General features: G+C 73.7%; 102 protein-coding genes, 1 tRNA gene and 1 riboswitch (1 of these 104 running past the window's edge). Of the genes, 55 read left to right on the plus strand and 48 right to left on the minus strand.

Annotated features, from left to right (window positions below; genetic code table 11):
- Window positions 1-131 precede the first annotated feature (131 nt).
- The 13 genes from FZ988_RS03075 to FZ988_RS03135 form a co-directional block, all read right to left on the minus strand.
- The gene (locus tag FZ988_RS03075) at window positions 132-920 is read right to left on the minus strand and encodes an aldolase/citrate lyase family protein (protein WP_149202564.1); all 789 of its coding nucleotides are present in this window, start codon (window positions 918-920) and stop codon (window positions 132-134) included.
- Between the two features lie 85 nt (window positions 921-1005).
- The gene (locus tag FZ988_RS03080; RefSeq protein ID WP_188078954.1) at window positions 1006-1917 is read right to left on the minus strand and encodes a 3-dehydroquinate synthase; all 912 of its coding nucleotides are present in this window, start codon (window positions 1915-1917) and stop codon (window positions 1006-1008) included.
- A gap of 139 nt (window positions 1918-2056) precedes the next feature.
- Window positions 2057-2752, minus strand: coding sequence for an SDR family NAD(P)-dependent oxidoreductase (locus FZ988_RS03085; protein WP_149202566.1), 696 nt, complete (start codon window positions 2750-2752; stop codon window positions 2057-2059).
- Window positions 2753-2892: 140 nt separating this feature from the next.
- Window positions 2893-3603, minus strand: coding sequence for a cytidylyltransferase domain-containing protein (locus tag FZ988_RS03090; RefSeq protein ID WP_149202567.1), 711 nt, complete (start codon window positions 3601-3603; stop codon window positions 2893-2895).
- Window positions 3600-4832, minus strand: a complete 1233-nt coding sequence (locus FZ988_RS03095) for a hypothetical protein (protein ID WP_149202568.1) — start codon at window positions 4830-4832, stop codon at window positions 3600-3602. The genes FZ988_RS03090 and FZ988_RS03095 overlap by 4 nt, the downstream gene beginning before the upstream one ends.
- 222 nt (window positions 4833-5054) lie before the next feature.
- Window positions 5055-7193: a hypothetical protein gene (locus tag FZ988_RS03100; protein WP_149202569.1), complete on the minus strand. Its 2139-nt coding sequence runs from the start codon at window positions 7191-7193 to the stop codon at window positions 5055-5057.
- 97 nt (window positions 7194-7290) lie between these two features.
- On the minus strand, window positions 7291-8244 hold the full coding sequence (locus tag FZ988_RS03105; RefSeq protein ID WP_149202570.1) for a WxcM-like domain-containing protein: 954 nt from the start codon (window positions 8242-8244) through the stop codon (window positions 7291-7293).
- A complete protein-coding gene (locus FZ988_RS03110; protein ID WP_149202571.1) occupies window positions 8241-8660 on the minus strand; it encodes a GtrA family protein in 420 nt (139 codons plus the stop codon). The genes FZ988_RS03105 and FZ988_RS03110 overlap by 4 nt, the downstream gene beginning before the upstream one ends.
- Window positions 8650-9633, minus strand: coding sequence for a glycosyltransferase family 2 protein (locus tag FZ988_RS03115; protein ID WP_246169165.1), 984 nt, complete (start codon window positions 9631-9633; stop codon window positions 8650-8652). The genes FZ988_RS03110 and FZ988_RS03115 overlap by 11 nt, the downstream gene beginning before the upstream one ends.
- Window positions 9614-10705: a DegT/DnrJ/EryC1/StrS family aminotransferase gene (locus FZ988_RS03120; RefSeq protein WP_149202572.1), complete on the minus strand. Its 1092-nt coding sequence runs from the start codon at window positions 10703-10705 to the stop codon at window positions 9614-9616. The genes FZ988_RS03115 and FZ988_RS03120 overlap by 20 nt, the downstream gene beginning before the upstream one ends.
- A gap of 292 nt (window positions 10706-10997) precedes the next feature.
- Window positions 10998-13199 (minus strand): acyltransferase family protein, encoded by a 2202-nt coding sequence (locus tag FZ988_RS03125; RefSeq protein ID WP_149202573.1) that lies wholly within the window; start codon window positions 13197-13199, stop codon window positions 10998-11000.
- An 82-nt stretch (window positions 13200-13281) separates the two neighbouring features.
- Window positions 13282-14409 carry a glycosyltransferase family 4 protein gene (locus FZ988_RS03130; RefSeq protein WP_223145025.1) on the minus strand — a complete coding sequence of 376 codons (1128 nt, stop codon included), beginning with the start codon at window positions 14407-14409 and terminating at the stop codon, window positions 13282-13284.
- Window positions 14406-15401 carry a glycosyltransferase family 2 protein gene (locus tag FZ988_RS03135; protein ID WP_149202574.1) on the minus strand — a complete coding sequence of 332 codons (996 nt, stop codon included), beginning with the start codon at window positions 15399-15401 and terminating at the stop codon, window positions 14406-14408. Before FZ988_RS03135 ends, FZ988_RS03130 begins: the two co-directional genes overlap by 4 nt.
- A gap of 69 nt (window positions 15402-15470) precedes the next feature.
- On the opposite strand from FZ988_RS03135, the gene FZ988_RS03140 reads away from it, so the two are divergent.
- Genes FZ988_RS03140 through FZ988_RS03150 form a run of 3 tightly spaced genes read left to right on the plus strand, consistent with a single transcriptional unit; the run spans window position 15471 to window position 17604 of the window.
- Window positions 15471-16208 carry a glycosyltransferase family 2 protein gene (locus tag FZ988_RS03140; RefSeq protein ID WP_149202575.1) on the plus strand — a complete coding sequence of 246 codons (738 nt, stop codon included), beginning with the start codon at window positions 15471-15473 and terminating at the stop codon, window positions 16206-16208.
- On the plus strand, window positions 16205-16693 hold the full coding sequence (locus tag FZ988_RS03145) for a DUF2304 domain-containing protein (RefSeq protein ID WP_149202576.1): 489 nt from the start codon (window positions 16205-16207) through the stop codon (window positions 16691-16693). Before FZ988_RS03140 ends, FZ988_RS03145 begins: the two co-directional genes overlap by 4 nt.
- Window positions 16690-17604, plus strand: coding sequence for a glycosyltransferase (locus FZ988_RS03150; protein ID WP_149202577.1), 915 nt, complete (start codon window positions 16690-16692; stop codon window positions 17602-17604). Before FZ988_RS03145 ends, FZ988_RS03150 begins: the two co-directional genes overlap by 4 nt.
- A 25-nt stretch (window positions 17605-17629) precedes the next feature.
- On the opposite strand, the gene FZ988_RS18895 is transcribed toward FZ988_RS03150, so the two are convergent.
- Window positions 17630-19705, minus strand: coding sequence for a glycosyltransferase (locus FZ988_RS18895; RefSeq protein ID WP_246169167.1), 2076 nt, complete (start codon window positions 19703-19705; stop codon window positions 17630-17632).
- Window positions 19706-19815: 110 nt separating this feature from the next.
- Here FZ988_RS18895 and FZ988_RS03160 point away from each other — a divergent pair, with 110 nt between their 5' ends.
- The 4 genes from FZ988_RS03160 (at window position 19816) to FZ988_RS03175 (ending at window position 26229) form a co-directional block, all read left to right on the plus strand.
- Window positions 19816-20835 (plus strand): glycosyltransferase, encoded by a 1020-nt coding sequence (locus FZ988_RS03160; RefSeq protein WP_149202578.1) that lies wholly within the window; start codon window positions 19816-19818, stop codon window positions 20833-20835.
- Between the two features lie 78 nt (window positions 20836-20913).
- Window positions 20914-22905, plus strand: coding sequence for a DUF7657 domain-containing protein (locus FZ988_RS03165; RefSeq protein ID WP_149202579.1), 1992 nt, complete (start codon window positions 20914-20916; stop codon window positions 22903-22905).
- Between the two features lie 148 nt (window positions 22906-23053).
- Window positions 23054-25051 (plus strand): DUF4214 domain-containing protein, encoded by a 1998-nt coding sequence (locus FZ988_RS03170; RefSeq protein ID WP_188078955.1) that lies wholly within the window; start codon window positions 23054-23056, stop codon window positions 25049-25051.
- A gap of 53 nt (window positions 25052-25104) precedes the next feature.
- Window positions 25105-26229 (plus strand): glycosyltransferase family 4 protein, encoded by a 1125-nt coding sequence (locus tag FZ988_RS03175; RefSeq protein ID WP_149202581.1) that lies wholly within the window; start codon window positions 25105-25107, stop codon window positions 26227-26229.
- 21 nt (window positions 26230-26250) lie between these two features.
- Here FZ988_RS03175 and FZ988_RS03180 read toward each other — a convergent pair whose 3' ends face one another.
- Window positions 26251-26871 carry a dTDP-4-dehydrorhamnose 3,5-epimerase family protein gene (locus FZ988_RS03180; RefSeq protein ID WP_149202582.1) on the minus strand — a complete coding sequence of 207 codons (621 nt, stop codon included), beginning with the start codon at window positions 26869-26871 and terminating at the stop codon, window positions 26251-26253.
- A gap of 100 nt (window positions 26872-26971) precedes the next feature.
- On the opposite strand from FZ988_RS03180, the gene rfbD reads away from it, so the two are divergent.
- Window positions 26972-27841 (plus strand): dTDP-4-dehydrorhamnose reductase, encoded by an 870-nt coding sequence (gene rfbD, locus FZ988_RS03185; protein ID WP_149202583.1) that lies wholly within the window; start codon window positions 26972-26974, stop codon window positions 27839-27841.
- 104 nt (window positions 27842-27945) lie between these two features.
- On the opposite strand, the gene rfbA is transcribed toward rfbD, so the two are convergent.
- The gene (gene rfbA / locus FZ988_RS03190) at window positions 27946-28815 is read right to left on the minus strand and encodes a glucose-1-phosphate thymidylyltransferase RfbA (RefSeq protein WP_149202584.1); all 870 of its coding nucleotides are present in this window, start codon (window positions 28813-28815) and stop codon (window positions 27946-27948) included.
- A gap of 107 nt (window positions 28816-28922) precedes the next feature.
- Between rfbA and manA the strand changes: the two genes are divergently transcribed.
- Window positions 28923-30119, plus strand: coding sequence for a mannose-6-phosphate isomerase, class I (gene manA / locus FZ988_RS03195; protein WP_149203049.1), 1197 nt, complete (start codon window positions 28923-28925; stop codon window positions 30117-30119).
- 58 nt (window positions 30120-30177) lie between these two features.
- Here the strand turns inward: manA and FZ988_RS03200 are convergent, their stop codons facing one another.
- Window positions 30178-30945 (minus strand): TIGR03089 family protein, encoded by a 768-nt coding sequence (locus tag FZ988_RS03200; RefSeq protein WP_425457933.1) that lies wholly within the window; start codon window positions 30943-30945, stop codon window positions 30178-30180.
- 252 nt (window positions 30946-31197) lie between these two features.
- Here FZ988_RS03200 and FZ988_RS03205 point away from each other — a divergent pair, with 252 nt between their 5' ends.
- From FZ988_RS03205 to FZ988_RS03215, 3 genes are read left to right on the plus strand one after another with little or no spacing between them, the layout of a single operon-like run.
- Window positions 31198-31521, plus strand: coding sequence for a WhiB family transcriptional regulator (locus tag FZ988_RS03205; RefSeq protein WP_149202585.1), 324 nt, complete (start codon window positions 31198-31200; stop codon window positions 31519-31521).
- A gap of 30 nt (window positions 31522-31551) precedes the next feature.
- On the plus strand, window positions 31552-35220 hold the full coding sequence (locus FZ988_RS03210; protein WP_149202586.1) for a glycosyltransferase: 3669 nt from the start codon (window positions 31552-31554) through the stop codon (window positions 35218-35220).
- Window positions 35217-36905 carry a DUF5719 family protein gene (locus tag FZ988_RS03215; RefSeq protein ID WP_149202587.1) on the plus strand — a complete coding sequence of 563 codons (1689 nt, stop codon included), beginning with the start codon at window positions 35217-35219 and terminating at the stop codon, window positions 36903-36905. The genes FZ988_RS03210 and FZ988_RS03215 overlap by 4 nt, the downstream gene beginning before the upstream one ends.
- 27 nt (window positions 36906-36932) lie before the next feature.
- Here the strand turns inward: FZ988_RS03215 and FZ988_RS03220 are convergent, their stop codons facing one another.
- Window positions 36933-37793, minus strand: a complete 861-nt coding sequence (locus tag FZ988_RS03220; RefSeq protein WP_149202588.1) for a glycosyltransferase family 2 protein — start codon at window positions 37791-37793, stop codon at window positions 36933-36935.
- An 80-nt stretch (window positions 37794-37873) separates the two neighbouring features.
- On the minus strand, window positions 37874-38332 hold the full coding sequence (locus FZ988_RS03225; RefSeq protein WP_342781121.1) for a metallopeptidase family protein: 459 nt from the start codon (window positions 38330-38332) through the stop codon (window positions 37874-37876).
- 170 nt (window positions 38333-38502) lie between these two features.
- Between FZ988_RS03225 and FZ988_RS03230 the strand changes: the two genes are divergently transcribed.
- From FZ988_RS03230 to FZ988_RS03250, 6 genes are all read left to right on the plus strand, one after another.
- Window positions 38503-38862 carry a DUF3499 domain-containing protein gene (locus FZ988_RS03230; protein WP_149202589.1) on the plus strand — a complete coding sequence of 120 codons (360 nt, stop codon included), beginning with the start codon at window positions 38503-38505 and terminating at the stop codon, window positions 38860-38862.
- 93 nt (window positions 38863-38955) lie between these two features.
- Entirely contained in the window at window positions 38956-39102 is a 147-nt protein-coding gene (locus FZ988_RS18415) for a hypothetical protein (protein ID WP_188078957.1), read from the plus strand.
- A 163-nt stretch (window positions 39103-39265) separates the two neighbouring features.
- Complete coding sequence (locus FZ988_RS03235; protein ID WP_149202590.1) at window positions 39266-40807, plus strand: phosphomannomutase/phosphoglucomutase; 1542 nt, start codon at window positions 39266-39268, stop codon at window positions 40805-40807.
- Window positions 40808-40809: 2 nt separating this feature from the next.
- On the plus strand, window positions 40810-41079 hold the full coding sequence (locus FZ988_RS18900) for a Trm112 family protein (protein ID WP_246169168.1): 270 nt from the start codon (window positions 40810-40812) through the stop codon (window positions 41077-41079).
- A gap of 1 nt (window position 41080) precedes the next feature.
- Window positions 41081-42031, plus strand: a complete 951-nt coding sequence (locus tag FZ988_RS03245) for a cation diffusion facilitator family transporter (protein WP_149202591.1) — start codon at window positions 41081-41083, stop codon at window positions 42029-42031.
- 76 nt (window positions 42032-42107) lie between these two features.
- Window positions 42108-42866, plus strand: a complete 759-nt coding sequence (locus FZ988_RS03250; protein WP_246169170.1) for a M15 family metallopeptidase — start codon at window positions 42108-42110, stop codon at window positions 42864-42866.
- A gap of 24 nt (window positions 42867-42890) precedes the next feature.
- On the opposite strand, the gene FZ988_RS03255 is transcribed toward FZ988_RS03250, so the two are convergent.
- Window positions 42891-43709, minus strand: coding sequence for an RDD family protein (locus tag FZ988_RS03255; protein ID WP_149202592.1), 819 nt, complete (start codon window positions 43707-43709; stop codon window positions 42891-42893).
- A 104-nt stretch (window positions 43710-43813) separates the two neighbouring features.
- Here FZ988_RS03255 and FZ988_RS03260 point away from each other — a divergent pair, with 104 nt between their 5' ends.
- Window positions 43814-44812, plus strand: a complete 999-nt coding sequence (locus tag FZ988_RS03260; RefSeq protein ID WP_149202593.1) for a stage II sporulation protein M — start codon at window positions 43814-43816, stop codon at window positions 44810-44812.
- Between the two features lie 31 nt (window positions 44813-44843).
- Here FZ988_RS03260 and FZ988_RS03265 read toward each other — a convergent pair whose 3' ends face one another.
- From FZ988_RS03265 to FZ988_RS18420, 5 genes are read right to left on the minus strand one after another with little or no spacing between them, the layout of a single operon-like run.
- Complete coding sequence (locus FZ988_RS03265) at window positions 44844-46136, minus strand: DUF58 domain-containing protein (protein WP_149202594.1); 1293 nt, start codon at window positions 46134-46136, stop codon at window positions 44844-44846.
- A gap of 11 nt (window positions 46137-46147) precedes the next feature.
- Window positions 46148-47305 (minus strand): AAA family ATPase, encoded by a 1158-nt coding sequence (locus FZ988_RS03270; RefSeq protein WP_246169171.1) that lies wholly within the window; start codon window positions 47303-47305, stop codon window positions 46148-46150.
- On the minus strand, window positions 47302-48555 hold the full coding sequence (locus tag FZ988_RS03275; RefSeq protein WP_149202595.1) for a DUF4350 domain-containing protein: 1254 nt from the start codon (window positions 48553-48555) through the stop codon (window positions 47302-47304). The genes FZ988_RS03270 and FZ988_RS03275 overlap by 4 nt, the downstream gene beginning before the upstream one ends.
- Entirely contained in the window at window positions 48552-49250 is a 699-nt protein-coding gene (locus FZ988_RS03280) for a DUF4129 domain-containing protein (protein WP_246169172.1), read from the minus strand. Before FZ988_RS03280 ends, FZ988_RS03275 begins: the two co-directional genes overlap by 4 nt.
- A gap of 2 nt (window positions 49251-49252) precedes the next feature.
- On the minus strand, window positions 49253-50650 hold the full coding sequence (locus tag FZ988_RS18420; RefSeq protein ID WP_188078958.1) for a DUF7847 domain-containing protein: 1398 nt from the start codon (window positions 50648-50650) through the stop codon (window positions 49253-49255).
- A gap of 159 nt (window positions 50651-50809) precedes the next feature.
- Here FZ988_RS18420 and mtrA point away from each other — a divergent pair, with 159 nt between their 5' ends.
- From mtrA to secA, 8 genes are all read left to right on the plus strand, one after another.
- Entirely contained in the window at window positions 50810-51493 is a 684-nt protein-coding gene (gene mtrA, locus FZ988_RS03290; protein ID WP_149202596.1) for an MtrAB system response regulator MtrA, read from the plus strand.
- 13 nt (window positions 51494-51506) lie between these two features.
- Window positions 51507-53264 carry an MtrAB system histidine kinase MtrB gene (gene mtrB / locus FZ988_RS03295; RefSeq protein ID WP_149202597.1) on the plus strand — a complete coding sequence of 586 codons (1758 nt, stop codon included), beginning with the start codon at window positions 51507-51509 and terminating at the stop codon, window positions 53262-53264.
- A complete protein-coding gene (locus FZ988_RS03300) occupies window positions 53261-55018 on the plus strand; it encodes an LpqB family beta-propeller domain-containing protein (RefSeq protein ID WP_149202598.1) in 1758 nt (585 codons plus the stop codon). The genes mtrB and FZ988_RS03300 overlap by 4 nt, the downstream gene beginning before the upstream one ends.
- Before the next feature lie 69 nt (window positions 55019-55087).
- Window positions 55088-55900: a ComF family protein gene (locus tag FZ988_RS03305; RefSeq protein WP_149202599.1), complete on the plus strand. Its 813-nt coding sequence runs from the start codon at window positions 55088-55090 to the stop codon at window positions 55898-55900.
- A gap of 203 nt (window positions 55901-56103) precedes the next feature.
- Entirely contained in the window at window positions 56104-56724 is a 621-nt protein-coding gene (gene hpf, locus FZ988_RS03310) for a ribosome hibernation-promoting factor, HPF/YfiA family (RefSeq protein ID WP_149202600.1), read from the plus strand.
- 202 nt (window positions 56725-56926) lie between these two features.
- Window positions 56927-58204: a winged helix-turn-helix domain-containing protein gene (locus tag FZ988_RS03315; protein ID WP_246169174.1), complete on the plus strand. Its 1278-nt coding sequence runs from the start codon at window positions 56927-56929 to the stop codon at window positions 58202-58204.
- 147 nt (window positions 58205-58351) lie between these two features.
- A complete protein-coding gene (locus FZ988_RS03320) occupies window positions 58352-59317 on the plus strand; it encodes a DMT family transporter (protein ID WP_149202602.1) in 966 nt (321 codons plus the stop codon).
- An 81-nt stretch (window positions 59318-59398) separates the two neighbouring features.
- A complete protein-coding gene (gene secA, locus FZ988_RS03325) occupies window positions 59399-62332 on the plus strand; it encodes a preprotein translocase subunit SecA (protein ID WP_149202603.1) in 2934 nt (977 codons plus the stop codon).
- A gap of 106 nt (window positions 62333-62438) precedes the next feature.
- On the opposite strand, the gene FZ988_RS03330 is transcribed toward secA, so the two are convergent.
- Together FZ988_RS03330 and FZ988_RS19115 are read right to left on the minus strand one after the other, a co-directional pair.
- Window positions 62439-63074, minus strand: a complete 636-nt coding sequence (locus FZ988_RS03330) for an Rv3235 family protein (RefSeq protein ID WP_149202604.1) — start codon at window positions 63072-63074, stop codon at window positions 62439-62441.
- A gap of 42 nt (window positions 63075-63116) precedes the next feature.
- A complete protein-coding gene (locus FZ988_RS19115) occupies window positions 63117-64214 on the minus strand; it encodes a LysM peptidoglycan-binding domain-containing protein (protein ID WP_149202605.1) in 1098 nt (365 codons plus the stop codon).
- Between the two features lie 155 nt (window positions 64215-64369).
- Between FZ988_RS19115 and FZ988_RS03340 the strand changes: the two genes are divergently transcribed.
- On the plus strand, window positions 64370-64897 hold the full coding sequence (locus FZ988_RS03340; RefSeq protein ID WP_149202606.1) for a hypothetical protein: 528 nt from the start codon (window positions 64370-64372) through the stop codon (window positions 64895-64897).
- A gap of 77 nt (window positions 64898-64974) precedes the next feature.
- On the opposite strand, the gene FZ988_RS03345 is transcribed toward FZ988_RS03340, so the two are convergent.
- Window positions 64975-65211 carry a helix-turn-helix domain-containing protein gene (locus FZ988_RS03345; RefSeq protein ID WP_149202607.1) on the minus strand — a complete coding sequence of 79 codons (237 nt, stop codon included), beginning with the start codon at window positions 65209-65211 and terminating at the stop codon, window positions 64975-64977.
- Between the two features lie 179 nt (window positions 65212-65390).
- Here FZ988_RS03345 and FZ988_RS03350 point away from each other — a divergent pair, with 179 nt between their 5' ends.
- From FZ988_RS03350 to FZ988_RS03360, 3 genes are read left to right on the plus strand one after another with little or no spacing between them, the layout of a single operon-like run.
- A complete protein-coding gene (locus FZ988_RS03350) occupies window positions 65391-66080 on the plus strand; it encodes a hypothetical protein (protein ID WP_149202608.1) in 690 nt (229 codons plus the stop codon).
- Window positions 66077-67522: a CpaE/TadZ family protein gene (locus tag FZ988_RS03355; RefSeq protein WP_149202609.1), complete on the plus strand. Its 1446-nt coding sequence runs from the start codon at window positions 66077-66079 to the stop codon at window positions 67520-67522. The genes FZ988_RS03350 and FZ988_RS03355 overlap by 4 nt, the downstream gene beginning before the upstream one ends.
- Before the next feature lie 4 nt (window positions 67523-67526).
- Entirely contained in the window at window positions 67527-67997 is a 471-nt protein-coding gene (locus FZ988_RS03360) for a DUF6912 family protein (RefSeq protein ID WP_149202610.1), read from the plus strand.
- 9 nt (window positions 67998-68006) lie between these two features.
- Here the strand turns inward: FZ988_RS03360 and hisN are convergent, their stop codons facing one another.
- The 4 genes from hisN to FZ988_RS03380 form a co-directional block, all read right to left on the minus strand.
- Complete coding sequence (gene hisN / locus FZ988_RS03365; RefSeq protein ID WP_149202611.1) at window positions 68007-68807, minus strand: histidinol-phosphatase; 801 nt, start codon at window positions 68805-68807, stop codon at window positions 68007-68009.
- Window positions 68808-68868: 61 nt separating this feature from the next.
- A complete protein-coding gene (rsgA, locus tag FZ988_RS03370; RefSeq protein ID WP_149202612.1) occupies window positions 68869-69936 on the minus strand; it encodes a ribosome small subunit-dependent GTPase A in 1068 nt (355 codons plus the stop codon).
- A 7-nt stretch (window positions 69937-69943) separates the two neighbouring features.
- Window positions 69944-71278, minus strand: a complete 1335-nt coding sequence (aroA, locus tag FZ988_RS03375) for a 3-phosphoshikimate 1-carboxyvinyltransferase (protein WP_149202613.1) — start codon at window positions 71276-71278, stop codon at window positions 69944-69946.
- Between the two features lie 130 nt (window positions 71279-71408).
- On the minus strand, window positions 71409-72050 hold the full coding sequence (locus FZ988_RS03380; RefSeq protein ID WP_149202614.1) for a DoxX family membrane protein: 642 nt from the start codon (window positions 72048-72050) through the stop codon (window positions 71409-71411).
- A gap of 159 nt (window positions 72051-72209) precedes the next feature.
- On the opposite strand from FZ988_RS03380, the gene FZ988_RS03385 reads away from it, so the two are divergent.
- On the plus strand, window positions 72210-72950 hold the full coding sequence (locus FZ988_RS03385; protein WP_281287147.1) for a sigma-70 family RNA polymerase sigma factor: 741 nt from the start codon (window positions 72210-72212) through the stop codon (window positions 72948-72950).
- Entirely contained in the window at window positions 72947-73258 is a 312-nt protein-coding gene (gene rsrA / locus FZ988_RS03390; RefSeq protein WP_149202616.1) for a mycothiol system anti-sigma-R factor, read from the plus strand. Before FZ988_RS03385 ends, rsrA begins: the two co-directional genes overlap by 4 nt.
- 98 nt (window positions 73259-73356) lie before the next feature.
- Here rsrA and FZ988_RS19225 read toward each other — a convergent pair whose 3' ends face one another.
- Window positions 73357-73431: a 50S ribosomal protein bL37 gene (locus FZ988_RS19225; RefSeq protein ID WP_155859599.1), complete on the minus strand. Its 75-nt coding sequence runs from the start codon at window positions 73429-73431 to the stop codon at window positions 73357-73359.
- A gap of 141 nt (window positions 73432-73572) precedes the next feature.
- Between FZ988_RS19225 and FZ988_RS03395 the strand changes: the two genes are divergently transcribed.
- Window positions 73573-74655 carry a type IV pilus twitching motility protein PilT gene (locus FZ988_RS03395; protein WP_246169176.1) on the plus strand — a complete coding sequence of 361 codons (1083 nt, stop codon included), beginning with the start codon at window positions 73573-73575 and terminating at the stop codon, window positions 74653-74655.
- 61 nt (window positions 74656-74716) lie between these two features.
- Here FZ988_RS03395 and FZ988_RS03400 read toward each other — a convergent pair whose 3' ends face one another.
- A complete protein-coding gene (locus tag FZ988_RS03400; RefSeq protein WP_149202618.1) occupies window positions 74717-75325 on the minus strand; it encodes a GDSL-type esterase/lipase family protein in 609 nt (202 codons plus the stop codon).
- A 148-nt stretch (window positions 75326-75473) separates the two neighbouring features.
- Window positions 75474-75653, minus strand: a complete 180-nt coding sequence (locus tag FZ988_RS03405; RefSeq protein ID WP_149202619.1) for a hypothetical protein — start codon at window positions 75651-75653, stop codon at window positions 75474-75476.
- Between the two features lie 93 nt (window positions 75654-75746).
- Between FZ988_RS03405 and FZ988_RS03410 the strand changes: the two genes are divergently transcribed.
- Window positions 75747-76715, plus strand: coding sequence for a GlxA family transcriptional regulator (locus FZ988_RS03410; protein WP_149202620.1), 969 nt, complete (start codon window positions 75747-75749; stop codon window positions 76713-76715).
- Between the two features lie 88 nt (window positions 76716-76803).
- On the opposite strand, the gene FZ988_RS03415 is transcribed toward FZ988_RS03410, so the two are convergent.
- The 5 genes from FZ988_RS03415 to FZ988_RS03435 all read right to left on the minus strand — a co-directional run bounded on the left by FZ988_RS03415 (window position 76804) and on the right by FZ988_RS03435 (window position 84720).
- Window positions 76804-80757, minus strand: a complete 3954-nt coding sequence (locus FZ988_RS03415; protein WP_246169177.1) for a multifunctional oxoglutarate decarboxylase/oxoglutarate dehydrogenase thiamine pyrophosphate-binding subunit/dihydrolipoyllysine-residue succinyltransferase subunit — start codon at window positions 80755-80757, stop codon at window positions 76804-76806.
- Window positions 80758-80985: 228 nt separating this feature from the next.
- Complete coding sequence (locus FZ988_RS03420; protein WP_149202622.1) at window positions 80986-81807, minus strand: ABC transporter permease; 822 nt, start codon at window positions 81805-81807, stop codon at window positions 80986-80988.
- A complete protein-coding gene (locus FZ988_RS03425; protein ID WP_149202623.1) occupies window positions 81804-82877 on the minus strand; it encodes an ABC transporter ATP-binding protein in 1074 nt (357 codons plus the stop codon). The genes FZ988_RS03420 and FZ988_RS03425 overlap by 4 nt, the downstream gene beginning before the upstream one ends.
- On the minus strand, window positions 82874-83968 hold the full coding sequence (locus tag FZ988_RS03430; protein WP_149202624.1) for a HAMP domain-containing sensor histidine kinase: 1095 nt from the start codon (window positions 83966-83968) through the stop codon (window positions 82874-82876). Before FZ988_RS03430 ends, FZ988_RS03425 begins: the two co-directional genes overlap by 4 nt.
- A complete protein-coding gene (locus FZ988_RS03435) occupies window positions 83965-84720 on the minus strand; it encodes a response regulator transcription factor (RefSeq protein ID WP_149203056.1) in 756 nt (251 codons plus the stop codon). Before FZ988_RS03435 ends, FZ988_RS03430 begins: the two co-directional genes overlap by 4 nt.
- A gap of 226 nt (window positions 84721-84946) precedes the next feature.
- On the opposite strand from FZ988_RS03435, the gene FZ988_RS03440 reads away from it, so the two are divergent.
- The 3 genes from FZ988_RS03440 (at window position 84947) to FZ988_RS03450 (ending at window position 88562) form a co-directional block, all read left to right on the plus strand.
- Window positions 84947-86269, plus strand: coding sequence for a hemolysin family protein (locus FZ988_RS03440; RefSeq protein ID WP_188078959.1), 1323 nt, complete (start codon window positions 84947-84949; stop codon window positions 86267-86269).
- Window positions 86266-87384: a hemolysin family protein gene (locus tag FZ988_RS03445; protein WP_149202625.1), complete on the plus strand. Its 1119-nt coding sequence runs from the start codon at window positions 86266-86268 to the stop codon at window positions 87382-87384. The genes FZ988_RS03440 and FZ988_RS03445 overlap by 4 nt, the downstream gene beginning before the upstream one ends.
- A 461-nt stretch (window positions 87385-87845) precedes the next feature.
- The gene (locus FZ988_RS03450) at window positions 87846-88562 is read left to right on the plus strand and encodes a M15 family metallopeptidase (RefSeq protein ID WP_188078960.1); all 717 of its coding nucleotides are present in this window, start codon (window positions 87846-87848) and stop codon (window positions 88560-88562) included.
- A gap of 63 nt (window positions 88563-88625) precedes the next feature.
- Here FZ988_RS03450 and FZ988_RS03455 read toward each other — a convergent pair whose 3' ends face one another.
- The 3 genes from FZ988_RS03455 to adhE all read right to left on the minus strand — a co-directional run bounded on the left by FZ988_RS03455 (window position 88626) and on the right by adhE (window position 92986).
- On the minus strand, window positions 88626-89579 hold the full coding sequence (locus tag FZ988_RS03455; RefSeq protein WP_149202627.1) for an aldose 1-epimerase family protein: 954 nt from the start codon (window positions 89577-89579) through the stop codon (window positions 88626-88628).
- A 61-nt stretch (window positions 89580-89640) separates the two neighbouring features.
- Window positions 89641-90126 (minus strand): hypothetical protein, encoded by a 486-nt coding sequence (locus FZ988_RS03460; protein WP_149202628.1) that lies wholly within the window; start codon window positions 90124-90126, stop codon window positions 89641-89643.
- A 121-nt stretch (window positions 90127-90247) separates the two neighbouring features.
- Complete coding sequence (gene adhE / locus FZ988_RS03465) at window positions 90248-92986, minus strand: bifunctional acetaldehyde-CoA/alcohol dehydrogenase (RefSeq protein ID WP_281287149.1); 2739 nt, start codon at window positions 92984-92986, stop codon at window positions 90248-90250.
- A 300-nt stretch (window positions 92987-93286) separates the two neighbouring features.
- Between adhE and FZ988_RS03470 the strand changes: the two genes are divergently transcribed.
- Window positions 93287-93787 carry an Hsp20/alpha crystallin family protein gene (locus FZ988_RS03470; protein ID WP_425457934.1) on the plus strand — a complete coding sequence of 167 codons (501 nt, stop codon included), beginning with the start codon at window positions 93287-93289 and terminating at the stop codon, window positions 93785-93787.
- Window positions 93788-93870: 83 nt separating this feature from the next.
- On the opposite strand, the gene FZ988_RS03475 is transcribed toward FZ988_RS03470, so the two are convergent.
- Both FZ988_RS03475 and FZ988_RS03480 read right to left on the minus strand, forming a co-directional pair.
- Window positions 93871-95151 (minus strand): MalY/PatB family protein, encoded by a 1281-nt coding sequence (locus tag FZ988_RS03475; RefSeq protein WP_149202630.1) that lies wholly within the window; start codon window positions 95149-95151, stop codon window positions 93871-93873.
- A gap of 43 nt (window positions 95152-95194) precedes the next feature.
- A complete protein-coding gene (locus FZ988_RS03480) occupies window positions 95195-95644 on the minus strand; it encodes an SRPBCC family protein (RefSeq protein WP_149202631.1) in 450 nt (149 codons plus the stop codon).
- 269 nt (window positions 95645-95913) lie between these two features.
- A riboswitch (cyclic di-GMP riboswitch) is annotated at window positions 95914-95990 on the plus strand.
- A 15-nt stretch (window positions 95991-96005) separates the two neighbouring features.
- Between FZ988_RS03480 and FZ988_RS03485 the strand changes: the two genes are divergently transcribed.
- Entirely contained in the window at window positions 96006-96227 is a 222-nt protein-coding gene (locus tag FZ988_RS03485; protein WP_149202632.1) for a BldC family transcriptional regulator, read from the plus strand.
- A 132-nt stretch (window positions 96228-96359) separates the two neighbouring features.
- Here FZ988_RS03485 and FZ988_RS03490 read toward each other — a convergent pair whose 3' ends face one another.
- On the minus strand, window positions 96360-97055 hold the full coding sequence (locus FZ988_RS03490; RefSeq protein WP_246169179.1) for a TetR/AcrR family transcriptional regulator C-terminal domain-containing protein: 696 nt from the start codon (window positions 97053-97055) through the stop codon (window positions 96360-96362).
- A gap of 182 nt (window positions 97056-97237) precedes the next feature.
- Here FZ988_RS03490 and FZ988_RS03495 point away from each other — a divergent pair, with 182 nt between their 5' ends.
- A complete protein-coding gene (locus tag FZ988_RS03495) occupies window positions 97238-98287 on the plus strand; it encodes an NAD(P)-dependent alcohol dehydrogenase (protein ID WP_149202633.1) in 1050 nt (349 codons plus the stop codon).
- A gap of 110 nt (window positions 98288-98397) precedes the next feature.
- Here FZ988_RS03495 and FZ988_RS03500 read toward each other — a convergent pair.
- Both FZ988_RS03500 and FZ988_RS03505 read right to left on the minus strand, forming a co-directional pair.
- A tRNA-Arg gene (locus FZ988_RS03500) sits at window positions 98398-98470 on the minus strand.
- Window positions 98471-98521: 51 nt separating this feature from the next.
- On the minus strand, window positions 98522-99190 hold the full coding sequence (locus FZ988_RS03505; RefSeq protein ID WP_149202634.1) for a FadR/GntR family transcriptional regulator: 669 nt from the start codon (window positions 99188-99190) through the stop codon (window positions 98522-98524).
- 146 nt (window positions 99191-99336) lie between these two features.
- Here FZ988_RS03505 and FZ988_RS03510 point away from each other — a divergent pair, with 146 nt between their 5' ends.
- From FZ988_RS03510 to FZ988_RS03575, 14 genes are all read left to right on the plus strand, one after another.
- On the plus strand, window positions 99337-100635 hold the full coding sequence (locus tag FZ988_RS03510; protein ID WP_149202635.1) for an MFS transporter: 1299 nt from the start codon (window positions 99337-99339) through the stop codon (window positions 100633-100635).
- Window positions 100632-102314 carry an arginine--tRNA ligase gene (gene argS / locus FZ988_RS03515; protein ID WP_149202636.1) on the plus strand — a complete coding sequence of 561 codons (1683 nt, stop codon included), beginning with the start codon at window positions 100632-100634 and terminating at the stop codon, window positions 102312-102314. Before FZ988_RS03510 ends, argS begins: the two co-directional genes overlap by 4 nt.
- The gene (locus tag FZ988_RS03520; protein ID WP_149202637.1) at window positions 102311-103765 is read left to right on the plus strand and encodes a diaminopimelate decarboxylase family protein; all 1455 of its coding nucleotides are present in this window, start codon (window positions 102311-102313) and stop codon (window positions 103763-103765) included. The genes argS and FZ988_RS03520 overlap by 4 nt, the downstream gene beginning before the upstream one ends.
- Window positions 103766-103847: 82 nt before the next feature.
- The gene (locus tag FZ988_RS03525) at window positions 103848-104924 is read left to right on the plus strand and encodes an aminotransferase class V-fold PLP-dependent enzyme (RefSeq protein ID WP_149202638.1); all 1077 of its coding nucleotides are present in this window, start codon (window positions 103848-103850) and stop codon (window positions 104922-104924) included.
- Between the two features lie 154 nt (window positions 104925-105078).
- Window positions 105079-106386, plus strand: coding sequence for a homoserine dehydrogenase (locus FZ988_RS03530; protein WP_149202639.1), 1308 nt, complete (start codon window positions 105079-105081; stop codon window positions 106384-106386).
- Window positions 106387-107457 (plus strand): threonine synthase, encoded by a 1071-nt coding sequence (thrC, locus tag FZ988_RS03535; protein WP_149202640.1) that lies wholly within the window; start codon window positions 106387-106389, stop codon window positions 107455-107457.
- 11 nt (window positions 107458-107468) lie between these two features.
- The gene (thrB, locus tag FZ988_RS03540) at window positions 107469-108425 is read left to right on the plus strand and encodes a homoserine kinase (protein ID WP_149202641.1); all 957 of its coding nucleotides are present in this window, start codon (window positions 107469-107471) and stop codon (window positions 108423-108425) included.
- Window positions 108426-108683: 258 nt separating this feature from the next.
- Entirely contained in the window at window positions 108684-110690 is a 2007-nt protein-coding gene (rho, locus tag FZ988_RS03545; protein ID WP_149202642.1) for a transcription termination factor Rho, read from the plus strand.
- Window positions 110691-110834: 144 nt separating this feature from the next.
- Window positions 110835-111056, plus strand: a complete 222-nt coding sequence (rpmE, locus tag FZ988_RS03550; RefSeq protein WP_149202643.1) for a 50S ribosomal protein L31 — start codon at window positions 110835-110837, stop codon at window positions 111054-111056.
- Window positions 111057-111173: 117 nt separating this feature from the next.
- Window positions 111174-112265, plus strand: a complete 1092-nt coding sequence (gene prfA / locus FZ988_RS03555; protein ID WP_149202644.1) for a peptide chain release factor 1 — start codon at window positions 111174-111176, stop codon at window positions 112263-112265.
- Window positions 112262-113200, plus strand: a complete 939-nt coding sequence (gene prmC, locus FZ988_RS03560; protein WP_149202645.1) for a peptide chain release factor N(5)-glutamine methyltransferase — start codon at window positions 112262-112264, stop codon at window positions 113198-113200. The genes prfA and prmC overlap by 4 nt, the downstream gene beginning before the upstream one ends.
- A gap of 5 nt (window positions 113201-113205) precedes the next feature.
- Window positions 113206-113904 (plus strand): L-threonylcarbamoyladenylate synthase, encoded by a 699-nt coding sequence (locus tag FZ988_RS03565; RefSeq protein WP_149203060.1) that lies wholly within the window; start codon window positions 113206-113208, stop codon window positions 113902-113904.
- Entirely contained in the window at window positions 113901-115025 is a 1125-nt protein-coding gene (locus tag FZ988_RS03570; RefSeq protein WP_149202646.1) for a glycosyltransferase family 4 protein, read from the plus strand. Before FZ988_RS03565 ends, FZ988_RS03570 begins: the two co-directional genes overlap by 4 nt.
- A protein-coding gene (locus FZ988_RS03575; protein ID WP_246169180.1) for a Cg1360 family ATP-synthase-associated protein crosses the window boundary here: on the plus strand, window positions 115022-115076 show its start. It continues 422 nt past the right edge of the window; the window shows 55 of its 477 coding nt (coding positions 1-55); its start codon is at window positions 115022-115024; its stop codon lies off the right edge, out of view. The genes FZ988_RS03570 and FZ988_RS03575 overlap by 4 nt, the downstream gene beginning before the upstream one ends.

Raw genomic sequence — 115076 nt, forward strand, 5'->3', positions numbered from 1 at the left:
TACTACGCTGCCCACAGCCTCACGCCAACAGCGGAGGTCTCACACCAGTGAGTCTCCGGACACGCCGGGGCGGTTCACCCGCACAGTTGGCGAGCGTCTGTGCAGTACTCGACCGTTGAGGTCCAGGACGCCTACGACCGGACCCGAGCCTCCAGCATCGCGATTCGCGTATCGTCCTCATCTCGAAGAGTGTTGTAGTGCTCGCGCTTGTTCAGCAGCCAAAGCAACTCAAACTCCATCGCGGCAAGTAGTGCTTGGCGCGAGGTCGGTCGGTCAAGGGCCTCGCCGCGGATGACGACCTTACGTGTCTCGAATCGAGTTAGGTGCTCAGATCGCACATTCTCCAGTTCCGCTAACGAGTCGAGCGACACTCCACCGCCGACAACAAAGTCCAGCCCGCGAAGGCGACAACTTCTGGCAGCCTCAAGAACGTAGTGAGTGATGGCTTCGGAGTTGACTGCGACGCGGTCCAACTGAAGACTCCCGGAGAAGTCCACGCGCCCAAAGACCACGCCGTCCACGCCGTATGCTTCAGCGGCATGGTCGAGAATTTCTTCCCGGCGCTCAAAACACGTGATCGTTTCCATGTTGAACAGGAAGCTTGTGTCATCTGTGGAGTCGGCGCCATACACTCGGTTCCTCGCCCCAATGTACTTCGACAGTGCAAATCGACTCTCGATCATTGGAGCCACGACGTAGCTCGCCCCGAACAACCTAGCGTCCATCAGGTCGCGAACAGCCTCACATCCGCCGATCTTGATCGTCAACGGCAGCCCAGCGGCGTTGGCAATCTCGGCTAAGCGCACCAGTTCGTCCGTACGGGTGCCCTCCGCCTCAAACTCCGCCTTGACGGATGCGTAGTCGAACTCTGACCGGCCAACTGTCAGGATCTCGACCATCTGACGCTCGAACTCATTCACAACTACTCCAAGGGTCGCGTTGTAAGCTGGCAAGACCTGCCGTGCGCGCGAAGGCGAGGGGCTCAACTGGCGACGGGCTGTTGCATCAACGAGGAGCCGCCACCAGCGACTCAATGGCGGAAAGTGCTGCATGCTCTACCGATCGCCATCCGGCGCGACCGCTATCCGTCTCCACTTCCGAGACTCCTCCCCCCGGTCTGGGTAGGATAAGCCGGAACGCCGAGGCTGTGTGCTTCTTGTCGGAGCGGAAGGCTCTCTCAAAGGTAGCAATATCAAAACGGAGGAGCGCCGGCGGGAGATCGGGAGCCGAGGAGAGAAGTTCTCGAACGTGGGCTTCGAGCCTCTCGACAAGAGGTCCAGTGGACGCTGATGGGTGACGTATCGCACACAGGATGCCGACGGCAACCGCGAGGCCGTGACTGAGCGAATGCCCCACGGCAGCCTCGAAGGCGTGCCCGAAAGTGTGTCCGAAATTGAGTAGCCGCCGCTCCCCATTATCGTACTCGTCAACCTCGACGAACCACTTCTTTGCGCGGAGGACTTGATCGATCAGCGCCGTGGGATTCGCGGCGAAGCCGTCATAGTGCTCTAGATACTCCTGCATCGAGTCGGCGCCGCGGCAGTACGCAATCTTGGCCGCCTCGGCGAGACCCGCCGCGACCGCTGATTGTGTCAGGGAGGACAGAAAAGCCGGATCCACAAAGACTTGCTCAGGTGGGTGGAATCCGCCCACGACGTTCTTTATGCCGCCAGCGTTGATGGAACTCTTCCCGCCAATGCACGAGTCCGCCATGGCCATTAGGGTTGTGGGTGCGTAGTCCCAATCTAGGCCCCGCATGTATACCTGCGCGACGAAAGACGTGAGATCTTGCGTGATCCCACCACCGACCGCGAGGAGTCGGTCGCCACGCCTGATGTTCTCCTCCTTCAACCGGAGTATCAGGCTCTCGCAGGTTGCAAGCGTCTTCCCGCTCTCCACCGCTCCGATTTCCAGCACTGGCACATTGGTGACAGGGATGCGATCCCTCAAGGCGCTGTCGACGACAATCGCTGCCGGTTTGCAGTCTAGCGCATGGGTAAACGCCCCTGGCCCGAGGCTCACATCGTAGGCCCCAGACGCTGACTGCACGCGAAACTTAGACTTGGTGACCAATCGAATACCCCAAATCTACAACTAGGGACTGGCCAGAGACGCCAGTGTTAAGAGGTGAGCAGAGATATGAGACAAGGGTCGCCACGGCTTCAGGTCTGATGAGTCGGTGGTGACCGGTGGAACGCTCGAACTCCTCGATCTGTCGGGCAGACAGCATTGCTCTGGTCATCGGGGTGTCGACAGGTCCCGGCAGAACTGCGTTGACGAGGACGCCGCGTCCCGCGAGATCGAGAGCCGCGGCACGCACGAGCCCGGAGATCGCTGCTTTGGAGACCGTGTAGGTGAACTTACCGGGTCGCGCCGCGTTTGCCCAGATCGAGCTGACTACGACGAGACGGGCGCCAGTGATGAGCCGCTCGGCTTCGATGAGCGATCGCATCTGCCGTGCAACGAGCGCAACGTTGGCCTCCAGAATCTGAGAGAGGTCCCGGTCTGAAAAGGTGGCGATGGAGTCGTTCACGTTCATGCCTTGTGCCCATACAACGGCGTGGAGTGTCGGAAGTCCCGTGACCGAGCCGTCGGCGGGAAGAATGACAGCCCCGGGTGATCCAGGTCTTGGCGTCCTAGACGACCGCAATACGTCGGATCCATCAGCGGCCAGTTGAGCGGCTATAGACGTGCCAAGCGCACCGAAACCCCCTATGACGAGCGCTCTTGGGCTGCGTGCGACTTCGCTCATCCTCACACTCCTTCGGGCGGTCGTTGCACGGAAGGTAGACGTCGTGCTGCTACCAATACGAGTAGAAGCTGCGCACGCTCAGTCCAGCGTTTTGTGTTGCAACTCTCGATGTGGATGCGAGTTCTAGTACTCGCGATGCGCTATACCTCAGCGCTGTTCTGCTCGAACTGCTGATAGAGGGGCCAAAGGAGTTCTGCAGTCCGGAGATCAAGGTCGTCGTCGACGTCGATGCCGGCCCATGAAGGGACGATAAAGGCGGGATCTAGTGATTGAAACAGGGCTTCCGTGGCCATCACCTCCGACGTCCGTCTGAGCGAGAGGCCCCAGGTCACGCGGACCGGCGAAACGAGATCCTGGGAGTTGCGATGCGACCGGCCAGGAGTGAAATTCAACCACCTACCGTCATACCCGAAGTATCCGACGAGTCTCTCGACCGTCCCGAGGCCCGCGGTGCGTTGCACGTCGCTGATATGCGCGAATGTCTCAACCATCCCTCGGATGTGCCGTGGGCCGAAGAGCGGGGAAGTCGGGGGCGCCCATCCAAAGTACTCGGTGCGTACAACCTGTGCGAGTGCGGTCACGACTTCGCTGAACGGAACGGTGGAAGACGCGAGGTAGTCTGAACGATGGTGCACGCCCACTCCTGCTTCCCTGGCGAGATGGAGGTAGGCTACGGAATCGGAGGACACCACGATTTGTTCGGTGGGAAACACCTGCTTCAACTGGTGCAACTTCCATGTCAACATCGTGTGGTCCGGAGCAAAGGAAAGCGGTGCGACGTTCTTACCTGGGAGGCGAGTGCTCCCTGAGCGTGCCGGCACAATCACTGTAATGTCGGAAGCTATCGTCATCTTCCGTCTCCTTGCTCGTTGCGCTCTGATTCTCTGACCGTGCTCCCTTGCTCGAGAAGCAAGTTCTCGAAGCGGACTCTGTCTGCGAGGAGGCCTCGGAGACGGTCGACGGTCTCTCCTGCGTCTGCCGTGCAGCCGAGGCCCACGACATCTAGCACTGCCAGGATCACTGACTCAACTTCCGATCGCGTCCAGTCGGAGACGCCGCCGTGGGACCTGGGGTCGATTCGGTCGAGTATCGCCGCGGCTTTTGTTCCGGAAGTGCTGACTTCCGGCACTTTGACGTCCATGCTGAATTGCTGGGCGACGGCACGCTGAATGCGAATCGTCTCGGTTGTCGCAGCGGCGGCGGCCGGGTCGATTATGGCGTTGCGGATGAGTTCGGATGATGGCCATATCACGCGAGTCCCGGGCTGGGTTGCGGATATGAGAATGTTCGGCGTGCCATCGTACCCAAAGAAGGCGCCGAGCCTCCAGTGTTCTGTGTAGGCGAAGCGGTCGAGGACATCGAGCGAGCCGAGGCTTGCGTCATACCCGATGAGGTCGGCCCAGGTTGTGAGCTCAACGTCTGGTGGAAGCACCTCTCGGATCCGTGCGAGCATCCGACGAAAGTCAACGAGTGACCGGGGGTCCGCTCGGACGATGAGGCGACGCGTCCCATGGGGCAGATCCAACTCCCCTAGGATGTCGGCGGCGGTCATCGCGCCACGCGTTGGGTACATCCGAGAGCGTCCCCAGTAACGCATAGCGACGAGCAGGTCATCCTGGTGCAGAACGTCCGATGGCCGGGGCCTCTCGGTCGGCCGCTCCCGCTCGAGCCACCGCCAGAACTCGCCGAGAGAGTCGACGGGGACTGTCTGCCAACTGACACTGCCCAGTTGTGTTGATACGAGTTGGTTGTGCAGTGTGTAGCCAAAGTAGAACAGCGAGCGGACGCGTTGTATGCCGGTATGTGGTGGATTGAATCGGAGTTCGTTTCGCAGTCCGTCGGCGCAGTAGTCGACGTGAGTAGTCTGGAGTGATTCGACGATGTCCTGCAAGTCCGCCCAGTGGGCGTAACTGTGTATCAGGACGGAGTCGTATATCCGTTTTCGAGCGGTCGCCATAGTCGTGGGCACTACTCCGACCGTACGAGCGAACGACTCGACGAGTTCGACACCTGGTTCGCGGGCACCGAGCACCACCAGATCGTGGTCGTCGTTCTGACGGAGTGCTACCGTCGCGAGCACGAGTGTGCTGAGGTAGGCACCGTTGGCGATCAGTAGGTGGCGCGTTATGGCGAACTCCTTTGTCGCTGGCCGAGCCTGCACTGTACGGTGACCGGTTGTCTAGGGGACGGTCCGTCAGTGCCTTCAGTGTAGCCGTGCCCCTCGACGGCGCTCCGTTCCTGTCTTCCATACCCAGCGGTCCATCTTCGTTGGGCCCTGCTGGCGTGACGAACAACGGGGACCTCAGGAACCCGCTGCGGCCATGTGGCGCCGGCGGCCGGTAAGGGCCCGGGCGCGCGCGACTGTCAGAACTGCTGCAAGTAGGAGACCCGCGGCGGCAAGTGCATCGGCCAGACCCTCGAGTGGCGTCCGATAGGTGAGAGTGACTTGCCAGCTGCCCTCCGGGACCTGGAGCGCGATCATGCCTGCAGGGCCGAGCGTGGGTTCGCCGACGGTCGCTCGCCCTTGTTCGTCGACTAGGAGCGCGGACCAGCCGGTGTAGTAAGCCTCGTTGAGGACGACCGTCATCGGCACCTCGGCTTCGATCTCGTAGACGAACGTGTCGACGGCGTACGCGACGGGCGTCGTGGTCACGCCGTTGCACTGGTGGTCTTCCACGCATCGAGCGACGGCATCGGGGCTAGGCAGGTCGCCCGTCCAACCGATCGCGATTCCCGGGGCTTCCAGGAGAGCCGCCGCGGCCTCTGCCGTCGCTGGATCATCGAGGGCCTTGTGCGCCTCGACGAACGATGCCGACATGTGAACGTTAAGGTACCCGCCGACGCTAGGTATCCCCGTGTAGTAGGCGCTGTTATATCGCGTGCCAATGAGGTCTCTGCGTGTCGCCTCGGTCGCTCGGGCAGATCGGCCAACGCGCTGCGTCGAATCCGTGAGATCAACGTGATGGGCTATGAGTTCCGTTGACGTGGCTCCCCACAGCGCCTCCTGCGCGACCACCGAGTCGACGCGCCACAAGTCGCTGATCGCGCGGACATAGGTCAGGCCGGACCCTGCGGCGAGGGCAACGACGAGGGCGGCGGCGGCCGTGCTCCAGATGCCCGGTACTCGGCCGGTCAGGACTCCGAGTGCCGCCACCACCAGGGCCGAGGCGACTAGGACGCCGAACGTCGGCTGCCAGGTGCCCTCTCCGAACCTACCAAGGACGAGGAAGGAGACTGCGGCGACAGGGATCAGCACCACCACGACGAGCCTGGTCGAGAGCTGGCGCCCTTGCAGCGGCATGCCGCGAGCGTCCAGCAGGCGCGCCAGCCCGGACATCCCGCCGATGACGAGCGGCAGCAGGACGAACGGGCGGAAGTCGTTCAGGCGGAACCGGCTGGTGCCGATGCCGGGCAGCATCTCCACCGCGTCCCGGAACGGCAGTTGCGGCACCGTGATGACGAGCGTCACCGCGAGTGCGACAAGGGCCGCCCGGACGGCCGGCGACCGGAAGGAGACGAACGCGGCGAGGAGCAGGACCGCGGCGGGAACGAAGTACGAGTTCATCGAGTAGATCCCGGGCAGCCCGGGAAACTCGGGCAGCACGAACGTCCCGAGCGTCGACCGTGCCAGGACGGACAGATCCTCCACATCCCCGGGCTTGAACGTCCGGAGCACGAGGAGAGGCAGATACTTCGGCATCGAGAGCAGGAGGGCAACGAGTCCAGCACCGACGGCGGGGAGTGCGAACCGCCGCAACGGCGCACGGGTACCGATCTGCCATGCGATGGCCCAAGCCGCGCCGGCGTACGCATAGGCGGTGAGCATGCCTGGGTAGACCCCGACTGCCGCCTGCCAGAAGACCACAGCCGCCGCGGGCACCGCCCACACGCGACGCCACGGCCACAAAGGGGACAGGCACAGGAGGACCCAAGGTGCCAGCGCGTGACCACGCACGATGTCTACGTACGGTGCGTTCGAGAAGAACCCGGTGGAGAGGGAGTACGCCACGAGCCCGAGGAGAGGGGCGATCCGCCCGAGTCCTGCGCGCCTCCCGAGCACATACACACCGAGCCCGGCGATCGCGACGTGCAGGGCCTGCAGGACGGCTGCAGCGTGGATGTCGAAGCCCACGAGCGAGGCAATGCCGGCAGGCAGGTACCAGCCGCTGTTCTGGATCGACGCCACCGCGGGGTAGCCGCCCCAGACGTAGGGCATCCAGTCTGGAGGATCGAGAAGCCCGCCGTCGCGCCACCAGGCAACCGGCTCGTTGCTGTAGAGGCCGAGGAAGTCACCGGCGGGGGATGCCGCGCCCCCGTAGTACGCGTGGAACACCACGACCTGGATCGCAACGAGCGCTCCCAGGACGACGAGTGCCTCGAGGAGTGTCGGCGCCGTCGTGGCGCGCGCCCGTCGGATGGCGCTGCGAGCCCGGTCGATCATGTGGTGGCCCGGGGGATCCGTCGGCGCGCCCGCTCGGACCGCCTTGCTGCCGCCGGGTGCGGACGGGGCGGCAGCCGCCGGGCGTGACGCCACGACGTCACGCCTCGCGCCCATCGGACGACACGGAGCCGGCCAGGGCGCGAAACTCGTCGTAGTCACGGATGTAGTCGGCACCGTCGTACGGGTGGGACGCGAACACCGCGAGCACCGCGTCAGCGGAGTAGTCGAACTGCGTCCCCCACGTCATGGGCGGCATGTACAGGCCCACGTCGGGCTGGTCGAGGACGACCTCGTCCCGGCGTTCACCGTCGTCGACGATGCAGCGGACGGACCCGCGCAGCGACACCAGGACCTGCGAGCACTCGCGATGGGCATGCTCACCCCGGACGTCCTTCGAGGGCACGCCGAACACGGCGAAGAACCGTGCGGGGACGAAGGGCAGGTCCCGGGACATCTCGACAGCCGCGAGGGAACCGCGGAGGTCCTGAGCCACCGTGATCGAGATCAGCCGGGCTCCACCGACGAGTGCGGTGCTGGACGCGGCGACGGTGGCGCCTGCGGGATGCGACCTCTCCTCCGCCTGGGCGTCCTTGACGTAGCCGCGAATGCGCGCAGGGTTGCCGACGACGATGGCGTTGGCCGGGACGTCGCGCGTGACGACCGCCCCCGCACCGACCATCGCGCCACGGCCCACCCGGATCCCGGGAAGGATCACGGAACCGCCTCCGAGCGATGCGCCGTCGGCGATCACGGTGCGGGGGAACTGCGTCGGGTACTGCTTGCTGCGGGGGAAGCGGTCGTTCGTGAAGGTGACGTTCGGACCGACGAACACGTCGTCACCGAGGCGGACGCCGTCCCAGAGCTGGACACCCGACTTGATGGTGACGCGGTCTCCCACGGTGACGTCGTTCTCGATGAAGACGTGGTCACAGATGTTGCAGTCCCGGCCGACGACGGCCCCGGGCAGGACGTGTGCGTAGGCCCAGACGCGGGTCCCTTCGCCCACGTGCTCCGACTCGCAGATGCCCTGCGGGTGTACGTAGGGGCTCATCCCTGTGTCCTCTCGAGCGGATCGGTCGGTGCGGCGACGCCGCGGGTGAGGAGGAGGCGCCCACCGATGAAGGTCAGGGGCGCCGTGACCAGCACGACGAGGCCGCTCCCGATGTCCGGCATCCCTGCGGCGTCGGCAAGGGCGACGACACCAAGCCCGACGACGTAGACGAGGAGGTACATCGCCACGTACAGGACGACCAGGCGTCGAGTCATCGCCACGCCGAAGACGAACCCGCCCGCCAGCGCCACCGAGATGCCGATGCCCACTAGGAACACGATCGTGTAGGCAAGGCGCGGATCGATCACCTGCGCGAGGAGGGAGAGGGCCACCCCTGTGACCAGGGTGTTGAAACCGCCCGCGACGACGAAACGCCACGCAGACGACGTCAGCGAACGCGGGGCGTCAGCGCTCACCGCCGAACACCTCCACGCTCATGGCGATCGCGACGGGTCGTGACTTGCTGTTCTCGAAGGTCCTCCAGACGTAGGAGCCCACGATCCCGAGGCCCGAGAGCAGCGTGAAGGTCGAGAACAGCATGACGAGCATCAGTGGTGTGTACCCGGGGTTCTCTATGCGTCCGGTCGCCCAGCCGGCGAACACGACGATCGCGGCCACCGTGGTCAACAGCCCGCCCACCAGCCCCACGGTGCTGAGCAGGCTGATCGGGATGTCGGTGAACGAGAAGACGCTGTCGAGCAGGTATCGCACCCGCTTGTGGAACGTCCACCCCGAGCGACCCTCGGTCCGCGCGGCGCGCTCGTAGGGCACCTCCGCGCGACGGTAGCCCACCCAGTACAGAAGGCCGACGAGGCTCGAGTGTGCCTCGTCGAGGCGGAGCAGCTCTGTGGCGACCTCGCGTGTGCAGCCGAAGACGTCGACGCCTCCCCGCGGGATCGCAGGGTTGATCACCTTCCGGTACATCCACCAGAAGGTGCGGGACGCGAAGGAGCTCATACCGGGGTCGGCGCGAGACATCCGGCGGCCGACGGCGACGTCCGCTCCGCCCGATGCGAGCTCGGCAAAGAACTGCTCCATGAGCTCGGGTGGCTCTTGGAGGTCCGCTGCCATGACCCCGATGTACTCGCCGCGTGCGACCGAGAGTCCTGTGCGAATCGCGGGGAACGAACCGAAGTTGCGCGAGTGCACGACGAGCTGGCTGGGCAGGGCTGCACCAGGGAGCAGGCGGCGGAGCACCAGCAGGGACGCATCGGGCGAACCGTCCACGACGAAGACGGCCTCCATGGGCCCGTCGAGGCGGCTCGCGACCTCGGACAGGCGTTCGATCACGGCCTGGAGAGTCGCCTCGTTCCCGTACACCGGGATGACGACCGAGTAGCGGATCTCGACCCCCGTGCTGGTCGCGTCGTCAGAAGGAGCCGAGGGCATCGCACACTCTCTCGACCTCGGAGTCCGTCAGCTCCGGGAACACGGGGACGGACAGGATCTGGTCTGCGGCGGCCTCGGTGACAGGCAGGTGAAGGTCCGCGTACTCGCCGCGGAAGGCCGGCTGCCGGTGATCGGGGATCGGGTAGTGGACGTCCGTCCTGATGCCCTGGGCGGCGAGGTGGTCGCGCAGAGCATCCCGACGGGGCGTCCGCACGACCGCGAGGTGCCCTGCGTGAGACGGCCCCTCCGCAGGGAGCACCCTGACGCCCGCGCTCGCCCGCGCCGCGTAGGCGCCGATGATGTCGCGTCGTCGTGCGTTGCCGGCATCGAGGGCCGGAAGCCGACCCCGGAGGATCGCAGCCTGGAGCTCGTCGAGGCGGGAGTTGCGCCCGCCGTCCTCGCCGATCGTGTACTTGCCGTGCCAGCCGTACTGTCGAAGCGTGCGCACCCGGGCCGCGATGTCCGGCAGCGACGTCGCAACGGCCCCGCCGTCGCCGAGGGCGCCGAGGTTCTTCGTGGGGTAGAAGCTGAACGCCGCGATGTCGCCGAGCGAGCCGACGCGGCCTGCGTCCAGCCTCGCGCCGAGAGCCTGTGCGCAGTCCTCCAGCACCACGGCGCCGAGCGGGTGCGCGAGCTCGCGGAATGCACTGACATCCGCGGCGCGACCGTAGAGGTGGGTCACGACGACGACTCCCACGGTGTCGTCGAGGGCCTTCGCTGCGGCCGCCGGGTCGAGGAGGAGGGTGGCCTCGTCGATGTCGGCATACCGGACCTCGAACCCCGCGCGGCGGGCGGCCGTCGTCGTGTACCCGCCGCAGTTGGCCGCGGTCAACACCGTCCGGCGTCCGGCGGGCATGCTCGCCCTGAGCGCGAGCTCGAGGGCGTCGGTGCCGCTCGCAACACCCACCGCCTGGTCGGCCCCCACGTACTGAGCGAGCGCGTCCTCGAAGGCGGCGTGCTCGGGTCCCTGGACCAGCCAACCGCTGTCGAGCGTTCCGGTGAATGCGGCCAGCAGCTGGTCCCGCTCTGCTGTCAGCGCACGGCCGAGGTCATTCATGGGAACCCACTGCATGGGACGAGCTCTCCTTAAGCCTGGGGCCGGCGAGACGCGGTCGCCCCACGGATGCGGAGACGGCCGGGGCGAGCGTAGAACGGCATGCAGGGCGTGGCCTGGTCCCCGCAGCCGGACGGTGAACGGCGGATCGTGACGAAGGCCCGACCGCGCTCGCATCGCCCCCGAGGCAGGTCCGCCTGGCAACCATGACGTCGGCAGGTCCGGCCGGACATCGTCGAGAGCCTAGTCGATGCTCCGCGCAGCTTGCCGGGAATGGCGGTGCTGTACGAACGGCGTCCCCGACGCCCCTTCACGCGCCCCCGGCGAGCACCGACGCGAGCCGCTGCCCGATCACCCCTCCGAGCGAGCGCGAGTACGTGGCCGTGAGGTGGTTCCCGTCGCGGTAGACGAGCACCCCGCCCACGACGGCGGCGCACGTGTCGGTCGGGCAGATCGAGTCGGTCAGGTCGACCACGTGGACGAGCTGCTTCCCGTCGGCCGCGGTCACCTCCGGGGGATCGGGCCAGAGGATGTCGGAGCGCTCCATGGCGCACTCCGTGAGACGGTCCGGGTTCGCCAGCACGCACTCGGGGACCAGGACGTCGGGCCGCGGGGTGTCCCGGAAGGACACGACGGGGATACCCGCGCGCGTGAACGGCTCCCACGCGTCCGCGAACCCCTCGGCCATCGCGGGCTTGCTCTCCTCGAGGCTCGGCACGTCGCCGTCGTCGTGGACCTGGTAGCGGCTCGTCGCGACGAGCAGCATCGACGGCGGCTCCTCGAGCAGGGCCGCCGTGACGTTGGCGTTGCGCTCGTCGCACGCGACGTTGGGGCGGCCGTCGAGGTCCACGGTCGTGGCCGTGAAGGGGCACGAGCCGCGCGTGTACACGTCGAGGCGCCAGCCGTTCGCGACGGCCGCAGCCTCGACACCGGGGACCAGGTGGTCGGCGTGCGAGTCGCCGACGAGGGCGAGCACCACGTCGCTGTCGAGGTCGCCGAACGAGCACGGCGCCGCAGCGGTGGACGCCTCGTCGAGCGTGCAGCCGTGCCCGTCGATCTGGGGCGCGTCACCGGCGGCCGTGAGCGGGTCGGGCACCACCACCGGGAACGAGTCCACGGGCGCGCCGAGCGCCGGGTCACCCGTCAGCGCGGCGGCGCCGGGGGTGACCGCGGGGTCGACGACGGGCCCGCCCGGGGTGGTCGCCGTCGGCGAGCCCGCCCCACCAGCGCCCCCGGCGGCAGCCGCGGCGTCGCGCGCCGAGGTCAGCGCGACGTTCTGGAGGCCGAGCCCTGCGACGACCCCCACGAGCGTGCACACCGCGCCGAGCAGCAGGGACCGGCCGGCGTCGGACCGCAGCGCGCGCGACCGCAGCGCGGGGCGCTCGACGAACCGCAGGCTGAGCCACGCGGGGATGAACGAGAGCGCGGCGACCAGCAGGCCGTGCCGGATCCGCAGCTCGCCGAGCTGCGCGGTCGCGATGACGATGAGGGGCCAGTGCCACAGGTAGAGCGAGTAGGACAGGCCACCGACCCACACCATCGGCCGCAGCGACAGGAGCCTGCCTGCGGGAGTCCCGCTCTGCTGGGCGCCGGCCCAGATCACCGCGGCGGCACCGAGCGTCGGCAGCAGGGCCGCCGTCCCGGGGAACGGCGTCGCGCTCGTGTAGGTCACCGCCGCGACGACGATCGCCGCGAGGCCCAGCACGCCGACCACCGCGGCCACGGTGCGGTGGGCCCGCAGGCGCGTCCCGAGGATCGCCAGGCCCGCGCCGATCGCGAGCTCCCACATGCGCGTCGTGGTCACGAAGTAGGCGGGGCCCGGGTCGGCCGACGTCAGGTGCACGGACCACGCGAGCGAGGGGAGTGCCACGACGGCGAGCGCGACGCCCAGGTCCGCAGCCGAGTGCCCCCGGGCGGAGCCGCGCACCCGGCGCAGCGAGGCGAGCCCACCCACGACGAGCACGAGCGTGAGCGGCCACACGAGGTAGAACTGCTCCTCGACCGCGAGCGACCAGAAGTGCTGGAGGGGCGACGCCGCCTGATCACGGGCGAGGTACTCGACGGAGCGTTCGGCCAGGTCCCAGTTGACGACGTAGGCGGCGCTCGTCACGACGTCGCGGCCCAGGTCCAGCCAGCGGGTACGGGGGAGCAGGGCCACCGCGAGGGCCACGACCCCGAGCAGCGTGACCGTCGCGGCCGGGAGGATGCGCCGCGCGCGGCGCGCGTAGAACCCGGCCAGGGAGATGCGTCCGCTCGTCGACAGCTCACGCACGAGGCCCTGCGTGATGAGGAAGCCCGAGATGACGAAGAACACGTCGACGCCCACGAACCCGCCCGGGAGCCACGGCAGGCCCGCGTGGTAGAGCACGACGACCCCGACGGCCACGGCCCGCAGGCCCTGGATGTCGAGGCGGAACGTGGGCGCCTGCGCCTGCGCGCCCGGCCTCCGCCGCCGCGCGCGGGCGTCACCGGCGGGCTCGGCGATCGTGGGCGTGGGCGTGCCGGCGGTCATGGGTCCCCTCGACGCGGAACGGGTCGGGCGCGGTGCGCCGTCGATCCGGGGCGGCTGGGGCCCGCGGACCTGCGTGGCCGGCTCAGCCGACCGGGAACGATGGTACGGCGGCGGCCCGGTAGGCACGCACGTGGCCCTCGGCGGACGCCGCCCACGTGTACCCGGCCGCGCGCGCTCTTCCGGCCGCACCGAGCTCGGGGCCCTCGGGGCCGAGGGCGCGCACGAGGCCCGCGGCGACGTCGGCCGGGTCCTGCGCGTCCACGAGCACCCCCGTGTCGCCCACGACCTCGGCCATGGAGGTGCCGCGCGACGTGACGACGGGTGTGCCCATCGTCATCGCCTCGAGCGCGGGCAGGCCGAACCCCTCCCAGATCGACGGGAAGCAGAAGGCCGAGGCCGCGGCGTACAGCGCCGCGAGGTCCCCGTGCGCCACGCGACCCGTGTGGTGCACGCGCGACGCCCACGGACCCTGCGGCCGCGGCTGGGCCTCGCCCCACCCGGGCGGCCCGACGAGCACGAGGTGCACGTCCGGGTCCGCCTCGGCGACCAGCGCGAACGCGTCGAGCAGGACGCCCAGGTTCTTGCGCGGCTCGAGCGTGCCGCACCACAGGACGTACCGCTGCGGCAGGTCGAAGCGCTGCCGTGCCCGCTCGACGTCCTGGGGCGTCACCGACCATGCGGGGGCGCCGTGGGGGAGCACGTGGACGCGCGAGCGCTCGATGCCCGCGGCCACGCAGTCGTCCGCGGTCGCCTCGGACGGCACGACGACGGCCGCGGCCTCGTCGCGCGTGCGGTCCAGCGCGCGCGTGAAGAAGCGGACGCCGCGCGGCGTGAAGTGCTCGGGGTCGCGCAGGAACGCCACGTCGTGCACCGTCACGACCAGGGGCTTGCGCGTCGCGGGGATCGCCCACGTCGTGGCATGCACCACGTCCGCGCCGGGCACGAGGCCCTCGGCGCGCGGGTGACCCGCGGCGTTCCAGGCCCGGTACAGCGCGTACCGCGGCAGCCGCGACGCGCGCACGGGCACCGGCGGTGCGAGCTCGGGGCGGGGCGGATCGCGGTGCGCGGCCGAGATCCCGGTGACCGTCACGTCGTCCCGCTCGGCGAGGGCCCGGGCGAGCTCGAGGATGTACGTCGCCGAGCCGCCCGGCACGCGCTGCCAGCACTGCTCGACGGTCATCGCCACAGCCAGGCGTGGGTCGGGGCTCATGCGCCGGCCCGCGTCGCGAGAGGGGCCCGGGAGGAGAGGTAGGCCGCGACCTCGCGGCGCGACGTCGAGGCGCCTGCCCAGAGGGCACGTCGCTCACGCAGGGTCCGTGGCGCCCGGAGCACCGCGTCCCGCAGCGCCCGGCCACGCGCACGGGGCAGCGCACCCGTGGGCCCGTCGGCCACGCACGAGCGCAGCCAGCCCAGGGTCTGCCGCGCGAAGGACCCGACGACCACGGCGAGGGGCGCGTGCCGCCCGAAGACGATCAAGGAGTTCCTCGTGTTCTGGTAGCGGAACAGCGCGGACGTCGTGTCCGACGACGCCGCGTGCCGGTGGTGCGCGACGGCCGTCGGCTCGTACCGCACCGCCCAGCCGCCCGCGCGCAGGCGCCAGCTCAGGTCGGTGTCCTCGTAGTAGAGGAAGAGGCCCGGGTCGAACGAGCCGACCTCGTCGAGCGCGGCGCGGCGCAGCAAGGCCGCTGCCCCGCAGAAGCCGAACACGTCCGGGTCGCTCGACTCCTCGCCGTCGGGCACCAGCCAGTCGCGGTCCGCGCCCGTCCCGGCGCGCGAGACCACGGAACCCGTCGAGTTCACCAGGACGGGGCCGTCGCCGTCGGGCACCAGCAGAACCTTCGCCGTCACCGCACCGACGCGCTCGTTGCCCGCACGCCGTGCGCAGTCGACCAGCGCCTGGACCGCGCCCGGTGCGAAGACCGCGTCGTTGTTGAGCAGCACCACGAACTCGCCCGCGAACCCCTCGATGCCGAGCGCCGCACCGCCCGCGAACCCCAGGTTCTCGGGCGAGCGCACGAGCACCGCGCCGGGGAAGTCCCGGCCCACGAGCTCGGCCGTCCCGTCGACGGACGCGTTGTCCACCACGACGACCTCGAGGCCACCGTCGACAGCCTGCTCCTCGAGCGAGCGCAGGCACGGCGGCAGCAGGTGGGCACCGTTCCAGGTGACCACGACGGCGCGGACGAGCGGGGGCGTGGGCACTGCCGCAGTCTAGGCGTGCGCAGGCGGCCTCCCCGGAGGCCGGCCCGGCTGGCGATAGGGTGACTCCCCGTGGACCAGGCGCCGACCGCGAGACTCCTCGTGATCATCCCTGCCCTCAACGAGGAGGAGTCCCTCCCGCAGGTGCTGGCCGACCTGCGGGTCGCGGTGCCGCACGCCGACGTCCTCGTCGTCAACGACGGGTCGACCGACCGCACCGCGCACGTGGCCCGTGCCGGCGGAGCCCTCGTCCTCGACCTCGCCCTGAACCTCGGGGTCGGCGGTGCGATGCGCGCCGGCTTCCGCTTCGCGCAGCGCGAGGGGTACGACGTCGCGGTCCAGGTCGACGCGGACGGCCAGCACGACCCGGCCGACCTCCAGCGGATGCTCGACGCGCTCGTCGCCGAGCAGGCCGACGTGCTCATCGGCGCCCGGTTCGCCGGGCGCGGCGCCTACGCCGTCCGCGGCGCGCGACGCTGGGCGATGACGGTGCTCGCGTTCGTCCTGTCCCGCATCGCCGGCACGAGGCTGACCGACACGACGTCCGGCTTCCGCGCCGCGAACCGGCGCGCGATCGACCTGTTCGCGGCCGAGTACCCCGCCGAGTACCTGGGCGACACCATCGAGTCGCTGGTCATCGCGTGCCGCGCAGGCCTGCGCGTGCGGCAGGTCGGCGTCGAGATGCGTCCCCGCGCCGGCGGCGCGCCGTCGCAGAGCCCCGTCAAGGCCGCCGTCTTCCTCGGCCGGGCACTGCTCGCGATGCTCATCGCGCTCTCGCGTCCCATGACCGAACGGGAGGTCCGCCGGTGAGCGGCTACGCCTTCGCCCTGGGTGCCTGCGTCCTGCTCGTCGGGTTCCTCGTCGTCCTGCTCCGCACGCGGCGCCTGCGCGAGAAGTACGCGGTCGCGTGGATCGTCGTCGGCGTCGGGGTGTGCGTCTTCGGCGCCTTCCCCGGGGCCGTCGAGTGGCTCGCCCGGGTCGTCGGCGTGCAGACGCCCAGCAACCTGCTCTTCGCGCTCGCGCTCATCGTGCTGCTGCTCGTCTGCATCCAGCTCAGCGCCGAGATCACGACGCTCGAGGAGGAGACCCGCACCATCGTCGAGGAGGTCGCCCTCCTGCGCCTCGACGTCGAGCGCGCGCTGCTGCGCTCGGTCGCGGGTGACGCCGAGCTGCCGCTGCCCGCCGACGGGTACTCGCCGCTCGACGCCGCGGCGCCCCTCGACGGCGTGCCCGCCGACCACGTCGGCGCCTCCCTGGACCCCGCGGCCCCGGGCGACGGCGAGACCTCCGCATGACCGACGGCTCCGCGGCCCCGCCGCGGGGCGACGTCGACGTCGTCATCCCGTACTGGGGCGAGCCCGAGTACCTGCGCCAGGCGGTCCAGAGCGTCCTCGCGCAGACCGTGCCGCACTGGCGCCTCACGGTGCTCGACGACGCCTACCCGTCCGACTGGGCCGGCGCCTACCTCGAGGGCCTCGACGACCCGCGGATCCGGTACGTCCGCAACGCCGAGAACCAGGGCATCACCGCCGCGTTCCAGCGGTCCGTCGAGCTCGCGACCGCCGACATCGTCGTCGTGTGCGGCTGCGACGACCTGCTGCGGCCCACGTACGTCGAGACCGTGCTGCGCGCCTACGCGGAGCACCCCGACGTGGACATCGTGCAGCCGGGCGTCGACGTCATCGACGGCGACGGACAGGTGGTCCGCACGCTCGCCGACACCGTCAAGCAGCGGCTCATCCGCCCCCGCGTGGCCGGGCCCACGGTCCTCGGGGGAGAGGCGCTCGCCGTGACCCTCCTGCACGGGGACTGGCTGTACTGGCCCTCGCTCGCGTTCCGGCGCTCGCGGCTCGCCGCCACGCCGTTCAGGGCGGGGTTCCCGATCGTGCTCGACCTCGCGGTCGTCATGGACCTGCTGTGCGACGGCGCGACCATGCTGCTCGAGCCCACCGTCTGCTTCGCGTACCGGCGCCACCACGCGAGCGCGTCATCCGTCGAGCTCCTCGACGGCGACCGGTTCGCGGGGGAGCGCGACTACTTCCGCCTCGCCGCCGGCCTCGTCGCCGAGAAGGGCTGGCGCCGTGCCGCCCGTGCCGCGCGCCTGCACGTCTCCTCGCGCCTGCACGCGCTCACCCTGCTGCCCACCGCGGTCCTGCGGCGCCCCCGCGCCGTGCCGATGCTGCTGCGCCACGCCCTCGCGCCCTGATCAGGCCCGACGCCTGCGGCGCAGCTCAGGCCCGACGCCTGCGGCGTAGCTCACGGACGCAGCGCACCAGCATCCAGCGCGACCTGGCCACCTCTCGGGGGCCACGGGGCCGCGCGGTGCTCGCGTTCGCCTCGTGGAACCGTCGCTGGACCGAGCGCAGCTCGAGGTGCGTCATGCTGCCCGCGACGTTGCCGTACAGGGCGATCCACAGGTCGTGCGACTCGGTGAGCAGCGCAGGGAACGGCAGCACCCGGGCGAGCGCGGAACGCCGCACGCCCATCGCGCAGCCGTAGTACGGCCGGTTGCCGGCGAGGACCCCGAGGACGTTGCGCACGTGCCGCGTGCTGTCCGCGGCGCGCAGGTGCCAGTCCGCCTGACCGTACGGGCCGCGCAGGCGCTCGGGCCCGCCCAGCGTGCCCAGGTTGGTGGCCACGACCTGCGTCCGGTCCAGCGCCTCGACCATCGCTGCCACCCGCCCGTCGACCCACACGTCGTCCTGGTCGCACAGGAGCACGTACTCGCCCCGCGAGCGGCGCAGGGCCTCCTCGAACGTGCGCACGTACCCGCGGTTCTGCGCATGCTCCACGAGCACGACGCGCGGGTCGCCGATCCCGCGCACCACCGCGACCGTGTCGTCCCGGGAGGCGTCGTCGACGACGACGACCTCGTCGTCCGGGCCGAGCTGCCCGAGCACTGAGGAGAGCTGCTCGACGACGTACGCGGCGCCGTCGTACGTCGCGAGGCACACGCTCACGCGAGGGGTGGGGTGCGGCGCGTCAGGGGCGAGGGAGGCGTCGGCGGGTGCCGGGGGCGCCTCGGTGGCTGCCGTGCCGGTGCGGACGTCCCGCAGGAGCGCCCACAGGTGCACCGCGACGCCGAGCACCGGCCCCGCCGCGAGCGCCAGGATCGCGCGCGGCGCGATGTCCAGGGGGGTGAGCAGCACCCCGACCGCGGCGACGACCGCCACGACCCAGCCGCCGAGGAACGGGACGTGCAGGGTCAGCGCCTGGCACAGCGCACCCGTCAGGGTCAGCAGCGCGATGGCCGTCGCGGCGAGCGTGAGGCCCGCGAGGACGGGGCCCTCGACCCGGTACCCGGGACCCAGGAGACCCATGATCCAGGGCCCGACGAGCCAGGCGGCACCCGCACCCGCCACGCCCACGACGGCGACGAGCCGGGCGATCGGCGCGAGCGCGCGCAGGCCGCGGTCGCGATGGATCACGAAGTGGGAGACCGCGACGCCCTGGTAGGCGGTCAGCGGGATCATCAGCGGCGCCCGGGTCAGGGAGATCGCCAGCAGCAGCGGCGCCGCACCGGCGTACTGCGCGGCAGGTGTCGTCGCCGACAGGAGCACGGGGAAGCCGACCACGAGGAGCGCGCTCGCCCCGGACGCGAGCCCCGCCGCGAGCACGCGCCGCAGGAACACCTGCAGGCTGCTGTCGAGGCGGGCCCCCGCCGCCGAGCGCGCCTCACGCGAGACGAGCAGGTACCCGGCCCAGGTGAGGGTCGCGGCGACCGCGCCGGCGGCGGCGCCCAGCACCGTCCCGACGGCGACGAGCCCGAGGGCAACGAGGGCCAGGCGCACGAGCGAGTCGGCCGCGACGACGCCCGAGTACGTGCGCCAGCTCCGCCGGCCCGCGAGGGAGCCGACGACGACGGAGTGCGCCGCGAACGCCGCGACGGCGAGGCAGACGAGTGCGGCGAGCCGGCCCGGCTCCGCGGGGAAGAGTCGGGGCGCCCACCACGGGGCGCTCGCGCCGAGCACCGCTGCGAGCGCGAGCCCGGCGCCCAGGCCCACGGCCAGCACCCGGGGCCGGCGCGGCGCGGACCCGTCCGGCGTCGGCGCCAGACGCGCGGCCGTCACGGCCCGTGTGGTCTCGACCGACATGCCGCTCAGGACGCCGAAGCACGCGAAGAGCGCCGACCAGAAGGTCACGAACTGCGTGTTGAGCGACACCGGCAGGAGCAGGCGCGCAGCGAGCACCAGGGCGATGTAGCCGGTGCCCGCGGACACCGCCGTCGCGACCGCGATCCGCACGCTGTCGGCGCGACCGATCGTCGGCTCGGGAGGCGCCTGGGCCGGTGTCTCGGCCGCGCTCATGCTCGTCCCCTCGCCGGAGTCCGCCGACGGTGCGTCGGCCGGGCCCGGCCGGTCCTGCTCCGGTCCGTGCGCCGGCCGGTCGCGAGCCGCCCTAGTGTACGTTGACCGCCATGCCGAACGGCCCCGAACCGCACGCGTCGGGCGCCTCGCACCCCGCCCGGGCGGGGGACGCCGTCGGCGCCGTCGTCACCGCGTTCAACCCCTCCGCGGGCCTCCTCGACGCGTGCCGCAGCCTCGTCGGCCAGGTCGCCCTCGTCGTGGTCGTGGACGACGGCAGCACCCGGCCCGACGACGCGCTCCTCGACGGCTGCGCCGAGCTCGGCGCCGTCGTCGTGCGGCACGGCTCGAACCGGGGGATCGGCGCGGCGCTGAACACGGGCGTCCGCGAGGTGCGCGAGCGGCTCGGCTCGGCGTGCGAGCACGTGCTGACCCTCGACCAGGACTCCGTCGTGCCGCCCGGGTACGTCGCGGCGCTCCTGCGGGCCGGCCGCCAGGCGCACGCCGCGGGCCTGCGCGTCGCGATGGTGGGCCCCGCCCGCGCGGGCAGCATCCGACCCGCCGCCGCGCGCCGGGGCCCGGGACGTGGCGCCTCGGCCGGGCCGAGGTCCGACCGCGCGGACCACCCGGACCACCCGGACCACCCGGCGAACCACCCCGCCGTCGTGCACAGCCGCGAGCCGATCCAGTCCGGCCTGCTCGTCGCGTGCGCCGCGCTCGACGAGCTCGGGACGTTCGCGGACGAGCTCTTCATCGACGGCGTGGACACGGACCTCTACCTGCGCGCGACCGGCCGAGGGTGGGCCGCCGTCGCGGCGCCGGGCACGCACCTCGAGCACGCGCTCGGGCAGGTGCACGCCGTGGGTGGTCGGGACGGAGGCCGGCCGCGCCTCTCGCTCGTGCACGCCGCACCGTTCCGCTACTACTACATCGTGCGGAACCGGGTGCACCTCGTGCGGCGGCACGGCAGGCGTGCACCGGCCTGGGCGGCGACCGCGGTGCTGCGCGACGCCCGCCACCTGCTCGTGACGACGGCGCTCGTCCCCGGTCGCCGCGCACGTCTCGCGCACGCGGCGACCGGGCTCGTGCACGGTCTGCGCGGCGTCGTCGGGCCGCGCACGCCGGGTCGCTAGGCCGTCGGGCTCCGCGGCGTCCGCACGTTGCTAGGGTGAGGCGCCCTTCCACGACTCCCGAGGACGATGCGCCGGCCGATGAGCTCAACCGACACCGCCCCCAGTCGGCCGACCGGCGCCGCGGCGGACGCCGCTCCGGCCGCCCCGCGCACGAGCCTGCCGCACCTGCTCCGCTCGCTCAGGGGACGGTCCTGGTGGGTCGCCGGGCCGCTCGTGCTCTACGCGGTCCTCGTGCTGCTGGGCGTCACGCAGTCCTCGATCGGCATCACGGGCCTGCGCGAGGACCCCTCGGCCTCCGACCCGGCGATGATCGGCGGGGCCGTCGGGATCCGCAGCGACGAGTACCTCACGTCGACGCCGCTCCTGCTGGGCATCACCGCGACCGGCTCCGCCGACGACCAGAACCCGCTCACGGCCCCGCAGGGCTTCACGACGCAGATGCCCTCGGGCGTCGTCTCGTCCGTCGTGCTCTTCGACGGCACGATGCTCCAGGCGGGCCCGCTGCTGCCCGACCAGATGCTCATCGCGGCACGCTGGTGGCTGCCGTTCCTGCTGCTGTTCCTCGGCGCGCCCGCGTTCGTCCACACGCTCACCGGGAACCGCTGGCTCGGGCTCGTCGCCGCGCTCCTCATCGTCGCGACACCCGGCAGCGCGTGGTGGTCGTTCAGCCCGCTCGGCATCCTCGGCTTCACGCTCGCCGGGGCCGCCGCGATGCAACGCGTCCAGGCGAGCCTCGAGCTGCGGCGCTATGGCCGTGCGGCCGCGTGGTGCGCGGGCGGCGGCATCCTGCTCGCCCGGACGCCGCTGCACTACCAGCCGTGGGCCATCGTGGTCGGGCTCACCATCCTGGCCGTCGCGATCGCCGGCATGGTCGCGACCCGGGAACGCCTGCGCAGCGGCCTCGTCGCGGTCGGCGCGACCGGCGGCCTCGCACTGCTCCTCGCGGGCGGCGTCCTGCTCGAGAACCTCGAGTCCATCCGCGCGACGCTCGGCACGAGCTATCCCGGCGCGCGGGTCGCCGCAGGCAGCCCCAACCAGATCGAGGAGATCTTCGGCGCGACGAGCCTCGTGAACCTCAAGCACCTGACGGTGCTCGAGTCGAACCCCAGCGAGGTCGCCTCGGCGTTCGCGGTCGCTGCGGTCTGGGCCGTGCTCCTGCTCGTCGCGGGCGTGCGGTTCCGCGACCGCGGGCACCGCGTGGCCACCACGACCATGCTCGGCTTCACGGGCTTCTGGTTCGCGTGGTCCATGGTCGAGTTCGGTGGGTGGGCCACCCACATCCCGCTCCTGAGCATGGTCCCGGCGAACCGCTCGACCGACGTGCTCGGGTACCTGGCGGTCCTGCTCCTGTGCCTCGTGCTGCCCGGCGCCCCCCGCGCGGGCCTGCGACGCTCGGCACTCGTCGCGGGGTCGATCGCCCTCCTCGCGGCGTACGCGGGCTCCATGATGTGGGCGCACACGATCCCCGACATGTCGACGACGACCATCTGGGTCTCGAGCCTCCTCCTCGGCGCCGTCGTCCTCGTCGTGACCCGTCGGCCCGACTGGTGGGTCGGGTACGCCGCCGCGGTTGCCCTCGGTGCGCTGCTCATCTGGAACGTCAACCCCGTGCTCTTCGGTCTCGCCGACCTGCGCGGCAGTGCGACCGCGCAGGCGATGCTCGCCGACGGCGCCGAGGCGCGCGCCGACGGCGAGGTGTGGGCCACCGACGACCTCTACGTCGACGCGCTCCTGACCGCGACGGGCGTGCCGTCGCTGTCCAGCCGCCAGCTCGCCGGGCCGGTCGAGGACGCGTGGCGCGAGCTCGACCCGACGGGCGCGAACGAGCTCGCCTGGAACCGTGGCGGCTCGTTCATCACCTTCGAGTGGACGGACGCCGAGGAGCTCGTCTTCACCAACCCGGCCCCCGACGTCATCCGGGTGTCCGGCTCCCCGTGCGAGGTCGCCGAGCGCCTCCCGGCCCTGACGACGGTCGTCTCGGGGCGCGAGCTGACCGACACCTGCCTCGTGCCCGACGGGACCATCACGTGGGGCGGGGCGCCGCGCTGGGTCTACACGGTCACGGGCTGACGATGCCCGGAACGGCTCACGAACCCGTGTCGACGAGCCGATGAGCAAGGAGAGCCCGGCGCAGCAGCGCCGACCAGGCGAGCCCGGACCCCGCTCCGCCGCAGCACGACCGGACGCCACGACCGACGCACCGCACTGGGAGCAGCACATGCAGACTCGGCCTGCCCTCGAGGACCACGGCCGCCAGGGGATCAGGCGCGCATGGGGCCTCACCCTCGCCACCGCCGTCGCCCTCACCCTCCCGCAGGGTGCGGCCTTCGCCGACGACGGGGACGGCTCGACGACGCTGACCGTCGACGCGACCGCGATCACCCTCGTGGTCGAGGGTGCGACCGAGACGTCACCGTCGAGCACCGACGCGCTGGTCGAGGTCGACGGCAGGCTCTACGACGTGCCCGACGACCTCGCCGGCGACGTCGAGACGGGCGACGGCGTCACCGTCACGCTCGAGGCCGACGCAGGGCTGACCGGCGTGGCCGCGCTCGAGGCGGCCGCCGCGGAGGACCCGCAGACGCAGGCCACCGCACGGGTCGTCGACGTCGAGCAGGTCACCGCCACGGTGGACCCCGGGACGGCGACCGACGGGCTCGTGACCGACGAGGTCGTCCTCGGGGCGCACACCCTGACCGTGCTCCCCGTGCACTTCGGCAGCCAGCCGAGCGTCGACCTCGCGTCGACCGCGACGGCCTCCGCGCAGTACTGGACCGAGCAGAGCGGCGGACGCATCTCGATGACCGCGCAGGTGCGGGGCTGGGCGCAGGTCGCCAAGCCGGCGTCGTGCACGCGGGACGACCTCAACGCGCTCTTCGCCGCCGCGCTCGTGGCGAACGGCGTCGGGGCGCCGACCGACACCCACCACGTCGCCGTGTACTTCCCGAACCTCTCCGCGTGCAGCTGGGCGGGTCTCGGCTCGGTCGGCAGCGGCTACGTCTGGGTCAACGGCATCAACCTCGTGGACGTGATCGCCCACGAGGTCGGCCACAACCTCGGCCTCGGCCACGCCAACGCGTACACGTGCCAGTCGGGTGCGACGCGCGTGCCGCTGTCCGCCACGTGCTCCGCGGTCGAGTACGCCGACGCCGCCGACGTCATGGGCTTCGCGCGGAACGCGGTGACGGGCAGCCTCAACACGGCGCTCGCGGACCTGCTCGGCCTGACCGTGTACACCGACGCCGGGTCGGTCGCGGCCGGCACCGCGCTGACCCTGTACCCCCTGACGTCCGTCACGGCGCCCCGGGCGCTGCGCATCACGGCGCCCGAGGGGCACCTGTTCGTGGACTTCCGGCCCGCCGTGGGCCGCGACGTGCGCCAGTCGGCGTGGGCCGGCGTCCAGGTCCACCTACGGCCCTACGGCAGCAACCAGAGCTACCTCCTCGACATGCAGCCGCAGACCGTGACGCCGTTCAGCGCCGTGAGCCTGCGTGCCGGGACCACCTGGGTGGTCCCGTCCACCGGAACCTCCGTGACGGTGCAGGGCGTCGGCTCAACGGCCCAGGTCGTGGTCAACGCCGGCACCGGCGGCACCGATGCGATCACGTCGTACATCACACGCGTCTACCGTGACCTGTTCGACCGCCCCGTCGACCAGGGCGGGCTCGACGCCTGGTCGGGCGCCCTGCGCAACGGCACGCCGCGCGTGGCCGTCGCCAACTCGATCACGTACTCCGACGAGTACCGGCTCGCCCTGATCACCGAGTCCTACCGGACGTACCTCTACCGCGAGCCGGAGCCGGCAGGTCACCGCGGCTGGCTCTCCGAGATGCGTCGCGGCGTGACGATCCAGGAGATGGAGGGCCTGTTCCTCGCCTCCGACGAGTACTACGCGCAGGCGGGCGGGACCGACGCGGCGTGGGTGCGGCGGATGTACGGCCACGTGCTCGACCGGCAGCCGTCCGCGGCCGAGGTCGCGGGCTGGGTGGGTGAGCTCGGGCGCGGCGCGGTCTCCCGGTACGGGGTCAGCATGGGCTTCCTGCTCTCGACCGAGTACCTCACGACCGTCGTCGACGGCTACTACCAGCACCTCCTGGGCCGTCCGGTCGACGCGGGCGGTGCGCACACCTGGGTCACGGCGATCCAGCACGGCGCTCGCGTCGAGGCCATCATCGGGTCGATCGTCTCGAGCGACGAGTACTTCTACCGTCCCTGACGGCCGTGCCGTAGGTGGCGCACGGACGCCCGTGCGCCACCTACGATCACTGCGTGCGACTGATCCTCGACGCCACGGCGATCCCTGCTGACCGAGGCGGCGTGGGTCGCTACGTCGACGCGCTGCTGCCCGCGCTCGCCGCGCAGGGGCTGGACCTCGTCGTCGTGTGCCAGGAGCGCGACGCCGCGGCGACGGCCGCGCTGGTCCCCGCCGCGGAGGTCGTGACCGCGCCGGCCGGGATCGCGCGCCGGCCGGTGCGCATGGCGTGGGAGCAGGCCGGCCTCCCGGCCCTCGTCCGGCGCACCCGCGCCGACGTGCTGCACAGCCCGCACTACACGCTGCCGCGTCTCGCGGCCGTCCCCACGGTCGTCACCCTGCACGACGCGACGTTCTTCAGCCACCCCGACCTCCACTCGCCCGTCAAGGCGCGCTTCTTCCGCGCGGCGATCCGTGGGGCCGTGCGCCGCGCCGCCGCGCTCGTCGTGCCGTCGGAGGCGACCCGCGACGAGGTGCGCCGCTACGCGGGCGGGGCGGCGGAGCGCTTCCACGTCGCCTACCACGGGGTCGACACCGAGATCTTCCACCCCGTCGACGAGTCGGAGAGCGCGCGCGTCCGCGCCTCCCTCGGCCTCGCCGACGAGGAGTACGTCGGCTTCCTCGGGACGCTCGAGCCGCGCAAGAACACGCCCGCGCTCATCCGCGGCTGGGTGCGCGCCGTCGAGGGCATGGACGCGCCACCCGCACTCGTCCTCGCCGGCGGACCCGGCTGGGACGAGGGCGTCGGCCCGGCCGTCGACGCCGTGCCCGCCCACCTGCGGGTGCTCCGCACCGGCTACCTGCCGCTCGACGACCTCGCGGGCTTCCTGTCCGCGGCCCGCGTCGTCGCGTACCCCAGCCTCGGCGAGGGCTTCGGCCTGCCCGTGCTCGAGGCGATGGCGTGCGGCGCGGCGGTGCTCACGACGCGCGAGCTCTCGCTCCCGGAGGTCGGCGGCGACGCCGTCGCCTACTGCGGGACCGACGACACGTCGATCGCGACCGAGCTGCGCGCGCTGCTCGACGACGCGCCCCGACGCGCGGTGCTCGCCAGGGCGGCCGTCGAGCGCGCCGCCGGCTTCACGTGGGAGGCAGCCGCGGCCGTGCACGTCGAGGCGTACGAGCAGGCGCTGCGCAGCCGCTGAGCCGGTGCCGGCCGCCGCCGCTCACTCGGCCGGGAGCGACTCCACGTAGGCACGCACCGCGTCGTGGTCCGGCAGCAGACCCGCAGCGACCGCCTCCGCGAGGCTGGGGGCGGCCTCGTCCTTGGCCGAGAGCTGCGGGACCAACGGTGACCCGTCCCGCGCCGTCGTCGGCCACACGATGCCCACCTGCGGGTCGAGCGGGTGGATGCCGTGCTCCCGGCCGGGCGCGTACGGCGTCGAGCACAGGTACAGCACGGTCGAGTCGTCCTCGAGCGAGATGAACGCGTGGCCCAGGCCCTCGGACAGGTACACGGCGCGCCGGTCCACGTCGTCGAGCAGCACGGTGTCCCACGTCGCGAACGTGGGCGAGCCCACCCGCAGGTCCACCACGACGTCGAGCACCGCGCCCTTGGCGCACGTCACGTACTTGGCCTGGCCGGGCGGGACGTCCGCGTAGTGGATCCCGCGCAGCACCCCCGCCGCGGAGACCGAGCAGTTCGCCTGCTGGAGGTCGAACGCGTGCCCCGTGGCCTCGCGGAAGGGCGCGCCCTGGAAGTACTCGAGGAAGACGCCGCGAGGGTCTCCGTGCTGCTTCGGGGTGATCTCCCAGGCGCCCGGGACCGCGAGCTCGCGGTACGTCATGGTGGTCCTCTCGTCCGGCAGGCAGTCGGGCAAGCCTACCGAGACCGCTACCCTGCAGTCGGCCGTGAGCGGCCGAGGACCACGACGACGAGGAGACGGTGTGCGCTGGTTGGTGGCGGGATCCAACGGGATGCTCGGGCAGGACCTCGTGGCGATGCTGCGTGAGCGCGGCCACGACGCCGAGGGCATCGACCGCGCCGAGGTGGACATCACCGACCCCGCCGCGACCGTCGACGTCGCGCGCGGGTTCGACGTGCTCGTGAACTGCGCCGCGCACACCGCCGTCGACGCGGCCGAGGAGGACGAGGGCTCCGCCTTCACGGTCAACGCCGTCGGCGCCGCGAACCTCGCACGCGCCGCGCACGCCGCGGGGGCGCGCATGGTCCAGATCTCGACGGACTACGTGTTCCCGGGCGACGCCACGGCCCCGTACGCGGAGGACGCGCCCATCGGGGCCCGCTCCGCCTACGGACGCACCAAGGCCGCGGGGGAGTGGGCCGTGCGCGCGGAGTGCCCCGACCACCTCGTGGTGCGCACGGCGTGGCTCTACGGCGCGCTCGGCGCGTGCTTCCCCAAGACGATCGTGCGCGTCGCACGGGAGCGGGGCGGGCTGGACGTCATCGCCGACCAGGTGGGCCAGCCGACCTGGACCCAGGACCTCGCCGACCTCGTGATCCGGCTCGTCGAGGCGCACGCGCCGTCGGGCACGTACCACGGCACGTCGTCGGGCAGCACGTCGTGGCACGGGTTCGCGCAGGCCGCCGTGGCAGCCGACGGGCTCGACCCGGCGATCGTGCGTGAGACGACGAGCGACGTGTACGTCCGCCCCGCGCCACGCCCCGCGTACTCGGTGCTCGGCCACGACGCCCTGCGCCGCGTCGGCGTCGAACCCATCGGCGACTGGGCCGCGCGCTGGGCGCAGGCCGCGCCGACCGTGCTGGCCGAGGTCACGCCGAGCGCGCCTGCCTGACGCCGCCGCGCCGTCCCGTCAGAGGCCTGCGGGCCCGTCAGAGGCCTGCGGGCCTGTGACGGGACCGGCAGCGCCGTGCGGTTCAGCGCCGTGCGAGGGTTCGGTCAGCGCTCGGTCTCGAGCAGGCTCAGCAGGTAGCTGCCGTAGCCCGACTTCACGAGGACCTCGGCGCGCGCGCGCAGGTCCTCGTCGCTCAGGAAGCCCTTGCGCCAGGCGACCTCCTCCGGCGAGCCGATCTTGAGGCCCTGGCGGTGCTCGACGGTGCGCACGTAGTCGGACGCCTCGAGCAACGAGTCGAACGTCCCCGTGTCGAGCCATGCGGTGCCGCGCGGCAGGACCTCGACCTGCAGGCGCCCCTGCTCGAGGTACACGCGGTTGACGTCCGTGATCTCGTACTCGCCGCGCGCCGACGGCGCGAGGTCCCGCGCGATCGCGACGACGTCGTTGTCGTAGAAGTACAGGCCCGGCACGGCGTAGCTGCTCTTGGGCCGCGCGGGCTTCTCCTCGAGCGACAGCGCACGGCCGTCGGCGTCGAACTCCACGACGCCGTAGCTCGTCGGGTCGGCGACCCGGTACGCGAAGACCGCTCCGCCGTCGATGTGCTCGAACCGCTCGAGACGGGTGCCGAGGCCGGGGCCGTAGAAGATGTTGTCGCCCAGCACCAGCGCGGCCGAGTCGTCGCCCACGAAGTCGGCGCCGAGCACGAAGGCCTGCGCGAGCCCGTTCGGCACGGCCTGCACCGTGTAGCTGATCGAGATGCCGAACTGGGAGCCGTCGCCCAGGAGCCGGTGGAACTGCTCGGCGTCGTGCGGGGTCGTGATCACCAGCACGTCGCGGATGCCCGCGAGGATGAGGGTCGACAACGGGTAGTAGATCATCGGCTTGTCGTAGACAGGCACGAGCTGCTTGCTGACGCCGAGGGTGATCGGGTGCAGGCGCGTCCCTGAGCCCCCCGCCAGGATGATTCCTCGCATGGTGGGTCAGTGTGTCGCACCCGGTGCCGTCCTGACGAATCGCACGTGGCGGGCGCCGACCCGTGGATATCATCCCCTGGACCCGTCGCCGACTCGCCGAGGTGCTCGTGCACGTCCTGACCCCCCACCTGCAGCACTACGCGTGGGGCTCCACCGACGCGATCCCCGACCTGCTCGGGCTGACGCGCACCGGCGCCCCCGTCGCCGAGTGCTGGATGGGCGCCCACCCGAGCGGCCCGTCGGGCGTCGGCACCAACCCGGGCCTGCGCACCCTGGACCGCCTGATCGCGGCCGACCCCGAGGGTGCGCTGGGGGACGACGTCGTCGCGAGGTTCGGCACGACCCTGCCGTACCTGCTCAAGGTCATCGCCGCGGACGGGCCGCTGTCCCTCCAGGTCCACCCGAACATCGAGCGCGCCCGCGTCGGCTTCGAGCTCGAGGAGGCCGCGGGCATCCCCGTCGACGCCCCGCACCGCAACTACCGCGACCGCAACCACAAGCCCGAGCTCGTGTACGCGCTGACCCCGTTCGAGGCGCTCTGCGGCTTCCGGGCCCCCCGGCGCGCCGCGGAGCTGCTCGCGGGCCTGGACGCGCCGCTCACGCGCTCGCTGGCTCGCGTCCTGCGCGCGGCGCCGTCCTACGAGGGCATCCGGACGGCGTTCCGCCAGCTCCTCGAGCCCGAGACGCGCCCGTCGGCCGAGGCCGTCGCGGAGGTCGTCGAGGCGTGCCGACGCCGGCTCCTCGACGGCTCGCCCTCGCCGCGCGTCGACCGCACCGTCGTCCTCCTCGCGGAGACGTACCCGGGCGACCCGGGCGTCGTGACGTCGCTGCTGCTCAACCCCGTCACGCTCGAGCCCGGCGACGCGATGTTCGTCCCGGCCGGCGGCGTGCACGCGTACCTGCGCGGGGTCGGCGTCGAGATCATGGCGAGCTCGGACAACGTGCTCCGCGCGGGGCTCACGTCCAAGCACGTCGACATCACCGAGCTCCTCGCGAACGTCGACTACGTCGCGGCACCGCCGATCCGCATCGCACCCGAGATCTTCCACGGCGCGACGCGCGTCTTCTACGCGCCCGTCGACGACTTCGAGCTGTCCGTGACGACCGTGGACGACGCGGACCGGCACCCGCTGCCCGGCCGCGGCCCGCGCATCCTGCTCTGCCTGGACGGCGAGCTGACGATCACCGCCGCGGGCGACGGCGGCATCACGCTCAAGCGCGGGGAGTCGGCGTTCGCGTCGGCGCTCGACGGGCCCCTGAGCGTGTGGGGCCGGGGCTCCCTCGTGCAGGCGGACGTGCCCTGACGCGCCCCTGACCTGCCCTGACCTGCCCTGACCTGCCCTGAGCCGGACGGGCCGTCGGTCAGCCGGTGACGCGCTCGGTCGCGAGCAGGCGCGCCAGGCGCTCCGGGTCGCCTGCCAGCTCGACGCCCACCTCGGGCGCGCACAGGACGAGCGAGCCGTCCGCGCGCCAGGCCGCGAGCGCGTCGCCGAGCGCCGCCAGGGGTGCGGCAGAGGCGTGCCACCGGCGGGGCTGGTCGCCGTCCGGCGCCGGGGTGGGCCACCCGAGGAGCTCGCGATGGCGCACGAGGACGCCCGCGGCCTCGAGCGCGGGCTGCTCGGGGTCCGTCGGCGGCACCCAGCCGAGCGCGTCCCCGTAGGTCATCACCGCCGCGGCCGCGTCGGTCGCCCCCGGCGGCAGGTCGCCGTCGAAGCGACGCGCCAGGGCGGGCAGCGCGACGGCCACCACCTCCGCCCCGGTCTCGGCGTACGCGCCGGGACGGTCGGTCACCACGACGTCGACGCCCGCGGCCTCGGCAGGGCCGACGGTGCGTGCCTCGCCCGTCCCGGGCAGGACGACCGTCGCACCCACCCGCCAGGCGGCGAGCGCCCAGACGAGCGTCCGCCAGTGCGGGGGGAGGTCGAGCAGCACCCGGGTCCCGGGGGCGGCGTCGTACTCCTCGAGGAGGAGGTTCGACGTCTTGGAGACCCAGTTGTCGAGCACGTGCCCGGACAGCTCGGTGCGCTCGCCCCCTGGCCCGTACCAGGTGAGGCGGGGGCGACCGGGATCAGCCTTGAGCAGGTCCATCAGGGTGGCGACGTCGGTGGGGCGGGACAGGTCGGTGCGCACGCCCCAAGCGTAGGCGCGAGGCCGAGGGGGCCATTTCGGGCATAGCGGGCGGCCATCCGCCCGTTGTCGGCATTTCACCCGCTCGGGTGTCCGCGGTGGCGATGATCTAACACATCCCGGCTTGACTCTCGTGGACGACACGCGTGTAATTCCATCAATGCAGTTCGTGAACTCAAGGAGTCGCGGGCTGCGACGGCGGAGGATCGAGCGGCAACCCTGAGGGGCACCGAGGCGGGCACGGAGGCTCTGAACATGTGGAACTTGCTCAACGACGATGCAGCGTTCCCGACCGACCATGCACGCCCGTCCGAGGTCGCGCCCGTCGTCCCTCTCTTCGGCACCCCCGAGGACGACGCGGTCATGGGGTGGCAGGAGCGGGCCCTGTGCGCGCAGACCGACCCGGAGGCGTTCTTCCCTGAGAAGGGCGGCTCGACGCGCGAGGCCAAGAAGGTCTGCACCGGCTGCGAGGTCCGCGCCGAGTGCCTCGAGTACGCGCTGGCCAACGACGAGCGGTTCGGCATCTGGGGCGGCCTGTCCGAGCGCGAGCGCCGCAAGCTCAAGAAGCGCGTCGTTTGACTGCGCCCGCGTGGCGCATGATGGGACCCGATGACTGAGGCTCGCACGCAGGCGACGACGCCCGACGGCCGGCCCCCGACGGTCGAGGTCACCGCCGTCGTCGTCACCCGCGGAGTCACCGAGTACCTCCCCGACACCCTCGCGGCGCTGGCCGCCGGGACGCGCCCGCCGCAGCGCGTCGTGGTCGTCGACGCCGCGCACACCGACGACGCCGCACAGCCGGGCGAGCTCGACGCCCTCGTCGCACCCCTGCGCGACGTCACCCACGTGACGGTGACAACAGCCTCGGCGGCCCGCACGTTCGGCCACGCGGTCCGCACCGGCCTGGACCAGGTCCACGCGCCCGGGGGCGGCTGGCTCTGGCTCCTGCACGACGACAGCGCCCCGGCGCCCACCGCCCTCGCCCAGCTCCTGCGCGCCGTCGAGGTCGCACCCTCCGTGGCCGTGGCCGGCTGCAAGCAGCACACGTGGTCGGGGCCCGTGCGCGTCCTCGAGGTCGGCCTCGCGACGTCGCGCTTCGGCCGCCGGATGACGGGGCTCGAGGAGCCCGAGGTCGACCAAGGCCAGCACGACGGTCGCGACGACGTGCTCGCCGTCGGGGTCGCGGGCGCCCTCGTGCGGCGAGACGTGTGGGAGACGCTCGGGGGGACGGACCCGGCCCTCGGACCGTACGGGGACGGCCTCGACCTGTGCCGCCGGGCCCGGCTCGCCGGTCACCGCGTCATCGTGGTCCCCGGTGCCGTCGTGCGGCACGCCCAGGCGTCGCTCGGCCTGCCGGTCGGCGGCGCCGTCCTCAACCGGTCCGGCTGGGACGCCCGCCGCTCGGCGCAGGCCAGGCGCGAGGCGTACCTCCACGCCCAGCTCGTCCACGTCCCCCTCGGGCTCGTCCCGGTCGTGAGCCTGCTCGCCGTCGTCAGCGGCCTCGTCCGGGCGCTCGCGCGCTTCGTGACCAAGGAGCCGCACCTCGTCGTCGCCGAGCTCGCCGCACCCTGGCGGGTCCTCGCACGGCCCGGCCGGGTCGTTGCCGCACGCCGCAGGGCGACGGCCACGCGCAGGCTGCCGCGCAGGTCGCTGCGACCGCTCGAGGCCAGCTGGCGCGACGTGGTGCGGCAGGAGCGCGACCGCAGGCTCACGGCGGCCGAGCGGCGCCGGGTGCGGCAGGCACCGAGCGAGCTCGAGGTCGCCGAGCTCGCGGCGCTGCGGACCCGGCGACGGGTGACGCTCGCGGCAGTCGTGGTTGCCGCCGTGAGCCTCACGGCGCTCGTCGTGGGCCCCCTCGTCACGCGCGTCCTGGCGGGGGAGCGGCTGACCGGCGGGTCCCTGCCGTTCGGCGACGCGGACCTCGGCGAGCTGTGGGCCGCCGCCACGTCGGGCTGGGTCCCGGGCGGGCTCGGCGCCGCCGGGCCCACGGACCCACTGCTCCTCGCGCTCTCGCCGCTGACCGCCCTGACCGGGACCCTCGGCGGGGCGGGCGCGCTCGTGATGCTCGGGGCGCTCGTGCTCGCCGCCCTCGGCGCGTGGTTCGCCGCCGGCGCCGTCACACGCTCCGTCGGGCTGCGCTCGTGGGCGGCCCTCGTCTGGGTGGCCGCCCCGGCCCTCCTCCTGGGCATCGACCAGGTTCGCCTGGGCGCCGTCCTCGCGCACGTCATGCTGCCGTGGGTGGCGCTCGGCGTCGCACGCGCGATCGGCGTGGCGCGGGTGGACGCGGTCGAGTCCGGGCTCGTGGGCGCCCAGCGCCTCGGCGTCGTGCACCGGTCCGTCGCGCTGCACGAGTCCGGACGGGCCCGTGCGCAGGCTCGGTGGGACGCGGAGGAGACCGGCGAGCTGCCGCTCCCGCCGCCGCGGGACGACGAGCCCGACCTGGTCGTGGACCGTGGCGTCCTCGAACGGGAGCCCCACGAGGAGGGGGCTGACGCTCCGGAGCCCCGCTCGCCGCAGGACCTGCCGCTGGACCGCCTGCCGTCCGAGTGGCTGCCGTCCGAACGTGTGCGCTCGGACCGGGCGCTGCCGGACGCGCCGCCGACGGAGCCCGGACCGGTGCTGCGCGCGGTCGCGGCCGTGCGCACCGCCGAGCCGTCTCTCGCCGCCGCCGCCGGCGCGGGGCTCGCGTTCGCCGTCGCGGTCGCCGGCGCGCCCGTGCTCCTGCCCTTCGGCATCCTCGCGCTGCTCGTCGTCGCGGTGCCCGCGCGGCGGCGTCGGCGCCTCGTGTGGGTGGCGCTCCCGGCCCTGGTGCTGCAGGGGCCCATGGTCGTCGAGGCGGTCCGGACCTGGTCCACGGGCGGCTGGCGCCTGCTGCTCGCCGACCCCGGTCTGCCCGTGGCGTCGACCGCGGCACCCGCGTGGCAGCAGCTGCTCGGCTGGCCCGTCGACGCCGCCGCGACCCTCGACGGGCCGTGGACCGGGCTGCCCGACCCCTGGCCGCTCGTCGTGCCGCTCGCCTGCACGGGTGTCGTGGCGATGCTCGCGGTCCTCGCGCTCGCCGTCGGCGCCCCCCGCGCGCGGGGCATCCGTGCCGCCTGGCTCGTCGCCGCTACCGGGCTCGCCGCCGCGGTCGCCGCCGGCGCCGTCGAGGTCGCGATCGCCGACGGCTCGACGCCGGCGGGCGACCCGCTCGGCCCGACCACCGTGCTCACGGCCGCCTGGGCCGGGCCAGGGACGAGCCTCGCGCTCCTCGGCCTCCTCGCCGCCGCGCTCGCGGGCGCGAGCGGGGTGCGCGCCGCCATGGCGCATGCCACCTTCGGGTGGCGGCAGGTCGGTGCGGCCGCGCTCGTCGTCGTCGCCGTCGCGGGTCCGGGTCTGCTCCTCGGCACGTGGACGTGGCAGGCCCGCACCGGTGACGGGCCCGCCCTGCGCACCTCGGGCGTCGCCGTGGTGCCCGCCGTCGGCAGACAGATGCAGGACGGGCCGGACGGCGCACGCGTGCTCTCCCTGAGCGTTGACGCGAACGGCGACGTCGAGGCGACCCTGCTCCGGCACGACGGCGTCCAGCTGAGCGAGCTCTCCCGGGCCGTCACCGCCCGGGCCCTCACGGGCCTGCCCGGCGCCGCGGAGGCACTCGGGCCCGACGCCGCGGACACCGCGCTCGCCGAGGCCGCCGCGCACCTCGCGTCCGGGGCACCCGGTGAGGTCGCGGCCGACCTCGCGGACCTCGGTGTGGGCGCGGTCCTCATGCCGCCCGTCCGCGTGCCGAGCGACGGCGTCCTCGACCCTGGACCGGCGGACGCGGACGCCGACGCCCACGAGCGCTCGCTCGTGGCGGGCCGTATCGACTCGACCCTGGGCCTCGAGCGCGTGACGGAGACGGAGTCGGGCATCATCTGGCGCGTCGCCGCGGCGGACGTCGGCACGACCGCGGCCTGGGCCCGGCTCGTCGGCGGGGACGACGGAGCGCTCCTGGCGAGCGTGGAGAGCGCGGATGGCGCCGTCGACACCGACATCCCGGCCGGTGAGCAGGGCCGCGTCCTCGTCCTCGCGGACCGGGCCGACGGCGGCTGGCACGCAACGCTGGACGGGCGGCCCCTGCGCTCCGTGGAGCGCGGCTGGCACCAGGCGTTCGAGGTCGGGCCCGACGGCGGGCGGCTCGTCGTCACGCACGACGCCGCGGGTCGCGTGCCCTGGCTCGCGCTCCAGGGGACGGTCGTGCTCGTCACGGTCCTCCTCGCCGTCCCGACCCGTCGACGCCGAGGAGGGGTGCGATGACGACCGAGCCGACGGGCGACGCCCCGACGACCACCCCGACGTCCCCGACCACTCCGACGGGTACGAAGCCGACCGCGGACGTGCCCGGACGCGGCGCGCGCCTGCGGCGTGGCCTCGCACGCGGCCTGACCGCGCTGCTCGTGCTCGGCGTCACGGCGGGCGTCGTCGTCGCCGGCACCCGGTACGCACCACCCGCCGCGCCCGAGGCCGTCGACCTGCCGCGCGTCGCCGTCGACGCGGCAGCGACCCGGCTCGTGTGCCCCGGTGCGCTCCGCCTGGCCACGGAGCCCGAGCCCGGCGACGACGTCGCGTACGACCCGCAGTTCGACCCGTCGCCCGGGGAGTCCACGGTCACGGTCCGCGCCGCGACCGTCGAGCCGGCCGCCGGGCAGGACCGTGACGACGCCGGCGCCGGTCGCCTGACCGACCTCGCCGGTGAGGCGACCACCGCCGAGCTCGAGCCCGTCGGCGCGGGTGACGTGGTCGGCGTCCAGGCGCCCGCGAGCACCCCCGTGATCGAGGTCCGACCCGCCGGGCACGTGGCCGCGTGGGCCGCCGGTGCGGTCGGTGTCACGACGGCGCTGGGTGACCTCCGGGGCCTCGCTGCCGCGTCCTGCCAGCGCGCGTCCGCGCAGACCTGGCTCGTCGGCGGGAGCACGTCGCTCGGGTCGAGCGCGCGGCTGGTCCTGCAGAACCCGGGGCGCACGGCCGCCACCGTCCGCGTCGACCTGTGGGGCCCGTCGGGCGCCGTCGAGCTCGCCGGCGCACCCGAGTTCCTCGTCCCGGCCGGGGCGGAGCGCGTCGTGCTCCTCGAGGGCGTCGCCGCCGAGCAGAGCCGCATCGTGACCCGCCTGACGTCGTCGGGCGGCGTCGTCAGCGCGTACCTCCAGGACAGCCAGCTGCGTGGCCTCGTGCCTGCGGGCGTCGACTACGTGGTCGCCGGACAGGAGCCCGCGACGCGCCAGGTCGTGCCGGCGCTGTCGGTCACCGCCACGCAGCTCGAGGGTGCGGACACCAGTGTCCTGCGGCTCCTCGCACCCGCGGACGACGCCACGGCGACGATCACCCTGCACGGCCGGGACGGCGAGGTGCTGCTGCCCGGTGCGCAGCAGGTGGAGCTCGACGCGGGCGTCGTCCTCGACCTGCCCCTCGACGGGCTCCCCGTGGGCGACTACACGGCCGTCGTCGAGAGCGACGTGCCCGTCGTGGCCGGTGCACTGCTGACCCGGGGAGCGGGCGTGGGCCTGCCCGCGGCGGGCACCGGCTCCCAGCTGCCCCTCGACCGCGCGTGGGTGCCCTCGTCCGACACGTCGGCGTCGGGCGGCGGCGTGCTGGCCCTCCCGGCGGGCACCGACGGCCGCCTCGTCGTGGGTGTGACCGGGGAGTCCGGCGCCCCCGCCGACGTCGCGCTCGAGGTGCTCGACCAGACGGGCGCCGTGGTCGGCGAGGCGGACCTGACCCTGCAGGCGGGTACCACCACGTCGCTGGCCCTGAGCGCCCTCGCCACCGCCGGGGGAGCGGGCGTCGTGCCGCAGCCTGCGGCCGTCGTCGTGCGGACCGACGACGACCGTGTCGCGTGGGCGGCCGTGCTGCTGACGCCCGACCCGGCCGGGGACCTCGTCTCGGTGCTCGCACCCGTCACCGCACCCGCCCTGCAGCCCGACGTGGGGGTCCGGACCCGCTGACCGGACGTCCCGTCGCTGCTGGCCCCCTCAGCGCGCGCGACGCAGCTCGAGCGCCTGGCGCACCGCGAGACCGGTCCGGATCGCGACCCGCACGGGCCACTCGAACCACCTGTCGTACCGGCGCGTGAGGTAGCGGGCGGCCGACGCGTGGTGCGCGCGGATCATCGGCGCGGGCCGCGCACGCCATGACGTGCCGCCCACGTGGGTGACCCGGGCGGACGGCACGTGCACGTTCGCCCACCCGGCGCGGCCGAGGCGCTCACCCAGGTCCAGGTCCTCGAAGAACATGAAGTAGCCGGGGTCGAACCCACCGACCTCCTCGAACGCCTCACGCCGCAGCAGCAGGCAGGCGCCCGACAGCCATCCCGCCGTGCGCTCGACGTCCGTCACCGTCTCCTGGCGACGGTGGTAGGCCCGCGTCCACGGGTTCGCGGGCCAGAGCCGGCCGAGGAGCGCGTGGCCCACACCCTGGGTGAGGGACGGCAGCTCACGCGCCGACGGGTACCGCGTCCCGTCGGGGTCCAGCACGGCCGGGCCGAGGGCGCCCGCGCGGGGGTGCCGCTCACCGGCGTCGAGCAGCGCGTCGAGCGATCCGGGGTGCCACTCGATGTCCGGGTTGGCGACGACGAGCCACGGCGCCGACGCGTCACGCGCGCCGAGGTTCGCGGCCCGGCCGTAGCCGAGGTTCTCTCCCGAGGCGACGACCCGGGCGCCGTGCCGCGCTGCGACGTCGTGCGTGACGTCGTGCTCCTGGCCGTTGTCGACGAGCACAAGCTCGACGGGCCGTCGTGTCGCGTCGGCCAGGGTCCGTGCGAAGTCGTCGAGCTCCGGGCCGGGGTTGTAGGTCACGCAGACGACACGGACGACGGCAGGCTCGGTCTCGCTCATGGTGCCTCAACCCTAGGGCGTGCCCGGCGCCGGGTCGCCCCGCACCACGGGTCCGGTGCCCCGACGGCACGGACCGTCCGTCAGCCGCGGTACCCGGGGTCCACGTCCTCCGGGGCGCGCGAGAGCATGTGCGCGACCTGCTCGACGAGCACGTCCCGCACGAGGTCCGCCAGGTCGGCCTCGTCGATCGCGCGGGTCTCGACCGGCCGCCGGTAGACGACGATGCGCGCGGGCATCCCCGCGTCGGTGGGGAAGTAGCGCCCCAGGGGGACGCCGCCGTGCTCCCACGGGGCGGGGTGCGACGGCGGGACGTCCTCGACGGCGAACTCCGCGCCCTCGAGCTGGCGTGCCCAGCGGCGCTCGAGGCGTTCGACGGCGGACAGCACGTGCTCGTCGAACCGCTCAGCCCGCGAGCGGTAGGCCGGGAGGGTCGAGGGGACCAGCGGCCCGCGCAGGCCGCGGCCCCGCCGGTCACGACGCCGCGCACCGAGCGGCGCGCCGTCGACCGCCGTCCGCCTCCGGCCAGGCACCGTGCTCACGCGCCCACTGTACGACGGCGGCCCGGATGGACGGACTCGGCGGACCGGCCCGGTGAGCGGACGGGCACGGCGGGCGGCCCGGCGAGCGGGTGCGGCGGACAGGTGGCCCGTCGGGCGCGGACGGCGTGGTGATGGGCTCCGGCCGGGCGCGGCGGGTAGTGTCCCGTCTCGTGAGGTCAGGACGACAGTGCTCCCGCAGCGCCTGCGGGCGTCCTGCTGTCGCGACGCTCACCTACGTGTACTCCGACTCGACGGCCGTCCTGGGCCCCCTCGCGCAGCTCGCGGAGCCGCACTCGTACGACCTGTGCAGCGAGCACGCCGGCCGGCTGACCGCCCCGCGGGGCTGGGAGGTCGTCCGCCTGACCCCCGAGTTCATCCCGACGGGACCGAGCCCGGACGACCTGCTCGCACTCGCCGACGCCGTGCGTGAGGCGGGACGCCCGCGTGCGCTCCCCGTCGAGCCCGAGCCGGCCGCGACCGAGATCACCCGCCGCGGGCACCTGCGCGTGCTGCGCGGCGAGGGCGGCTGACGCGTGGCTGGGCCCACCCCCTCGGAGTCGGCCGGACGGCACCAGCCCGGTGTCTGCTCGACCTGCGGCAGCGGAGAGCTGACGAGGCTGCCGATGGTGCTGGCCGACGGCACGGACGTCACGTTCGTCTCGTGCCACCGCTGCGAGCGTCGGGAGTGGCTCACGGCGGACGACGACGGCACGTGGCGGGCCATCCCGATCGAGTCCGTCCTGCAACGGTCCGCACGCAAGCCGCGCTGACGGGCAGCGCCCACGGCCGACCTCCCTCGGGACCGGCCGGGCCCCTCCGGGCTGGCCGACCCCCCGTCGGACCGGCCGACCTCTCCTTCGGGCTGAGGCCGCCCGCGAGACGCGCGGGGCCGTGCCGCGGGTGGAGCGGCCCGTTCCAACTAGGCTTGCGCCCGTGACTCCCACGCCCGAGACCCCTGACCTGCCGGACCTCACGACCCTGATCAAGGCGTACGACGTGCGCGGGGTCGTCCCGGACCCGTTCAGCCCCGCGGTGGCACGCGCGATCGGCGCGGCGTTCGCCGACGTCGTCGTGCTGCCCGACGCCGAGGCCGCGGGTGCGGCGGACGGTGAGCCTGCCGCCGGGGCCACCCGCCCGCGCGTCGCGATCGGCCAGGACATGCGTCCCTCCGGTCCCGAGCTCGTCGCGGCGTTCGCGGAGGGCCTCACGAGCCGGGGGGTCGACGTCGTGCGGATCGGCCTGTGCTCGACCGACGGGCTCTACCACGCGTCCGGGGCGCTCGGGGTGCCCGGTGCGATGTTCACCGCGAGCCACAACCCCGCCGAGTACAACGGGATCAAGCTGTGCCGCGCGGGTGCCCGCCCGGTCGGTGAGGCCACCGGGCTCGCGGACGTCCGCGACCTCGCGGCGCGCTACCTCGCCGGCGGGATCCCGCAGGCGCCCGAGGCGGGGCAGGTCGGTGACCGCGAGATGCTCGGCGACTACGCCGTCTTCCTGCGCTCGCTCGTCGACCTCAGCGCCAGCCGCCCCCTCAAGGTCGTCGTGGACGCGGGCAACGGCATGGCGGGCCTGACGGTCCCGGCCGTCCTCGGCTCGGCCACCGGCCTCGAGGCACTGCCGCTCGAGATCGTCCCGCTGTACTTCGAGCTCGACGGGACCTTCCCCAACCACGAGGCCAACCCGCTCGAGCCCGAGAACCTGCGCGACCTCCAGGCCGCCGTCGTCGAGCACGGCGCGGACATCGGCCTCGCCTTCGACGGCGACGCGGACCGCTGCTTCGTGGTCGACGAGCGCGGCGAGCCCGTGAGCCCGTCCGCGATCACGGCGCTCGTCGGCCTGCGCGAGGTCGCCCGCGAGGTGGCCGCCGGCCGTCGGCCCACGGTGATCCACAACCTCATCACCTCGCAGGTCGTCCCCGACCTCCTGGGCGCCGCGGGCGCGACCACCGTGCGCACGCGCGTCGGCCACTCGTTCATCAAGGCCGAGATGGCTGAGCACGACGCCGTCTTCGGCGGTGAGCACAGCGCGCACTACTACTTCCGCGACTTCTTCTTCGCGGACACCGGCATGCTCGCCGCCATGCACGTGCTCGCGGCGCTCGGGGAGGCACGGACGCCCGACGGTGCACCCGTCGCGCTGAGCCACCTCGCCGAGGCGTACCAGCCCTACTCCGCGAGCGGCGAGATCAACTCGCGCGTCGCCGACGTCCCGGCCGCGCGGGCCCGCGTCGTCGACGCCTACGTCACGCGCGAGGGCGCGGGCCCCGTCACCGTCGACGAGCTCGACGGCCTGACCGTGTCGCACTGGGACACCCAGCCCCGCTGGTGGTTCAACCTGCGTGCCTCCAACACGGAGCCGCTGCTCCGGCTCAACGTCGAGGCCGCCGACGAGGACATCATGGTCAAGGTGCGCGACGACGTGCTCGCACTTGTGCGTGCCGACCTCGCTGCCGACGACGCGGCCGGGAAGGCCTGACGATGACCGGACCGACCTCGCAGGGCCCGGACCCGCAGGGCCAGGACCCGCAGGGGGGCGCGGCCGCGCCGGGCGCGCTCGTCCTCGACGGCTGGCTCCGTGACGTGCTGCGCTGCCCGGCCTGCGGGTCAACGCTCGCGGACGGCGAGGCGCCCGACGGCGCCCCGCGCCTCGTGTGCGAGGGCGACGCGTGTGCGCTCGCCTACCCCGTGCGGTCGGGGATCCCCGTGCTGCTCGTCGACGAGGCCGAGCCGGCCGCAGGAACGGTGTGAGGTGTCCGCAGGTGGCAGCAGCAGGGCGATCGTCGCGGCGCTGAGCGCCAACCTGGGGATCGCGGTCACGAAGTTCGTCGCGTTCCTCCTCACGGGCTCGAGCTCGATGCTCGCGGAGTCGGTGCACTCCGTCGCCGACTCGGGCAACCAGGTGCTCCTGCTCGTCGGCGGCAAGCGTGCGAGGCGTGAGGCCAGCCCCGCCCACCCGTTCGGGTACGGGCGTGAGCGGTACCTCTACTCGTTCATCGTCGCGATCGTGCTCTTCTCGGTCGGCGGCCTGTTCGCGCTGTACGAGGCCTGGCACAAGTGGGCGGACCCGCACGGGCTCGAGGGCCGGTGGTGGTGGGTCCCGATCGTCGTGCTCGTCGCGGCCATCGGCATGGAGTCGTTCTCCTTCCGCACCGCGATCGTCGAGTCCAACCACGTGCGCGGCAAGCAGTCGTGGGTGAGCTTCGTGCGGTCGGCGAAGGCTCCCGAGCTGCCGGTCGTCCTGCTCGAGGACCTCGGGGCCCTCATCGGCCTCGTGCTCGCGCTGTTCGGCGTCGGGCTGACGCTCGCGACGGGTGACGGTCGCTGGGACGCCGCGGGCACGGCGTGCATCGGTGTGCTGCTCGTCATCATCGCCGTCGTCCTGGCCGTCGAGACGCGGTCACTGCTCCTCGGCGAGTCCGCGAGCCAGGAGAACATCGCCGCGATCGGCGCCGCGCTCGTCGGGCCCGGCGTCCTGTCGGTCATCCACATGCGCACGCAGCACGTCGGCCCGGAGGAGCTGCTCGTCGCGGCGAAGATCGAGGTCGCGGCGACGGGCACCGCGGCGTCGGTGGCCGAGGCGATCGACGCCGCCGAGAAGCGTGTGCGGGCCGCCGTGCCCATCGCGACGCTCATCTACCTGGAGCCCGACCTGCGGCACGCCGTCGCCGTCGCCGAGGCCACCGGGGACGCCACGCACTAGGCACGAGCACGGCCGACGGACGGCCCGGGCAACGCGCGACGAGCGTGCCGCCCGGGCCGTCCGACATACTCGTCCGGTGCGCGGCACGGAGGTCATGAGGGTCGTCGCCCCGGGCCTGGCAAGCCTGGTGCTCACGGCGCTCGTCGTCGTGGGTGGGGCGAGTGATCGGCTCGCGGCGGCCGACGGCGACACGGGCGCTGACCCCGCCGAGAGCACGGCCGGGCAGGCGCGGTCGCTGCCGGCCGCCCAGCCCGCCGTGCCCCAACCGTTCTACCGGGCGCGCGTCGACCCCGTCGGCCCCGAGGTCGCGGCGCGCATGACCGCCTCCTGGCGGCCGGGATGCCCCGTCCCCCTCGAGGACCTGCGGTACCTCACCGTGGAGCACCTCGACGGCGCGGGCGGCATCGTCGTGGGCGAGCTCGTGGTGCACGCCGACGTCGCGGACGGACTCGTCGGCGTGTTCGCCGCCCTGTTCGAGGCCCGCTACCCCATCCGGTCGATGCGGCTCGTCGACGACTTCGGTGCCGACGACAACGCGTCGATGGCGGCGGACAACACCTCGGCGTTCAACTGCCGGGCCATCACGGGCGGGACGGCCTGGTCCGAGCACGCCTACGGCCGCGCGATCGACGTCAACCCGGTCGAGAACCCCTATGTGCTGGGCCGGCACGTGGCACCGCCCGAGGGGCGCGCGTTCGCGTCACGGCCCGACGTGCCGGCCGTGATCCACGCCGACGACGAGGTCGTCCGGGCGTTCGCCGCCGCGGGGTGGAGGTGGGGCGGCGACTGGTCGGGACCGATCGACTACCAGCACTTCTCCGTCAGCGGGCGCTGAGCGCGCGGCGGTCGCCGGCGGCCGTCAGTGGATCGGGTCGGGGACCGCGTGCGGGAGGCGGTGCAGCAGGAGCGCCTCGGTGGAGGCACGACGCGCCGCCTCGGCCGCGTGCACGAACTCCCGGTCCCGGCGCTCCGCGAGGACCGCGGCGATGAACCGCTCGGGGTGCGTGCCCGGCGGGGGGCCGGGGGCGACGTAGCGCTCGATCTCGCCCGCGAGCTGGACCCCGAGGCGGACCCGCGACGCCATGTGCAGCCGCCCGGCGCGCCCGAGGAACTGGCGGGCCGACAGCGCGAGCCCGTCCGGGAGCCGGCGGATGTCGGCGGTCCGTGCCCAGCCCGCGAGCTCCATCGGCATGACCAACGGCGGCAGGGCCTTCTGGCCGCCGCGCACCCGCACCGCGTAGGTGCCCGCGAGCAGGTCGCCGAGCCGCTTTCCCTGCGGGTGCACGAGCGAGCTGATGAGGGCGATCGACCCGAACGTGAACCAGAGCTCGAGCACGCCCACGAGCGCCCTGATCAGCGCGTGGCGCACGCGCACGGGGCCACCGTCGTCACGGACGATGCGGATGCCCAGCGCAAGCTTGCCCAGCGAGCGGCCGCGCGTCAGGGTCTCGACCGTGGCCGGGACGCCCACGAGCATGACCACCAGCGCCGTGATGCCCAGGGCCGCGGCGGCCGCCTCGTCGAGCGCCTGGCCGAACGTCGCGGCGACGATGATGAGGATCCAGCCGAGCACCCCCACGACGGCGACGTCGATCGCCGCACCCAGCATGCGCGTCGCGAACGATGCGGGCCGGGCGTCGAGGACGACACCTTCGCCGATGAGGATCTCGTCCTGCACGTGCCCTCCCGGACGCTCGCGGTATGCCCGTGCAGGGTACCGTCGCGGCGCACCCGGGCGCAGGTCGCACGTCAGGGGCGCCGCGCTGTGGCAGGCTACCGGCCGTGGACCTCGACGCGTTCTCCGCCGTGCACGGCCGCACCTGGGCTCGTCTCGACGAGCTCGCCAAGCAGCGGCGGCTCTCCGGCGCCGAGGGCGACGAGCTCGTCCGCCTCTACCAGGAGGTCGCGACCCACCTGTCGATGGTGCGGTCGACCGCGCCGGACCCGTCGGTGGTCTCGCGGCTCTCGGACAGCCTCGGCCGGGCGCGCTCCGCGATCGCGGGCTCGCACGACCCCTCCTGGTCCGACCTCAAGCGGTTCGTCGTCCTGAGCCTGCCCGCAGCGTTCTACCGGCTGCGCTGGTGGACCGTGGCGGTCATGGTCGCGTGCTGCGCGATCGCCGTCGTGGCGGGCGTCAACGTGTACACCGACCCCGAGGCGCAGGCCGCCATGGGCACGCCGAGCCAGCTCGAGTCGTACGCCGAGCAGGAGTTCGCCAACTACTACACGAACCACCCGGGCCAGAGCTTCGCGGCGCAGGTGTGGACCAACAACGCCTGGATCGCCGCGCAGTGCGTCGCGTTCGGCATCACGGGGTTCTGGCCCGTCATGGTGCTCGTGCAGAACGCCGCGGGCGTCGGCGCCGCGGGTGGCGTCATGGCGCTGCACGGGGGCCTCGACGTGTTCTTCCAGCTGATCCTGCCGCACGGCCTCATGGAGCTCACGGCGATCTTCATCGCCGGCGCAGCGGGCCTCAAGATCTTCTGGACGATCCTCGCGCCGGGTGGCCGCCCGCGCAGCCGTGCCCTGTCGGAGGAGGGCCGCGCGCTCTTCACGGTGGCGATCGGCCTCGTGGGTGTGCTCGGCGTCTCGGGTCTCGTCGAGGGCTTCGTCACGCCGTCGACGGTCCTGCCCTGGTGGCTCAAGATCGTCATCGGCGCGCTCGTCCTGGCCGCGTACTGGACCTACACGCTCGTGCTCGGGCGCAGGGCGGTGCGCGCGGGGGAGACCGGTGACCTGCGGGCCGACCACAACGTCGACCAGCTCCCGCTCGCGGCCTGAGCCGCACGCCGGCGCCCGGCCGGGGCGGGCCTCAGAGGCGCCCGGCGGCCTTGAGGGCGAGGTAGGTGTCCGCGAGCCGGGGGGCGAGGTCGTCGGGCAGCGCGTCGACGACCTCCACACCCCGCTGCCGCAGACGGACCGTGACGGCGGCGCGCTCGAGCTCCGTGCGCTCGGCCGCCGCGGCGTCGTACACCTCGGCGGACGAGGCGCGCTGCGCGCGCAGGGCCGCGACCTCCGGGTCGGCGACGGAGGCCAGCACGACCATGTGGTCCTTGGCGAGCGGCGCCAGCACGGGCAGCAGCCCGCTCTCGACCGCTGCGGGCTCGAGCGAGGTCAGGAGCACCACGAGCGCACGCTGGGAGAGACGCTGCTGGATCGCGGACACCACACCCGGCCAGTCGGTCTCCACGAGTGCCGGGTCGATCGGGGCGAGGGCGTCGGCGAGCGCGGGCAGCAGGCGCGGGCCCGAGGCGCCCGCGACCTGTGCGCGCACGCGGCGGTCGAACGCGATGAGGTCGACCCGGTCCCCGGCCCGCGACGCGAGCGCCGAGAGCAGGAGCGCCGCCTCCATGGACGCGTCGATGCGCGGCAGGTCCCCGATCCGCGCAGCGGACGTGCGCGAGGTGTCGAGCACGATCATCACGCGGCGGTCGCGCTCGGGGCGCCACGTGCGCACCACGACCTCGGAGCGCCGCGCCGTCGCACGCCAGTCGATCGAGCGGACGTCGTCGCCGATCACGTACTCGCGCAGCGAGTCGAACTCGGTGCCGGCGCCCCGCACCTGGACGGCGGTGCGGCCGTCGAGCTCGCGGAGCCTGGCGAGGCGGCTCGGCAGGTGCCGCCGCGAGGCGAACTCGGGGAGCACACGCAGGCGCCCGGGGACCTGGAGGGACACCTGACGTGCGGCGAGCCGCATGGGGCCGAACGACCGGATCGTCACGCGGTCGGCCCGTCGGTCCCCGCGCCGCGTCGGGACCAGCGCGGTCCGCACCCGCGTCGCCTCGCCGGGCCGCACGTCCACCGCGTGCCGGTTGGGGCCCGCGCCGGCGGACGGCTGCCACGCGTCGCGCACGACGGCGCGCAGCCGGCGCCGGGACCGGTTGGTGAGCGTCAGCGTGGACCGCGCCTGCTCGGTGAGGCGTACGGCCCCCGGGACCGCGCGGCTGACCGCGACCTCGCGCGGGGACGCCGCGAGCGCGACGTCGACCCCGCACAGGAGCACGACGAGCACCGTCCACCCGACCACCATCGCGGTGACCGGGACGAGCAGCACCGCGACGACTCCGAGGGCGGTCAGCGCGACCGCCCGCCACGTGATGGCCATCCGTCAGCCGGTCAGCGGGGGACGGGCACGGCGGCGAGCACGGTGTCGAGCACGCTCTCCGCCGTGACGCCCTCGAGCTCGGCCTCGGCCCGCAGCTGCACGCGGTGCCGCAGCGTCGGGTGGGCGAGCGCCTTGATGTCGTCCGGCGTCACGTAGCCGCGACCCGAGAGCCACGCCCAGGCGCGGGCGGTCGCGAGCAGGGCCGTCGCGCCACGCGGCGAGACGCCGAGCGACAGGGACGGCGACTGGCGCGTCGCACGGCACACGTCGACGGCGTAGCCGAGCACCTCGTGCGCGATCTGGACCTGCGACACCTCGGCCCGCGCGCGGGCGAGCTGGCTCGCGTCGGTGACCTGCCGCACGCCCGCGCCCGCGAGGTTACGCGGGTCGAAGCCTGCGGCGTGCCGGCGCAGCACCTCGACCTCCTGGTCGCGCTCGGGCAGCGGCAGCGTGAGCTTGAGCAGGAACCGGTCGAGCTGGGCCTCGGGCAGCGGGTAGGTGCCCTCGTACTCGACGGGGTTCTGGGTCGCGATGACCAGGAACGGGTCGGGCAGCGGGCGCGGTGTCCCGTCGACCGACACCTGGCGCTCCTCCATGGCCTCGAGCAGGGACGCCTGGGTCTTCGGGGGCGTCCGGTTGATCTCGTCCGCGAGGAGGAGGTTCGTGAAGACCGGGCCCTCACGGAACGAGAACTGCGCCGTCCGCGCGTCGTACACCAGGGAGCCCGTGACGTCGCCGGGCATGAGGTCGGGCGTGAACTGCACCCGCTTCGTGTCGAGCGCCAGCGCGGTGCTCAGGGTGCGGACCAGGAGCGTCTTCGCGACACCCGGGACACCCTCGAGGAGCACGTGGCCGCGGCAGAGGAGCGCGATGAGCAGGCCGGTGACGGCGGCGTCCTGCCCGACGACCGCCTTGCCGACCTCGGTGCGCAGCGCGGCGAGGCCCGCGCGCAGGTCCTCCGACGGCGTCGGGGCGGCGGCCGGGGCGTGCCGCGGGGCGGCGTGCTGGGTCGCCGCCTGCTGCGGGGCGGCGTGCTGGGTCGCCGGCTGCCCGGCGTACGGCTGCGGGGCCGCGCCGTCGGGTGGGGGAGGCGGTGGAGCGAAGCGCCGGTCGTCGCCGGGGCCCGTCCCGGTCGGTGCGGGGGGCTGCTGCCAGGTGGGTTCGGTCACGTGCGATGAACCTCGCTCTCGAGCTCGTCCAGCTGTCGGGCCAGCGCGAGCAGCCCGTCGTCGTCGGTGGGTGGTGGTCCGTACAGCAGGTGCGCGACCTGCTCCGTGCTGCGCCCGGTCGCCCGGGCGAGGCCGTCGATGACCTCGGGTGCCCCGGCGGACCGGGGGAGACCGAGCCGGGCCGCGCCGCGGCGCGCCATCCCCGCACGCAGGGCGGCCGCTGCGTGCCCGCGTGACCGGGCCCGACGGTACAGGCGTCCGCGTCCCAGGGTCGCCTCGACGGCGCGGACGGTGACCGGGAGCGGCTCGGTCACGACGCGTCCGAGGGCCCGTCCCTGCCACAGGGCCAGGGCCAGGGCGAGCACCAGCAGCTGGAGGCTCACGGGGCCGGCCCAGGCGGGCAGGACCGCACCCGCGCTCGTCCCCGCCTCGCCGCCCAGGTCGTTGATCGAGGGCACGTACCAGACGAGCGAGTCGTGGCGGCCCAGGGTGCGCAGCGCGAGGGCGGCGTTCCCGTCCTCCGCCAGGCGGGCGTTCATGAAGAGGGTGGAGTCGTCGATCACGACGACGCGCCGGCCGTCGGCCTCGACCGAGGCGTACGCACCCGTGAGCGGGGTGTCGCCGTTGAGGAAGCAGAGCTCGACGTCGGGGGACAGGGCGGTGAGCCCGTAGCCGTCGCTGTCGATGGAGCCGGCCGCCTGGGCGTCCGGGTCGTCGCACGACGCGTCGACCTCCCCCGTGCCGGTCGCGTAGCCGAGGTCCACGGCGCCGTCGGTGAGCTCGTGGATGTGCCACGACTCGGCCTCGAGCAGCACGAGGTCCGCCTCGGTGCTCGCGAGGTCCTCGACCTGCTCGTCCATGAGGAGGTACGAGCCGGCGAGCAGGAGCGTCGTGCCCTCGCGTGCCGCCGCGACGGCCTGGCCCGACGTCCGCACGTACCTCACGTCGACGCCCTGGTCCGCGAGGATCTGGGCGAGGGCGCGCGAGCCCGCACCCTCCGGGTTGTCGGGCGCCAGGGGGGTCGTGGACGTCGCGGGGCGCAGGACGACGATGAGGACCGCGACGAGCGCGAGCGTCACGAGGACGGCGAGGGGCCACACGACGCGGCGCCAGCGCGACCGTGCCCGGGACCGTGCGGAGGTCCCGTCGCCGACGACTGTCGGCGCGGTCGTGGTGACGCGCTCCGAGGCCGACCCCGTGCCCCGCTCGTGCGGCTGGGTCGGGGGTGGCACGGTCGCGGGCGCGCTCATCGCGGGACCTCGAGACGGTCGGTGGCCGCGGCGCTCGCCACGGCGGCGGGACGCGTCGCAGCGACGCGCTCGTCGAGCTCGCGCAGCCAGGCGTCCTGCTCCGGCGTCGCCTCCGCGTCCCCGTAGCAGACGTCGTCGAACAGGCGGCCTGCCGTGCGCAGGTCGGCGGCGCAGGTGGGCAGGCGCAGGCTCGCGTCCTCGGCGGCCTCGTGCGCGGTCCGGCCTGGGCGCGGGTCGAGCAGGGCGCGGTCCTCGAGCGAGCGCAGGATCGCACGGAACCGGTCGAGGACGGCGAGCGACCACTGGCCGTCACGCGCGAGGGCGTCCGCGCTCGCCCGCAGCTCCGCGGCGCTACGGGTGTCATCGCCGAAGACGTCGGTGGAGGCCCGCGCGGCCCGGCGCGACGAACGCACCGGCCCGGCGACGACGAGCGCGACGGCCACGCCGACGACGACGACCGACGCGACGATCAGCGCCGCCATGCGCGGGTCGACGTCACGCACGGCGATCTCGAGATCGCTCAGCTGCTGCGAGATCCAGTCGAGGAGGCGCTCGAGCAGGCTCGGCCGCTGGTGGTAGATCGGGTCGAGCAGCTCCTCCTCGGCCCACCGTCGCGCGGTCTCCGCGTCGGGGTCGACCGGAACACCCGTCAGCAGGGCGCGGGCATGGAGGGGCACCACGGACGTCAGGGTCACGATCAGGACCGCTGCCCACCGCCGGACCACGCGCCGTCAGCGCGTTCGGCCTCCTGGGCTGCCGTCTCGGCGGCCCGGCCGAGCTCGACGTCGAGGCCTTCGCGACGGATGCGCACATCGACGTAGAGCAGCGCGACGACGGCGGACGTGAAGACGATCGACGGGATCATCGACACCGCCATGCTCAGGGTCATGAGGACCGCGTACCCGAACGACTGCGTGTCCGGGAACACGAACATCGCGATGAGCGTGAACGGCGTCGTGATGAGCTGCTGGAGCACGTAGGTGATCACCGAGGTGAGCAGGTAGATGCCGAGGAGGCGCCAGAAGCTGCCCCGGGACAGGCGCCACCCGCGCACGATCGACGAGCGGACGGGCGCGCCCTCGAGCACGAGGGCCGGCGGGACGAGCAGGATCCGCACGCTGAACCAGACGCCGGCGACCGCGGACGCGACTCCGAGGAGCAGCCCGAGCACGACGGCGAGGCCCACCTGGCCGGCCGCTCCGAGCGCGATGAGCCCGATGACCAGCGCGGCGAGGAGCACGACGAAGACGACGTACAGCGCCGTGTTGAGCCCGAGCAGGATGAGGGCGCGGCGCCAGTACTGGCCCCACAGCTCGCCGACCGTGATCTTGCGCCCGATGACGGACTGGCTCACGGATGCCGTGAGGAGTCCCGTGAGCACGGGGGTCACGAGGCTCAGCCAGGGCAGGGCCCCGAAGAGGCTGAGGGGGCCCGCGATGGACTCGGCGAGCCCTGCGGTCCCGGTGGGGTCGATGTCCGTGCTGAAGTCGGTCACCGCGCCCGCGATGAACGGGATGAGGAGCATCTGGGTGATGACACCGAGCACGGACGCCGCGCCGACCACCATCGCCGTGAAGCCGAACATGACGCGCGGGTTGGACCGCACCGACCTGAAGGCACCGTCGAAGATCTCGCCGAGGCCCAGGGGCCGCAGCGGGATGATGCCGCGCTGCACCGGGAGCCCGGTGGGGGCGCCGAAGCCCGCGCCGTACTGAGGCTGGCCGTACTGCGGTTGACCGTACTGGGGCTGGCCGAACTGGGGGGCCCCGTACTGGGGCTGGCCGAACTGGGGGGCCCCGTACTGAGGCTGGCCGTACTGGGGCTGCCCGGGCTGCTGGCCGTACTGAGGCGGCTGGCCCTGCTGCGGCTGCTGGCCGTACTGCGGCTGCTGGCCCTGCTGAGGTGGCTGGCCCTGCCCGTACTGGCCCTGGCCGTACTGGGGTGCGCCGTACTGGGGCACGCCGGGCTGCGGTGCCCCGGAGGGAGGCTGCGCGCCGGGCGTCGGGCTGCCCTGCGCGGGCGTGCCGGGGCCGTAGCCCGGCGGCTGCCCGGGCGGGGGCCCCCATCCACGCGGTGCCTCGTTCGGTTCGCTCACGTCACTTCCCCTGCGGTCCGGTCGGGCGCCGGCGCGGCCCGTCGGGGCCTGGACGTGCGTCCATGCGGCGCGCGCCCCATCGTGCCACGTCAGGACCGTGCGGGACGGCGTCCGGCGTGGGTGTCCTCACCCGGGACCCCGGGATGACACGATGGGGCCATGAAGGGTCGCATCCTCGTGGTCGACGACGACGTCGCGCTCGCCGAGATGATCGGGATCGTGCTGCGGTCGGAGGGCTTCGAGCCCTCGTTCTGCGCGCACGGGGACGAGGCGCTCGGCGCTTTCCGCACCCACCAGCCCGACCTCGTGCTCCTCGACCTCATGCTGCCGGGCAAGGACGGCACCGAGATCTGCCGGCTGATCCGCGCCGAGTCGGGCGTGCCCGTCGTCATGCTCACCGCGAAGAGCGACACGGTCGACGTGGTGCTCGGCCTCGAGTCGGGCGCCGACGACTACATCTCGAAGCCGTTCAAGCCCAAGGAGCTGATCGCGCGCGTCCGTGCCCGGCTGCGCCGCACCGACGAGCCCACGCCCGAGCACCTGACGATCGGGGACCTCGAGATCGACGTCACGGGGCACCGCGTCACACGCGCCGGTGAGCTCATCCCCCTGACCCCGCTCGAGTTCGACCTGCTCGTCGCGCTCGCCCGCAAGCCGTGGCAGGTGTTCACGCGGGAGGTGCTGCTCGAGCGCGTGTGGGGCTACCGCCACGCCGCCGACACCCGGCTCGTCAACGTCCACGTGCAGCGCCTGCGCTCCAAGATCGAGCACGACCCGGAGCACCCGGACATCGTCGTGACCGTCCGAGGTGTGGGCTACAAGGCGGGCTCCGGCGCGGCGTGACCATGGCGTCGTCATGAGCGCGCCGGCGCCGGGGGCGGCGAGGACTCCGGGGACCGCCGTCCGCGTGCGGGGCTCGCGCCGTGAGCGCGTGCGCCGGACGTTCCTCGTGACCCGCCTGCGCACGGTCCACGCGGTCTGGCGCGTGTGGCACCGGTGGCGCTCCTCGTTGCAGGTCCGTGTCATCACCTCGACGCTCGTCGGCGGGATCGTCGCGGTCGGGCTCCTGGGCGGCTACCTGTCGAACCAGATCAGCGACGGCCTCTTCGAGCAGCGCCGCGACCAGGTGCTCGAGGAGGCCGCGCGCTCGACCCAGCAGGCCCAGGCGAGCTTCGACAGCTCGCTCGTCGCGACGGGCCCGCAGGTGCAGGGGCTGTTCAACCAGCTCGTGCAGGCGCTCCAGACGGGCGGGACGAGCGAGGAGGTCGCGCTGCGCCGGTCACCCGCCGACGTGCTGCCCGTGATCGTGAACGACGTGTCCTCGCGGTCGGACCCGTACCTGAGCGACCTGGTGACACCCGAGCTGCGCGCAGCCGTCCGGGCCGAGGACCTGCAGCGCTGGATGTCCGTCGCCGTGCCGTCGGACGACGGCGGCGTCGTGCCCGGCATCGTCATCGGGTCCACCGTCGCCGTGCCCGTCGTCGGCGAGTACGAGCTCTACTACCTCTACAGCCTCGAGTCGGAGCAGCAGACGCTCGAGTTCATCCAGCGCGTCCTGCTCGTGGCGGGGCTCGGGCTGATCGCCCTGCTCGGCGGCATGACCTGGCTCGTGACCCGCCAGGCCGTGCAGCCCGTGCGCAACGCCGCCCGTGTCGCCGAGCGCCTCGCGGACGGCCACCTCGCCGAGCGCATGACGGTCAAGGGCGTCGACGAGATGGCGACGCTCGCGAGGTCGTTCAACGAGATGGCGGAGAGCCTCCAGGACCAGATCCGCCGGATGGAGGAGCTCTCGCACCTCCAGCGTCGCTTCGTCTCCGACGTCTCCCACGAGCTCCGGACACCCCTGACGACCGTGCGCATGGCCGCCGAGGTCATCCACGCGGCCCGCGGCGACCTCGACCCCGCGGCCGCGCGCTCCGCCGAGCTCCTGACGACCCAGCTCGACCGCTTCGAGGACCTGCTGGCCGACCTCCTGGAGATCAGCCGGTTCGACGCCGGGGCCGCGATGCTCGACGCCGAGGGACGCGACGTCCGGGACGTCGTGACGGGTGCGGTCGAGCAGGCGGCGCCCCTGGCCGAGCGGCGCGGCGTCTGGCTGAGCGTGGACCTGCCGGAGAAGGCGGTCATCGCCGACGTCGACCCGCGGCGCGTGGAGCGCGTGCTGCGCAACCTCCTCGTCAACGCCGTCGAGCACGCCGAGGGACGACCTGTGGAGGTACGGCTCGCCGCCGACGCGCACGCGCTCGCGGTCACCGTGCGGGACCACGGCGTCGGCATGACCGAGGAGGAGGCCGAGCACGTGTTCGACCGCTTCTGGCGTGCCGACCCCGCACGGGCGCGGACCACGGGCGGGACCGGGCTCGGCCTCGCGATCTCCATCGAGGACGCGCACCTGCACGGGGGCTGGCTCGAGGCGTGGGGCCAACCTGCCCACGGCGCATGCTTCCGCCTGACCCTGCCGCGCCGCGCCGGCATCGTGCTCACGAGCTCCCCGCTGCCGCTCGCACCCGAGGCGACGGCCCCCGAGCCCGCGGTCTCCTACGCCTCGAGCGTGGGACGTCCCGGGCTCGACCCGGCCGCCGTCCCCGACCTGGACTCGCTGGAGGCCCGATGAGACCCGCGACGCGCCACGGCGCCGCCGAGCGCGCGCGGGCCCGGTCCCGGCGCCGCGCCACCCGGGTGGGCGCCCTGCTGCTCGCCGTGGCCGCGGGCCTCGCCGGCTGCGTCGGGATCCCGACCTCCGGTCCGATCGGGACCGGCGACGCACCCGTGGACGAGCCGGGCCGGCCCGTGCCGCTGGCCGACGACCCGGTCCTGGACGCCGAGCCGCAGGCCATCGTCTCGGGCTTCCTCAACGCGGGCTCGGCGGGCCTCGCCGACGACTTCGCGACGGCACGCAAGTACCTGACCTTCGGGGCCTCGGACAGCTGGGACCCCCGCGCCCGTGTCCTGGTGTACCCCGAGCAGAGCCGTGGGCCGCAGCTCGAGGAGCGCGACGACGGGTCGATCCTCGTCACCGTCCCCGTGCAGTCCGTCGTCGACTCCGCAGGCCGGTACGCCGAGGCGGTGCCCGGGGCGCGCCCCGAGGAGATCGTCTTCGAGCTCATGGTCGACGGTGCCGGGCAGTGGCGGATCTCCGGCCTCGACGACGGCGTGGTCATGAACGCCTCGAACTTCGACAGCCTCTACCGTCGCGCACCCGTGTACTTCGCGAGCAAGGACGGCACGCACCTGGTCCCCGACCTCAGGTGGTTCGCGACCACCAAGACGGCGACGCTCGCGGCCGCCGCGCTGCTCGAGGGGCCGTCGCCGTGGCTGCGTGACGCCGTGACGAGCGGCGCCCCCGAGGGCGTCCGGCTCTCGACGGACGCCGTGCCGGTCTCGGAGACGGGTGTCGCGCTCGTCGACCTCGCGGCGGACGCCGCGCTCGCGGACCAGGGGAGCCGCAACCTGCTGCAGGCCCAGCTCGAGGCGACGCTCGAGGGGCTGCCCGGCACCGCGATCAGCGCGGTCGAGGTCACCGTCGGCGGGGTTCCCTGGGAGGCGACGCAGGTCCCCGAGCTCCTCCTGGACGTCGTCCCGGCGAGCGGCCCGTACGTGCTGCAGGACGAGCGGCTCGCGGTCGTCGTGGAGGGTGAGGTCGTGCCGGTCGAGGACGCGTGGCCGCTCACGGGGCTGTCGCCGAGCAGCCCGGCCGTCAGCCCCGACGAGTCCCTGCGCGTCGTCCTCGCTGGTCTCAGCCGGCTCCTCCTGCTGCCGGCGTCGGCGGAGCCCGTGACCCTCCTGACCGGGACCCGTCTGGTGCCGCCGTCGATCGACCGGTTCGGCTGGGTGTGGACCGGCGAGACGATCTCGCACGGCACCCTGACGGCAGTCGCCGCCGACAGGGAGGTCCTGACCGTCGCCGCGGACTGGCTCGAGGGGCGCGCCGTGCGGTCGGTGCGCGTCTCGCGCGACGGGACGCGCGTCGCCGTCGTGTCGGCCGGTGCCTCGCCCGAGGACGTCGTGATCGACGTCGCCGGTGTCGTGCGCGACGAGGAGGGCAGGCCGCAGTCCTTGGGTGGCACGGAGGAGCCGCTGCGGGTCGGTGCCGCGCTGACCGACGCGACGGAGCTCGCATGGGTCGACGAGGTGACCCTCGCGGTGCTCGGCACGAGCGGGGGGATGAGCAACCCGACCATGCACCTCGTGCCCGTCGGGGGCCCCACCCGGGCCCTGGCGACCGTCGAGGGGACGGTCGGCATCGCGGCCGGCCGCGGCGAGCGCGCGCTCTACCTCGTCGACGCCGAGCACGCGCTCCTCTCGAAGCAGGGGACGAGCTGGAAGACCGTCGCGACCGACGTGCGGGACCCGGTCTTCCCGGGCTGACGCCCGACCTGTCGCCGTCGGGGCTGTGGACCGCGGCTCCGGCGCGCCGCGCGCGGGCATGCTCGGCGCATGCGTGACGACCACGGGCAGCCCGACGCACGCGGGGTCGTCGGCGTCGGGGGCCACGGGCGCCTCGGGCACCTCGGGGGTCGCCTGCGCGACGTCGGGCGGCTCGTGCTGCCCGTCGAGTGCCCCGGCTGCGGCCTGTGGGACGTGGTGCTGTGCGCCGCGTGCGCGGGCGTCCTCGACGCCCCGGTCGACCGCTTCGAGCAGCACGTGCCCAGGCTCGACCGCATGGACGGGACGGCCCCCCTGCCCGTGTGGGCGGTGGCGCCGTACACGGGGCCGGTGCGTGGCGTGGTCGTCGCCTGGAAGGACCGCGGGAGGGCCGACCTCGGCCGGCACCTCCTGCGCACGGCGGCCCGGATGGGCGCGGAGGTCGCGCCCGACGTGCGCGCGGCGCTCGGGACGCAGACCCTGCACGTCGTCCCCGTCCCGTCCGCCCCGGGCGCCCGCCGACGCAGGGGCGCCGACCTCGTGCGCGGGCTCGCAGGCGCCGTGGCCGACGGGCTCGCGTCGCAGGGCGTCTCCGCGCGGCTCGCGCCCGTCCTGGTCCAGCGGCGCGGCGGACGGGACCAGGTCGGGCTCGGTGCGCGCGCCCGCGGCCGCAACACGACGGACCGCATCCGGCTTCGGACAGGACCCGTGCGCCGCCCCGCGCCGGCCGGGCGATGGCACCTGCTCGTCGACGACGTGGTGACGACGGGGTCGACGCTCGCAGCCGCCGGGGAGGTCCTGTCCAGGAACGGGGGGTTCGTCCTGGCCGCGGTCGTGCTCGCGGCAACTCCACCCCCTGCACGCCCGCCCGTCGGCTTCTCGTAGCAGCGTCCGGGGACTAACGTCAGTGCATGGAGCGGTACCCGGGAGGCACAGGAGGCGGGCCGCGAGGCCGCCGGACCACCGCGGGCCGCTCCCCGCATGACTCCTCGCGGAGGAGGTGGTGCGCGCCGTCCGCCCCATGAGGGTGTTCCCCGCAGTCCACCGGGCGGCGGCAAGGCCCGCCGCCCCACCCCAGGAGGTCAGCCATGGAGATCGTCGTCGTCGGTCGTCACACGGACGTGCCCGACCGGTTCCGCCGCCACGTCGAGGACAAGCTCGCCAAGATCGGGCAGCTCGCTCCGCGCGCGCAGCGGGTCGACGTGGAGGTCACCCACGAGAAGAACCCGCGGCAGTCAGGCGTCTGCGAGCGGGTCGAGCTGACCGTGCGGGGCAAGGGCCCCGTGGTCCGCGCCGAGGCGAGCGCGGACGAGCCGTACGCCGCCCTGGACGCGGCGACCACCAAGCTCCTCGAGAGGCTCAGGCGCGCCCGGGACCGGCGTAAGGACCACCACAAGGACACCCCGCTGGCCCCCGTCGACGTGCGGCCGCCCGCGGTCGAGGCGCCGCCCGAGCCGCCTCCGGCACCGGGTGACGCCGTCGAGTCGTCATGGGGCGACTCGCCCGTGGTGATCCGCGAGAAGCTGCACCGCGCGCAGCCCATGACGCTCGACGACGCGCTGTACGAGATGGAGATGGTCGGCCACGACTTCTTCCTCTTCATCGACGCCGAGACCGCCCTGCCGTCGGTGGCCTACCGCCGCCGCGGGTGGAGCTACGGCGTGATCCGGCTCGACGCACCGGTCGCGGCGAGCGCCCAGGCCGTGTGACCCCGCCCTGACCCTGACGGGCTCCCCGCACCAGCGTGCGGGGAGCCCGTCGCACGTCCGGGCCGTGAGGTGCGCGGCGGGGCGCGTGCGCGCGCGCTCCGGCGGGGGCACGTCCGTGCCCGTCCGGCCCGGCCGTGCACGGCCGGGCCGTCGCTCTGGCCGCCGGCGGGCCCGTGTCGGTGCCCCGCGTCAGGATGGCCTCGTGACGTCGACACCCCGCCCCGCCTCCGTGCTCGAGGCGCCACCCCGCGCTGCCGAGCTCTCCCTGAGCCAGGCACGTCGCGTCGCCCTGCGCGCGCAGGGCCTCGACCGGCCGCGGCGGGCGGGAGGCCAGGCGACCATGCGGCACCTGCAGCAGGTCGTCGACCGGCTGGGCCTCCTGCAGATCGACTCGGTCAACGTCCTGGCGCGGGCGCACCTGATGCCGGCGTTCTCCCGCATCGGTCCGTACGACACCGCGCTGCTCGACCGCGCCGCGGGGCGCTCGCCACGGCGGCTCGTCGAGTGCTGGGCCCATGAGGCGTCGTTCGTCCCTCCTGCCACGTACCGCCTGCAGGGCTGGCGGCAGCGCGCCTACCGCGAGCAGGCCTGGGGGACCATCCGCGACGTGCCCCTGCAGCACTCCGACGTCCTGGACGAGATCCGCGCGATCGTGGCGGACCGCGGCCCCGTCACGGCACGTGAGGTGCACGCGTTGTACGAGAGCGAGCACCCGCGGGTGCGCACCGGCTGGGGCTGGAACTGGACGGTCGCCAAGCGCGTGCTCGAGTTCCTGTTCTTCACGGGTGAGGTCACGGCCGCGTACCGCAACGCCGCGTTCGAGCGGTGCTACGACCTCACGGCGCGCGTGCTGCCGGCCGAGGTCCTCGCGATGCCCGAGCCGGCGGAGGCCGACGCCGTGCGTGCGCTTGTGGAGATCGCCGCTCGTGCGCACGGCATCGGCACGGCCGCCTGCTTCGGCGACTACTTCCGGATCAGGGGTGGGGGCCGCGTCGCCCGCGCCGTCGACGAGCTGGTCGAGGAGGGCGCCCTGCTGCCCGTGCGCGTGCGCGGCTGGGAGCGGACGACCTACCTGCACCGCGACGCGACTCTTCCGCGCCGCGCCTCGGGTCGCGCCCTGCTGAGCCCGTTCGACCCGCTGGTCTTCGAGCGGCGGCGCCTCGAGGAGCTCTTCGGCACGCGGTACCGCATCGAGATCTACGTCCCCGCCGCACAGCGCGTGCACGGCTACTACGTGCTCCCGTTCCTCCTGGGCGAGGTCGTCGCGGCCCGGGTGGACCTCAAGGCGGACCGCAGGGCAGGTGAGCTCCTCGTCCAGTCCGCGCATCTCGAGCCCCACGCGCCGGCCGCCACAGCGGCCGAGCTCACGGCGGAGCTCCGTGAGCTGGCGGGCTGGCTCGGCCTCGAGCACGTCGTGGTCCCCGACGGCGCCGGCGGCGACCTCGCCCCGGCCCTCCCGCCGCGCGTCGCCGCGTCCTAGGATCACCCTCGTGCTCCGACTCACGACGACCCCGCCGCCGCACCGGTAGCGGGGCCGGCCCGCGCGCTGACGTCCACCGTCGCGGTGGCCGCCTCGGCGCGCCCTGCGGTGCCCCTCGTCCCCCCTCCCACGGACTCTGGAGCACCCATGGACACCTTCGACACCGGCCACCACGCGCGAGCCCTCCTCTCGGCCCGCACCCATCCGCGGGCCGAGCCCCGTGATTTCCTGCTCGTCGTCCTCGGCGCCGTGCTCTGGGGCACCGGCGGCCTCGCCGGAGCCGCACTCGCGACCGACGCCGACCTCGGCATGCTCACGGTCGCCGCCTACCGGCTCCTCGTCGGCGGCGGCCTGCTCCTCGTGGTGCTCGCGGCCGTCGGGCGCCTGCACCTGAGGCCCTCGCGCGCCGTCGGGCGCCGCATCGTCGTCACGGGCGTCCTCGCGGCGCTGTACCAGGGCTGCTACTTCGTCGCCGTGGCCTGGACGTCCGTGAGCGTCGCGACCGTCGTGGCCCTCGGCGCCGCCCCCGTCCTCGTCGCGGCCGCGACGGCCGTCACCTCGCGCCGGCGCCCTTCCGCGCGCACCGTCGTCGCGCTCGCGTCCGCGACGACCGGGCTGCTGCTGCTCGTGGGTCTGTCCTCGGGCGGCGGCGCGCGTCCGGTCGCAGGTGCGCTGCTCGCGCTCGGGTCGGCCGCCGGATTCGCGACCATGACGATGGTCAACCGGGCGCCCGTGGAAGGGCTCGGCCCGCTGGCCCTCACGGCGACGTCCTTCACCGTCGGCGCCGTGCTCCTGGTCCCCGTCGTCGCCGTCGCCGGCGGGTGGGGCGCGCCCGTCACGGCCGGCGGGTGGGTCCTCGTGCTCTACCTCGGGGTGGGCCCGACCGCGGCCGCCTACGCCGCCTACTTCAGCGGCCTGCGGACGGTCCCCGCGACCACGGCCTCGCTCGTGGCGCTCCTCGAGCCCTTGACCGCGGCGCTCGGGGCCTTCGTCCTGCGGGACGAGCGGGTGGGCGTGTCCGGCCTGGTCGGCGCGGCGCTCCTGGTCGTCGCCGTGGTCGTGCTTCGCCCGCGGGCCGTCGCCTCGCCTACGATGGATCTCGGTCTGCGCTGAGCCCTCGTTCCCACGGACACGGGGACGGCGCGGGCGACCCGCCGCCGTCCGGCGCGGGAAGCTGACGAGTCTGGAGCAAGCGTGCCCTCGATCCTCGACAAGGTCCTGCGCATGGGTGAGGGCCGGATCGTCAAGAGGCTCCAGGGCCTCTCTCAGCAGGTCAACGCCCTCGAGGACAGCTTCACCGCCCTCAGCGACGCGGAGCTCCGTGAGGAGACCGACCGGTTCAAGGCGCGTCTCGCCGAGGGCGAGACGCTCGACGACCTGCTGCCCGAGGCGTTCGCCGCGGTGCGTGAGGCGTCGCGGCGCACGCTCGGCCAGCGGCACTTCGACGTCCAGCTGATGGGCGGGGCGGCCCTGCACCTGGGCAACATCGCCGAGATGAAGACCGGTGAGGGCAAGACCCTCGTCGCGACCCTGCCGGCCTACCTCAACGCGCTGACGGGCAAGGGCGTCCACGTCGTCACCGTCAACGACTACCTCGCCGGGTACCAGAGCGACCTCATGGGCCGTGTCTTCCGCTTCCTGGGCCTGACGACGGGGTGCATCCTGTCCGGCCAGAAGCCCGCCGAGCGCCGCGAGCAGTACAACGCCGACATCACGTACGGCACCAACAACGAGTTCGGCTTCGACTACCTGCGCGACAACATGGCGTGGCGGCCGGACGAGCTCGTGCAGCGCGGCCACCACTTCGCGATCGTCGACGAGGTCGACTCGATCCTCGTCGACGAGGCCCGCACGCCGCTGATCATCTCCGGCCCCGCCTCGGGCGACGCGAACAAGTGGTACGGCGAGTTCGCGAAGGTCGCCCTGCGCCTGCGGGCCGAGGAGGACTACGAGGTCGACGAGAAGAAGCGCACCGTCGGCGTGCTCGAGCCCGGCATCGCGAAGGTCGAGGACTACCTCGGTATCGAGAACCTCTACGAGTCGCTCAACACCCCCCTCATCGGGTTCCTCAACAACGCGCTCAAGGCCAAGGAGCTCTTCAAGCGCGACAAGGACTACGTCGTCATGAACGGCGAGGTCCTCATCGTCGACGAGCACACGGGCCGCATGCTGCCGGGACGGCGCTACAACGAGGGCATGCACCAGGCGATCGAGGCGAAGGAGGGCGTGGCCATCAAGGCCGAGAACCAGACGCTCGCCACGATCACGCTGCAGAACTACTTCCGGCTCTACGACAAGCTCTCGGGCATGACGGGTACCGCGCAGACGGAGGCCGCCGAGTTCCAGAGCACCTACACGCTCGGCGTGGTGCCCATCCCGACGAACCGCGACATGCAGCGCATCGACCAGCCGGATCTCGTGTACAAGAACGAGGAGGGCAAGTTCACGGCGGTCGTCGCGGACATCGTCGAGCGGCACGCAGCGGGTCAGCCGGTGCTCGTGGGCACGACGAGCGTCGAGAAGAGCGAGCTGCTCTCGCGCCTGCTGCGCAAGCAGGGTGTCCCGCACGAGGTCCTCAACGCCAAGCAGCACGCGCGTGAGGCCTCGATCGTCGCGCAGGCCGGCCGCAAGGGCGCCGTCACGGTGGCGACGAACATGGCCGGCCGCGGCACCGACATCATGCTCGGCGGCAACGCCGAGTTCATGGCCGTCGCCGACCTCGCCGCCCGTGGTCTCGACCCCGCCGAGCAGGCCGAGGAGTACGAGAAGGCGTGGCCCGACGCCCTCGAGGCAGCGAAGGCCGCGGTCGCGGCCGAGCACGAGGAGGTCGTCGAGCTCGGCGGCCTGTACGTCCTCGGCACGGAGCGGCACGAGTCCCGCCGCATCGACAACCAGCTCCGCGGCCGGTCCGGACGTCAGGGCGACCCGGGCGAGTCCCGGTTCTACCTGTCCATGACCGACGACCTCATGCGGCTCTTCAACTCCGGCCTCGCCGAGTCGATGATGAACCGCGCGGGCTTCCCCGACGACATGCCGCTCGAGTCCAAGATGGTCTCGCGCGGCATCCAGAGCGCGCAGGCGCAGGTCGAGGCGCGCAACTTCGAGATCCGCAAGAACGTCCTCAAGTACGACGACGTGCTGTCCCGCCAGCGGTCCGTGATCTACGCCGAGCGCCGCCGTGTGCTCGAGGGCGAGGACATGGCCGAGCAGCTCCAGCACTTCGTGTCCGACGTCGTGACGGCGTACGTGGACGGGGCGACGGCCGAGGGCGCGCCCGAGGCGTGGGACCTGGAGGGCCTGTGGACGGCCCTCAAGGTCGTGTTCCCCGTGTCGATCACGGTCGAGGAGGTCGTCGAGGAGGCCGGTGGGGCCACGCGCCTGACGCGCGCCCTGCTGCTCGAGGAGCTGCTCTCCGACGCCCGGCACGCCTACGCGGCACGTGAGGAGCAGATCGGCGAGGAGAACATGCGCCAGCTCGAGCGGCGCGTCGTCCTGTCGGTGCTCGACCGCAAGTGGCGTGAGCACCTCTACGAGATGGACTACCTCAAGGACGGCATCGGGCTGCGGGCGATGGCCCAGCGCGACCCGCTCGTCGAGTACCAGCGTGAGGGCTTCCAGCTGTTCGGGGCGATGACCGAGGCCATCAAGGAGGAGTCGGTCACGTACCTGTACAACCTCGAGGTCAAGGTCGCGGAGCCGGCCGAGGCTGACGCCGGGACGCCCGACGGTGCGACGGCCGACGGCGCACCGTCGCCGGACGGGGCCGACGACGGCCAGGTGGGTGCGGCACCCGCGGGCTCCGCCGCAGCGGACGCCCCGGTGCGTGACCGGGTGCGTGGCGCGGCGGCGCCGGCCCGGGCGGCGTCGGGTGCGCCGACGGGGCAGCGACGCGCCGCCCCGGTCGTGCCCACGCTCATCGCGAAGGGCCTCGACGGGCCCGAGCGGCGCGTGCCGCTGCAGTACTCGGCGCCGAGCATCGACGGCGACGCGTCGGCGGTCGTGTCGGCGGAGGCGGCGGCGACGGAGAAGGACGGCCAGACGTTCCCCGGCACGCCGCGGAACGCCCAGTGCCCGTGCGGCTCCGGCAAGAAGTACAAGGTGTGCCACGGGAAGAACGACGAGGACTGACCGCACCAGGCCCTGCACGCGGAAGGCGTCGACCCCGTTCGGGGGTCGACGCCTTCCGCGTCTCGCGTGCCGAGTGCTGGGTCCGCCGTACCCGGGCGCCGTCGCGTCAGCCGATCTGCATCACGGTCACGCGCCAGCGCCCCCGATGCGTCTCCAGACGGATCGCGGCGGCACGGACGCGGTCACCGTCGTGGATCACCACGCTCGCCTCGACGGTGTCCGGCCCGATGCGTGAGACCACGGTGCTGCGGACGGTGGCCTGGCCGGCGCGAACGGGTCGGCCGCGTACCGCGCCGGCGCGCGGACCGGCGACCTCAGCGGGCGCGACCGGCCTGGCCCTGCGCGCTGCCGCCGCCGCGGATGCGCGCTCGGTCGCTGCCGTCGAGCACGCGCGCGTGAGGTCGTCGTAGACCTCTGAGGTGACCCAGCGCGTGAGCTGGGCGAGCGGACGACGGCCCGCGACCGCCTCGATCGCCGCGAGCACGACGGCGCCGCACAGGGGAGCGGGGTCGGGTGGGCTGGCGGGGGTCACCGTGGCGGCCACGGAGGCGATCGGCCATGAGGCCTCCGTGACGGGCGACAGCACCGAACGTCGCAGGGGCCCGGCGAGGTGGCTCGCGGTCCGCGCGGTGCGCACGGACTCGGGCTCCGCGCGGGGCGGGAGAAGGAGTCGCGGGCGGGGCGTGGTGCGGTGGGCGAGGGTGCGGTGCGCAGAGGCGGGGGAGACGGTCAGGGCGGTCACAGGTGCTCCTCGGTGGCGTGGGCGGGTGGCGGTGTCCGGGGCTCAGGCGGGCGGCGCCGCGAGCCTCTGACCTGGCTGGATCACGTCGGGGTCGTCCCCGATGACGGCGCGGTTCGCGGAGTACCACCGGGGCCACGCGGCGGCGACGTCGGCATCCGTCGCGTCCGGGGGCAGGTGGGCGGCTGCGATGGCCCAGAGCGTGTCGCCGGGAGCGACCTCGTGCTGCTGGGCCGCGGCAGCGGGTCCGTCGGACGCGGGGGCGGCCGACCGGTCGAACCCCGCAGGGTCGCCCGTCGGCGCCGTCGCCTGGGTGCCGGTCGCGCCCGTCGTACCGACCGTGCCGGTCGCGCCGGTCGGCGTCGAGGCGGCTGCGGTCGCACCCTCTGGGGCGGGCCCGTGCTCCAGCCCCGACGGCCCCGGTGCGGCGGGGGCCGCGCCCGTGAGGGCCGCGGTGCCCGCACCGGTCCCCGAGGGTCCTGTCGTCGTGGCGGCCTCCGAGCGGTCTGCAGCGACGGTGCCCTGCGGGTCGGTCCCGGCCACGGGCGCGGTGCCGGAGGTCGGTGTCTCGACGGCCGTGCCGACCGACGTGCCGGCCGACGTGCCGGCCGACTGCTCGCCGGGTGCGACGGGCGCGGTCGTCGTCAAGTCGAGCGGCGCGGCGCGCTCGGAGGTCGCGGCCCCGGAGGCCGTCACGGTCCAGCCGAGGTCCGGCTCGGCCGCGGTCGCGAGGCCGGCCGTCGCGCCGAGGCTGAGCCCTGCGGTGACGGTGACGGCGAGCGCTCGTCGGACGACGGCGGGGGTGAGCCGGGCTCCCGCGGCCTCGAGCCGGCGGCCGCCGAGGCCCACGGCTCGAGTGGCCGCCGAGAGCGCGAGGAGTGCGCACCCGAGCGCCAGGACGACCGCGGCGACCGCGCCCGCGCCGAGGAACGGGAGGGCGACGAGCTCGTCCACCGAGGCCCGGAGCAGTCCGCCGGTTCCGTCCGCGACGAGTGCGGCGAGCGAGGACCACGCGGCCGACGTCAGTGCCGTCGCGGCGCCCGTGGCGAGTGCCGTGGCCCCGGCGGAGCGCACGAGGCCGACGCGCGGTCGGGCGGGCCCGACGTCGTGCCTCGACGGGTGTGCGTGATCGTTCCTGGACACGTGCGGCCCCCTGCGGAGTGGTGCGCTCGACATGCGTTTGATGTCGTTTGATGATGTTTGACCTTGGCACGTGTTGTCTGATGTGTCCAGTTCGTCCTTGGCTTGTGGACGGCGCCGTGTCCGTGGGGCTCGGTGGCGTGCCCTACGGTGTCGCCATGCGCTGGGACGCCCTGTTCGCCGACATGGAGATGCAGCTCGCTGCGGCGTCGGCCCAGGACGTCGCGCTCGAGGTGGCCGATCGCACGCGCACCGAGCGGGCGAGCGTGCTGCTCGCCGACCGCCTACGGGCGGCCCGGGGCGAGGTGGTGCTCACCCTGCGGTCGGGCGTCGTCGCCGGACGTGTCGTCGACGTCGGGCCCGCCTGGGTGCTCCTGGTGGACGGCGCTCGCGAGCACCTGGTGCCGCTCGCGTCGGTGGTCACGGTCGCCGGCCTTCCCCACGCGGCCGCGCCCCAGGAACGCTCTGCGCTGCGGCGGCTGGGCCTCGGGCACGCGCTGCGCGCCGTCGCACGGGACCGCAGCCTCGTGCGGCTCGTCACGGTCGGGGGAGCCGTGCTCGGGCGCATCGACGCGGTCGGCGCCGACCACCTCGACGTCACGCCCGCCTACGAGGACTCCGGCCGTCCGACGGGCGAGACCCGCGCGCTGACGTTCGCCGGCATCGACGTCATCAGCGCAGGCTGACCCACCTCGTCACGCGTGAGGCCGACGGCCTGTCGATCGGTGCGAGGTCCGCAGCCGGTGGTGCGTCAGGGCGGGTCTCAGCCTGCGTCCTCGTCGGTGCCCGGGCCCGTCCCGCCCGAACGCACGCGCTCGCGGGACTGCGCGTACATCCGCTCGATGTACGCCTCGAGCTCCGACGCCTCGACGCGCCACACCCCGCGGCCGCCGATCTGGATCGCGGGCAGCTCGCCGCTGCGCACGAGCGCGTAGGCCTGGGGGGAGGAGATGTTCAGGATCTCCGTGACGTCAGCGAGGGTCAGGAAGCGGGCCGCCATGGCCGCAGTCTCGCACGGGGCGGGACCCCTACCCGCGTCGTCCACACCGTGCGCGTGGGGGCCGGCTGTGCACAGGGTCGCCGACCGGCACACGAGGACGGCCGGACACGGCATGATGGGCGCGGAAAACGGACCTACCGGGACGTTCGGGACGCCTCGGTACACGGAAGCAGGGGGCCATGCACAACGCGAAGCATCCGCTCGGGGCGCCGTCGAGCCCACCGGCCGTGCGCCTGCGGCGGCCGGGGTGGCGCGACCCTCGGCTGCTCCTGGGGCTCGTCCTCGTCGCGAGCTCCGTGGCGCTCGGCTCGTGGCTCGTGGCGTCGGCGGGGCGCACGGTGCCGGTGTACGTGGCGGGCGAGACGCTCGTCCCGGGGCAGGCCCTGGGCGCAGGTGACGTCTCGGTGCGGCAGGTGCGTCTCGAGGGCGGCACCGCCGCCTACCTCTCGGCCGAGGACCCGGTACCCGAGGGGCTCGTGCTCACCCGGACGGTGGACGAGGGCGAGCTCGTCGCGCGGTCGGCCGTCTCCGCGGAGGTCGACCTGGGCCTGCGCCCGGTCGCCGTCGAGCCGGCGGGCCCGCTGCCCCGCGGTGTCGTCACGGGATCCACGGTGGACCTCTGGTTCGTCCCGCAGCCCGCGGGCGGCGCGGGAGGTGCGGGCGTCGGCGCCGCTGAGGCAGCCCCACGTGAGCTCGCCACGGGCCTGACGGTCGCGGAGGTCGCGGAGCCCGACGGCACCTTCGCGGTCGGCACGGAGCCCACGGTGCACGTGCTCGTCCCCGTCGCCGACCTCCCCGACGTGCTGGCCGCGCTCGCGGCCGAGGGATCCGTCGAGATCGTGCACGTCCCGGGCTCGGCATCCCGATGACGGCGGGGGTCCTCTGCGCCGTGCGCGGCGGCGCGGAGACGGCGGTGGTGCGCGACCTCGGCGCGTCCGCCGGGCGTCTGGACGTGACCCGGCGCTGCGCCGACCTGGGTGAGCTCCTCGCCGCGGCCGCGGCCGGCCTGGGCCACGTCGCCGTCGTCTCGACGGACCTCCCGGGGCTCGACCGGGAGGCCGTCAACCACCTGCACGGCTCAGGGGTCCGGGTCGTCGCCCTGGCCGACGACCGCGCCGGGTGGCCGGCCGCTCGCGTCTGGTCGCTCGGCGTGGACGCGGTGGTGCCCGACGGCTCGGCGGGAACGGGCTCGACGGACGCCGTCCTGCAGGTCCTCGCCGACGCGGACGAGGGCCTCCCGCCCGGTGCCCGGGCCGCGGCCGCGGGGGTCGTGACGGCCCGGTCGACCGCGAACGGGTCCGCCGCGGGCGCCCCGATGGAGCAGCGGCACGCGGCACGCCTCGGCCCGGCGTCGAGCCAGGGCGTGCTCCCGGACCACGCGGGCGAGCGCACCGCCCGTGAACCGTCCGCGGGTGTGACGGCGGACCACCTGGTGCCCGGCTCCGAGCGGGGTGGTGCGAGCCCGGGCCCGGCGGCGCCACCGGGGACGGTCGTGGCGGTGTGGGGCCCGACGGGGGCGCCCGGCCGCACGACCGTCGCGGTCAACCTCGCCGCCGAGCTGGCCGCGCTCGTCGACCCGGGGCGGGACCCGGTCCTGCTCGTCGACGCCGACACCTACGGTGGAACGATCGCGCAGATGCTGGGGCTGCTCGACGAGGCCCCCGGGATCGCCGCCGCCGCGCGGGCCGCGGCTGTCGGACGGCTCGACGACGCGACCCTCGCCGGGCTCACCCCGGCGCTCGACTCCGGGCTGCGGGTCCTCACGGGCCTGACGCGCGCGGACCGCTGGCCCGAGGTCCCGGCATCGGCGCTCGACGTCGTGTGGGCGGCCGCGCGCCGCCTCGCGACATGGACCGTCGTCGACTGCGGCTTCGCCGTCGAGCAGGACGAGGCCCTGAGCTACGACACGCGCGCGCCACGCCGCAACGCCGCGACGCTCTCCGCTCTCGCCGAGGCCGACGTGGTCGTCGTGGTCGGTGCGGGCGACCCCATCGGCCTCCAGCGGCTCGTGCGTGCGCTCGGGGAGCTCTCCGAGCTCGGCGTCCCGCCCGAGGGGCGCGTGGTCGTCGTCAACCGCGTGCGCGCCTCCGCGAGCGGCCCGCGGCCCGAGGAGGCGATCCGCGACGCGCTGCGGCGCTACGCGGGTGTGACCCGCGTCGAGCTGGTCCCCGACGACCGGGCGACGTGCGACGCCGCGGTGCTCGCTGCGCGGACCCTGGCGGAGCAGGCGCCGGGCTCACCCGCGCGGCGCGCCGTGGCGGCGCTCGCGCGTGCCTTGGTGCCCGCGCCGGCCACGGCAGGGGCACACTGAACAGATGCGCATCTACCTGCCCTGCACCTTGGCCGAGCTCGGGGCCAAGGCCGGCCTGAGCCCGAGGGTCGTGCACGCGGTGACGCCCGCGCTGCGGGCCGCCCTGCCGGACGAGGACGAGGAGGGCCTCGAGTACGCGGCCCAGCTCCTGGCCGCGGACGACAGCCTCGACCGGCTGGACCCCACCTCGGTGGGTGGGCGCCGCCGCGTCGTCGTCGCCGCGGACGTCCCCGCGGCGGTCGTGGACTCCGTCGACGAGGGTGAGGAGCACGCCCCGAGCGCGGTGCGCCTGACGACGTCGGTGGGCTGGGACGACGTCGCGTGCGCCCATGTCGACGAGCCCGCCGCGGAAGGCGACGTCGTCGCGGCGGCTGCGGGTGATGAGGCCGCGCTCGAACGTCTCGCGGAACGCGACCTGCTCTGGTACGACGTGAGCGAGCTGGGCCGCCTCGCCGTCAAGGCGAACCACGTCTGACCCGGGGACCTACCGGCCGAACGGGTCCAGGAGCGCGAGCACCTGGTCGTGGAGCGCGCCGTTCGTCACGAGCGCAGAGCCGCCCAGGGGGCCCGGGACGCCCTGGACGGACGTGAACCGCCCGCCGGCCTCCGTGACGATCGGCACGAGAGCCGCCATGTCGTGCAGCGCGAGCTCGGGCTCGGCGGCGATGTCGACGGCGCCCTCGGCGACGAGCACGTAGGACCAGAAGTCGCCGTAGCCCCGGGTGCGCCACACCGACCGGGTGAGGTCAAGGAACGCCTCGAGGCGTCCCTGCTCCTCCCACCCGCTCAGGCTCGAGTAGGACAACGAGGCGTCCTCGAGCTTCGTCACGGCCGAGACCTGCAGCCGTGACGCCGCGGCCAGCGACTTGCCGGTCCAGGCCCCTGAGCCCACCGCCGCCCACCAGCGGCGGCCCAGCGCGGGGGCGCTCACGAGGCCCAGCACGACCTCGCCGGCGTCCATGAGCGCGATGAGCGTGGCCCACACGGGCACGCCCCGCACGAAGTTCTTGGTGCCGTCGATCGGGTCGACGACCCACTGGCGGGGCCCGTGGCCCGTGTCCGGGAGCTCCTCGCCGATGACCGCGTCGCGAGGCCTCGTCCGCGCGAGCTGCGAGCGCACGATCTCCTCGGCGTGGCGGTCCGCGTCGGTCACGGGTGTGGTGTCCGGCTTGGTCTCGACGGTGAGGTCCTGCGCCTTGAACCGCGACATCGTCAGGGCGTCGACCTGGTCGGCGATCACGTGGGCGAGGCGGAGGTCGTCGTCGTACCCGGGACGCAGGGTCATGGCTGCACCGTATCGCTCGCGGCGCCCGGGCCCGGGGACATGATCACCGCGGCGCGGCCGTTCAGGCGGGTTCGCCCGCGCGGGCCGCGAGGAGCCGTCGCATCGAGTCGACGCGCGCGGCCCGCGCGGCGTGCTCCTCGCCCTCGGCGGCCGCCACCCACTCGTCGAGCGCGCAGTCGGGTGCGTCGGCCGCGTGCGAGCAGCCGCGGGGGCAGTGGTCGGTCGCGACCCGGGCCAGGTCGCCGAACGCGGCGAGGAGGCTCTCGACCTGCACGTGGGCGAGGCCGAACGAGCGGACGCCGGGTGTGTCGATGACCCATCCGGACCGGTCGGGCAGGCGCAGGGCGACGGCGGAGGACGACGTGTGCCGGCCGCGCCCGGTCACGTCGTTGACGACGCCTGTCGCGCGGGAGGCGTCGGGCACGAGCGAGTTGACGAGTGTCGACTTGCCGACGCCCGAGTGGCCCACGAGGACGGAGGTGCGTCCCGTCAGGCGCGCGCGGACCTCGTCGAGGCCGTGGATGACCGGTCGACCGTCCGGGCCGGGCGCGCCGTCCGCGGGCCGGGAGGTGACGACGACCTCGACCCCGATCGGCGCGTACATCGCGACGAGCTCGGCGGGGTCCGCGAGGTCGGCCTTCGTGAGGCACAGCAACGCGTCCATGCCGGCGTCGTACGCGGCGACGACGCACCGGTCGATCATGCGCGTCCGGGGCTCGGGGTCGGCGAGCGCGGTGACGATGACGAGCTGGTGGGCGTTCGCGACGATGACGCGCTCGACGGGGTCGGTGTCGTCGGCGGTCCGGCGGAGCACGGTGGACCGCTCCGAGATGCGCACGATCCGCGCGAGGCTGCCGGCCGCGCCGCTCGTGTCCCCGACGACGTCCACGAGGTCTCCGCACACGACGCGCTCGCGGCCCAGCTCGCGGGCCTTCATGGCCGTCGCGATGCGCTCACCGCCGGTGTCGGGGTCCACGAGGAGCGTGTACCTGCCGCGGTCGACGCCGGTGACCAGCGCGCGGTCGGCGTCGTCGTGGTCGGGCCGCTGCTTGGTGCGGGGCCGCGACCCCCGCGGGTTGGGCCGGGTGCGGACATCGCTCTCGTCGTAGCGGCGGGCGCGGGACCTCATGCGGGTGTCACAGGGCCCGGCTCGCGAGCATCGCGCCCCACAGCGCGACGAAGTCGGGGAGCGTCTTGGCCGTCGTGGCGACGTCGACGACCTCGACGCCCGGCACGCGCAGCCCGAGGAGGGCACCAGCGGTCGCCATGCGGTGGTCGTGGTAGGTCTCGAACGTCGCACCGTGCATGGGCCGCGGTGTCAGCACGAGTCCGTCGGCGGTCTGCTCGACCTGCCCCCCGAGGCGCGTGATCTCGGTCGCGAGCGCCGCGAGCCGATCGGTCTCGTGGCCGCGCACGTGCGCCACGCCCCGCAGCCGGGACGGCGAGTCCGCGAGCGCGGCGAGCGCGGCGATCGTCGGCGTGAGCTCGCCCGCCTCGTGCAGGTCGACGTCGATCCCGTGCACGACGCCGGTACCCGTGACGGTCATGACGTCACCGTCGAGGGTGGCCTGCCCGCCCATCGCCGTGAGGATGCCGGGCAGCAGCGCGCCCGGCTGCGTCGTGACGGCCGGCCAACGGGGCACCCGGACCGTCCCGCCGGCGACGAGCGCGGCGCAGAGGAAGGGTGCGGCGTTGGACAGGTCCGGCTCGACCGTGACGGTCGCCGCCGTCGGCACGCCGGGTGCGACGACCCAGAGGTCGGGGCGCGAGTCGTCGACGACGACGCCCGCCTCGCGGAGCACGCGCACGGTCATCTCGATGTGGGGCAGGCTCGGCAGCGTGCGGCCCGTGTTGCGGACGGTGAGCCCCTCCTCGAAGGCGGGCGCCGCGAGCAGCAGGCCCGACACGAACTGGCTCGAGGCGCTCGCGTCGACGTCGACGAGACCGCCGCGGGCGCGTCCCCGGCCGTCGACGGTGAACGGCAGGGTGCCGCGGCCGCCGTCGTCCACGCTGACGCCCAGCGCGCGGAGCGCCGCGAGCACGGGACCCACGGGTCGGGAGCGTGCCGTGGGCTCGCCGTCGAACCGCACGGTGCGCCCGACGAGCGCGGCGACCGGCGGGAGGAACCGCATGACGGTCCCGGCGAGGCCGCAGTCCACGTCGAGGAGACCCTCGTGCGCCGACGTCCCGGCGCGGGCGGCATCGAGCTCCAGGGGGCTGACGTGCCAGTCGGGGCCCGTGGTGTCGACCTGCGCGCCGAGCTGCTCGAGCGCGCGCGCCATGTTCAGGGTGTCGCGCGAGCTCAGGGCGCCGCGCAGGGTGCCGGGCCCGTCGGCGAGGGCCGCGAGCACGAGGTGCCTGGCCATGAGGGACTTCGAGCCCGGGACGGGGACGACGGCGTCGAGCGGGCCGGTGGCCACGGGTGCGCTCCACGGAGCGGTCGGGCTGCTGTCCGGCGTCACGGTGGGCATGCGCCGAGGCTACCGGGGCAGCCGGTGGCGCCGCGGCTCGGTCCGCCCGGACGGCCGGCCCGGCGCCCGGACGGCAGGCCCGGACCGAGCGCCCGCGCAGCGCGTGGGGCGGGTGCCGCCACGAGCGGCCTCAGGACGCGGCGCGACGGGCCTCTCGCACGGCCGCACGGGTCTGCCGGGCGGCCTCCGCGACCGCGAGCCGGGCCTCGCGCGCCGCCGCGTGGTCGACGCGAGCGTGCCCGATGCGCCAGCCCATGCTCGGCCGGCCCTCGCGGTCGGCGGCAACGGCGAGGGCGCCTCCGATCATCGAGAGGTTCCGCCAGAAGCGCTCCCGCAGGGCGGCCCGGTCCGCACCGCCCGCCCGCACGGAGGCCCCGGAGACCCCGCCCGTCGCGCCGACGGGACGTGCGAAGCGCCCGCGTTCCGGCGCGGCAGCGTCCGAGGCCGTCGCGACGAGGCGCGCGGACGCGCCGAACGGCTGGTTCACGACGGCGAGCGGCACCGTCAGCGCGGCGAGCGACAGGGCCGCGGTCCGCGGTGCCCGGCCGGTCGCGAGCATGAGGCCGGAGCAGAGCATGAGGGCGCCGTGCAGCCGCACGAGGCGGCGCAGGTCGGCGCTCCCGGGCGGTGCCGGGAGGTCGACCTTCGTCCCCAGCGCCTGCCATGACGCCTCGGCCCGCGCGACGTGCGGCGCCGGGGTGCGCACGGCGTCGAGCCCCTCGGTGATGAACCAGGCGGCGAACAGCGGTCGGGCGATCCGACGGACGAGCATCGTTGTCTCCTCATGGTGGCTGCGCGCGGGCCGTACCTGCTCCGCACGCTAACGCGTCCGCGGGCGTGCGGCACGGGCTGCGGCCTGCCCCGCCGGTCTCCGCGCCATCTCGTCGGGCGTGCGGGGAATCGGTCGGCGGCCGCGCGTGTTCTCACCCACATGACCTCGACCGTCCTGGAGCGACCGTCCGTGGCGCGCGACCTGGCGACCGGGTGGCCGCCCTCGGCCGTGCAGCCAGTAGGCTCGTGGTTGATGAGCGAGGAGACCCACCGGGCCCCCGAGGCGGAGGACTCCGGCGCCCGGGCCGCCCGGTTCGAGCAGGAGGCGCTGGTCTACGTCGACCAGCTGTACTCGGCCGCCCTGCGGATGACGCGCAACCCGTCCGACGCCGAGGACCTCGTCCAGGAGACGATCGCCAAGGCGTTCGCCGCGTTCCACCAGTACCGGCCGGGGACCAACCTCAAGGCGTGGCTGTACCGGATCCTGACCAACACCTTCATCAACACGTACCGGAAGAAGCAGCGCGAGCCGCTGCAGTCCGGTGCCGACGAGATCGAGGACTGGCAGATCGCGCGGGCGGCCTCCCACACGTCGACGGGGCTGCGCTCGGCCGAGGCCGAGGCGCTGGACAACCTGCCGGACTCGGACGTCAAGGCGGCCCTGCAGTCGATCGGCGAGGAGTTCCGCATCGCGGTGTACCTGGCCGACGTCGAGGGGTTCGCCTACAAGGAGATCGCCGAGATCATGGGCACCCCGATCGGCACCGTGATGTCGCGCCTGCACCGTGGCCGCCGTCAGCTCCGGGAGCTGCTCACCGACTACGCGCGCGAACGAGGGCTCGTACCTGCTGCCCCGCCCGTGCCGGCCGGGTCGTCCACGGGGGAAGGGGAGGACGCGTGAGCGCCGATCACACGGACGACGCCGGGACCACGGCCCCGCACGGCCACGCGCCGCACGACCATGCCGTCGACTGCACCGAGGCCCTCTCGCGCCTGTTCGAGTTCCTCGACGCGGAGGTCGACGAGCTCGAGGGCGACCGGATCCGCCAGCACCTCGCCGACTGCGAGCCGTGCCTCGCGGAGTACGACGTCGAGGACCACCTCAAGAAGCTCGTGCGCAGGTCCTGCTTGGACGCCGCGCCCGCCGAGCTGCACGTGCGGATCCGTCAGCAGCTGACGATCCTGCGCACCCAGGTAGAGCTGGGCTGACCGCCCGGCCCGGGTCGCGGACCTCGGTTCTCAGAGCCGAGCCGGACCGAGCCGGACGGCGGGCGTCCCTGGTGAACCAGGGGCCCGCCGTCGGCGGCTCAGGCGTTGGGACGGTTGCCGTGGTTGGCGGCGCTGCCCTTGCGGGAGCGGCGCTTGCGACCGCGCTTGCTCATGGCTGGCTCCTTGCTCTGACAGACCGACCGAATGGACGGACGGCGGCGTCCATGGTCCCACACCGGCGACCGTGCGCGGTGCGCCGTACTCGGGGGCCCGCGCCGTTCAAGTCCGGACCCCGGACGCCCGATGGACCAGAGGTGAGCGCACAGTCCGTCATCCCCCTCCTGCACGCCCTCGTGAGCGCCAACGGCTCCGACCTGCACTGCAAGGTCGGCTCCGCGCCGCGCGTGCGCGTCGACGGCCGTCTGCGCCGGCTCCAGGTGCCCGACCTGACCCCCGCCGACACCATCAACATGGTCGCCGAGGTCCTGCCCGCGGAGACCCGCGACGAGTTCGAGCGGACGCACGAGGCGGACTTCGCCTTCTCGCTCAGCGGCGTCGGCCGGTTCCGGGTCAACGCCTACCAGGCGCGCGGGACGCTCGGCCTCGTGTTCCGTCGGGTCTCGATGGGCGCGCAGACGCTCGAGGAGCTCGGGCTCCCGGAGATCGTCGGGGAGCTCGCGCTCGAGCCGCGCGGCCTCGTGCTGGTGACGGGCCCGACGGGCTCGGGCAAGACGACGACGCTCGCGTCGATGGTCGACCTCGTCAACACGTACAAGGAGGTCAACATCGTCACGATCGAGGACCCCATCGAGGTGCTGCACAAGGACAAGAAGGCGATCGTCTCCCAGCGCGAGGTGCGGTTCGACACGGCGGACTTCACGGTCGCGCTGCGTGCGGCGATGCGCCAGGACCCCGACGTGATCCTCGTCGGCGAGATGCGTGACGTCGAGACCGTGCGTGCGGCGCTGTCCGCGGCCGAGACGGGCCACCTCGTCCTGTCGACGCTCCACACGATCGACGCGCAGGAGACGATCAACCGCATCGTCGACTTCTTCCCGCCGCACGAGCAGAAGCAGATCCGCGGAGCGCTCGCCCAGGCGCTGCGCGGCGTCGTCTCGCAGCGCCTGTCCCGGCGCGCGGACGCCTCGGGCCGGGTCGCGGTCATCGAGGTCATGGTCAACACGGGCCGCACCGCCGAGGCGATCGTCGACCCGTTCAACGCACCGCCCATCGAGGACCTGATCCGCGAGGGCGAGTACTACAAGATGCAGACCTTCGACCAGCACATCTTCACGCTGGTGCGCGACGGCGTCATCACCTACGAGGACGGCTGCCTCGTGGCCAGCAACCCGCAGGACCTGACGGTCGAGCTCCGGGCCGCCGGCATCGTGCACTGACGGCGCGGCGTCCTGACGTCGCGCGCGGCCCGGTGCGAGCCGGGCGCGCGTGGGCGGGGAGCTAGACCGCGTCCTCGGGCAGGCCCAGCCACCGGTGCCAGCCGGTGTGGAGCACGAGCCACGCCATGAGCCCGTAGCCGGCCTGACCGGGCGTCTGGCCGTCACCGCTCGCGAGGTCCGCGAGCCACTGGTCGTGCTGCGCGAGCGGCGCGTACGTCTCGACGTAGGGCACCCGGCGTCGGCCGGCGACGTCGGCGAACGCGGCCGAGAGCTCGGCCTGGCGGTCGGGCTCCCCGTGCGCGGTGGGCGGCGGGCCGACGACGAAGGTGCTCAGGCGGCGGGACTCCGCCACGTCGAGGATGTTGGCGAGGTTGAGCCTGCTGCGTGCGAGGGAGACGCCCGCGGCGAGGTCGGCGTGGCCGAGCCCGATGACGAGGTGGTGGCTGCCGTCGGGCGGCGGCGGGCCGAACCGGATCGCGGTCTCGGCCTCCCAGCGGCCCGAGAGCGCCGTGGTGGTCTCCTGGGGCACCGCGAGCGTCATCACGTAGGGCGACGGCTCGAGGGGCGTGCGCGCCGTGACGCGCCCCACCCAGCCGAGCCCCTTCGGGTCGCCCGTGCCGGCGACGAGCTCGTCGCCGATCACACAGATGCGCTGTGCGCGGTCCACCAGGTCCTCCCGCAGGTCGATGACGTCTGCGTGCCAGTCTGGTGGACCCGGACCGTGAGGCAGGGGAGGACGCGCTGACGGAGCGTGCCGGGGGATGCGCGCCCTGGTCGCCGGGCGGCTGCTCCGGGGGCCACGCGGCGTCGTACGGGGGTCAGGGCAGGCGCGCAGCGCCCCTCGGCCCGTACGCGGCGTCGCCCGTCTCGTACCAGGCCGGGTGGGACGCGGGTGGCGGTCGACGCCCGTACCCGTCGCCGCGCACGGTGCGGACCAGGGCGACGCCGAGGGTGACGGCGGCCACGGAGACCAGGAGCAGGATCACGACGAGGCTCATGGCAGAGAGTCTTCTCTCGCCGAGGATCTGCCACGAGTGGCGCGTCCGTCGATGTTCGTCGACTTCCTGCCACCGTCGTGCCACGATGCGTGGATGCTGCGTTCCGTGACCGCGATCGTCCTGCCGGGTGTGGCGCCGTTCGAGCTCGGCGTCGTCTGCGAGATCTTCGGCATCGACCGGAGCGACACGGGGGGCCCCGCCTTCGACTTCTCGGTCTGCACGCCGAGCCCGGGCCTCGTCCCCGCCAAGACAGGCCTGTCGATCCTCGTCGAGCAGGACCTGAGCCGGGCCGACGACGCCGACCTCGTGGTGGTGCCCGCCTACGGCGACGACAGGGACGTGCCCGACGTCGTGCTCCAGGCCGTGCGCGACGCCGAGGCGCGCGGGGCGTGGGTCATGAGCGTGTGCAGCGGTGCCTTCGCGCTGGGCCGCGCGGGCCTCCTCGACGGTCGCCGCTGCACCACGCACTGGATGTACACCGACCGCCTGGCCGAGCAGTTCCCGCTCGCCGAGGTCGACCCGGCCGTGCTCTACGCCGAGGACCGCCGTGTCGTGACCAGCGCAGGCACCGCCGCGGGCATCGACGCGGGCCTGCACCTCGTGCGGCGCGAGCTGGGCGCCGCGGCTGCGGCGGCCATCGCACGCCGCATGGTCGTCCCGCCGCACCGAGACGGCGGGCAGGCGCAGTACATCGACACACCCATCCCGTGCGGTGACGGCGAGCTGGCTCCCGTGCTCACGTGGATCGTGGAGCACCTCGAGGAGGAGATCACCGTGCCGTCGCTCGCACGGCGAGCGCGGATGTCGGAGCGCACGTTCGCGCGGCGCTTCCGCGCGGAGACGGGCACGACGCCCGCGGGGTGGACGGCGCGTCAGCGGCTGCTGCGCGCCCAGGAGCTGCTCGAGGGCACCGACCTGCCGATCGAGGAGGTCGGTCGACGCGCGGGCTTCGGCGGCGCCGCCGGCCTGCGCCACCACTTCGCGCGGTCGATCGGGACGAGCCCGCTCGCCTACCGCAGGGCGTTCGCCGCCCCCGCGACCTCGGCCGCCGCGCTCTCCTGACCCACACCGGGTGCGCGACGGACCACCCGGTCCCGCTCCTCGGCGTCCCGGGCGGACGTCGAGGAGCCTGGGGCCGGGCGGCGGCGGGTCAGCGCGCGAACGCCTCCTCGACGAGGGCGACCTGCTCGCTCGCGTGCTTCTTGGACGAGCCCGCCGCCGGCGAGGCGGACGCGGCGCGTGAGACACGTCGCACCGGGCGCCCCAGCTCGGGCGCGAGCTGCACCGTGATGAACGTCCACGCGCCCTGGTTGGCCGGCTCCTCCTGGACCCAGACCAGCTCGGCGTCACCGAACGGGGCGACGGCGTCGGCCACGCCCTGCGGGTCGAGCGGGTAGAGCTGCTCGAGGCGCACGATGGCCGTCCGGGTGTCGCCGGTCTTGGTGCGGTGCGCGAGCAGGTCGTAGTAGACCTTCCCCGAGCACAGGAGCACACGGTCGACCCCACCGGGACCCACGTCCGGGTCGCCGATGACCGGGCGGAACGTGCCCGTCGTGAAGTCCTCCACGGGCGACGACGCGGCCTTGAGGCGCAGCATCGACTTGGGCGTGGCCACCACGAGCGGCCGCCGCGGGCGGTCGTACGCCTGGCGACGCAGGAGGTGGAAGTAGGAGGCCGGCGTGCTCGGTGCCGCGACGGTCATGTTGTCCTCCGCGCACAGCTGGAGGAACCGCTCGATGCGGGCCGAGGAGTGGTCGGGTCCCTGGCCCTCGAACCCGTGCGGGAGGAGCAGCACGACGGAGGAGCGCTGCCCCCACTTCTGCTCGGCCGAGGAGATGAACTCGTCGACGATCGTCTGGGCGCCGTTCGCGAAGTCCCCGAACTGCGCCTCCCACAGCACGAGAGCGTCCGGACGCTCGACCGAGTAGCCGTACTCGAAGCCCATCGCGGCGTACTCGGAGAGCGAGGAGTCGTACACCCAGAACTTCGCCTGGTCGCTCGAGAGGTACACGAGCGGGGTCCACTCGGCCCCGGTCTCGCGGTCGTGGAGCACGGCGTGGCGCTGCACGAAGGTCCCGCGGCGCGAGTCCTGCCCGGCGAGGCGCACGGGCGTGCCCTCGACGAGCAGGGACCCGAAGGCCAGGATCTCGCCGAAGCCCCAGTCGATGCCGCCCTCGCGGGACATCAGCTCACGCTTGGCCTGGAGCGCCTCGAGCTTGGGGTGGACGGTGAAGCCGGCCGGGGGGCGCACGTGCGCCCGGCCGATGCGGTGCAGCACCTCGGGGTCGACCGCGGTCTTCCAGCCGACCATGATGCCGGCGTCCTCGAGCTGGGACTCGGGCTTCTCCAGGCCCGCGATCGGCTCGGCCGACGCGGGCGGCGTGTAGCCACCCTCGCGCGTCTCCGTGAACACGTGCTCGAGCCGGCTCTGGTAGTCCTGGAGCACCTGCGACGCCTCGTCGACGGTGATGTCCCCGCGGCTCACGAGCGCCTCGGTGTAGAGCTTGCGCGCCGACCGCTTGGCCTCGATGAGGTTGTACATGAGCGGCTGCGTCATCGAGGGGTCGTCGCCCTCGTTGTGACCGCGGCGGCGGTAGCAGATCATGTCGATGATCACGTCACGGTCGAACTGCTCGCGGAACTCGAACGCTAGCTCGGCGACGCGCACGCACGCCTCGGGGTCGTCCCCGTTGACGTGGAAGATCGGGACCTGGAGGCCCTTGGCGACGTCGGTGCAGTAGTACGTCGAGCGGGACGAGGACGGCCCCGTCGTGAAGCCCACCTGGTTGTTCACGATGACGTGCACGGTGCCGCCGGTGCGGTACCCGCGCAGCTGCGCGAGGTTGAGCGTCTCGACGACCACGCCCTGGCCGGCGAACGCGGCGTCGCCGTGGATGAGGATCGGCAGCACGGAGAAGCCGTCGCCGCCGAGGTCGATGCGGTCCTGCTTGGCCCGCACGATGCCCTCGAGCACCGGGTCGACGGCCTCGAGGTGCGACGGGTTCGCGGCCAGGTACACCTGCGTGGACGCGCCCGACTCCGCCGTGAACGTGCCCTCGGTGCCGAGGTGGTACTTGACGTCACCCGAGCCCTGGACGCTCTTGGGGTCCTGGTTGCCCTCGAACTCCGCGAAGATCTGGCCGTAGCTCTTGCCCGCGAGGTTCGCGAGCACGTTGAGCCGCCCGCGGTGCGACATGCCGATGCAGACCTCGTCGAGACCGTTCTCGGCGGCCCGGGACAGGACGGCGTCCAGGAGCGGGATGAGCGACTCGCCACCCTCGAGCGAGAAGCGCTTCTGCCCGACGAACTTGGTCTGGAGGAAGGTCTCGAAGGCCTCCGCCGCGTTGAGGCGGCGCAGGATGCGCAGCTGGTCCTCGCGCGGCGTGCGGGCGTAGCCCGACTCGAGACGCTCCTGGAGCCAGCGGCGCTGACGCGGGTCCTGCAGGTGCATGTACTCGACGCCGACGGTGCGGCAGTACGAGTCGCGCAGCAGCCCGAGGATCTCCCGCAGCGTGGCCTTCGGCTTGCCCGTGAAGCCCGCCGTCGGGAAGACGCGGTCGAGGTCCCACAGGGTCAGGCCGTGGCTCTGGATGTCCAGGTCCGGGTGCTTGCGCTGGCGGTAGGCGAGCGGGTCCGTCTCCGCCATGAGGTGCCCGCGCGAGCGGTACGCGTGGATGAGCTCGGCGATGCGCGCGGGCTTGGCGAGCTCGGTGTCCTGGTCGACGGTGTTGTCGCGGACCCAGCGGACGGGCTCGTAGGGCACGCGCAGCGCGGTGAAGACGCGCTCGTAGAAGCCGCCCTCGCCGAGGAGCTTGGCGCCGACGATGCGCAGGAAGTCACCGGACTGCGCACCCTGGATGATCCGGTGGTCGTACGTCGAGGTGAGCGTGAGGACCTTCGAGACGCCGAGGCGGGCGAGCTGCTCGTCGGAGGCGCCCTGGAACTCGGCCGGGTAGTCCATGGCGCCGACGCCGACGATCGTGCCCTGGCCGGCCATGAGCCGCGGGACGGAGTGCACCGTGCCGAGGGTCCCCGGGTTGGTGAGCGAGATCGTGGTCCCCGCGAAGTCCTCGACGGTGAGCTTGTTGGCCCGCGCGCGCCGGACGAGGTCCTCGTACGCGGCGACGAACTGACCGAAGTCCATCGTGTCCGAGCCCTTGATGCTCGGGACGAGGAGCTGGCGCGTGCCGTCGGGCTTCGCCAGGTCGATCGCGAGGCCGAAGTTCACGGCCGCGGGCTGCATGATGGCCGGCTTGCCGTCGACGAGCGTGTAGCTCGCGTTCATGGCCGGCATGTCGGCGAGCGCCTCGACGACGGCGAAGCCGATGAGGTGCGTGAAGGAGACCTTGCCGCCCCGGCTGCGCGCGAGGTGGTTGTTGATGACGATGCGGTTGTCGACCATCAGCTTCGCCGGGACCGCGCGCACCGACGTCGCGGTCGGGACCTCGAGGCTGCTCTCCATGTTGGCCACGACGCGCGCGGCGGGCCCGCGCAGGCGCTCGACCGTCGGCTCGGCGGCGGTCCGCCTCGCCTTGAGGCGCGCGGACGGCACCTCGGCGTACGGCGCCGTCGCCGGTGTGGCGGCGGCGATCGGCGCGGTGATGGTCGCGTCGGCGTCGGGCTCGCGCGGCGTGCGGGGCGTGGCCTGCGCGGGGGAGCGCTGAGCCTGGGCGTCCGGCGCCGGACGGTCCTCCGGCGCGCGCGGGGCGGGCTGCGGCGTCGCCTGGGCGCTCGCGGTGCCCGGTGCGCTCGTGCTGCTCGGCGCGGCCGCCGCCCCGGTCGGCGGGGCGGCATGGGGCGTCCCCGGGGCGCCGTCGGCACCGGCCGCGGGCCGGGCGGGTGCTGCGTCGGCGGACGGCCGCGGCGGTGCGGCGGGTGCGTCGCCGGCTGTCGTCGGCTCCTGCTCGTCCGCGGCGGACCGGCCGGCCTGGGCGCCGGTGCCCTGGGCCTTCTCGTTCCGTGGGCGGTAGTCCTCGAAGAAGTCCCACCACGCCGGGTCGACCGCGTCCTTGTCGGTCAGGTATTGCTCGTAGAGCTCGTCCACGAGCCACTCGTTCGCACCGAACGCAGCACGCACAGCATCGGGTTCTGCCTTCTGGGACACGCCGGGATCGCCCACTTCCACCACGGACTTTGGACCGTTGTCAGGGTCTGCTTGGTGTGTCCACCCTAGGCCACGCAAGGCCCCCGCGGCGCCTGAACGCGCAGGTGGCGGGCCATGAACGCCCGGTCGGCCACGCGGCGGTCGAGGTGCGGTCACGGCGACGCAAACGGTGGGCCGAAAGTCCCCCAAGATCCCCAAGCGCGGGTCCGGGCGACGTCCCGAGCGGCCTCACGTGATGTCGCGTCGAAGGGTCGTGACGCGGCCCACGGCCGCCATCACGAGCCCGTAGCCGACGAGGACGAGGAGGCCCTGCCACCACGGGAGCAGCTCGGCCACGCCGGTGGAGCTGTAGAGGCTCGCCCCGGTCACGGACTCCCCGGCCGCGCCCGGCAGCCACTTGCTCAGCCCGGCCGTCACCTCGGACGACCCGAGGAGCATGCGCGCGATCGGCTCGACGAACTGCGTGAAGGCCAGGAGCGTCACGATCGCCGCGACCTGGTGGGTCAGCACGGTGCCGAAGCCGACGCCGACCATCGCCCACACCGCGAGGACGAGGACGGACAGCCCGATCGTGCGCCACGTCTCGAGGTCCCCGAGGGCCGTCGCCTGGTCGCGCAGCGCGAGCACGGCCGCGCCCGGGAGCACCGTGAAGAGCGTCCCGACGAGGCCGAAGACCAGCCCGAGCGGGAGGCTCGCGAGGAGCTTGGCGCCGAGCACCACGCTGCGCCGCGGCTCGGCGAGGAACGTGGGCGTGACGGTCATGTGCCGGAACTCGCCGGTGACCGCCAGGGCACCGACCACGACGGGGAACACGTAGCCGAGCGCCGGCGCGAGCGTGTACACGGTCATCGCGATGGCTGTCGCGTCGAGGGTTGCGCCCGTGGGCTCTCCGTTCATGCCCGTGAAGGCCGCGTCCGCACCGTCGACCGTGAAGAAGAAGGCCATCCCGGCGCCGAGGAACGCCATGTACACGGCCATGCACAGGAGCAGGCCCCACCACAGGCGTGTGGTCACGAGCTTGCGGAACTCGGTCGTCAGGGCTGCCCTCATGCGGCACCTCCGGGCTGCGCGTGCCGTCCCGGTTCACCGGGTTCACCTGTGTCAGCGGGAGGTGTCGGTCCGGGTGGTGCCGCCGAGCGGTGCGCGGCGACGTGGCCGCCGTCCCCCGCGGGGCCCGCGGGCCCCGCGGTGCCGCCTCCCGTGAGCCGCAGGAACACGTCCTCGAGGCCGACCTCGCGCACCGCGAGCTCGTGCACCTCGAGGCGTGCGGCGAAGGCGGCGGCACCCACCTGGGCGGCGTCGACGTCCTGCAGGGTCACCGACCCGGGCCGTTCGCCCTCGGCGGGGACGACGAGCGTGGGCCAGCGTTCCGCGACCAGACGCGCGAGCCCGTCGACGTCGGGCGACGAGACCCGCACGGTGCGCGTCGTGAGGCGAGCGAGGTCGGCGAGCGGCGATGCGTGCACGAGCCTGCCGTGGGCGATGATCACGACGTCGTCGACCGTCTGCTGGACCTCGGAGAGCACGTGGCTCGACACCAGGACGGTCCGTCCCTCGCCCGCCAGGTGGCGCAGGAACGCCCTGAGCCACGCGATGCCCTCGGGGTCGAGGCCGTTGGCGGGCTCGTCGAGCACCAGGACGCGCGGGTCGCCCAGGAGCGTGGCGGCGAGGCCGAGTCGCTGGCGCATCCCGAGGGAGAACCCGCCGACCCTGCGGCCGGCGACGTCGGCGAGGCCCACGAGCGCCAGGACCTCGTCGCACCGCGTGTCGGGGACGCCCACCTGCGGTGCGTAGACGCGCAGGTGGTCGCGTGCCGTGCGGCCCGGGTGGAAGCTCGCGGCCTCGAGCGCGGCGCCGACGACGCGGGCTGGGTGGTCGAGCTCGTGGTAGTGCCGGCCGCCGATCGTGGCCGAGCCCCCGGAGGGCCGGACGAGGCCGAGGAGCATGCGCAGCGTCGTCGTCTTCCCCGCGCCGTTGGGCCCCAGGAAGCCGGTCACGCGACCCGGCCGGACCGTGAACGACAGGTCGTCCACCGCCCGGACGACGCCGAACGACTTGGAGAGGTGGTCGACGACGACGGTGCCGTCGGGCGAGGGGTCGTGGAGGCTGCGCGGGCTCACGGTGCCACGCTAACGGTCGGCGGGAACCGTCGCGGACGATCGACGGGAAGCGTCACGCGCATGACGCAGCCGCTCGTCGAGTCGGCGACCCGCACCGTGCCGCCGTGGAGCTGGACGGCCCACCGGACGATCGCCAGGCCCAGCCCGGTGCCGCCCGTGCTCTGCTGGCCCGTCTGCGCGGGCGCGTTGCCGCGCGTGAACCGTTCGAAGACGCGCGTGCGGTCCGCCGCCGGGATCCCTGGTCCCTGGTCGACGACGTCGACGACCACGGCCGCGCCGGCACGGCGGGCCTCCAGACGCACCGTCCCGCCGGCGGGGGAGTGCCGGATCGCGTTGTGCAGCAGGTTCGCGACGACCTGGTGCAGCCGCTCCTCGTCCGCGGGCAGGGTGAGGTCCGCCGGCTGGACCTGCACCACGACCCGGAGGTCCTTGTCGACGGTGAGCGGCTCCGCGGCCGCTGCGGCCTCGCGCAGGAAGTCCTCGAGCCGCACGTCCGTGATGTCCAGTCCGACGGCCCCGGCCTCGATGCGGGAGAGGTCCAGCAGGTAGGCCACGAGGCGGCCGAGACGCTCGGTCTGCGCGAGGGCGGCCTCGAGCGCAGCGGGGTCGGGCTCGCTCACGCCGTCGACCATGTTCTCGAGCTGTGCCCGCAGGGCGGTCACGGGCGTGCGCAGCTCGTGCGAGACGTTCGCGACCATCTCGCGGCGCAGCAGGTCGGCCTGCTCGAGGTCCTCGGCCATCGTGTTGAACGCAGTCGCGAGCTGGCCGACCTCGTCGCGGCTGCTCGCGCGCACGCGCTGGGAGTAGTCGCCCGACGCCATGGCGCGCGCGGCCGCCGTCATCTCGCGCAGCGGCGACGTCATGCCCCGTGCCAGCACCTGCACGCCGATGACGGACACCACGACGGCCAGGGGGAGCGTGCGGGTCGGGCCGAGGTGGTTGTACAGGCCGACCCAGGTGATGAACGCCGCGAGCGTCACGGTCGCCGTCACGAGGACGCCGAGCTTGATCTTGATCGACGAGAACCGGTCGAGCGGACGGACGTCCGGGAGCCGCCCGCGTCCCGCGTGGCGGGGAGCGGGCGCCGTCACTGGTCCGACGGCTCGAACGCGTAGCCGACGCCGTGGACGGTCCGCACGAGGTCCGGCCCGAGCTTGCGGCGCAGCGCCTTGACGTGGGAGTCGACCGTGCGGGTGCCGCTCGCGTCGACCCAGTCCCACACCTCCGCGAGCAGCCGTTCGCGGGTCAGCACGGTGCGCGGGCTCTGCGCCAGGGTCACGAGGAGGTCGAACTCGGTGGGCGTCAGGTGCACGGGGCTGCCCGCGCGCGAGACGCGACGCTGCGCCCGGTCGATCACCACGTCACCGGCGACGATGGCGGGCTCGGCCGGTGCCTGCTCGGCGAGCTGGGCCGAACGCTCGACGCGCCGCAGGAGCGCCTTCGTCCGCGCGACGAGCTCACGCATCGAGAACGGCTTCGTCATGTAGTCGTCGGCACCGACGCCGAGGCCCACGAGCATGTCCGTCTCGTCGTCGCGTGCGGTGAGCATGATCACGGGGACGGGTCGCTCGACCTGGATGCGTCGGCACACCTCGAGCCCGTCGATGCCGGGCAGCATCACGTCGAGCACGACGACGTCGGGGGCGAGCTGCGACGCCATGGACACGCCCGTGTGCCCGTCGGGCGCGATCTCGACGCGCCAGCCCTCGGCGCGCATGCGGTGCGCCACGGCGGCGGCGATGGCGGGCTCGTCCTCGACGACGAGCACGACGACCGAACCCGTGTCCCGCGTGGCCCCGGCGGTCGTGCCGGGCCGCGGGGCGGCCCCGCCGGCGCCGGTCATGGCCCCGGGTGAGCCGGGGACGCTGCCGAGGGGACGGTCCGACCTCATGGATGGCATGCCCCAAGCCTGGCACAGCCCTCCGTTATGCTGGCCGCACGATGACCAGCTCAAGTCTGAGCCGGTACCGGTCCGCCGGTGCCGGCTCACCCCAGGTCCCTGTCGCCGGGCTCGTGCCCGGCTCCCACCTCACGCTGCACGCCCGCGGGCGTGCCACCGGCGAGCCCCCATGCTGAGCGACTGGCTCATGGTGCTGCTCGGCGTCGCGCTGACCGCCGGCACCGCGGTCTTCGTGGCGGCGGAGTTCTCGCTGGTCACGCTCGACCCGGGCGTCGTCGACCGTCAGGTCGCGGAGCGCCCTGATGCGCGCTCGCGCTCGGTCCGCCGTGCTCTGGCGGAGCTGTCGACGCAGCTCTCCGGGGCGCAGGTGGGCATCACGGTCACGACGATCCTGCTCGGCTACACGACGCAGCCCGCGATCGCCTCGCTCCTCGCGGGCCCCCTGGGGGACGCCGGGCTCGCCGAGGCGGCCGCGACAGGCGTCGCCGCGGTCCTGTCGATCCTCGTCGTCAACGGGTTCTCGATGCTGTTCGGCGAGCTCGTGCCCAAGAACCTCGCGCTCAGCGCGCCGCTCGCCACCGCGCGCGGGGTGGCGCCCGCCCAGCGCGGCTTCACGACGGCGCTGCGCCCCGTCATCAGGGTGCTGAACGACAGCGCGAACGCGCTCCTGCGGCGTGTCGGCGTGGAGCCGCGCGAGGAGCTCTCGGGCGGTCGCTCGGCCCAGGAGCTGATCTCCCTGGTGCGCCGTTCGGCCGAGGTCGGGACGCTCGACGTCGGCACGGCGACGCTCCTGACCAACTCGATCGAGCTCGACACCCTCACCGCGGTCGACGTGATGACCGACCGGACTCGCGTCGAGGTGGTCCGCCGCGACGAGACCGCGGCGGACGTCGTCGAGCGTGCGCGGGCCACGGGCCACTCGCGCTTCCCCGTGATCGACACGTCGCACGACGACATCGTGGGGCTGGTGCACCTGCGGCGCGCCGTCGCCGTCCCCTACGAGCGGCGCGGGGACGTGCCTGCCGCGGCGCTCATGGACGACGCGCCGCGCGTGCCCGAGACGGTCCGGCTCGGGCCCCTGCTGGTCGAGCTGCGCGAGCACGGCATGCAGATGGCTGTCGTCGTGGACGAGTACGGCGGGACCGCCGGGGTCGTGACCCTCGAGGACGTCATCGAGGAGCTCGTCGGCGAGGTCGCGGACGAGCACGACCCCCGCCGGGCCGGCGTGCACCGGACAGCCGACGACTCGTGGAGCGTGCCGGGCCTGCTCCGGCCCGACGAGCTCACCGAGGGCACAGGCCTGCGGGTCCCCGACGACGGCGCCTACGAGACCCTCGGCGGGCTCCTCATGGAGCGGCTCGGCAGGGTCCCGCGGGCGGGCGACGTGGTGCACGTGCCGGGCGTCGCGCTCCAGGTCGAGCAGATGGACGGGCGGCGCGTGGAGCGCATCCGGGTCAGGGCCGTCGAGGAGCGGGAGGAGGAGGACTCATGAGCACCGGCCTCGCCATCACGCTCGGCGTGCTGCTGCTCGCCGCGAACGCCTTCTTCGTCGGCGCCGAGTTCGCCATCATCTCGGCGCGCCGGAGCGCCATCGAGCCGCTCGCCGCGGCCGGCTCGCGGCGGGCGCGCGTCGTCCTGTGGGCGATGGAGCACGTGTCCCTCATGCTCGCCTGCGCGCAGCTGGGCATCACCGTGTGCTCGACCTCCCTCGGCGTCGTCGCCGAGCCCGCGATCGCGCACCTCATCGAGGGGCCGTTGCTCGCAGCGGGCCTCCCCGAGGGTGCCGTGCACCCGGTCGCGTTCGTCGTCGCGCTCGGGGTCGTCGTCTACCTGCACGTCGTCCTCGGCGAGATGGTCCCGAAGAACCTCGCGGTGGCCGGCCCGGACCGGGCCGTCCTGTGGTTCGGGCCGCCGCTCGTGTGGATCGGCCGGGCAGTCAGCCCGGTCATCACGGCGCTCAACTGGCTCGCCAACCACATCGTCCGCCTGTTCGGCGTCGAGCCCAAGGACGAGGTGGCGTCGGCGTTCACGGCCCAGGAGGTCCAGTCAATCGTCGAGCGGTCGCAGGCCGAGGGGCTGCTCGACGACGCCCAGGGCCTGCTCGCCGGTGCGATCGAGTTCAGCGACCGCACCGCGCGCGAAGTGATGGTCGAGGTCGGGGACCTCGTCTCCGTGCCGCAGGGCTGCTCCGTGGCCGACGTCGAGCGACTCGTGTCGCGCACGGGCTTCAGCCGGTTCCCTGTGATCGACGCCGCGGGGGACCCGGTGGGCTACCTGCACCTCAAGGACGTCCTGTATGCCGGGCCCGACGAGCGTGACGCGCCCGTGCCTGCGTGGCGTGTCCGCGCGCTCGCGCAGGTGCGCCCGGACGACGAGGTCGAGGAGGCGCTCGCGGCGATGCAGCGGTCGGGCACGCACCTCGCCCGCGTCGTCGGGCCGCGGGCGGGCGACGCCACGGCGGGGGCGCAGGGCTCGCCCGGCCCGGTGACGGCGGACTCCGACGTCACCGCAGGCGGCGAGGTCCTCGGGGTCGTCTTCCTCGAGGACATCCTCGAGGAGCTCGTCGGCGAGGTCCGTGACGCGATGCAGCGCGGTCAGATCGGCTGAACGGGACGTGAACAACGCGGGGATCGCGCCGTGAACGCGACGAGAGCGCGCCGCCCGCCGGCGGCCCCTGTGCAGCACCAGGTCGGGACCAAGGGCCGCTTGGCTCAGGACGGCCGACCCGTTACTGTTTCGTAATCACCGCCGCCGCGCCGAGGATCCCCCTGTGCCGGCGGCCGGCGGTCACGTTCCCACGGCCACGCGCCGTGGGACCAGCATGTCGGTGCGCGTCCCGCCCGAGGGCGGCAGCAGTCGGAGGTCCGGTGGAGCCAGAGCAGTCGCGGTCGCGGCTCGACTCGGCGACCTCGGCGGGCTCCTCAGGGACCGCGCACGGCGCCGTGACACCCGCTCCTCCCTCGCGTCGTGCGATGCGCCAGGCCGCGTCCCCGCAGACCGGTCCGGGCGCCGTCAGCCCGTCGCGCGCGGAGCGCCGGGAGCGCAGCCGCACGCGCAGGACCACGTCGGTGGGTGCTGCCCCGCGTTGGCTTCCGCGCGCGGGCGTCCTCGCCGCCCTCGCGACAGCGACCATCGCGGTGCCGCTCGCGGGCGCCGGTCAGCCGGCGCAGAGCGGTTCGACGACGCAGGCCGCCGTCGCCGCGCTCGGCTACCCCACCGCGATGGAGGTGCTCGCCTCCGACGTCCAGCAGACGACACCGACGTCGCTCCTCGCCGGCGTGCCGGGCGCCGAGCGGGTCTCGGACACCACCAGCCGCTCCCTGACCAGGGACCCGCTCCCCGGCTGCGACGGCCAGGCGCGGGAGTCCGGGCAGAACGGTCAGATCCCGTCGTCCGACCTGTGCGCGCTCTGGGAGCCCGACCAGATGCTCCGGGGGGACGCTGCCGTCGCCCTGTCCGAGCTCAACCTCAACTTCCGCGCCGCGTTCGGTCGCGACATCTGCCTGACGGACTCGTACCGTTCGCTCGCCGAGCAGCGTCGTCTCGCCTACACTAAGCCCGGTCTCGCGGCGTCCCCCGGGACCTCGAACCACGGCTGGGGCCTCGCGATCGACCTGTGCACCTCGGAGAACAGCAAGTCGGACGTGATGTCCTGGCTCTCCGACAACGGACCGATCTTCGGCTGGGACAACCCCCAGTGGGCCCGTCGCGGCGGCTCGGGCGCGTTCGAGCCGTGGCACTGGGAGTACGTGCCGGGTACGACGGAGATGGGCACCAACTACTGACGTCGCCCGGCGCCGGCCCGCCCTACCCGTGACGGGCAGGGCGGCACCGCACCGCCGACGAGCTCAGATCAGGCAGGCGCCCCAGGTCACCTCGTGGCTCTGGCCAGGCGCGAGCGTGATGAGGCGCTCGCCGGTGCGGAACGCGTCCGCGATGCAGCTCATCGGCTCGGCCGCGACGCCTGTGCGTCGGTAGTCGACGGCACCGAGGTGGTCGCCCGTGCAGATCTGCCAGGTGTCCATCGACTCGTCCATCCACACCGCCGCCGTGCGGCCGTCCGGACCTTCGACGCGGATCCAGGACAGGCCGTCCTCGTCACGGAGCACGTCGACGTAGGCGTCGTCGAGGTCGAGGCCGCGCAGCGACCGCGGCTCTCGGAGGTCGTAGTCGCCCTCGGCCGGCGTCGTGCCGGTCGGCAGGAGGCGGTCGTCGACGGTCACGCGCGTCGCCGCGTCGAGGCGGACCGTGCACTCGTCGAGGGACGCGCCGCCGGGGGAGAGCCACGGGTGGAACCCCACGCCGTACGGGGCGGCACCAGTCCCGAGGTTCGTGGCCGACGTCTGCACGTGCAGGCCGGTCGCCGTCAGGCGGTACGTGACCTGCATGAGCAGGTCGAACGGGTAGCCGCCGCTGGGTGCGAGCCGCAGCCGCAGCGTCACGGCCTCGCCCGCCGCGTGCGCGGCGTCGTCGACCGGGACCACCGACCACCGCTGCCACATGACGAGGCCGTGGAGAGCCGTCCCCAACGCGGGCTCGGTGATGTCGAGCTGGAGGTCGGCCCCCTCCCACGTGTAGCGGCCGTCTCGGATCCGGTTCGGCCACGGGGCGAGCACGGCGCCGTGGCCGGCCGGTGCCGGGACGTCTGCGGGGAAGGGGGTGAAGACGTCACGGCCCCCGACGGTGTAGACCCGGACCTTGGCACCGACGTCCGTGATCGTGACGCGCTGGTCGCCCGACACGAGCTCGATCTGGTGGCCGGACAGGGGAGCGGGAGCCGTGGCGGCGATGTCGTGATTCACCCGGTCACGCTATCGGCCGCGGGGGAGCGGGACCACGACCAAGGTCTCGGACGCGGTGGGTTCAGGCCCCGTCGAGCTGCTGAGCCAGGGAGTCGAGCTGGGCGGAGAGCGCCTCGAGGGCCGTCTTGAGGGCGCCCTCGGCGTCGCCTGCGACGGCGTCGAGCTGGGTGTCCGCGGAGGCGAGCGCCTCCTTGGCGGCCGCGACGGTGGCCTCCGCCTCGGGTCCCGCGGTGGCCGCGGCTCCCTCGACCGCCGTACGCGCCTGGTCGAGTGCCGCCGTCGCCGAGGCGGTTGCGGCCTCGATCTCCGCCCGGCGTGCGGGGTCGAGTGCCGCGTCGTTGAGCGTGGTCTCGACGTCCTGGAGCGATGCGCGCGCGTCGTCCACGCCCGTCTGGACCTGCTCGCCGAGGCGGTCGAGGTCGACCTCCGGCACGTCGTCCGCGAGTCCGCACGCCCCGGTGAGCAGGAGGCCGCCCACGAGTGCGGCGACGCCCGCCAGGCGGCGTCGGGAGGCGGTGGGTCGGGCCGGGGCTGCGTCGGGGGTCATGCGCGCTCCTGGGTGGTGTGGGGGAGCTCCCAGTCTGCCTTGCCCGGCCGGCGGGGTCGTGCCGACAGGCCCCGGACGCAGGTGTGCCCGCTCGCGCGACCGAGCGGGCACACCCAGAGCGTCAGGACGCGGAGGAAGTCTCCTGGGCGGACTTCTCCGCCACTCCTGTCGCCGTGCGCCGTGAGCGCACGTCCTGCAGCGACGTCCCGTAGTACGCCGCAGTCATGAGGTCCTTCATGTCGTCCAGCATCGGCATCCGCGGGTTGGCGGGTGCGCACTGGTCCTCGTAGGACCGCATCGCCAGGTCGTCGAGCTTGCCGATGAAGGCCTGCTCGGACACGCCCTGGGCCGCGAAGGAGGCCGGGATGCCGACCTTGTCACGGAGCTCCTCGACTGCGCGGGCGTACGACTCGACGCCCTCGGCCGGGGTCGACGCCGGCAGGCCGAGCGTCTTGGCGATCTCCTGGAAGCGCTCCGGGGCGACGTAGTGCTCGTACTTCGGCCAGCTCGTGAGCTTGGTCGGCACGGTGCCGTTGTACCGGATGACGTGGGGCAGGAGGGTCGCGTTCGTGCGGCCGTGCACCAGGTGGAACGTCGAGCCGATGGTGTGAGCCATCGCGTGCACGATCCCGAGGAACGCGTTGCCGAACGCCATGCCGGCGATCGTCCCGGCGTTGTGCATCTTCTCGCGTGCCTGCGTGGCCTCGCCGCCACCCGTGACCGACGCCTCGAGGTTCTCGAAGATCAGGCGGATCGCGTGCAGGGCCATGCCGTCCGTGAAGTCGTTCGCGTAGACCGAGACGAACGCCTCCGTGGCGTGCGTGAGGGCGTCGAAGCCCGAGTCCGCGGCGAGCGACTTGGGCATCATGCCCGTGAGCGCCGGGTCGATGATCGCGACGGTCGGGGTCAGCGCGTAGTCGGCGAGCGGGTACTTGACGCCCGTCTTCTGGTCGGTGATGACCGCGAACGGCGTCACCTCCGCGCCGGTGCCCGAGGTCGTCGGGATGCAGACGAGCTTCGCGCGCTCGCCGAGCGTCGGGAACTTGAACGCGCGCTTGCGGACGTCGAAGAACTTCTCGCGCATGTCCGCGAAGTTGATCTCCGGGTGCTCGTACCGCAGCCACATGACCTTCGCGGCGTCCATGGGCGAGCCACCACCGAGCGCGATGATCGTGTCCGGGTTGAACTCACGCATGAGCTCCGCGCCGCGGTCGACCGTCGCGAAGGAGGGCTCCGGCTCGACGTTGTCGATGATCTGCAGCGAGATCTTCTCGGAACGGCGTGCCAGGACGTCGAGGATCTTGTCGACGAACCCGAGCTTGGTCATGGTCGCGTCGGTGACGATCGTGACGCGGCTGACGTCACGCATGTCCTCGAGGTAGCGGATCGCGTTCGGCTCGAAGTACGTCTTGCCCGGGACCTTGAACCACTGCAGGTTGTTGTTGCGACGACCGATCCGCTTGATGTTCACCAGGTTGACCGCCGAGACGTTGTTCGAGACCGAGTTCGCGCCGTAGCTGCCGCACCCGAGCGTGAGCGAGGGGATGAAGGCGTTGTAGATGTTGCCGATGCCGCCGAGCGACGAGGGCGAGTTCCAGATGACGCGGATCGCCTTGACGCGACCGCCGAACTCCTCGACGAGCTCCGCGTCCTCCGAGTGGATCGCGGCGGAGTGGCCGAGACCGTCGAACTCGACCATCTGCTCGGCGAGCTGGATGCCGTGCTCGCGGGACTCGGCGCGCAGGACGGCGAGGACCGGGCACAGCTTCTCGCGCGTCAGGGGCTCGGCGGGGCCGACGAGCGACACCTCAGCGAGGATGATCGAGGCGTCCTCGGGGACCGTGAAGCCGGCCTTCTCGGCGATCCACTGCGGGGACTGGCCGACGACGGACGCGTTGAGCTTGGCGCCGCCGCAGTTCGCGTCCTGGGCCTCGACGCCGAAGATGAAGCGCTCGAGCATCGCCTTCTCGGCGGGCGTGCACCGGTACGCGTGCAGCCGGTCGAACTCGACCATCGCCTCGTCGTAGATCTCGGTGTCGAGGATCACGGCCTGCTCGGACGCGCAGACCATGCCGTTGTCGAACGCCTTGGACAGGACGACGTCGTTCACGGCGCGCTTGAGCTTCGCGGACTTCTCGATGTACGCCGGGACGTTGCCGGCACCGACGCCGAGGGCCGGCTTGCCGCACGAGTAGGCGGCCTTGACCATCGCGTTGCCACCGGTCGCGAGGATGAGCGCGACGCCGGGGTGGTTCATCAGCTCGTTGGTCGCGGCGATGGACGGCTCGGCGACCCACTGGATGCAGTGCTCGGGCGCACCCGCGGCGACAGCCGCGTCACGCACGATGCGGGCGGCCGCGACCGAGCTCTCCTGGGCCGACGGGTGGAACGCGAAGACGATCGGGTTACGCGTCTTGAGCGCGATGAGCGACTTGAAGATGGCGGTCGACGTCGGGTTCGTCACCGGCGTGATGCCCGCGATGACACCGACCGGCTCCGCGATCTCGACGATTCCGTGCAGCTCGTCGCGGCCCACGATGCCGACCGTCTTGAGGTCTGCCATCGAGTTGGTGACGTGCTCGCAGGCGAAGATGTTCTTGACGGCCTTGTCCTCGAACACGCCGCGGCGCGTCTCGGCGACCGCGAGCTTCGCGAGCTCACCGTGCTGGTTGAGGGCTGCGACCGACGCCTTCTTGACGATGTGGTCGACGTCCTCCTGCGTGAAGGACGCGTAGGCGGCGAGCGCCTTCGTGGCGCCGGCGACGAGGGCGTCGATGGGCGAACCCATTGCCTCGGCGGCGCTCGCGGCTGCCGGTGCGGCAGCCTCGGGGGCCTTGCTTCGTACGGCTCGTGTGGCCACGGGTTTCTCCCGGTCATCTGAGATTTCGGATGGAGGGATCGCCCTTGATCCGTGCTCAACGCTAGGTGGGGCCATTCGGGTGTACGTGTGCCAAAGGTCCTTTCGGAAGGCCGCGCGACCTGCGATCGCGACCCAGGTGAGGCTGCCGTGAGGGCTGTTCGGGATCTTCGTCCCATGTCTTGGCACTCGACGGTCGAGAGTGCTAATAGTTGACGTGTAGCCGCCCGGCAGGAGCGGACCTCCACCGGGCTCACGCGGTGCTCCGGAGCCGCCGGTGCACCATCGAAGGAGGTGGTGAGCGTGGCTACCCGTCTCGACCCGTTCGTCGACCCCACCCGTTGGGTGGACTCGCTCCTCGGCTCCGTGCGCGAGGCAGCAGCACCCCAGGTCCCGGGGATGCCCATGGACCTGTACCGCGCCGGTGACCACTACGTCCTGCACGTCGACCTCCCGGGCGCAGACCCGGGCAGCGTCGACGTGAACGTGGAGGACCGCACCCTGACGATCCGCGCCGAGCGCACCGCGCGCACGGAGAGCGACGTCCAGTGGCTCGCACGCGAACGCCCGTCCGGCACGTACGTCCGCCAGCTGACGCTCGGTCGGGGCCTGGCCCTCGACCGCGTCGAGGCGAGCTACGCCGACGGCGTGCTGACGCTGACCATCCCGGTCGCCGAGGAGGCCAGGCCGCGCAAGATCAGCATCCAGCACGCGACGCCGACCACGGCGCCCGCCGCGATCGGCACGGCGCCCACGGCGGAGCAGCCCGAGCAGCCCGTGCAGCCGGTGCAGCCCGCGAGCTGACCAGCACGCCGACGGCCCGGTCCTGGTGCACCCGGACCGGGCCGTCGTGCGCTGGCGGCCGGCCTCGGGCTCGTCAGGGCTCGTCAGGTCCCGTCAGCCAGCCGGGCGATGCGCCGGCCCGCCTCGACGACGAGTGCGCGGGGCATCGCGAGGTTGAGCCGGACGTGGCCCCGTCCGGGTGCCCCGCACGCGGCCCCGTCGACGACCTCCACGCCGGCCCGGGTGCGCACGTGGCCGCCGAGATCCGCGGGTACCCCCGCCGGCAGCACCGGTCGCAGGTCGAGCCACGCGAGGTAGGTGCCCTCGGGCGGGGCGTAGCCGACCTGCGTGGTCCGTCCCTCGCCCGCAGCGTCCGCGAGCGTCCGGGCGAGGGCGGCACGGTTGCCGTCGAGGTAGCGGAGCGCGGCGTCGAGCCACGGGCCGCCGTCGCGGTAGGCGGCGGTCGCGGCGACGGCGCCCAGCGTCGAGGCGCCCTCGGCTGCTCGCTCGCCGAACCGGGCCCACGCCGAGACGTCGGCGTCGTCGGACAGGAGGACCTGGGCGCACTTGAGGCCGGCGACGTTCCAGGCCTTCGACGCCGACGTCGCGGTGACCGTGTGCGCCGCCGCCGCGGGGGAGATGGCGGCGTAGGGGAGCTGCGTGCGGCCCGGGAGCACGAGGGGTGCGTGGATCTCGTCGGAGAAGACCCTGCCGCCGTGCGCCTCGACGACGTCGGCGAGCGCCTCGAGCTCCTCGCGCTCGAACACCCGACCCGTCGGGTTGTGGGGGTTCGTCAGGACGAGGAGGTGCCCGCCCGCGCGGAAGGCAGCGGCGATGGTGTCGAGGTCGAGGGCCCATCGCCCGTCCTGCGCGCGCGTCATCGGGGCCTGGAGGACCTGACGGTCCCAGGCGTGCGGGGCAGTCAGGAACGGCATGTACGACGGCGTCGGCACGATGAGCGGGGAACCGGGGCGGGAGCGCTCCTCGACCGTGATCCGGAGCGCCGCGAGCACGTCGGAGACCATGTGGACCCGGTCGGCGTCGACGTCCCACCCGTACCGCTGCCGGTACCACCCGGCGCACGCGCTCGCGACGCCGGCCTGCACGGAAGGTGGGACGTAGCCCGTCAAGCCGCGCTCGACGGCGGCGTGCAGCGCGGCCGTGACGGCGGGGGCGGTGCCGAGGTCCGACTCCGCCACCCAGGCGGCGATCTCGGCGCCGGTGCCTGTCCACTTCAGGCTGCCGCGGGCGCGCAGGTCGTCGGGCCCGAGCCGGTCGACCTGCCGCACGAGGGCGTCGTCGGTGCCCTGGACGGCGTCCACGGGGCCAGCGGGGAAGGGGCTGCCGGCTGCGGCACCGGGGGCGGGCGTCGGGGTGCTCGTCATGGCTGCACCGTATCGACGCCCTCCCCAGGGCCGCCCGCCGCGATCAGCTCACGTCCCCCCGCCAGGCACCCGTCTCGGCGCCACGGGACTCGATGAACTCCTTGAACCGCTTGAGGTCTGCCTTGACCTGCGCGTCGTCGACGCCGACGGCGGCACCGAGCTTCTCGACGATCGACTCGGTCTCCCAGTCGATCTGCACCATGACGCGCGTGGTCGACTCGCCGAGCCGGTGGAACGTCACGACGCCGCCGTGCGTCTTGCCGTCCACCGAGCGCCAGGCGACGCGCTCGTCGGGGTGCTGCTCCGTGATCTGCGCGTCGAACTCCCGCTCGACCCCGCCGATGGAGGTCTTCCAGTGCGTGAGCGTGTCGCTGAGCTGCGTCACCGAGTCCACGCCGCCCATGAACTGGGGGAACGACTCGAGCTGGGTCCACTGGTTGTACGCGGTCGTCACGGGGACGTCCACATCGATCGACTGCTCGACGTTCGGCATGCCTGCCTCCTCGTGGTGGTCGGTGTGGTGTCCCGCCACGGTAGGTCGGTCCCGGGCGGGCCGCGCGTCGGGGCGTCGCGGCGGAAGCCGGCCGGGTCGACCGGGTAGGGGTGTCCGGGAGGTCCCGGGCCGCAGGCGCGCCGGGAGCCGTACGCGCGGGCATCCCTACCGTCCCGGGCTGGGCAAGCGTTGCGGCGAACGGGTGAATCTGGCCCTCGAGGGGCGCCCGGCTTTGCGTAGATGTCCGGATTGTGTCAACCTGTCCGCGTCAGCGAAAAGGGCAAACCCACCGCGAGGTGGGGACGCAAAGCCAACGGGACCCCAGAGGTCGGCCGGGCTCACCGAACGACAGGAGTGGACGATGTCAGCTCAGACCTCCAACCGTAACGACGCCCCCGGGGCTCTCCTCACGCCTTCCGAGGTGGCCGGGATGTTCCGCGTCGACCCGAAGACCGTGACGCGCTGGGCCAAGGCCGGCAAGCTCTCGGCGATCCGCACGCTCGGCGGCCACCGCCGCTACAGCGAGTCCGAGGTCCGCAGCCTGCTCTCCGGCGTCCCGCAGCCGCGCGAGGGCGAGGACTGATCGTCCTCGCCGGGTAGGGCCCCAGGGTCCTACCCCTCTGCACGCCTCCAGCGTCGCCCTTCATCGGTCCTCGCAGCACCCCCGCCCGGGGGAGCGGCGAGGACCGCGGCATGTCCGGGCGGTGCCACCTGCTCAGGCCTTCGCTGCGAGCCGCTCGAGGCCGTCCAGGACGAGGTCCAGCCCGAACTCGAACTCCGTCTGGTCGTCGCACCATCCGAGCGTCGAGTCCGGGTCGTCGTGGGCGACCTCCATGAACATCGCGACGAGGTTCGGGATCTGTGGGGCGATCTGCGAGAGCATCGCCTGCGTCTCGTCGTCGCCGCCCTCGGGCTCGCCCAGCTCGAGCGTGAACCCGTAGATGCGGCTCCCCAGCGCGTGCAGGCCGTGGTGGACGAGGTCCCAGGAGAGACCGCCCGCGCGCATGAGGGCGACGACTCCGTCGACGTGGCGCGCGGCGGACAGGGTCATGACGTTGCGCGACTCCATGACCTGGGGCGCCCACCGGTGCCGCAGCATGACGGTGCGCGCCGCGAGGATGCGCACTCGGATCGCGTCGCGCCACCCGCCCTCCCCGGGTGGTGCGGCGGCACGGCTGACAGCGTCGTGGAGCTCGTCGAGCACCACCTCGACGGCGCCGTCGAGGATGCCGTCCTTGCCTCGCACGTGGTGGTAGAGCGACATGGCCTCGACGCCGAGGTCGTCGCCGAGTCGACGCATGGTGAGTGCGGTGACGCCGTCCTGGTCGGCGATCTCGACCGCGCGACGCAGCACGCGCTCGCGGGTCAGCCCGGGGCGCCGTCGTGCCGTCGTGCCCGTCGTGTCGCCCACACCCCCAGCCTCTCACTCTCCCGCGGGCGTCTCGTACGACGCGCGCGTCCTGGGCTGCGTGTCCGGACGGCGTGCCGGGAGCCGTTGACCGCAGCCGCCGACGGCTCTACCTTACAAGATAAGTCTTACGCCGTAAGGCCGATCGGACCAGGTGGCCGGCCAGGCCGCGAGGAGGAACCACGATGACCACGCCACAGACGCACGGCCAGCACTCGCGAGACGCGGCCGAGGGGGCTGGCCCCACGGTCATGCGCGCCGCGGTCAACCGCAGCTTCGGCGGCCCCGAGGTCGTCGCGGTCGAGCAGGTGGCCCGGCCGCAGGCCGGCCCGGGGGAGCTGCTCATCCAGGTCCACGCGTCGGACGTGAGCGTCGCGGACCACCGGATGCGCGCCCGCGACCTCCCGCCCGGCTTCGCACTCGTCGGTCCGTTCCTGCTCGGCTTCGGGGCACCACGACGCCCCGTGCTCGGCATGGAGGTCGCCGGGGTGGTCGAGGCCGTGGGCAGCGGCGTCACGACCTTCCGCCCCGGGGACCGGGTCGCCGCAGCGACCGGCGCGCACTTCGGCGGGCACGCCGAGTACGCCGTCGTCCGCGCGGACGCCCGCGGGGCGGTCGCCCACGTGCCGGACGGCCTGACCTTCGAGGACGCCGTCGCGCTCGTCTTCGGCGGGCACACGGCGCTGCCGTTCCTGCGCGGAGGCCGCGTCGGTGCGGGCAGCGAGATCCTGGTCAACGGTGCGTCCGGCGCGGTCGGCGTCATGGCGGTCCAGCTCGCCAAGCACCTGGGTGCGCGCGTGACGGGCGTGTGCAGCGCGAGGAACGCCGAGCTCGTCCTCGGCCTTGGCGCCGACGCCGTCGTGGACTACGAGACCGAGGACTTCACCCAGCGCGGCGAGACGTACGACGCCGTGGTCGAGTGCGTCGGGAACGCGCCGTTCCGACGGGCCCGCCGCGTGATCCGGCCGGGCGGCGCGATGCTCGCGGTCGTCGGGAGCTTCGGTGACCTGCTCGCGGCCCGGTGGAACCAGGCGCGCACGGGGATCCGCGTCGTCACGGGCGACCTCGGGGCGACGTCGGACGACGTGGCCCTGCTCATGCGGCTCGCGAGCGAAGGGACGATCCGGCCGGTGGTCGACCGGACGTACGACCTCGACGAGATCGTGGAGGCGCACCGGTACGTCGACACCGGACGCAAGCGAGGCGCCGTCGTGCTGCGGGTGCGTGGAGAGTAGGAACGCGACGCTGCGGTCCTTGGTTGCGTGGGCACATCGCACCGCTGACCTGCGCCGACGCGCGCACGACGAAGCCCCGGCCACCATGGGTGGACCGGGGCTTCGTGACGTGCCCGCGATAGGATTCGAACCTACGACCTTCTGCTCCGGAGGCAGACGCTCTATCCCCTGAGCTACGCGGGCGGGGCGGTGCAGAACACTACCAGCCTGCTCCGCTGACGCTGCACCCGACTGTCAGCGGTGCCGCTCGCCGACGAGGCCCATGAGCTCCGACAGGTAGCGGTCGATCTCCCGCATCGCGGCGCGTGCGTCGCCGTCGGCGACCGCCTCGACGAGCGCGTGGTGCGAGTCGTCGTCGTGCGCCGGGTGCTCGAAGTTGAAGCGGATGTTCTCGCTGATCGCGTCCTGCAGGTTCTCGTAGAGCGCGAGGAGGACGGGGTTCTGGGCCGCCTGGGCGATCGTGCGGTGCAGCACGAGGTCGGCCTCGACCATCCGGTCGAGCTCACCGCTCGCGAAGGCCGCGGCGCGCGTGTCCCGCAGGGCACGGAGCTCGGCGACCTGCGCGTCGGTGCGTCGGAGCGCCGCGAGCCGTGCGGCCTCGACCTCGAGGCTGCGCCGCACCTCGAGGACGTCGCGCTGGTGCGCGCCCGCGATCTGGCGGCCCATCGCGTTGCCCAGCTCGGAGTCGGAGATCACGTAGGTGCCGGAGCCCTGGCGGCGCTCGAGCATCCCCGCGTGGACGAGCGACTGGACGGCCTCACGCACGGTGTTGCGCCCGACGCCGATGAGCTCCGTGAGCTCGGGCTCGGCCGGGATGCGGGTGCCGACCTGCCAGGCGCCCGACGTGATCTGCTGACGCAGGCGGCCGACCGCGAGGTCGATCAGGTTCGTGCGGCGAGTCATCCCATCTCCGGACGTAGGCGTGAGAGGCAGTCAACACCGCGAGCGGGGTCGAGCGCACCTTCCGTCCCATGCTTCACCCGCTGCTGCCCTGGTCGCGCCCGGCCGCATACAGTGCCTGCGACCCCGACCCCTGGTGATTCGGTCCCATGCCCCATCCCGCTGCGCAGCACCCGACGACGCCGGCCCGCCACCCGTGGCGCGGCCGGCTCGTCGTCCTCACCGGCCTGCTCCTGGTCGCGCTCAACCTGCGCGTCGCGATCGCGTCCGTCTCGCCGGTGCTCGACGTCATCAGGGCCGAGGTCGCTCTCTCGGCCGCCCAGGCGGGGCTCCTCGGCACGGTGCCCGTCGCGTCGTTCGCCGCGTTCGGGTCGATCGCCCCGCTCGTGGCGCGCCGCCTCGGGCTCGAGCCCACCCTGGTGGCGGCGATGCTGCTGTCCGCCGTCGGTGAGGTCGTGCGCGCCACGACGACGACGGCGGCCGGCTTCCTCGGCTGGTCCGTCATCGCGCTCGCGGGGATGGGCATGGGCAACGTGCTGCTGCCGCCGCTGGTCAAGCGGTACTTCCCCGACCGGATCGGTGCCGTCACGGCGGCGTACTCCGTCGCGATGTCGTTCTCGACGGCCGTCCCGCCGCTGCTCGCCGTGCCGAGCACGCAGCAGCTCGGATGGCGTGTCTCGATCGCCGTGTGGGCCGCCGTCGGCGTCGTCGCCGTGGTGCCGTGGCTCGTCGTCATCGGCCGGTCCGCCGCGGCGCGTGCGGGGTTGCGGGAGGTGCTGCGGCGCTCGCCCCAGGACACGCCCGCGCTCGCGTCCCGGCACCGCGCGTCGGGCCGCGTGTGGCGCAGCCCGCTCGCGTGGGCGCTCGCGCTCGCGTTCGCGATGAACTCCCTCAACTCCTACGTGGTGTTCGCGTGGCTCCCGCAGCTGCTGCTCGACGCGGGGGTCGACGCCGCCCGGGCGGGCGGGTGGCTCTCGTACGTCGCGGTCCTGGGCCTCGTCCCCGCGCTCGTCGCCCCGCCGCTCGCCGTGCGCCTGCGCAACCCGTTCGTGCTCGCGCTCGGCTTCGTGGCGTGCTTCCTGGTGGGGGGCACCGGCCTCCTGCTCGACCCGGCCGGGGCGACCGTCGTGTGGGCGTCGCTCGTCGGCGTCGGCCTCGGGACGTTCCCGCTGCTCCTGGCGCTGATCAACCTCCGCACGCGCACCTCGGCGGGCGCGACGACACTGTCGGGCTTCACGCAGGGCGTGGGCTACACGCTCTCGGGCGTCGGACCCGTGCTCGTGGGCGTGCTCTACGGAGCGACCGGCGGCTGGGCGGCGCCGTCGGTCGTGCTCGCGACGTCGAGCGTGGTTCTGCTGGTCGCCGCGGCCCTCGCGTGCCGGCCGGTGATGCTCGAGGACACGTGGGTGCGGGGCCCTGGCCGCGGGCTCGATACCCTTTCCACGTGACCCCTGCCGAGCTCTCCGAGGCGCTGCGCGCCGTCCTGACCGCCGCCGTCGCCGACGGCTCGCTCCCGCTCGACCCGGCCGCGGTGCCGGCCGACGTCGTCGTCGAGCGTCCGCGGTCGCGTGAGCACGGGGACTGGGCGACGAACGTCGCGATGCAGCTCGCCAAGAAGGCGGGCATGGCGCCCCGTGCGTTCGCCGAGGTCCTCGCCGCACGCCTCGCCGACGTCCCGGGCGTCGCGTCCGTGGCGATCGCGGGCCCCGGGTTCCTCAACATCACGCTCGACGTGGCCGCGGCGGGCGAGCTCGCGCGCACCGTCGTCGAGGCGGGTGCGGGGTTCGGCCGCGGCACGGCGCTCGCGGGTGAGCGCATCAACCTCGAGTTCGTGTCCGCCAACCCGACGGGCCCCATCCACATCGGCGGCGTGCGCTGGGCGGCGGTCGGCGACTCGCTGGCCAGGATGCTCCAGGCCTGCGGCGCGGACGTGGTGCGCGAGTACTACTTCAACGACCACGGCTCCCAGATCGACCGGTTCGCACGGTCGCTGCTCGCCCGCGCCCGCGGGCAGGAGGCGCCCGAGGGCGGCTACGGCGGCCAGTACATCGCGGACATCGCCGACTCCGTCCTGGAGCGCGTGCGTGCCGCGGGCGAGCCCGACCCGCTGACCCTGAGCGACGACGAGGCCCAGGAGGTCTTCCGCGCGCACGGCGTCGAGCTCATGTTCGGTGAGATCAAGGCCAAGCTGCACGACTTCCGGGTCGACTTCGACGTCTACTTCCACGAGGACTCGCTGCACGAGTCGGGTGCCGTCGAGCGTGCTGTCACGAGGCTGCGCGAGCTCGGCCACGTCTACGAGGCCGACGGCGCCACGTGGCTGCGGACCACCGAGTTCGGTGACGACAAGGACCGCGTGATCCTCAAGTCGGACGGGCAGGCCGCCTACATCGCCGGCGACCTCGCGTACTACCTGGACAAGCGCGAGCGCGGCTTCGACCGGGCGATCATCATGCTCGGCGCCGACCACCACGGGTACATCGGCCGCATGATGGCGATGTGCTCGGCCTTCGGTGACACGCCCTGGGTGAACCTCGAGATCCTCATCGGTCAGATGGTCAACCTCGTCAAGGACGGGGAGCCCGTCCGGATGAGCAAGCGCGCCGGCACCATCGTGACCCTCGACGACCTCGTCGACGCCGTCGGCGTGGACGCAGCGCGGTACTCGCTCGCGCGCTCCTCGGCCGACAGCATGATCGACCTCGACCTGGACCTCCTGACCCGAGCCACGAACGAGAACCCGGTCTTCTACGTCCAGTACGCGCACGCACGGACCCGGAACGTCGCGCGCAACGCGGCCGACCTGGGGGTGCGGCGCGAGGACGGGTTCGACCCGTCGCTGCTCGACCACGTCTCGGAGTCCACGCTGCTGGCGAAGATCGGCGAGTTCGGCCGGGTGGTCCTTCAGGCCGCGGAGCTGCGCGAGCCGCACCGCGTCGCCCGGTACCTCGAGGAGCTCGCCGGGGCGTACCACAAGTGGTACGACCAGAAGCGCTTCGTGATCCCCAAGGGTGACGAGGACGTCGCCGACGTCCACCGCACCCGGCTGTGGCTCAACGACGCCACGGGAACGGTGCTCGCCAACGGTCTTGACCTGCTCGGCGTCAGCGCCCCGGAGCGCATGTGACGGCGGGAGCCGACCACCACGTCTGGCCTGCGAGCACCCGCGTCGGGCCCGACGGCGTGGTGAGCGTCGGCGGCGTGCGCCTGACCGACCTCGCGGCGGAGCATGGCACCCCCGCGTACGTGCTCGACGAGGCCGACTTCCGGGCACGTGCGCGCGGCTACCGTGTCGCGTTCACCGAGGCCTTCGCGCCGCTCGGCGTCCCGGTCGACGTGTACTACGCGGGCAAGGCGTTCCTCAGCGTCGCCGTGGCGCGCTGGGCGCACGAGGAGGGCCTGCGCATCGACACGTCGACGGGTGGGGAGCTCGCCGTCGCCCTGCGCGCCGGCATCCCCGGCGCCGACATCGGGCTGCACGGCAACAACAAGTCGGACGCGGAGATCGACCGGGCGCTCGCGGCCGGCGTGGGCCGCATCGTCATCGACTCCACCGCCGAGATCGACCGCGTGGCCGCCGCCGTGCGCCGTCGGGCCGAGGCCGGTCCCGCCGTGGCGCGGCCGGGGCGCGACCCAGAGGCCGCGGTGCGCGCGCCGGTCATGGTGCGCGTGACGACGGGCGTGCACGCCGGCGGCCACGAGTACATCTCGACCGCGCACGAGGACCAGAAGTTCGGGCTCTCCATCGCGGGCGGCCAGGCGCTCGCCGCGCTCGAGGCCGTGCTGGCCCGGCCCGAGCTCGAGCTCGTCGGCATCCACTCGCACATCGGCTCGCAGATCCTGGACCCCTCGGGGTTCGCCGTCGCCGCCCGGCGGGTCCTCGAGCTGCGGGCCGAGCTCGCGGCACGGACGGGCCACCTCGTCCCCGAGGTCGACCTGGGCGGGGGCTTCGGCATCGCGTACCTGGCGGGCGAGGTGCCGCTCGACCCGGTGCGCACCGCCAAGGACGTCGCGGGCGTCGTCGAGGAGACCTGCGCGCGGCTCGGCACGCCGGTCCCACGGCTCTCGATCGAGCCGGGGCGCGCCGTCGTCGGCCCGACCACCCTCACGCTCTACACGGTCGGGACGGTCAAGCCCGTGACCGTGGACGTCGCGCCGACGGCCCCGGGTGCTCCGGGCGACCCGGGCGAACCGGGTGACGGCACGGGGGCGGTCACGACCCGCACCTACGTCTCCGTCGACGGCGGGATGAGCGACAACCTCCGGCCCGCGCTGTACGGCGCGCGGTACACGGCGGCGGTCGTCTCGCGGGCGGTCGGGACGCAGACCGTGCGCGCCCGCGTCGTGGGCAAGCACTGCGAGAGCGGTGACATCGTGGTGCACGACGTGGACCTGCCGCAGGACATCGCCGCAGGGGACCTGCTCGCGGTGCCCGCGACCGGCGCGTACGGCCGCTCCATGGCGTCCAACTACAACCACGTGCCGCGGCCACCCGTCGTGGCGGTCCGGGACGGGGGCGCCCGCGTCCTGGTGCGACGCGAGACCGAGGACGACCTGCTCGCGCTCGACCTCGGCTGAGCGAACGGGACTCGACCGAGCCTTCACAGGATGTGCCCGAGAGGTGGCACGCGCGGGCCCGCGTCTACGCCAGGGTGGACGCATGGACACCGAACCTGACGGCCGCCCGGGCGGCGACCAGTGGCCCCTCGTCGCCGGCTACCTCAACGCGGCCAGCATGGGCGTCCCGTCGCGCGCCGTGGTCGCGGCGATGCGCGCGGACCTCGACCGCTGGAGCACCGGGACCGCCACGGCGCCGGGCTACGACGAGGACGTGCGCCGTGCCCGCGCCGCGTTCGCCCGGCTCGTCGGTGCGGACGTCGGGCGCGTGGCCGTCGGCTCGCAGGTCTCCGCGCTCGTCGGGCTCGTCGCCGCGAGCCTTCCCGACGGCGCCCGCGTCGTCTGCCCAGAGGGGGAGTTCACCTCGGTCGTCTACCCCTTCCTCGTCCACGCCGACCGCGGCGTGCGCGTCGAGACCGTCCCGGTCGCCGGGCTCGCCGACGCGGTGCGGCCGGGCGTCGACCTCGTCGCGTTCTCCCTGGTCCAGTCGGCCGACGGCGCGCTGGCGGACGCCGACGCGATCCGTAGCGCAGCGCGAGAGGCCGGGGCGATCGTGCTGGCCGACCTCACGCAGGCCGCGGGCTGGCTCCCCGTCGACGCGGGCGACTTCGACGTCACCGTCACGGGCGCCTACAAGTGGCTGTGCGCGCCCCGCGGCTCCGCGTTCATGACGGTCAGCCCCGAGCTGACGTCCCGCCTGCGCCCCCTCTACGCGGGCTGGTACGCGGGGGAGAGCCCGTGGGACTCCGTGTACGGCTCGGACATGCGCCTCGCCGCTGACGCCCGCCGCCTCGACCTCTCGCCGGCGTGGCCCGTGTGGGCGGGGACGGCGCCCGCGATCGAGCTGTTCGCGGACCTTGCCGGCCCGGGCGCACCTCACGTGGACGCGGTCCGCGGGCACGGGGCAGGCCTCGCCGACTCCGTGCGTCGCGGGCTCGACCTCGAGCCGACCGGCTCGCCGATCCTCTCGCTGCCCGACGCCGACGGCCGGGTCCAGGCCGCGCTCGAGGCCGCCGGGTGCCGCGTGGCCGCCAGGGCGGGCGGCGTCCGCATCGCCTTCCACCTGTGGAACGACGGGGCCGACGCGCGGCGCGTGCTCGACGCCGTCCGCGCGCGCTGACCTGCGCCGAGCTGCGCCGACGGCCGTCGACCCGCGCGTCGGCGGACACCCGGCCGCCCGCGGGCGGCTGCACCCGTATCCTGGGCGCGCCCGGACGCGGGCGCGGCCGGTGACGAGCCGTCGCGGGGCGTCCTGCCGTACCGAGGAGAGGTGGATGGTCGTGGCCCACGAGGGTGCGGTGCGCGTGGCGCTGCTCGGCTGCGGCGTCGTCGGGACGGAGGTCGCGCGCCTGCTCGTGGCGTCGCAGCGTGACCTGGCGGCTCGCGTCGGGGCACCGCTCGAGCTCGTCGGCATCGCCGTCCGGGACGTCGAGGTCCCGCGGGACCCCGTCGTCGACCCGGCACTGCTCACGACCGACGCCGAGGCCCTGGTCGACCGGGCGGACGTCGTCGTCGAGGTCATGGGCGGCATCGAGCCGGCGCGCACGCTCCTGCTGCGCGCCCTCGCGCGCGGGGCCGCCGTCGTGACGGCGAACAAGGCGCTGCTCGGCCAGGACGGACCGACCCTCTACGCGGCCGCCGACGCCGCAGGCGCCGACCTCTACTTCGAGGCCGCGGTCGCCGGGGCGATCCCGCTCGTCCGCCCGGTGCGGGAGTCCCTCGCGGGGGACCGCATCACACGCGTGCTCGGGATCGTCAACGGCACGACCAACTACGTGCTCGACCAGATGACGACGACGGGCCTCGAGCTCGACCAGGCCGTCAAGCAGGCGCAGGAGCTCGGCTACGCCGAGGCGGACCCGACCGCGGACGTCGAGGGGTTCGACGCGGCGGCGAAGGCCGCGATCCTCGCCTCGCTCGCGTTCCACACCCGGGTGAGCGTCGACGAGGTCCACCGTGAGGGCATCAGCTCCGTGACCGCCGACGACGTCGAGTGGGCGGGCCAGACGGGCCACGTGATCAAGCTGCTCGCGATCGCCGAGCGCGTCGACGGCCCGGACGACGGCGTCGTCGTGCGCGTCCACCCCGCACTCGTCCCGCTCGGCCACCCCCTCGCGGGCGTGCACGGCGCCTTCAACGCGGTCTTCGTCGAGGCCGAGGCCGCAGGCGAGCTCATGTTCTACGGGCGCGGAGCAGGCGGCGCGCCGACGGCGAGCGCGGTTCTCGGCGACGTCGTGACCGTGGCGCGCCACCGGGTGCTGGGCGGCAAGGGCCCGGTCGAGTCGAGCTACGCGGACCTCCCGGTCCACCCGGTGGCCCAGGCCCTGACGCGCTACCAGATCCACCTGCGCGTCGCCGACCGGCCCGGGGTGCTCGCGCAGGTCGCGCAGGTCTTCTCGACCCACGGCGTGTCCATCGAGGCGGTCCGTCAGGGCCGCGCCTCGGTCGGTGCCGACCTGGCCGACCTGCTGGTCGTGACCCACGCCGCACGCGACGCGGCGCTCGCCGCGACCGTCACCGAGCTCGCGGGCCTGCCCGCGGTCGACAACGTCCAGTCCGTCCTGCGAGTCGAAGGAGCCTAGGTGGCCCACCAGTGGCGCGGCGTCATCGCCGAGTACGCCGACCGCCTTCCCGCCCACCTGCTCACGCACGTGGTCACGCTCGGGGAGGGCGGCACGCCGCTCGTGCCCGCGCGGGCGATCAGCGAGCGGACGGGCGCCGACGTGTGGCTCAAGGTCGAGGGGATGAACCCCACGGGCTCGTTCAAGGACCGCGGGATGACGACGGCGATCTCCGCGGCCGCCGCGCGCGGCGCCCGGACCGTGGTGTGCGCGTCGACCGGGAACACCTCCGCGTCCGCCGCGGCCTACGCGACCGCGGCCGGGATGACGTGCGCCGTGCTCGTCCCGGACGGCAAGATCGCGATGGGCAAGCTGAGCCAGGCCGTGGCGCACGGCGCGCGGCTGCTGCAGGTCGACGGCAACTTCGACGACTGCCTCGTGGCGGCCCGCAAGCTCGCCGAGTCCTACCCGGTCGAGCTCGTGAACTCCGTCAACCCCGATCGCATCGAGGGCCAGAAGACCGGCGCGTTCGAGATCGTCGACGCGCTCGGCGACGCCCCGGACGTCCACGTGCTGCCCGTCGGCAACGCCGGCAACATCACGGCGTACTGGAAGGGCTTCACCGAGTACGCGGCCGACGGCCCCGCGACCCGGACGCCCGCCATGTGGGGGTTCCAGGCCGCGGGCGCGGCGCCCATCGTCGCCGGCCACCCGATCACGGAGCCCGAGACGATCGCCACGGCCATCCGCATCGGCAACCCCGCGTCGTGGCCGCAGGCCCTCGCGGCCCGTGACGAGTCCGGCGGGCTGATCGAGGCCGTGACCGACGAGCAGATCCTCGACGCGCACCGGATCCTCGCGGCCGAGGTCGGCGTCTTCGTGGAACCGGCGTCGGCCTCCGGTGTCGCGGGCCTCCTCATGCTCGCCGCACAGGGACGGGTGCCCGCGGGCACCCGCATCACCATCACGGTGACCGGTCACGGGCTCAAGGACCCCCAGTGGGCGCTGCGGACGGCCGACGGCTCCGAGGTGCGGCCCGTCCGCGTCGGTGCGGACGTCATGTCCGTCGCCGCCGCGCTCGAGCTCGACTGACCGGCCACGCGATGCGGCTGGGTAGCGACCACGTCCGGGTGCGGGTCCCTGCGACCAGCGCCAACCTCGGGCCGGGCTTCGACGCGCTCGGGCTCGCCCTGGGACATGTCGACGAGATCGACGTCAGGGCGCTCGGGAGCCCCGAGGTCACCGTCGAGATCGAGGGGGAGGGCAGCGACGACGTCCCCCGGGGCGAGGACCACCTCGTGGTCAGGGCGATCCGTGCCGCGCTCGACGAGGTCGGTGCGCCGCAGGTGGGCCTGCACCTGACCTGCGTGAACCGGATCCCGCACGGCCGGGGCATGGGCTCCTCGGCTGCTGCGGTCGTCGCGGGCATCCTCGCGGCCCGCATGCTCATCGGCGAGCCCGAGGCGCTCGACGACCGGACCGCGCTCCGGCTCGCGACGGCGTTCGAGGGGCACCCCGACAACGCCGCGCCGGCGCTCCTCGGTGGCGCGACGGTCGCGTGGACCGACGACGACGGGCCGCACGCGTCCACCCTGCCGGTGCACGCCGACGTCGTGCCGGTCGTCCTCGTCCCCGCCGTGCGCTGCGCGACCCGCACCGCGCGGGGTGCGCTCCCGGCGACCGTCCCGCACGCGGACGCGGCCTTCACGGCGGGACGCGCGGCGCTCCTCGTGCACGCCGTGTGCCACCGGCCGGACCTCCTCCTCGACGCCACCGCGGACCGGCTGCACCAGGACTACCGGGCCGCCGTCATGCGCGGCTCGTGGGAGCTCGTGCGAGCACTGCGCGACGTGGGCCAGGCCGCGGTCGTCTCGGGTGCGGGCCCCGCGGTGCTCGTCCTCGAGCGTGCGGCCGACTCCGACGCCGCGGCCCGGGCGCGCGCCGAGCTGCTCGGACCGGTGGCACCCGACGGGTCGACGCCGTCCGGATGGCGGGTCCTGACACCCGGCATCGCGCATGCCGGGGCGGTCGCGGAACGCGTCCGGACGCACCTCGGGTGAGATCCGACACACGCGCACCCGGCCTCCGGCCGCGGTGGTACCGTGGAGCATCCCCCCGGTGCTTCGTGCGGAGAACGTGCTCGTCCGCGGCACAGATCCCCTGGACCGGCGGGCCTCAGCCGCCACCTGATCGAGCCGACGTCGTCGTACGACGGAGCCGCGGCTGAACACCGATCCGGCCTCATGGCGCGGACGTCGACCCAGCGCGGCCCACCACCCCTGTGATGCAGGCCGCCGAACGAGGGGGAAGGATCCTTCGTGACCGACACCATCGATGCTGCGACGAGCAGCCCCGCGACCACCGCGGCGGCCGGCAGCACCAACCGCGGCGCCGCGCTCTCGACGCTGCGGCTCCCCGAGCTCCAGGCACTGGCCTCCGAGCTGGGCGTGCCCGGGACGTCCGGGATGCGCAAGAGCGACCTCATGAACGCGATCAAGGAGCACCGGGCGGGTGCCCCGACCGCTGCCGCCCCGCGCCGCGCGTCGAGCAGCGCCCGTTCGACGCAGGGCCGCGCCACCGCGCCGACCCGTCGCGCAGCCGCCGCCGCGTCCGCGCCCGTCGAGGCGCCTGCCAGCAGCCAGCCCAAGCTCGACCTCCCGGAGCCCAGGATCGAGCTCCCGGAGCCCAAGGAGACGCCGACCGAGCGCACCGCCACCGCGGCCGCCACGGGCCGCACGCGTGACGCCGACCGTGGTCACGGGGGCGAGAGCGCCGACGAGCGCGCCGCGCGCGCCGCCGCCGCCGCCCGGTCCGTGACCGTCGAGGGACGCCGCTCCCGCCGTGCCGGCCGCGCGGAGGGTGCGCCGGCGTCGACCGACGACTCCGCCCCCGTCGTGGAGAGCGCCGACGCCGACCGCGCGCAGCGGGACGCCCAGCGTGACGGCGGCCAGCGTGAGGCGGCCCAGCGCGGCGACGCGCAGAACCGCCAGGCCGCCCAGCAGCGCCAGCAGCCGGGCCGCGCCGTCGAGGTGTTCGACGACGAGGAGGGCGGCGGCCGCCGTCGCCGTGGCCGCTACCGCGACCGTGACCGCAACAAGCGCCGCACCGGCCGCACGGGCCAGGGCGAGCTCACGGGCTACGACGACGTCGAGGTCAACGACGACGACGTGCTGCTGCCCGTCGCGGGCATCCTCGACATCAAGGACAACTACGCGTTCGTGCGCACCTCCGGCTACCTGCCGGGGGACAACGACGTGTACGTGTCGATGAACCAGGTCAAGAAGAACGGCATGCGCAAGGGCGACGCCGTCGTGGGCGCCGTGCGGCAGCCGCGCGAGGGGGACCCGCAGCCGCAGGGCCGCAACAGCAAGGTCAACGCGCTGGTCCGGCTCGACTCGATCAACGGCATGTCGCCCGAGGAGTCACGCGCCCGCCCCGACTTCGGCAAGCTCACGCCGCTGTACCCGCAGGAGCGTCTGCGGCTCGAGACGGCGCCCAACGTCCTGACCACGCGTGTCATCGACCTGGTCGCGCCGATCGGCAAGGGTCAGCGTGGCCTGATCGTCTCGCCGCCCAAGGCGGGCAAGACGCTGGTGCTCCAGGCGATCGCCAACGCGATCACCACGAACAACCCCGAGGTCCACCTCATGGTCGTGCTCGTCGACGAGCGCCCCGAGGAGGTCACGGACATGCAGCGCACCGTCAAGGGCGAGGTCATCGCCTCGACCTTCGACCGGCCGGCGGACGACCACACGACGGTCGCCGAGCTCGCGATCGAGCGGGCCAAGCGTCTCGTCGAGCTGGGCCAGGACGTCGTCGTGCTCCTGGACTCGATCACCCGGCTGGGCCGCGCGTACAACATCGCGGCGCCCGCCTCGGGCCGCATCCTGTCCGGCGGCGTCGACTCGAGCGCGCTCTACCCGCCGAAGCGCTTCTTCGGTGCGGCGCGCAACATCGAGAACGGCGGCTCGCTGACGATCCTCGCGACGGCCCTGGTCGAGACGGGGTCCAAGGCCGACGAGGTCATCTTCGAGGAGTTCAAGGGCACCGGGAACATGGAGCTCAAGCTCTCCCGCCAGCTCGCGGACAAGCGGATCTTCCCGGCGGTGGACGTGGACGCCTCGGGCACGCGCCGCGAGGAGATCCTCATCCCGGCCGACGAGCTCAAGATCAGCTGGAAGCTGCGCCGGGTGCTGAGCGCCCTCGACCAGCAGCAGGCGATCGAGCTCATGCTCGGCAAGCTGCGGGAGACGCACTCGAACGTCGAGTTCCTGCTCCAGGTGCAGAAGACGACGCCGTCCGCCCCCGGGCACGGCAGCGACTGACGCACCGCGACCACTGATCGCGGTCGGCCCGGCGGTCGGGAAGTTTTCGGGCTTCCCCACCGTTCTGGCAGACTGTCCCCTTGGTTCCGGTTCACGTGGGCGAGCCCGCCTGCGACCCGGCGACCACCTGACGAGGAGAAGCCCGTGAAGAAGGACATCCACCCGCAGTACGTCGCCACCACGGTGACGTGCACCTGCGGCAACACGTTCACCACCCGCAGCACCGCGACGAGCGGCAGCATCCACGCCGACGTCTGCAGCGCGTGCCACCCGTTCTACACGGGCAAGCAGAAGATCCTCGACACCGGTGGCCGCGTGGCCCGGTTCGAGGCGCGGTACGGCAAGAAGGCCGACGCCGCCAAGTAGCACCCTCGACGCCGGCGGTCCGCCGCCCGGTCGCAGCGCCCTCCATGGCGCTCGACCGCGGCCGGCCCGCCGGCGTCGTCGTGTCCTGTGGGGCCCGGTCGGGAGAGGGAGAGCGCGATGAGCGAGACGCTGGACGCCGTCGGGCCCCTGCTCGCGGAGCACGCGGACATCGAGGCCCGCCTCGCCGACCCGGCGGTGCACGCCGACGCGGTGCGTGCGCGCACCCTGGGCCGCCGGTACGCCGAGCTCGGCCGCGTCGTCGCCGCGTACCGTGCGTGGGAGCAGGCCGCGGGCGACGCGGAGGCCGCCCAGGAGCTCGCGGCCGACGACGCGGCGTTCGCCGAGGAGCTGCCGACGCTGCGCCGCACGGCCGAGGAGGCCGCCGCGGTGCTCCACCGCGTGCTCGTGCCGCGTGACCCCGACGACGCGCGTGACGTGCTCCTCGAGATCAAGGCGGGCGAGGGCGGCGAGGAGTCGGCCCTGTTCGCGGGCGACCTGCTGCGCATGTACCTGCGGTACGCGGAGCGGCGCGGGTGGAGCACCGAGGTGCTCGACGCGACCCAGTCGGACCTCGGCGGGTACAAGGACGTGACGATCGCCGTGAAGTCGCGCGGGGCGGTGGCTCCCGAGGACGGCGTCTGGGCCCACCTGAAGTACGAGGGTGGCGTGCACCGTGTGCAGCGCGTCCCCGTCACCGAGTCGCAGGGGCGCATCCACACGTCGGCAGCAGGGGTCGTCGCGCTGCCGGAGGCCGACGACGCGACCGAGGTCGAGATCGACCCGAACGACCTGCGGATCGACGTCTACCGGTCCTCCGGTCCCGGCGGCCAGTCCGTGAACACGACGGACTCCGCGGTGCGCATCACGCACCTGCCCACGGGCCTCGTCGTCTCGTGCCAGAACGAGAAGTCCCAGCTGCAGAACAAGGAGCAGGCCCTGCGGATCCTGCGCGCCCGGCTCCTCGCGGCGCAGCAGGAGCAGGCCGCAGCCGCCGCGTCGCAGGCGCGCCGCTCCCAGGTCCGCACGGTGGACCGGTCGGAGCGCATCCGCACCTACAACTTCCCGGAGAACCGCATCGCGGACCATCGGACGGGGTACAAGGCGTACAACCTGGACCAGGTGCTCGACGGCGACCTCGAGCCGGTCGTGCGGTCGGCTGTCGAGGCCGACGAGGCCGCGCGCCTCGCGGAGGCCGGGGCGGCACGATGACGCCGGCCCGGCCGGGCACGTCCCTCGACGTCGCCCTGCGCGAGGGGGCCGGGCGGCTCGCCGCAGCCGGAGTCGGCTCGCCGCACGCCGACGTCGAGCTCCTCGCGGGGCACCTGCTCGGCCTCGGCCGGGGCGAGGTGCGCGCCGCCGCGGTGCTCGGCCGTCCGGCGCCCGACGGCCTCGAGGAGCTCGTCCGGCGTCGCGCCGACCGTGTGCCGCTCCAGCACCTGACCGGGACCGCGCCGTTCCGTGGGCTCGAGCTCGCCGTCGGGCCCGGCGTGTTCGTGCCGCGCCCCGAGACCGAGGCGGTCGCCCAGGTCGCGGTCGACGCCGCGCACGCCGCGGTCGCCGCGCGAGGCGCGGCCGTGGTCGTCGACCTGTGCACGGGCTCGGGCGCGATCGCCCTCGCCGTCGCGCACGAGGTCGCCGGGGCACGGGTCCACGCGGTCGAGCTCGACGCCCGCGCCGAGGCCTGGGCCAGGCGCAACCTCGACAGCCTGCCCGCGGGTGCCCGGGTCACGCTCGTCCGCGGCGATGCGCGGACCGCCCTGCCCGAGCTCGCGGGGACCGTCGACGTCGTGGTGTCCAACCCGCCGTACATCCCGCCGGACGCGGTGCCGGTGGACCCGGAGGTCCGGGACCACGACCCGGAGGTCGCCCTGTACGGGCTCGGGCCGGACGGCCTGCTCGTGCCGCGTGGTGTCGCCGCGGCGGCCGCCCGTCTCCTGCGGGTCGGGGGGGTGCTCGTGATGGAGCACGCCGAGGTCCAGGCACCGGCCGTGCGGCGTCTGGTCGCCGAGGTCGTGCGCGACGACGGCACGCCCGCCTTCACCGACGTCGCGACGCGGACCGACCTGACGGGCCGGGACCGCATGGTCGTCGCCCGGCGGGCCGCGCCGTCGGGCAGCCCGGTCGTGAAAGACTCGCGCCCGTGACGCTCATGCAGTGCAGCGACCCCGCGACGTGGGGTCCCGCGATCGACGAGGCGGTCAACGTCCTGGGGCGTGGCGGTCTGGCCGTCCTGCCGACGGACACGGTCTACGGCATCGCCGCCGACGCGTTCACGCCCCCGGCCGTCGCGGCGCTGCTGGCCGCGAAGGGTCGGGGCCGGCAGATGCCGCCACCGGTGCTCGTCCCCGACGTCCGCACGCTCGACGGCCTGTGCGTCGGCGTCACCCAGGCCGTGCGTGACCTCGTCGCGGCGTTCTGGCCCGGCGGCCTCACGGTCATCTGCCGCGCGCAGCCGTCCCTCGCGTGGGACCTCGGCGAGACCCACGGCACCGTCGCCGTCCGGATGCCCGACCATCCCGCCGCCCTCGCGCTCCTGCGCCGCACGGGCCCGCTCGCCGTCTCCAGCGCCAACCTCACGGGACGGCCGGCAGCCCTGACCGCGACCGAGGCGCATGAGCAGCTCGGCGGGTCGGTCGCCGTCTACCTCGACGCCGGCCGCGTCCCGGGCGGTGTCGCCTCGTCGATCGTCGACGCCACGGACCCTGCCGGGACGCTGCGCCTCGTGCGTGCCGGCGCCCTCAGCCTCGACGAGCTGCGGGCGGTCGCGGACGTCCTCGGGCCCGACGACCGGACCGACCCGACGGACCAGGCGGAGGCGTCCACGGCGCCCGGTGGGGGCGCCGGGTGAGGGTCTACCTGCTCCTCATGCTCGTCGCGGCGGCCGTCACCTACCTGACGACGCCGCTCGCGCGGTGGATGGCGCTGCGCTCGGGTGCGATCACCGCGGTGCGGGAACGCGACGTCCACGCGACGCCGACGCCGCGCATGGGCGGCGTCGCGATGTTCCTCGGCATGGCGGTCGCGCTCGTGCTCGCGGCGCAGATGCCGTTCCTCGAGGGTGTGTTCGAGACGTCCAACACGGTGTGGGCGATCCTGGGCGGTGCCGCGCTCGTCGGGCTTCTCGGCGCGGCTGACGACATCTGGGACCTCGACTGGTACACCAAGCTCTTCGGCCAGGTGCTCGCGGCGGGGTTCATGGCGTGGCAGGGCGGCGTGCAGCTCTACTCGGTGCCCATCGCGGGCCAGACCATCGGGTCGAGCGGCATGTCGCTCGCGGTGACGGTCCTGGTCGTCGTCGTCGCCATCAACGCCGTGAACTTCGTCGACGGGCTCGACGGGCTCGCCGCGGGGCTGATCGCGATCGGCGGGGCGGGCTTCTTCGCCTACACCTACCTCCTGTCGATCGACGCGAGCCCGCTGGACTACTCCGACGAGGCGAGCCTCGTCGTCGCGGTGCTCGTGGGCGCGTGCCTCGGGTTCCTGCCCCACAACTTCCATCCGGCGCGCATCTTCATGGGCGACTCGGGCTCGATGATCATCGGACTCACCATCGCAGCAGCGGGCATCGTGGTCACCGGGCGCATCGAGCCGCTCGAGGTCTCGGCGCGTCAGCAGCTCCCCGCGTTCCTGCCGACCCTCCTGCCGGTCGCCGTGCTCATGCTCCCGCTGCTCGACATGGGGCTCGCGGTGATCAGGCGCGTCGGACGCGGGAAGTCGCCGTTCCACCCCGATCGCAGCCACCTGCACCACCGCATGCTCCAGCTCGGGCACTCGCACCGGCGCGCGGTCGTCATCATGTACCTGTGGACGGCGCTGTTCGCGTTCGGCGCCGCGTCGCTCATGGTCTGGACGACGACGACCGTGCTCGTGGCCACCGGCGTCGGCGCGATCCTGATCCTGGCCCTGACCCTGGGCCCGCTCGGCGGCAAGGCCCGCCGCCCCACCCCTTCGCGAGGAGCCCGACCATGACCGAGAACGTGCCGAGCGCCGCGGACGAGCCGGCTCCCGACGTGACCGGCC

Origin of the sequence: Actinotalea subterranea (assembly GCF_008364845.1) — a bacterium.
In the GTDB taxonomy this organism is placed as follows: domain Bacteria; phylum Actinomycetota; class Actinomycetes; order Actinomycetales; family Cellulomonadaceae; genus Actinotalea; species Actinotalea subterranea.

What these genes read in the sequence shown, in the direction of transcription:
- FZ988_RS03085 (WP_149202566.1), bottom strand. Translation starts at nt 2,752, where the DNA reads ATGAGCGAAGTCGCACGCAGCCCAAGAGCGCTCGTCATAGGGGGTTTC.
- FZ988_RS03090 (WP_149202567.1), bottom strand. Translation starts at nt 3,603, where the DNA reads ATGACGATAGCTTCCGACATTACAGTGATTGTGCCGGCACGCTCAGGG.
- FZ988_RS03100 (WP_149202569.1), bottom strand. Translation starts at nt 7,193, where the DNA reads ATGATCGACCGGGCTCGCAGCGCCATCCGACGGGCGCGCGCCACGACG.
- FZ988_RS03105 (WP_149202570.1), bottom strand. Translation starts at nt 8,244, where the DNA reads ATGAGCCCCTACGTACACCCGCAGGGCATCTGCGAGTCGGAGCACGTG.
- FZ988_RS03115 (WP_246169165.1), bottom strand. Translation starts at nt 9,633, where the DNA reads ATGCCCTCGGCTCCTTCTGACGACGCGACCAGCACGGGGGTCGAGATC.
- FZ988_RS03120 (WP_149202572.1), bottom strand. Translation starts at nt 10,705, where the DNA reads ATGCAGTGGGTTCCCATGAATGACCTCGGCCGTGCGCTGACAGCAGAG.
- FZ988_RS03125 (WP_149202573.1), bottom strand. Translation starts at nt 13,199, where the DNA reads ATGACCGCCGGCACGCCCACGCCCACGATCGCCGAGCCCGCCGGTGAC.
- FZ988_RS03130 (WP_223145025.1), bottom strand. Translation starts at nt 14,409, where the DNA reads ATGAGCCCCGACCCACGCCTGGCTGTGGCGATGACCGTCGAGCAGTGC.
- FZ988_RS03150 (WP_149202577.1), top strand. Translation starts at nt 16,690, where the DNA reads ATGACCGACGGCTCCGCGGCCCCGCCGCGGGGCGACGTCGACGTCGTC.
- FZ988_RS18895 (WP_246169167.1), bottom strand. Translation starts at nt 19,705, where the DNA reads ATGAGCGCGGCCGAGACACCGGCCCAGGCGCCTCCCGAGCCGACGATC.
- FZ988_RS03160 (WP_149202578.1), top strand. Translation starts at nt 19,816, where the DNA reads ATGCCGAACGGCCCCGAACCGCACGCGTCGGGCGCCTCGCACCCCGCC.
- FZ988_RS03165 (WP_149202579.1), top strand. Translation starts at nt 20,914, where the DNA reads ATGAGCTCAACCGACACCGCCCCCAGTCGGCCGACCGGCGCCGCGGCG.
- FZ988_RS03170 (WP_188078955.1), top strand. Translation starts at nt 23,054, where the DNA reads ATGCAGACTCGGCCTGCCCTCGAGGACCACGGCCGCCAGGGGATCAGG.
- FZ988_RS03180 (WP_149202582.1), bottom strand. Translation starts at nt 26,871, where the DNA reads ATGACGTACCGCGAGCTCGCGGTCCCGGGCGCCTGGGAGATCACCCCG.
- rfbA (WP_149202584.1), bottom strand. Translation starts at nt 28,815, where the DNA reads ATGCGAGGAATCATCCTGGCGGGGGGCTCAGGGACGCGCCTGCACCCG.
- FZ988_RS03205 (WP_149202585.1), top strand. Translation starts at nt 31,198, where the DNA reads ATGTGGAACTTGCTCAACGACGATGCAGCGTTCCCGACCGACCATGCA.
- FZ988_RS03210 (WP_149202586.1), top strand. Translation starts at nt 31,552, where the DNA reads ATGACTGAGGCTCGCACGCAGGCGACGACGCCCGACGGCCGGCCCCCG.
- FZ988_RS03215 (WP_149202587.1), top strand. Translation starts at nt 35,217, where the DNA reads ATGACGACCGAGCCGACGGGCGACGCCCCGACGACCACCCCGACGTCC.
- FZ988_RS03220 (WP_149202588.1), bottom strand. Translation starts at nt 37,793, where the DNA reads ATGAGCGAGACCGAGCCTGCCGTCGTCCGTGTCGTCTGCGTGACCTAC.
- FZ988_RS18415 (WP_188078957.1), top strand. Translation starts at nt 38,956, where the DNA reads ATGGTGCTGGCCGACGGCACGGACGTCACGTTCGTCTCGTGCCACCGC.
- FZ988_RS18900 (WP_246169168.1), top strand. Translation starts at nt 40,810, where the DNA reads ATGACCGGACCGACCTCGCAGGGCCCGGACCCGCAGGGCCAGGACCCG.
- FZ988_RS03265 (WP_149202594.1), bottom strand. Translation starts at nt 46,136, where the DNA reads ATGGCCATCACGTGGCGGGCGGTCGCGCTGACCGCCCTCGGAGTCGTC.
- FZ988_RS03275 (WP_149202595.1), bottom strand. Translation starts at nt 48,555, where the DNA reads ATGAGCGCGCCCGCGACCGTGCCACCCCCGACCCAGCCGCACGAGCGG.
- mtrA (WP_149202596.1), top strand. Translation starts at nt 50,810, where the DNA reads ATGAAGGGTCGCATCCTCGTGGTCGACGACGACGTCGCGCTCGCCGAG.
- mtrB (WP_149202597.1), top strand. Translation starts at nt 51,507, where the DNA reads ATGAGCGCGCCGGCGCCGGGGGCGGCGAGGACTCCGGGGACCGCCGTC.
- FZ988_RS03300 (WP_149202598.1), top strand. Translation starts at nt 53,261, where the DNA reads ATGAGACCCGCGACGCGCCACGGCGCCGCCGAGCGCGCGCGGGCCCGG.
- FZ988_RS03305 (WP_149202599.1), top strand. Translation starts at nt 55,088, where the DNA reads ATGCGTGACGACCACGGGCAGCCCGACGCACGCGGGGTCGTCGGCGTC.
- hpf (WP_149202600.1), top strand. Translation starts at nt 56,104, where the DNA reads ATGGAGATCGTCGTCGTCGGTCGTCACACGGACGTGCCCGACCGGTTC.
- FZ988_RS03320 (WP_149202602.1), top strand. Translation starts at nt 58,352, where the DNA reads ATGGACACCTTCGACACCGGCCACCACGCGCGAGCCCTCCTCTCGGCC.
- FZ988_RS03340 (WP_149202606.1), top strand. Translation starts at nt 64,370, where the DNA reads ATGCGCTGGGACGCCCTGTTCGCCGACATGGAGATGCAGCTCGCTGCG.
- FZ988_RS03345 (WP_149202607.1), bottom strand. Translation starts at nt 65,211, where the DNA reads ATGGCGGCCCGCTTCCTGACCCTCGCTGACGTCACGGAGATCCTGAAC.
- FZ988_RS03350 (WP_149202608.1), top strand. Translation starts at nt 65,391, where the DNA reads ATGCACAACGCGAAGCATCCGCTCGGGGCGCCGTCGAGCCCACCGGCC.
- FZ988_RS03355 (WP_149202609.1), top strand. Translation starts at nt 66,077, where the DNA reads ATGACGGCGGGGGTCCTCTGCGCCGTGCGCGGCGGCGCGGAGACGGCG.
- FZ988_RS03360 (WP_149202610.1), top strand. Translation starts at nt 67,527, where the DNA reads ATGCGCATCTACCTGCCCTGCACCTTGGCCGAGCTCGGGGCCAAGGCC.
- hisN (WP_149202611.1), bottom strand. Translation starts at nt 68,807, where the DNA reads ATGACCCTGCGTCCCGGGTACGACGACGACCTCCGCCTCGCCCACGTG.
- rsgA (WP_149202612.1), bottom strand. Translation starts at nt 69,936, where the DNA reads ATGAGGTCCCGCGCCCGCCGCTACGACGAGAGCGATGTCCGCACCCGG.
- aroA (WP_149202613.1), bottom strand. Translation starts at nt 71,278, where the DNA reads ATGCCCACCGTGACGCCGGACAGCAGCCCGACCGCTCCGTGGAGCGCA.
- FZ988_RS03380 (WP_149202614.1), bottom strand. Translation starts at nt 72,050, where the DNA reads ATGCTCGTCCGTCGGATCGCCCGACCGCTGTTCGCCGCCTGGTTCATC.
- FZ988_RS03385 (WP_281287147.1), top strand. Translation starts at nt 72,210, where the DNA reads ATGACCTCGACCGTCCTGGAGCGACCGTCCGTGGCGCGCGACCTGGCG.
- FZ988_RS03405 (WP_149202619.1), bottom strand. Translation starts at nt 75,653, where the DNA reads ATGAGCCTCGTCGTGATCCTGCTCCTGGTCTCCGTGGCCGCCGTCACC.
- FZ988_RS03410 (WP_149202620.1), top strand. Translation starts at nt 75,747, where the DNA reads ATGCTGCGTTCCGTGACCGCGATCGTCCTGCCGGGTGTGGCGCCGTTC.
- FZ988_RS03420 (WP_149202622.1), bottom strand. Translation starts at nt 81,807, where the DNA reads ATGAGGGCAGCCCTGACGACCGAGTTCCGCAAGCTCGTGACCACACGC.
- FZ988_RS03435 (WP_149203056.1), bottom strand. Translation starts at nt 84,720, where the DNA reads ATGACCGGCGCCGGCGGGGCCGCCCCGCGGCCCGGCACGACCGCCGGG.
- FZ988_RS03440 (WP_188078959.1), top strand. Translation starts at nt 84,947, where the DNA reads ATGCTGAGCGACTGGCTCATGGTGCTGCTCGGCGTCGCGCTGACCGCC.
- FZ988_RS03445 (WP_149202625.1), top strand. Translation starts at nt 86,266, where the DNA reads ATGAGCACCGGCCTCGCCATCACGCTCGGCGTGCTGCTGCTCGCCGCG.
- FZ988_RS03460 (WP_149202628.1), bottom strand. Translation starts at nt 90,126, where the DNA reads ATGACCCCCGACGCAGCCCCGGCCCGACCCACCGCCTCCCGACGCCGC.
- FZ988_RS03475 (WP_149202630.1), bottom strand. Translation starts at nt 95,151, where the DNA reads ATGACGAGCACCCCGACGCCCGCCCCCGGTGCCGCAGCCGGCAGCCCC.
- FZ988_RS03480 (WP_149202631.1), bottom strand. Translation starts at nt 95,644, where the DNA reads ATGCCGAACGTCGAGCAGTCGATCGATGTGGACGTCCCCGTGACGACC.
- FZ988_RS03485 (WP_149202632.1), top strand. Translation starts at nt 96,006, where the DNA reads ATGTCAGCTCAGACCTCCAACCGTAACGACGCCCCCGGGGCTCTCCTC.
- FZ988_RS03495 (WP_149202633.1), top strand. Translation starts at nt 97,238, where the DNA reads ATGACCACGCCACAGACGCACGGCCAGCACTCGCGAGACGCGGCCGAG.
- FZ988_RS03505 (WP_149202634.1), bottom strand. Translation starts at nt 99,190, where the DNA reads ATGACTCGCCGCACGAACCTGATCGACCTCGCGGTCGGCCGCCTGCGT.
- FZ988_RS03510 (WP_149202635.1), top strand. Translation starts at nt 99,337, where the DNA reads ATGCCCCATCCCGCTGCGCAGCACCCGACGACGCCGGCCCGCCACCCG.
- FZ988_RS03525 (WP_149202638.1), top strand. Translation starts at nt 103,848, where the DNA reads ATGGACACCGAACCTGACGGCCGCCCGGGCGGCGACCAGTGGCCCCTC.
- FZ988_RS03530 (WP_149202639.1), top strand. Translation starts at nt 105,079, where the DNA reads ATGGTCGTGGCCCACGAGGGTGCGGTGCGCGTGGCGCTGCTCGGCTGC.
- thrB (WP_149202641.1), top strand. Translation starts at nt 107,469, where the DNA reads ATGCGGCTGGGTAGCGACCACGTCCGGGTGCGGGTCCCTGCGACCAGC.
- prfA (WP_149202644.1), top strand. Translation starts at nt 111,174, where the DNA reads ATGAGCGAGACGCTGGACGCCGTCGGGCCCCTGCTCGCGGAGCACGCG.
- prmC (WP_149202645.1), top strand. Translation starts at nt 112,262, where the DNA reads ATGACGCCGGCCCGGCCGGGCACGTCCCTCGACGTCGCCCTGCGCGAG.
- FZ988_RS03565 (WP_149203060.1), top strand. Translation starts at nt 113,206, where the DNA reads ATGCAGTGCAGCGACCCCGCGACGTGGGGTCCCGCGATCGACGAGGCG.